The organism is Arthrobacter sp. CP30 (assembly GCF_053470025.1).
Map to the genome: position 1 here is coordinate 56,602 of NZ_JBQEMM010000003.1, position 113,606 is coordinate 170,207.

The window sequence follows — 113,606 nt, forward strand, 5'->3', positions numbered from 1 at the left end:
TCGCCGTCTCCGAGATGGACAACAACGTGTACCTGCTCACCTCCCGGTCCTCGGGCGCGCAGGTCCTGATCGACGCGGCGGACGACGCGCCGGCGATCCTCGCCCTGCTGGCGGATGCACAGGAGGACACGGATGCCGAGGCCCGCGTGGCCCTCATCATCACCACCCACGCGCACTGGGACCACGTCCGGGCGCTGGCCGAGGTGAAGGAGGCCACCCACGCCAGGACGGCGGCGGGCGCGGAGGACGTCGCGGACATCGCCGTCCCCACCGACGTCGCCCTGCAGCACCACGACGTCGGGTCCTTCGAGGGCTTCGAGCTGGAGGCCATCCACCTGCGCGGGCACACACCGGGGTCCGTCGCCCTGCTGTACCGCGACCCGCACGGTCCCGCCCACCTGTTCACGGGCGACTCGCTGTTCCCGGGAGGCGTGGGCAACACCCAGGGCGATCCCGCCCGCTTCGCGTCCCTGATCGAGGACGTCGGGACACGGATCTTCGACTACCTGCCCGACGACACCCTCGTCCACCCCGGCCACGGCGCGGGCACCACGCTCGGGGCGGAGCGCGGCTCGCTCACGGAGTGGAAGCAGCGCGGCTGGTAACCGGCGGGGACCCCCGAGGGACCGCGCCGTTCCGGCCGGCGGAGGGCCGGGAGTCCGGTGAGCCCACCGACCCCCGGCGTGAGTGGCCACCGGTAGGCTGGACCCACCATGAGGATCCACGAGCACCTGTCCCGGCACGACGACGGCCGCCTCACCGCTGATGCGGTCTACGAGGCCTTCACGGGGTGGGCGGTCGAGCGGGGACTGACGCTCTATCCGGCACAGGACGAGGCGGCCATGGAGCTCGTCTCGGGGAGCAACGTCATCCTCGCCACGCCCACCGGATCCGGGAAGTCCCTCGTCGCCGTCGCCGCGCACCTGAAGTCCTTCGCAGAGGGGCGCACGAGCTACTACACCGCGCCCATCAAGGCGCTCGTGTCCGAGAAGTTCTTCGCGCTCTGCGAGATCTTCGGTCCTGAGAACGTCGGCATGATCACGGGCGACTCCGGGGTCAACCAGGACGCACCGATCATCTGCTGCACGGCCGAGATCCTCGCGAACCTCGCGCTGCGGGAAGGCGCGCTGGCCGACGTCGACACCGTGGTCATGGACGAATTCCACTTCTACTCCGACCCGCAGCGCGGCTGGGCCTGGCAGGTCCCCCTCCTCGAGCTCCCCCAGGCGCAGTTCCTCCTGATGTCGGCGACCCTCGGCGACGTCAGCAGGTTCGAGAAGGACCTCACCGATCTGACGGGTCGCCCCACCGCGACGGTGACCTCCGTCGAACGGCCCATCCCGCTGCACTTCTACTACGTCGAGACGCCGGTGCAGGAATCGCTCGAGGAACTGCTCACCACGCGGCAGGCCCCCGTGTACGTGGTGCACTTCAGCCAGGCGGAAGCCATCGAGCGAGCCCAGAACCTGATGAGCATCAACATCTGCTCGCGCGAGGAGAAGGACCGGATCGCCGAACTGATCGCCACGTTCCGTTTCTCGGCGGGCTTCGGCAAGACGCTGAACCGCCTGGTCCGGCACGGCATCGGCGTGCACCACGCCGGCATGCTGCCGAAGTACCGCCGCCTCGTCGAGCAGCTCGCCCAGGCCGGCCTGCTCAAGGTGATCTGCGGGACGGACACGCTCGGCGTCGGGATCAACGTGCCCATCCGCACTGTCCTGCTGACCGCGCTCAGCAAGTACGACGGCGTCCGGACGCGCCTGCTGAACTCCCGGGAGTTCCACCAGATCTCGGGCCGCGCGGGCCGCGCGGGCTACGACACGGCAGGCACCGTCGTCGTCCAGGCCCCCGAGCACGTCGTCGAGAACGTGAAGGCCATGGCGAAGGCCGTGGGCAAATTCGGCGACGATCAGAAGAAGCTGCGCCAGGTGGTCCGGAAGAAGCCGCCGCAGGGCTTTGTGTCTTGGGGCAGACCGACCTACGAGCGGCTCGTCGAGAGCGTGCCGGATCCGCTGACGTCGTCGTTCTCCGTCAGCCACTCCATGCTGCTGAATTTGCTCGAGCGCCCCGGCGACCCGTTCGCCGCGGCGAAGCGGCTCCTCACCGAGAACCACGAGACGCGGGCGTCCCAGCTGCGGCTCATGCGCCGGGCCATCGGCATCTACCGCGAACTCGTGACCGCCGGCATCGTGGAGAGGCTCACCGAACCGGAGCCCGACGGCCGGATGATCCGCCTCAAGGTGCACCTGCAGGCGAACTTCGCCCTCAACCAGCCCCTCTCGCCCTTCGCCCTTGCAAGCCTGGAGCTCCTCGACCCCGACGCGCCGGGGTACGCGCTCGATGTCGTCTCGGTCATCGAGGCCACGCTCGAGAAGCCGCGCCAGGTGCTGAACGCGCAGGAGAAGAAGGCACGCGGCGAGGCCGTCGCGGCCATGAAGGCCGAGGGTATCGACTACGACGCACGGATGGCGCGCCTCGAGGAGGTGACCTACCCGAAGCCGCTGGAGGAACTGCTGCAGCAGGCGTTCGACGTCTACCGCTCATCGGCGCCCTGGCTGGGCGACTTCGAGCTCGCTCCGAAGTCCGTGGTCCGCGACATGTACGAGCGGGCCATGAGCTTCGGGGAGTACGTCGCCTTCTACTCCCTCACGCGCTCCGAGGGGATCCTGCTGCGCTACCTCGCCGACTGCTACAAGGCCCTGCGGCACACCGTTCCGGTCGAGGCGCTGAGGGAGGACCTCAGCGACACCATGGAGTGGCTCGGCGAGCTCGTCCGCCAGGTGGACAGCAGCCTGCTCGACGAGTGGACCCAGCTCTCCGCCGGTATCGACGCGGGTGCGGCCGCGGCTGCCGCCGTCGACCTGCCGGAGGAACCGCCGTCGGTCACGTCGAACGAGCGCGCGTTCCGGGTGATGGTGCGCAACGAGATGTTCCAGCGGGTCAAGCTGTTCGCGGACGAGCAGGACGAGGCGCTCGGTGCCCTCGACGCGGAGTCCGGCTGGACCGCGGATCGGTGGGCCGAGGCGCTCGACGGGTATTTCGGCGACTACGAGGACATCGACGACGGGCCGGCGGCCCGCGGTCCGGCCCTCCTGCTCATCACGAAGGCGCCCGGCACGTGGCGTGTCCGGCAGATCCTCAAGGACCCCGAGGGCAATGGGGACTGGGGCATCAACGCCGAGGTGGACCTTGCGGCGTCCGACGATGCGGGGAGCCCGGTCGTGCGGATCGTCGGTGTGGGCGCACCCGCAGCCTGAACCGCTCCTGCCGTCCGGGTGCCGGACGGGTGCCCCGGCGTCGTTAAACTTGCCTCATGACGATCCGCGAAGCACGCCCGGCCGATGTCCCGGTGATCCTGCAGCTCATCCACGATCTCGCCCTGTACGAGAAGGAGCCCGACGCCGTGAGGAACACGGCGGAGGGGTTGGAGGCTGCTCTGTTCGGTGACCGCCCCACCATCTACGCACACGTGGCGGAGGCGCAGGGCGAGGTGCAGGGTTTCGCCCTGTGGTTCCTCAATTACTCGACGTGGGAGGGCGTCAACGGCATCTACCTCGAGGACCTGTACGTGCGTCCCGACGCACGCGGCGCCGGGTACGGTAAGGCGCTGCTGTCGAATCTCGCCCGCATCGCCGCCGACCGTGGGTACGCCCGTGTCGAGTGGTCGGTCCTCGACTGGAACGAACCGTCCATCCGCTTCTACGAGAGCCTCGGAGCCCGACCGCAGTCGGGCTGGAGCACGTTCCGCCTCACGGGCGACGCCCTGGCCGAGGTCGCCGCACTGTGACACCGATCGCCGGGTCCGGCGTCCCAAACGCCCCGATGGACGCAGCGGACCACACCACCGGACCGACGCTGGTGATGAGGGGCCTCCGCGCAACCGGTCACGTCTTCACCGTGCCGCTGGACCACGCAGACCCGGCCTCCCCGACCATCGAGGTCTTCGCCCGGGAATACACGTCGCTGGACCACGACGACCCGGACGCCGCCCGGCTCCCCTGGCTGCTCTTCCTGCAGGGTGGACCGGGCGGACGCGGTGTGCGGACCACGCAGCTCTCGGGCTGGATGAAGGCCGCGGCGAAGGACTTCCGCATCCTCATGCTCGACCAGCGGGGCACCGGCCTGTCGACCCCCGCCGACGCCGCGACGCTCGGCGGCTTCCGGACTCCGGCGGAGCAGGCAGACTACCTCACCCATTTCCGGGCGGATTCGATCGTGGCGGACGCGGAACTGATCCGCCGCGCGCTCGGCAGCGGCCCGTGGACGGTCTTCGGCCAGAGCTACGGGGGCTTCTGCACCCTCACCTATCTCTCCCTCGCGCCCGAGGGGATGGAGCGGGCGATCATCACGGGCGGCCTCGCTCCCCTGTCCGGGCCCGCCGACGACGTCTACCGCGCCACGTTCGCGCGGGTGGAGGAGCGCAACCGCGAGTACTTCGCCTGGTATCCCGAGGACCGGGACCTGGTGACGCGCATCGCCCGCCACCTGGACGGCGTCGAGGAGGTCCTCCCCAGCGGGGAACGCCTCACCGTGCGGCGCTTCCAGATGATCGGGGCCTTCCTCGGCGGCAACACCCGGGTGCACGCACTGCACTACCTGCTCGAGGACGCGTTCGTCGAGATCGACGGACGGCCCCGGCTCTCCGCCGTGTTCCTCGAGCAGGTCCACGCCGTGGTGAGCCGGGCATCGCAGCCGCTCTACGCCGTGCTGCACGAGTCCATCTACTGCCAGGGCGCCTCGTCCGCCTGGGCCGCCGAGCGGGTCCTCGGAGCACATCCGCAGTTCCTCCCCGACGCCGCGGAGGTCCTCCTCACCGGCGAGATGGTCTACCCCTGGTACTTCGAGGAGGACCCTGCCCTCCGCGCTCTCCGCCCCGTCGCGGAACTCCTCGCCGTCAAGGAGGACTGGGGGCGACTGTACGACGCCGACGTCCTCGCCACGAACACCGTGCCTGCCGCTGCCGCCGTGTACCGGCACGACATCTACGTGGACCGGGACCTGTCCCTGCGGACCGCTGCGGCCGTCCGCAGCCTCGAGGTCTGGGAGACGGACGAGTTCCACCACGACGGCATCGCCGACGACGGCGAGGCGATCTTCACCCGCCTGCTGGGCATGACCCGGAGGTAGCCCCCGCCCGTGCCCGTGTCCCGGGGCGTCGATGCCGTCCGGCGTCGCGTGGCGCCTCCGGTGGCGGTCCGGGTCCTGCCTGTGCCGCGCAGCGGGACGCAGAAGGACCCCCGTGCGTGGCGGCACGGGGGTCCTTCGTCAGGTCGGGTGTGGAGTGGCCGGCACGTCCGGGCCGCCGCACGAGGACAGGACGCGGACAGGACCGGAACGATTCCGCCTGCTAGCGGCGGGTGTCCTTCGCTCCGGCGTCGCCCGCCGCATGGTCCAGATCCTCGTCGACGACGGGGGCCTCGGCGACCTCACCCTTCTCATCTGCGCGCCGCCGAATTCTCCGTCACACGGGAGCGGATGAGACTGGCGACGACGGCGATGACGATGGTCGCGATGATGACGGCCAGCGACACGAAGGTGGGGATCTCGGGCGCCCACTCGATGTGCTCGCCGCCGTTGATGAAAGGCAGCTCGTTCACGTGCATCGCGTGCAGGACGAGCTTCACACCGATGAACGCGAGGATCACGGACAGCGCGTGCTTGAGGTAGATGAGACGTGTCATCAGGCCGCCCAGCAGGAAGTAGAGCTGACGGAGCCCCATCAGGGCGAAGATGTTGGCCGTGAACACGATGAACGCGCTCTGCGTGAGACCGAAGATGGCGGGGATGGAATCGACCGCGAAGAGGAGGTCCGTGAGGCCGATCGTGACGAACACGATCAGCATCGGCGTGAAGACCTTCTTGCCGTCGACGACGGTGCGGATCTTGTTACCGTCGTAGGACTCGGACATCGGCAGGACCGACTTCAGCTTGGAGATGAGCTTGTTGTCCCCTGCGTGCTCCTCGTCCTCGCCCGAGTCGGTCGCCTGCTTGTAGGCGGTGTAGAGGAGGAAGGCGCCGAAGATGTAGAAGATCCAGCTGAAGTTCTCGATCACGGCCGCACCCAGAGCGATGAAGATGCCGCGCAGGATCAGCGCGATGATGATGCCCACCATCAGCACTTCCTGCTGGTACTTCCTGGGGACCGAGAACCTGGCCATGATGATGATGAACACGAACAGGTTGTCGATGCTGAGGCTGTACTCCGTGACCCAGCCGGCGACGAACTGCCCCCCGTACTCCGGACCTGTGAAGACGAACATCAGTGCCGCGAACACGAGCGCGAGGCCCACGTAGAAGGCGACCCACAGGCCGGCTTCCTTCATCGAGGGCTCGTGCGGGCGCTTGACGACGAGCAGCAGGTCGAACAGCAGGATGATGCCGAGGACGACGAACGTGCCGACCTCGAACGCGAGGGGCAATGTGGGCATGGAGTACCTTCCGGGGGTGCAGTGACGTGCCGTAAGTCTCTCCGCCGCGGCATGCTGCCGACCGACCGCTACGCCCGGCGGAGCAACGATGCTCAGCGTGTTGACGTCCGTAGCGCGTGGGATACTCCCTTACGTCAGGCCAATCCTACCCGCGGCGCAGGGATACCGGGGCATGGGCACCTCGAGCCTTGACATCGACTCGGCGGGGGCACCTCATGGGCCACCGCGGACGATGCACGTCGGCGACCGGCTCGCCGACCGGTATCGGGACAGGACGGGACCCGGACCGCGCGACGACGTCCGCGATGCCGCCGGTCAGGCGTGACCGGCCGACTGCATCTGTCGCAGCTCCTTCTTGAGGTCGCCGATCTCGTCCCTCAGGCGACCGGCGAGCTCGAACTGCAACTCACCGGCAGCCGCATGCATCTGGTCGGTCAGCTGCTGGATGAGATCGGTCAGGTCCTCCGCCGGCACCGAGGCGAGCCCGTCGTGCCGCCCTGCGCCCTTCTTCGGCTTCCGGCTCTTCCCGGCCTCCTCGAGCAGCGCGCGCGTATCGGCGTCCTCCCGGTTGATGGTGTCGGTGATGTCGGCGATCCGCTTCCGGAGAGGCGTCGGGTCGATACCGTGCTCGAGGTTGTGCGCCACCTGGATGGCCCGGCGCCGATTGGTCTCGTCGATCGCCCGGTCCATCGAGTCCGTGATGCGGTCGGCGTACATGTGGACCTCGCCGGACACGTTGCGGGCTGCACGCCCGATGGTCTGGATGAGCGACGTGGTGCTCCTGAGGAAGCCCTCCTTGTCCGCATCCAGGATGCTGACCAGGGAGACCTCCGGCAGGTCGAGGCCCTCCCGGAGGAGGTTGATGCCGACGAGGACATCGAAGGTCCCCATGCGGAGTTCACGCAGGAGCTCGACGCGCCGCAGGGTGTCGACGTCCGAGTGCAGGTACTCCACCTTCACGCCGTGTTCCAGCAGGTAGCCCGTGAGGTCCTCCGCCATGCGCTTCGTGAGCGTGGTGACGAGGACGCGCTCGTTGATCTCCGTGCGCTTGCGGATCTCCCCGAGCAGGTCGTCGATCTGGCCCTTTGTCGGCTTGACGACCACCTCTGGATCGATCAGGCCGGTGGGCCGGATGATCTGCTGGACGAAACCGTCCGCCTTGCCGAGCTCGTACTTGCCCGGGGTCGCCGACAGGTAGACGGTCTGTCCGATCCGGTCGAGGAACTCGTCCCACTTGAGCGGCCGGTTGTCCATCGCCGAGGGGAGCCGGAACCCGTGGTCCACGAGGGTCCGCTTGCGGGAGGAGTCGCCCTCGTACATGGCGCCGATCTGCGGGATGGTGACGTGCGACTCGTCGACGACGAGCAGGAAGTCGTCGGGGAAGTAGTCGAGGAGGCAGTGCGGCGCGGAAGCCGGATCGCGCCCGTCGATGTGGCGCGAGTAGTTCTCGATGCCGTTGCAGAACCCCATCTGCTGCATCATCTCGAGGTCGTAGGTCACGCGCATGCGGAGCCGCTGGGCCTCGACGAGCTTGTTCTGCGACTCGAACTCGGCCAGCCGCACCTGCAGCTCGTCCTCGATGTCCTTGATGGCGCGCGTCATGCGGTCCTGGCCCGCGACGTAGTGCGAGGCGGGGAAGACGTACATCTCCTCCTCCTCACGGATCACGTTGCCCGTGAGGGGATCGAGCGTGTAGATGTTCTCCACCTCGTCGCCGAAGAACTCGATCCGCAGGGCGTGCTCCTCGTACATGGGGATGATCTCGACGGTGTCCCCGCGCACCCGGAAGGTCCCCCGGTGGAAGTCCATGTCGTTGCGGGTGTACTGCATGCCTACGAACTGACGCAGCAGCTCGTCACGGTTCATCTGGTCGCCACGACGGAGCGTGACCATCTTGTTGATGTACTCCTCGGGGGTACCGAGGCCGTAGATGCAGGACACGGTGGCGACGACGATCACGTCGCGCCTCGTGAGCAGGGCGTTGGTGGCCGAGTGCCGGAGGCGTTCCACCTCCTCGTTGATGGAGGAGTCCTTCTCGATGAACGTGTCCGTCTGCGGGACGTAGGCCTCGGGCTGGTAGTAGTCGTAGTACGAGACGAAGTACTCCACCGCATTGTTGGGCAGCAGCTCCCGGAACTCGTTGGCCAGCTGCGCGGCGAGGGTCTTGTTCTGCACCATGACCAGGGTGGGGCGCTGGACCTGCTCGATCAACCACGCCGTCGTGGCACTCTTGCCGGTTCCGGTGGCTCCGAGCAGCACCACGTCCTTCTCGCCGGCGTTGATGCGTTCCGCCAGTTCCTTGATCGCCGTGGGCTGGTCACCCGCCGGCTGGTACTCGCTGATGACCTCGAAGGGCGCGACCACACGCTTGATATCCTGCGCAAGACTCATGCGTCAACGGTATCGCCTGACGGTGACACTTCTCCCCCGTTTTCCTGCGGGCTGAACGCGGCTCGGCAGCCATCTGCGGCCTTCCCGTCCGAAGCCCGCCCGCGCGGTGCCGAACGCGACCGAAAGAGGGCCTCACGACTCCTCGGGGAGCAGTCCAGCGTCCACGGGCAGCACGGTCACGGTGACGTCGAGCGCCGGATCCGCCGACCGGTGGACGACCGTGTCCGTACCTGACCGGTGGACCCCTGCGTCGGAGCCCCAGGGCACCTCCGTCCGCGGGAAGCCCGCCGCCGCCAGGGCAGCGGACACGGCAGGCAGGTCCTCCCCGGATCCCGGCCGTACGAGCACCTCCGCGACGACGACGTCGGACCCGGGGCCGGGCTCGACGGCGACGCCGGCAGGGAGGGCGGCGGTGAGTTTCGCCGCCACCCGCCGGGCGAGGCCGTGCGTCCCCGCGAGGCCCGCGGGGTCGTCGGCACCGTGGGGCTCCGGCGCGGCGGGAGGGCGGGTGCCGGCCGGTCGGCCGTGCAGGACGTTCGCCGCGAACGGGACGATCCTGACGTCCCAGAGGGCCCGAGTGGCGGTGAGGATTTCCGCCAGCGAGCCGTCATTGACGAGGACGGCGTCCGCGGCGGCTCGTCGCTCGGCGCGTGGAGCCTGAGCCGCGATCCGCTGCTCGGCGTCCTCGCGGTCCATCCCACGCCGCTCGATCATCCGGGTGATCCGCACCTCGTCCGGGGCGTCGACGACCAGGACGAGGTGGAAGCGCGCGGCCTGGTGCGTCTCGACGAGGAGCGGGATGTCCTCCACGACCACCGCGTCGGCCGGCGAATCGTCGATCAGCCGGGCGGCCTCCGCGCGGACCCGGGGATGGATGATCCGGTTCAGCGTCTCGCGCGCGGCGCTGTCGCCGAAGACGAGCCGTCCCAGTGCCGGCCGGTCCAGGGCGCCGTCCGGCCCGAGCACGTCCGTGCCGAACGTCCGGACGACCTCGTCGAAGCCTGGCATGCCCGGCTCCACGACGGCCCGTGCCAGCAGGTCGGCATCGATCACCACCGCTCCCAGGCGTCCGAGTTCCGTGGCCACCGCGGACTTCCCCGCGGCGATGCCTCCTGTCAGACCGATGCGCAGCATGAGCACACCCTAGCCCGTCGCACGCCCCCTCCGTCGTCCGGTCGAGACCCTCTGTCAAGGGTCTCCTCGCAACTCACCCGACCCGGGGAAATGTCGTTACCCGTGAATACGCTCAGTGGACTTACTTTCTCGAGGAGGACCGTGTCGATCACGCTGCAGGACCTTCAGCACACCGCTGCTTCCACCTTCGACTGGGACGATCTGCGGTCCGGCCAGGAGCATGCCATGGAGGCGGTCCTCGAGGACCACAGCATCCTCTGCGTCATGCCGACGGGCTCCGGCAAATCCGCCATCTACCAGGTTCCGGCCATGGCGCTGCCGGGCGTCGCCGTCGTCATCTCACCCCTCATCGCGCTGCAGCACGACCAGGCCGAGGCCATCAACGCCCATGCAGGCTCGCCGCGGGCCCGTGTCATCAACTCCGCCCTGCGGAAGCGCGAGCTCGAGGCCGCGTGGGAGGCAGCGGCCGACGACGACGAGCAGACGCGCGCCAAATTCCTCTTCCTCGCACCCGAGCAGGTCGCGCGGGACGAGGTCGCGGCGCGGCTGCGGTCACTCGACGTCTCCCTCGTGGTCGTGGACGAGGCGCACTGCGTGTCCTCGTGGGGCCATGACTTCCGCCCCGACTACCTGCAGCTCGGCCATTTGGTGCGGGACCTCGGAGCGCCCGTGGTCGCGCTGACCGCGACCGCGTCGCGCCCCGTGCAGAAGGAGATCGTCGAACGTCTGCATCTGAAGGACCCGACGATCCTCGTCGAGGGCTTCGACCGTCCGAACCTGCATCTCGAGGTGGTGCACCACGTCGAGGACGCGGAGAAGCACGACGCCGTCCGCGGCGAGGTGCTCGGGCTCGCCGGACCCGGCCTCGTCTATGTCGCCACCAAGAAGGCGGCGGACCGGCTGGTCGCCGAACTCCAGGAGCGGGGCACCAACGCCGACGCGTACCATGCAGGGCGGAGCAAGAAGGACCGTGCCTCGGTGCACGAAGGGTTCCTTGACGGTCGCGTCGACGTCGTCGTCGCCACGACCGCCTTCGGCATGGGCATCGACAAGCCCGACGTCCGCTTCGTGGTGCACGCAGACATCTCGGACTCCCTGGACAGCTACTACCAGGAGATCGGTCGCGGCGGCCGCGACGGGCTCGATGCCCGGGCCATCCTCCACTACCGGCCCGAGGACCTCTCGCTCCGTCGGTTCTTCGCCGCGAAGACCGCGCATCGCACCCAGCTCGGGGACCTGTTCCGGCTCATCTCGGCGCAGGGGAAGCCCGTGAAGATGAAGAAGCTCAAGGACCTCACAGGTCTCTCCTCCCGCAAGCTCACGGGCCTGCTCAACCTCCTGACCGCTTCGGGGTGCGTGACCGACGGAGTGAAGGGGTACCGGGCCCGGACGATGAGCGCCGGGGAGGCCGTCGACCGCGCGGTGGAGCAGGCAGCGAACCGGGAGCGGATCGACCGGTCGCGGATCGACATGGCCCGCCGCTACGCCGAGACGAAGGGGTGCCGCCGACAGTTCCTCCTGTCCTATTTCGGCGAGGAATTCCCGAAGACCTGCGGTGCGTGTGACAACTGCGAGCGGAGAGCCGGATCGGGCACGCCGGCCGGGACGCAGGAAGCATCCCCGAACGGCACTCCGGCGGGCAGTGCCGACGGCAGCGCAGAGGAGACGCCGGACCACCATGACATGCCTTTCGCGGTCGACACGGCGGTGGAACACCCCGAGTGGGGGCGGGGCTCCGTGATGGGATACGAGGACGGGATCGTCACGGTCCTGTTCGAGACGGTCGGCTACAAGACACTCTCCCTCGCGCTCATCGAGGAGAAGGACCTGCTGACAGGCGTGGCGACCGCCGACTAGGCCAGATGGAGCGTCGGAGGACCCGAACGCGGGAGAGACCGAGAACGGAACGGCCCGCCCCGGCGACGGCAGGCTCGAGGGGACGGCCGGCTCGGGGGGACGGCCGGCTCGGGGGGACGGCCCTTCGATGGGACGTGCCCGTGTCACCTCGGCTGCGCCGGGTTGGTCGGATCCCCCTGCGACGGCGGGTTGGTGGGCGGACCGGATGTCGCAGGGCTGACCGGCGACCCGCCGGCCGTGCTCTCCATTTCCGGCATCGACGTGGCGGCCCCTTCCGAGAGTTCGGCACCGCTCAACACGGCGTCGAGCCTGTGCTGCAGCACCACCTTCACCGGAAGCCGGTCCCCGTGAGCCTCCTCGTAGTCGATCAGCGCCTGCAGGCCACCCGCGTCGAGGCCCGTGATGCGGGTGGGAAGGGTAGCGATCGGGATGTGGTCGTAGTCGGTCAGGGGCAGTGCATGGTGGTCTGCTGATCCGCTCACGTCGACTCCTCGGGGTATCGGTAAGCATGCTGGGTCATTCCACCCTAGGGACGGCCGATCGAGGGGTGCAAGCACCCTGCCGCCTGCCCGCCACTGGACCGGGAGCAATCCTCCGGTGTACGCGGGCGGCTGTCTGCCCCGGATCCGGGACACGATCGACCATGGCCAAGGGGCGGCGCTGTGTATCCTGATACTTTGTATCCGATCAGAACCACTCTGTTGCCGAGGCTGGAATTTTGACGTCACCGATGGAAGAACTGACCGTGGTCTTCGCCCGGCTCAAGAGTCTCCTCCTGACCGAGCTGAAGGCCGGACAGGCGGTCGAGGACCTCGCCGAGGCCGTGAAGAAATCGGTCCCCGGATCACTCGGCGCCGGAGTCTCACTCATCGACGATCAGGGCCGCAGACGCAGTACGGGGTACACCGACGACGTCGTGGCCGCCGCCGACGCCCTGCAGTACGAGCTGGGACAGGGTCCCTGCCTCACCGCCTGGGCGGCGGAGTCGACGGTGCAGATCGATGACGTGCAGCAGGACGACCGCTGGCCGCTCTGGAGCGAAGCGGTCGCCGGCCTCCCCCTCCGCTCCACCCTCAGCACCGCACTCATTCACGACGGGAAGAGCATCGGCGCGTTGAAGGTGTATTCGCCCCTGCCGTCGGCCTTCTCGACCCAGCACCGCAAGTAGCTCATGCTGCTCGCCTCCCCCGCGGCAACGCTCCTCGGCAGCGCCCAGCCGGACACCGCGGCCGGCACGGTGAGCAGCGCCCTCCGTGAGGCCCTGAACACCAGGGACGTCATCCTCACGGCACGGGGCATCCTTATGGAGCGGTACGGACTGAACCCCGAAGCATCGATGAGGCGCATGCTGGACGAGGCGTCCGCCGCGAAGACCGATGTGAGGACCGTCACCCTCACCGTGATCGACGGCACTGCCGGTAGCTCGCACTAAGGCGAAGCCCGTGGAGAACCATCCAGATCACGAATATCAGCGGATCCACCTCCTCAGGGCCATCCGGCATGCCCAGATCGACGCCAGTGAACTGTGGCTGCACTACTTCGGGCTCGGCGGGGATGCCGGCGAGTACGAGGTGGAGGCCTACCTGCACGGTTCCTTCACGCTTCCTCCGCTGCAGCGGGACCTGCTCGCCCACGCCGCCAACGAACTGATCGATCGGCTCCCACCACCTCCGCGCGCACCATACAGCACCGACCCCGCGGGGAAGGACCAGGACCTGCCGGACCAGGGACCGTCCGGCCCGGACAGGGCTTCCCCTGACGGCACGTCGCTCGACTGGCTCTTCGACGACCGGCGTGGGGACAACGAACCGGACGGCGGAGCCGGTCGCAGTCCCGGCACGCCCTGATGGGAGGGTCGGGCGTCCGAAGGCGGGCTCTACGATGGACCGGGTGAACCTCTTCGATCCCGACCTGCTGCGACGACGCCCCGATCTCGAAGCCCCGGAGCTGGTCGCCGTCGACGCGGCGGACCGCCTGCTGCTCGACGTCGCAGCGGACGCCCTGCGACGCACCGACGGCGGGATCGCGACGATCGGGGATTCCTACGGAGCGGTGACCCTGGGAGCCGCGGACCTCACGGGACGGAGTGACCTGCGGTCCTTCCAGGACGGCATCGTCCATGAGCGGGCCCTCGCCTGCAATGCGGCGGAGCAGGGGCTGCACAGCGCCTACCGCTCCTATCCCCTCTCCCCCGAACTCCTCGACGGCGTCTCGACGGTACTGCTTCGGTTGCCCCGTGCACTCGACGAACTGGACGAACTGGCGTGGACCATCGCAGTCCACGCCCGACCGGACGTCCAGGTGTTCGCCGCCGGCCGCCTCAAGCACATGTCCCTCTCGATGAACGCCGTCCTGGCTCGCTACTTCGGATCCGTCACCGCGAGCCTGGCGCGGCAGAAGTCGAGGGTCCTGGTCGCCCGGGAGCCGCTGACCGTCCCCCCCGCCGCCTTCCCCCGACGCTCCGGGCACGACGTCGGCCTCGACCGACCGCTCGAACTCCGCGCCTTCGGCGCCACCTTCGGCGGCGCCGCGCTCGATCCCGGTACGCGACTGCTCCTCCCTCACCTGCAGGGCATCTCCGTCGGCAGGCCCGTGGCCGACGGCATCGGCGGGCCGGTGGAGGAAGAGGTGATCGACCTCGGCTGCGGCAATGGTGCGGTCTCCGCCTATCTTGCGCTCAGCCGGCCCGACCTCCGCCTGCACGCCAGCGACCAGTCGGCGTCGGCGGTCGGCTCCACGCGCGCGACCGCTGCGGCCAACGGGGTCGCGGACCGCGTGGCGGTCAGCAGGGATGATGCCCTCTCGGCCCTACCGGATGCCTCCGCGCGCGTGATCGTCCTCAACCCGCCGTTCCACAGCGGGAGCACGGTCCATGAGGGCATTGCACACCGCCTCTTCGACGCGTGCGCGAGGGTACTGACGGAGGGCGGCGAGCTCTGGACGGTGTGGAACAGTCATCTCCGGTACCGGCCGGTCCTCGAACGCACCATCGGCCCCACGCGGCAGCTCGACCGGACCAACCGCTTCACCGTGACCGTCTCGACCAGGAGGGAGCGGCCCCACGAGTGATCGAGGTGCCGGCCTGTAAGGACGGAAGACCTCCCCTACGGCCCCCGACATGCACGAAGGCCCCCATCCGATGGATGGGGGCCTTTGTGTCAGCCGTGAACCGGTGGCTTACGCTCCGGTCAACTTCTCGCGGAGTGCCGCGAGTGCCTCGTCGGACGCGAGCGTCCCCGAACCGGAGTCGGTGACGACGGGCTCGGACGAGTAGCTGGTCGAGTTGGACTCGACCGGCTCGTTCGCCGCGGCGGCGTCGTCGGACGCGTGCTGGACGACCTGCTTCTTGTGGGCTTCCCAGCGGGACTGCGCCTCGGCGTACTGGGCTTCCCAGGCCGCGCGCTGCGTCTCGTAGCCCTCGAGCCATTCGTTCGACTCGGGGTCGAAGCCCTCGGGGTACTTGTAGTTGCCCTCGTCGTCGTACTCGGCGGCCATGCCGTAGAGCGCGGGATCGAACTCGGTGCTGTCGGCGTCGACGCCCTCGTTCGCCTGCTTGAGGCTGAGCGAGATGCGGCGGCGCTCCAGGTCGATGTCGATGACCTTGACGAAGAGCTCGTCGCCGACGGAGACGACCTGCTCGGCGAGTTCCACGTGGCGGACGGCGAGCTCCGAGATGTGCACGAGGCCTTCGATGCCGTCCTCGACGCGGACGAACGCGCCGAAGGGAACGAGCTTCGTGACCTTGCCCGGGACGACCTGGCCCAGGGCGTGCGTGCGGGCGAAGGTCTGCCAGGGATCTTCCTGCGTGGCCTTCAGCGACAGGGAGACGCGCTCGCGATCGAGATCGACCTCGAGCACCTCGACCGTGACCTCCTGGCCGACCTCGACGACCTCGGACGGGTGGTCGATGTGCTTCCAGGACAGCTCCGAGACGTGGACGAGGCCGTCGACGCCACCGAGGTCCACGAAGGCACCGAAGTTGACGATCGAGGAGACGACGCCCGGACGGACCTGGCCCTTCTCGAGCTTGTTGAGGAACGTGGAGCGGACCTCGGACTGCGTCTGCTCGAGCCACGCACGACGCGACAGCACGACGTTGTTGCGGTTCTTGTCGAGCTCGATGATCTTCGCTTCGATCTGCTGGCCGATGTACGGAGCCAGATCGCGGACGCGACGCATCTCGACGAGCGACGCGGGCAGGAAGCCGCGCAGGCCGATGTCCAGGATGAGGCCTCCCTTGACCACCTCGATGACGGTACCGGTGACGACACCGTCCTCTTCCTTGACCTTCTCGATGTCGCCCCAGGCGCGCTCGTACTGAGCCCGCTTCTTGGAGAGGATCAGTCGGCCTTCTTTGTCTTCCTTGGTGAGCACCAGGGCTTCGACCTGATCGCCAACGGAGACGACGTCCCCGGGGTCGACGTCGTGCTTGATGGACAGCTCGCGGGAAGGAATGACACCCTCGGTCTTATAACCGATGTCGAGCAGGACCTCGTCGCGATCGACCTTGACGACCGTACCCTCGACGAGATCTCCGTCGTTGAAGTACTTGATGGTCGCGTCGATAGCTGCGAGGAAGTCCTCAGCGGTGCCGATGTCGTTGATAGCGACCTGCGGGGCACCTTGCTTCTCGGTGGTGGTGATGGTCATGTAGTTGGGACTCCGTTGTGGATGATGACGTGCTCCGGTCATGGTGAACACCGCGGTTCCAGCCATGCCGGAAGCGGGTTCCCCTGTCCGGATGTGGACGAAAGGGAAAGAACCTCGAGAGGTTCGACAGTGGTAGTGCCCTGCGGAGGACATCGGTCTGCACCGGGACCCGCCAGAGCGCACTACGCGCCTGTCCAGTCTAGCCTCGGCCCCCAACACCGTCAAAGCAGCCGGGTCGCGGCGAGCCGCCCGGACGGGGCCCTGCCAAACCCGGTCCGGCGCTCACCTTCGAAGCTAGAAGTGCGTGATGCAGTAGGGCTCCTGCGCCAGCCCGAACAGGACATCCAGCCGCTCGACCTCGGCCGCGCCGGCAGTGAGGCCACCGGCCGCCGCGAGGGTCGAGGCCTGGACTCCACCGAGGTAGAGCGATCCGAGGGCGTTGACCGTGAGCGTGACGTCGGCGGCGGTACCGTCGTCGACGGTGTGCACCTGCGCGACGCCGTCCGTCACCGCCAGCGCGAAGGTGCCATGTGCGAGGCCGAGATCGTCCTGCACCTCGAGGACGATGCTCCCGCTGCCGCGGTAGGACCGCGCTCCGAGCGCCGCGGGGACGTCGAGCATGCGGACCCAGAGGACGTCGTCCGTGCCCTTGACGGCGTAGCAGCGGCGGTCGCGCAGCGCCCACGGGAGGGGGTCGTCGCGCCGGGCCTCGTCCCAGGTGACCACCTGGATGAGGTCGAGCGATCCCAGGTAGCGCCACAGTTCCAGATAGGCCGACGGGGTGCCGGCGACGAGGTCCAGGACCTTCAGGGTGCGCGGCGACGTCTCCCAGCCCGCGAAGCGGTAGGTCACATAGCCCGCGGGCGTTCCCTCGGCGTCGTAGTGGACCGCCATCCGGACGGCTCGGTCCTCGACGGGCCGCTCGCGTCCCCAGTCGCCGGAGGCCCGCCGCGCATAGGCGTACTGTCGGCCCACGGATCCGAAGGTCGACGCCTGGAAGCCGGCGAACACCTCCCCGGCAAGGCGCACCGCGTGCTCGCGGGCCACGAGGGTCGTGGTGCCGGTGGCCGGAGCGGTCACCTCGAAGCGCTCCCGCACGTCCACCTCGATGCTCTGCGTGAACGTCGCTGCCCCGAACCCGAAGCGGCCGTAGATGGTCGCCTCCGACGCGGTGAGGATCGCAAGGGGAAGGCCACGGTCCTTCGCCTCACGCAGGTCGCGCGTCATCATGGACCGCAGGATGCCCCGGCGGCGGTGGCTCGCCCGGACGGTCACCGCAGTGATCTGGTGGACCTCGATCTGGGCCGAGCCGACGTTCAGGGGGTGGACCATGGTGCCATAGGTGCCCACCGGATGGTCGGCCCCGAGCGCTTCGGCCGGCTGGGCGTCGTCGTGGACACCCCACAGCACGCGACCGTCGGCCTGGTACGCCTCGAGGAAGCGCGGGATGTCCTCAGGATCGAAGGTGCCGTCGTGGAAACCGATGCCTTCGGCGTTCAGCCAGGTCGCGAAACGTCCCGTCGCCGAGGTGTCCTCGTCGGGATCGGGCGTGAAGATGCGGGTCTGGAGGGCAGGTGTCGTGTCGTGGCTCACGAGGACCACCCTAGCCCGGCGACCGCGTGCCGGTCCCTCGTCGTCACCCTGAGCGCAACTAGTGTGCGGCGTCGTGCCAGCTGGCGCCCGTGCCCACCGAGACGTCGAGCGGGACGGAGAGATCGGCCGCCGACCCCATCTGCTCGCGCACGAGTGCCTCGACCTCCGCGGCCTCGCCCGCCGCGATCTCGAGGACGAGTTCGTCGTGCACCTGCAGCAGCATCCTCGACGCGAGTCCGCGCCGGGTGAGGGCCTCGTCCACCCCGAGCATCGCCTTCTTGATGATGTCCGCGGCGGAGCCCTGGATGGGCGCGTTGAGGGCCGCGCGCTCGGCCATCTCCCGCAGCTGGCGGTTGTCGCTGGAGAGATCCGGGAGATACCGGCGGCGTCCCTCGATCGTGGAGGTGAAGCCGTCCTTGCGTGCCTGCTCCACGATGCCGCGCAGGTAGTCGCGGACGGCACCGAAGCGCTCGAAGTAGTCGCGCATCAGGGTGCGCGCCTCGTCGACGGAGATGTTCAGCTGCTTCGACAGGCCGAAGGAACTGAGGCCGTACACCAGGCCGTAGGACATCGCCTTGACCTTCGACCGCATCGCGTTGGTCACCTCCTCGGGGGCCACGCCGAAGATGTGCGAACCGACGAAGCGGTGGAGGTCCTCGCCCTCCTGGAAGGCGGCGATCAGCCCCTCGTCGCCGGAGAGGTGCGCCATGATCCGCATCTCGATCTGCGAGTAGTCCGCAGTCATCAGGCTCTCGAACTTCTCGCCGTTCCGTCCCTGCCCGACGACGAACACCTCGCGGATCCGCCGCCCCTCGTCCGAGCGCACCGGGATGTTCTGTAGGTTCGGGTTCGTCGAGGACAGCCGGCCCGTCGCCGCGATCGTCTGGAGGTAGGTGGTGTGGATGCGGCCGTCGTCGTCCACGGCTTTCCGCAGGCCCTCGACCGTCTGGCGCAGCTTCATCGCGTCGCGGTAGGCGAGCAGCTGCGTGAGGAACGGGTGCCCGGTCTTGACGATCAGATCGGTCAGTGCATCCGCGTCCGTGGAGTACCCGGTCTTGATCTTCTTGGTCTTCGGGAGCTCGAGCTCCTCGAACAGGACCGCCTGGAGCTGCTTCGGGGAACCGAGGTTGATCTCCTTGCCGATGATCCGGTAGGCCTCGGCCCCGGCCGCGCTGATGGTGGTGGAGAAGTCGTCGTAGAGCCGGTCCAGGCCCTCGACCGAGACGGCCACGCCGGTGAGCTCCATCCGGGCGAGGACCTCCGCGAGCGGGAGCTCGAGTCCGCCGAGCAGCTGGTTGGCCCCGCGCTCCACGAGCTGGCCGGCGAAGTGCTCGCTCAGCTGGAGTGCCGCGTAGGCCGCGACGACGGCGGGCGAGGCGACGTCGTTGCCGCCGAGGTCCAGTGCCTGCTGGCCCGAGGAATCGCTCGCGGCCGCCGTGATCGAGAGCCGGAGGTGGTACTGGGCCAGATCGGCCAGCTCGTAGCTGCGGCGGTCCGGCTGGATCAGGTACCCGGAGATCGCCGTGTCGTCGACCTCGCCGGCCAGCGCGAACCCGCGCGCGTGCAGCAGCTTCGCGACCGTCTTGTAGTCGTGCACGATCTTCGGTGCGTCCGTGGCGGCCAACCAGGCACCGAGGACCTGCTCCGCCTCGGCGTCGAGCTGCTCGAGCGGGATGAACGCGGCCTGCAGGGAGGTCACGACCGCGATCCCCACGACGTCCGTGGCGCCGGCCGTCGTCTCGGTGGCCAGGGAGAGGGAGGCCTGCGCCTGGTTGGTCGACGCGAACCAGTGCGTCAGCGCTGCAGCGTCCTCGAGCATCACGTGGGCCGGGGCGCTCTGCTCCTCCCCCTCCTCCTCGGACTCCTCCTCGCCGAAGAGATCGAAGAGGCGCTTGCGCAGGGTGTTGAACTGGAGCGAGTCGAAGAGATCCTCGACGGCGGAGCGGTCGGGGTGCTGGGACACCATCGCGTCGAGGTCCACCGGCAGCTCGAGGTCGGTGAGCAGGCGGTTCAGGCGGCGGTTGCGCTTCACGTCCTCGATGTTGGCGCGCAGCGAGTCGCCGACCTTGCCGCCGATCTTGTCCAGGTTCTCCAGGATGCCCTCGAGGCCGCCGTAGAGCTTGATCCACTTGGCGGCCGTCTTCGGACCGACCCCCGGTACGCCCGGCAGATTGTCGGCGCTCTCTCCGACCAGCGCCGCGAGGTCCGAGTACTGGTGGGGCGGAACGAAGTACTTCTCCTCGATGGCCTGTGCGTCCATCTGCGGGATGTTCGTGACGCCCTGCTTCGGGTAGAGCACGGTCACGCGGTCGTTGACGAGCTGGAAGGCGTCCCGGTCGCCGCTGACCACCTGCACGTCCCAGTCCGCCGCGGCCGCCTGGTAGGCCAGCGTCGCCAGGATGTCGTCGGCCTCGTAGCCGTCGAGCGAGATGGTGGGGATCCGCATGGCCTCCATGACCTTGATGATGAGATCCACCTGCCCGTGGAATTCCTCGGGCGTCTTGGATCGGCCGCCCTTGTACTCCGTGTACTCCTCCGAGCGGAAGGTCGGGGTGTCGAGGTCGAAGGCCACGCAGACGTGGCTCGGCTTCTGGTCCTTGATGAGGTTGATGAGCATCGCGGTGAAGCCGTAGACCGCGTTGGTGTGCTGCCCGGTGTCGGTGGAGAAGTTCTCCGGCGGCAGTGCGTAGAAGGCGCGGAAGGCCATCGAGTGACCGTCGATCACCAGCAGCCTGTTGCGCGAGCCGTCGCTCCGCCGAGCCGACGCCTGCCCGCCGGCCGGTGCCACGGCGCCGTCCGGAGTGCCCTCGGCGGGCGGCGTCATGGTCAGGGTGGCAGCAGGTTTGGTCGTTTCACTCACAGGTGCCAGCCTAGTTGCCATGACAGACAACCGCACCCGACCCGACGCCGTCCAGCAGCCCACGGAGGAGCGCCTGGCCGAGCTCACCGCCGCAGGGATCCCGCCCGAGATGCACGGCTGGCTCGGCCGGTACGGAGTGGGCGCACTGACCGTGAAGATGGGCATCGTCTTCCAGGAGATGAGCGCCGAGCGGATGGTCGCCACCATGCCCGTCGAGGGGAACCAGCAGGTCGCCGGCATCCTCCACGGCGGGGCGCACGTGGTGCTGGCCGAGACGCTGGGGTCCTTCGCCGCCGCCCTGCACGCGGGCCCAGGTCGGCAGGCGGTCGGGATCGAGGTCGGGGCCACGCATCACCGCAGCATCGATTCCGGCACGGTGACCGGCACGGCGACGGCGATCCATCTCGGGCGGACGCTCACCACCCACGAGGTCGTCATGACCGACGAGCAGGGCAGGCGTCTGTCCACGGCCCGCATCACCAACATGATCAGGGACGCGCGCGGTTGAGCCCCACCGCATCCCGGCCCGCCCCTCCTTCTGTCCAGCGGACGGACACCGTCCGCCCAGAGAACAGTCAGCCGATGCTCGGATACTGACTGCGGCCGGCCGGGGTGGGACGCCCCGGGGCGTCCGCCCCGGGGACACGTCGCCGGCGGGACGAGGGATGATGGCGGACACACAGCAGGGGCTGCGACCAGAGCCGGGATCGGTTCCGTGGCAGATCACGGCGACGCTCCGGTCCGCGTGGCACAGCTCGGTACGGACGGCCCGCAGGGCACCCCTCGCGCTGTCGGCCCTCGCCGCCGTCTGGCTCCTCGCCCTCGGCACGGGTGCACTGCCCGCCGGACCGCCCGCCGGGCTCGCGCCGTCCGTCCTCTTCTCCCCCCGCACCTCGGAGCAGCACCCCCTCTCCCTGCTGCTGTCCCTGGTCTGGGCGCCGGATCTTCCCGCCTACCTCGGAGCGACGGCGGCGACTGCCGCCCTCGGCATCCTCGCCGAGACCCGGCTCGGGACGCGGCGCTTCGCCCTCGCCGTCGTCGTCACCCACCTCGCGGCGCTGATCGGCGCCCTGGTGCTCGGTACCGCCGTCGCACCCCTCTTCCCCCGCTGGTCGGCAGCGTTCGGCACTGCATCGCTCGGCGGTCCGACGCTCGGGATGCTCGGTGCCATGCTGGCCGCCACCGCGGGGATGGGGCCCCTCTGGCGGCGGCGGCTGAGGATCATGGGCGTCCTCCTGCCGTTGACGCTCGTCCTCTACAACGGCGCGCTGATGTCCGTCGCGCTCCTGCTCGCAGCCCTCGCGGGCCTGGCTGCCGGGCCGCTCCTCCTGGGGCGCCACGCGCACCGACCGGCTGCGCCGTCCATCCGTGAGTCGCGTGTCCTGGTTGCGCTCGTCTGCGCCGCCGCCGCCGTCGGGCCCGCGCTCGCCGCCCTCTCGCCGCATGCGACCGGGCCGTTCGCGGTCCTCGGGATCCTCTTCACCTCTGTGGAGGGCGCCACGCCCGACGCCGTCCGAGCGGCCTGCGAGCCCGGCGGCGTGGTGCGGCGCTGCGCCGAGGCGCAACTGCAGGCACGGGCCGGTGCAGGGGGCCTCGTGATGTCCTGCCTCCCGACGGTCCTCCTGCTCGTCCTCGCCGACGGCCTGAGACGCGGCCGGCGCTTCGCGTGGGCCGGGACGATCGTGGTGCAGCTGGCCCTGGCGCTGCTGTCGGTCCACACCTTCCTCACCTTCCTGCGGCACCGCGCGGACAGTTAGCTCGCGACGCTCCTGGCGGGCGCACGCCCGGAACGGATCATCGCCGACCTCGTGGTGCCGGCGCTGCAGCCCGTGGTGATCGTCGTGCTCCTGGTCCTCGTCCGGCGCCTCTTCGTGCTTCGCGCGGCTCCCGGCACCTACCGCACCATCGGGCTTCACACGGCCGGCGCCCTCGTCGGTTCCGGCACCCTCTACGTGGGGCTCGGACTGGTGGTCGCGCGCCAGTTCAGCCCGGGGGCCACGCTGCCCACGCTCCTCGCCGACTTCCCGCAGCGGCTGCTGCCGATCGCCGCGACGCTGCACGTCTACCCCGGGTTCCTGCCCTCGGACAGCGCGGCGATCATCCTCTACGAGTGGATCGGGATCGCCTTCTGGGCTGTGGTCGCCGGACTCCTGCTCCGCTCCTTCCGGTCGGTCCGGCGCACCGGGGACGACGCCGACCGCGATCGCGCACGGAGCATCGCCTCGGTGGAGGGCCGCGGCTCCATGACCTGGATGGGCCTCTGGCCGGGCAACTCCTACTGGTTCGACGGGTCCTCCTACGTGCCCTACCGGGTGATCTCCGGCGTCGTACTGACCCTCGCGGGTCCGGTGGGACCGGCCGCCGACACCGGACGAGCACTGCGCGGGTTCTCGGAGTACTGCCACACGCAGGGCTGGATCCCCTGCTTGTACTCGGTCACCGGCAAGGTGGCGGACCTGCTGCCGCGTGGGTACCGGCGCCTGCAGGTCGCGGAGGAGACGGTCCTGGACCTCGACGGGCTCGCCTTCACCGGCAAGCGGTTCCAGGACGTCCGCACCGCCCTGAACCAGGCCAGGAAGAACGGCGTGCACAACGAGTGGGTCGATCCCGTGCAGACCCCGGCGGCGATCCTCGACCAGGTGCGCAGCATCTCCGAGGAATGGGTGGCGGACAAGTCGTTGCCGGAGATGGGCTTCACCCTTGGCGGGATCGACGAGCTCCGCGACCCCGCCGTGCGCTGTTCCGTCATCATCGACGACGGACGGACGGTCCACGCCGTGGCGTCCTGGCTGCCCATCCACGACGGCGGACGGGTGACCGGGTGGACGCTCGACTTCATGCGCCGGCGCGGCTCCGGCTTCAAGCACAGCATCGAGGTGCTGATCGCGCAGGCCGCGCTGGACCTGCAGGCGGAGGGCTGTACCGAGCTCAGCCTCTCCGGTGCTCCCCTCGCCCGGTCGGGGTCGGAGGACGCCGACGGCGACCCGGGCGACGCCCTCGACCGGATGCTCGGCGTCGTCAGCCGCACCCTCGAGCCGGTCTACGGCTTCCGTTCCCTCTTCGCCTTCAAGGCCAAGTTCGGCCCGCGCTACGTCCCGCTGTACCTGTGCTTCGAGGACCCGGCCACGCTGCCGGCGATCGGGCAGGCCATCACGCGTGCCTATGCGCCCGACGTCGGCGCGGCGGACGTGTGGCGGCTCCTCGTCACAGGGCCGCGACGCAGGGGCCGGACCGCACCCGGGCCGGCGCCGGCCTCCCTGCCCGTCCGCGCATCCGGTCCCGCACCCGCACCCGCACCGCCCCTCCGCGAGCGCGACCCGTCCCCCACCCGCTCCGGCGGACCGAAGGAGTAGCCATGGACCCGCTCGAGTGGGACCTCATCGACGGGCCCGCGCCCGCCGTCCTCGCCGCCCTGGGCGGACTGGCCCTCCTGTGGCTCGTGGCGGGCCGCCGGCGGCACCTGGTTCGCGCCGTCGTCCCGGCCGCACTGATCGGCGCGGTGGGGGGTGTCGCGGTCTGGTTCGTGACCGAGGAAGTCCTCAACATCTGGGGGGCGCCACAGCCCCCCTGGTTCTACCTGCTGGGCGGCACGGCGATCGCGGCGGTCCTGCTCGGCGCGACGGGGCTCCGCACCCGCCGGCGGTGGTGGCAGCGCGTGCTGACCGTCGTCGCTCCCGTCCTGGTCCTCGTGGCGGTCGCCGTGAGCATCAACGCCTACTACGGTTCCTTTCCCACCCTGCAGGCGGTAACCGGCGGTGCGGACGTTCCCCGCCTGGAGGCCGTCCGCACTCCCGAGGGCTCCGGTCCGTTGACCACCATCGACGACTGGGAGCCACCGGCCGACATGCCCTCCACGGGGACCATCTCGGTGACGACGATCCCCGGGACGGTCTCGGGAGTGGAGGCCGGTGACGCCTACGTCTACCTGCCGCCGGCGTATCTTGCGTCCACCCCGGCCCACCTGCCGGTCCTCGTCCTCATCCATGGCGACCCCGGCGGGCCCGAGGACTGGATCACGGGCGGTCGGCTTCCCGCGGTGATGGACGCGTACGCCGCGGCGCACAAGGGCCTGGCCCCGATCGTGATCCTCCCTGATGGCTCTGCCAGCACCGGTCCCACGCCGTCACTGTGCCTGGACAGCAACTACGGCAAGGCCGGGACCTATCTGTCCACGGACGTCCCCGCATGGGTGAAGTCCACGCTGAAGGCGGGCACCCATGCAGCTACGGACTGGGCGATCGGGGGATTCTCCTACGGCGGGACCTGCTCGCTGACCCTGGCGGCAGGACACCCGTCCGTGTACCCGACCTTCCTCGACATCTCCGGCGAGGACGAGCCCACCATCGAGGCGGGCCGCGACGCGCTGATCGCGAACTACTTCTCCGGTGACGCGGCGGCCTTCGAGGCCCAGGATGCCCTGGACGTCGTCACGACGACTCCCCTGCCCGGCACCGCGGGGATCATCACGGTCGGTGCCGATGACAGCTTCTACAGGCCGCAGGGCGAGAAGGTCGCGGCGGCCCTGACGTCCGCGGGCGTCGACGTCCAGCTGCAGACCGTACCCGGCGGTCACACGTGGGAGGCCTGGAATGCCGGCCTGCAGAACAACCTCAACTGGCTCATGCAGCGGGCCGGCGTCCTGGCCGGGTAGGAACCACGGTGCCGGAAAGCAAGTCCGCCCTGTGACCCCCGGGATGATTGCCCGGGCTCCCCGGCTCTTCCTACCGTGGAGGGAGGGCCGGTCCCCGATGACCGTCCTGCCAGAGCACAGAACAGCACCCGGACGGAGCCTCCCATGGCAGACAAGCATCACAGGACCATCGCCGCCCTCCTCGCCGCGAGCACGCTCTTCCTGGGCGGCTGCGACCTCGGCACCAAGGACAGCGACAACTCCGGGACGGACACCGGAAACTACGACGACAACAACGGCATCGACACCGACCTCGGCGACGATGCCCGCGGGAACGACAACTAGTGGCGGAGCGCGCGGCGGCCCTCGGCCGGGCGGCTCTCCGCGGTGCCGCGGCAGGCCTGCTGGGGACCGCGGCCATGACCGCCGGAGAACTCCTGGAGCAGCGCGTCACCGGCCGGCCGGACTCCCACGTCCCCGCGCGTACGCTGCGTCTGCTGTTGCGCCGGCCCACCGGCCAGGCGGCGCAGTACCCGGGGTGGAACCACGCGATGCACTGGCTCACCGGTGCCGCGCTCGGCGCGGTGCGTGGCATCTGGTCCGTCACGGGGATCCGTGGTCCGTCAGCGACAGCCGCCCACACCGTGCTGCGCCTCGCCTTCGACCAGACACTCGAGAACGCGACCGGGGCGGGCGCCGCTCCGTCGCTCTGGCCCTCCGGCGAGAAGACCGTCGACTACCTCCACAAGAGCGTGTACTCGGTGGTCACGGGTGCGGCGTCCGACGCGCTGAACCCGCCCGCACTCGTGAGCCGAGCCGGCGTGCGCTCGCACTGACGCAGGACCCACCCATCGGCACCTGCCGACATGGGTCAGGCGTCGGCGGCGGCTGTCCCCTCCTGGATGTGCCGTCGCAGCTCGGCGGGCCGGAAGGGCTTGCGGAGGTAGCGGTCCGCCCCGGACTCGAATCCCCGCTTCTCGTCCGAGGGATCCGCGCGCGCCGTCAGCATGACGATGAAGGTTCCCGAGAACCGACGGATGCGCTGCGCGACCTCGAAGCCGTCGATGTCGGGCAGGCCGACGTCGAGCGTCACGACGTCCGGCATCAGGCGCCGCACCATCTCGACCCCGGCGAGTCCCGCCGGCGCGGTGTGCACGCGGAAACCGGATCCGGTCAGCACGGTGTGCAGGAGATCCCGGACGTCGTCATCGTCCTCGATGACGACGGCAGTGCGGGCGCGGTCGGTACTCGGCATGCCGCAAGTTTACTCCGGGGCGTTTCCGCCGTGGCACGCAGCCCGACGGGATGCTGCAGCCGCGGGGAGGGTCAGGACTCGGGCCTGACCGTTACCTCGACCGCCTCGACGCCGCCGGACGGCTGGACCATCACGGTCCGGAGGGTGCCCGGCAGTTCGGGGAACAACCCGATCATGAGGAGTTCGCTCGTTTCTCCCGGCAGCGCTCCCCCGCTGTACTCCTCCACGAGTCCCACGACGTCCGGATCGGCCTCGCCGCCGTTCGCCGCCGCGCCCCACTCCTCGATCACCGCCGCTGCGGGTCGGAGTTCCAGCTCCTGCCCCTCGGGCGTGGAGACGGTCACGGTGTCCAGGTCGAGGGTCAGGCCACCCTCGGGATTCTGTACCGTGACCAGCGCGTAGGTCGCGGCGTCCCCGCCCAGCTCCGCGCGCAGGGCCTCCACGTCCGCCGGCTCCTCGGCGGGCAGGACGACATCCCCCTTCGCCTGGTCGACGAGGAAGGCGAAGCTGCCGCTGTTCGCATCCGCGAGCCCCTCCACGGAGGGCGCGTCGGACGGGGCCGCGGCCTGCTCCGATGCCGTCTCCGCCGGATTCGGCGTGGGCCCGGCAGGTTCGGGGCCGGTGGCCGGGTTGCCGCCGCACCCGGAGAGCGCGAGCAGCAGCAGGAGGGTCGATGGCAGGACGTTCTTCTTCATGGTTCTCCCAGCGGCCGGACATGGACCGGCACGGTGTCGGGCCCGGTTCCACCGGGACGCAGCAGCGTTCCTTCCTGTTCTACCAGCGGGCCATCGGCGTCGGGCAGGGAGCTCTGAGGACTACGGACCGTTGACAGGCCGCGTCAGTCCCGGCTACGTGCCCGGCTGGGCTGCACCCGCATCGGTTCCCCGGGCATCTTGGGGAAGTCCGGTGGGAAGGGCAGCTCCCCGAGTCCCTGCTCGGCATCGCGTTCCCACCACGACTGCAGCACGTCGATGCTCCCTGGTGCGTCATGCATGTGCTCCCACGGATCGCCGACCGTGCTCAGGCGTTGCGGGACAGTGGCGACCGTGAACGACGCCGGGTCGACGTCGGAGAGCTCCTCCCACGTCACGGGGCACGAGACAGGGGCATGTGGCAGCGCCCTCGGGCTGTAGGCGCCCGCCATGGTGCGGTCCCGGTTCGCCTGGTTGTAGTCGACGAAGATCCGCTCGCCGCGTTCCTCCTTCCACCATGCCGTAGTCACACGGTCCGGCATCCGGCGTTCCAGCTCACGCGCGGCGGCGATCACGGCGCGGCGGACGTCGAGGAACTCGTGGGCGGGCTCGATCGGCGCGAACACGTGCAGCCCCCTGTTGCCCGACGTCTTGACGAAGCACGTGAGCCCGGCTCCGGCGAGGACGGCGCGCAACTCGTGGGCGGCGGCCACGACGTCGGCGAACGTGGTGCCGGGTTGGGGGTCGAGGTCGATCCGCAGTTCATCGGGGAGATCCGGCGCGGCGGCTCGGGACGCCCACGGGTGGAAGACGACGGTGTTCATCTGTGCGGCCCACACGACGGACGCCGGTTCGTCGAGGACCAGCTGGGGGTGGGATCGTCCGCTGGGATATGTCACGGTCACGCTCCGCACGTAGTCAGGAGCACCCTTGGGCGGGTTCTTGCTGAAGAAGAAATCACCGTCCACGTCCGCGCCGAAACGCTGCAGGGAGACGGGGCGGCTGCCGTTCGCGCGGAGGAAGGCGGGAGCGACCTCCACGAGATACCGGGCGAGGTCCAGCTTGGTGAGGCCCACGTCGGGCCAGAGCACCCTCGAGGGGCTGGACACCCGGACCGGCCGTACGCCCTCCGGTCCGTCGACGTCGAGGATCATCGCTTCGCTGGCCATGCGCCCACAGTACCCGCGGGTCCTTCCGGGCGGCAGGCCCGGCGGGGGCCGTTTGCGGCGACATTTTCATGAGCGGGTCATTCGTCCTATCGACGGGCCTCCCCGGCATGTGAACACGGCGGGCGATGTCGGCTGCGCGTATAGAGTGCAAGCATGAAGAAGCTGGACACCATATCGCCGTACTCGGACGAGTTGGGGAACGAGATAGTCTACGAGGGAAGCCTCACGACGGGCGTGAGTGTGCAGTTCACCGGCAGCAACAATCGTCTCGTCATCGCCCCTGGGGTCAGGATCAAGAGATTGGCGGCACTGTTCGACTGCAACAATGCCTTGATTCAGATCGGCACGCACACCACCCGATTGGCTCCCCTGCAATTGTTCCTGCGCGTCGGAGAGGATTCGAAGATCATCCTCGGGGATGACCTCTCGACGACGAATCTCTGTGTCATCTCGGCCGTCGAGGGAACGACAGTGGACATCGGCGATGACGCGATGATCGCCACCGATACGGAGATTCGCTCCGACGACAGCCATCCGATCTTCGACATCAGGACGGGAGCGCGCATCAATCCTTCGAGATCAATCACCATCGGGAAGCATGTGTGGATCGCCCGTCGAGCAGTGATCATGGGTGGATCGATCATCGGCGACGGCGCCGTGATCGGTCACGGAGCGTTCGTCAAAGGGAAAATTCCCAACAATTGCGTAGCCGTGGGATCGCCCGCTCGCGTCGTCCGCAGGGATATCGCCTGGGAGCGCCCGCACCTGTCCATCAACGCACCCTTCTACAAGCCCGATGCGGACAGCATCACGAGGTCCGACTTCTGGCATCCCACGGACGAACAGATCGACGGCGTTCCGGCACCCGTCGTCCTCAGCTTCCACGTCGACGGGGTCGACTACGGCGTCGACTTTGCCGATGCTCAGACCGCACGGGACTGGTGGGATCCATCGGACCCGTCCCGGGCGACAATACTGACGAAAACGTCGACGAAGAACGCCGAGCGCCTCCTCGGTAGGGATCCCGGCACGGTCGCCTAGTCGAAGGACCTGATATCAGCGCTACGCGATACGCACAGGTGGATCTGCGGCAACGCGTGCATGCTTGCCGATCCGCTCATCGCCCAGGACCGTCTTCCAGTCATCGATGAGCCTCTGCTCGGAGAACCGACGCGCTATGGTCCTGGCCGTGTCGGACATCTGCTCACGCTGTTCGTCGTTCAGCAGCAGGAAGATGATGGAGTCCGCCAGATCCTTGATGTTGCCCTGCTGGACCAGCAATCCGTCGACGCCGTGGCGGACGAGGTCACGGGGACCGTACTTAAATTCGTAGCACACGGGTACGCAGCCGGCCGCCATACTCTCTGCCATCGAGAGGCAGAATCCCTCGTACTCGGAGGCCACGATCGAGACTGCGGCGCCGGAGAACACCTGCGACGCGTCGTCGCTGAATCCTCGCAGCGCAACAGATTCCCCCAGACCGAGCTCCGATATCGCTTCTCTGATCCTCTTCTCGTCGCTGCCACGCCCGTACAGGTCGAGGTGCGCATCCGGGACGGCGTCGAGGACCTGCTTGAAGGCCGAGAGCGCAGGTACCTGTCCCTTGACCGGTTCAAAGCGACCGAGCATCACGACCTTCCGCGGATCCCTCTGGCCACCACCGTCCGAAGGGACCATGTGATGAGGTATCACGTGAATGGACGGGAGGTAGCCCAGTTGCTTCCAGAGGTCCTGGCGCTGCTCCTCAGTGAGCACGATCACGTCATCGACGGTCGGTATGTGCTCGATGAAGTCCCGCATGTCGTCGCGAGTACCGCTCCCATACTGTCCTGGAACAGCCAGATGGTTGTTGTGCACGGTGTAGATGACACGGGCGCTGTTCTCGCGCTGCAGCTTCTCGAGGGCCAGGCGGCGCACGCCGTACTCCGAGATAATGGTCGGCGCAGTCTGTGCATCCCGGAGGACATACTCCTGCATCCAGTACGCGAAAAGCTCCACCGTGTCCTGGAAGAAGTAGCTGACACCGCTGGTACCGGTCACCACGATGCCGCGGACCCGTCCGGAGGGCGCATCCATGATGTCCTCCATGTAGCACGTGCCGTCACGTCGGAGGTACCTGACGAGTTCGGCCCTGTTGTCCGCATTCATGATCTCGACCTTGCAGACAGCACCGCCGTCGTCGTGCCACTCACGGCGCACGCGCTTCCCGTGCTGCAGATGATCAATGAAATGCACCCGCTCCCCACGGAACCATACGAAGTGCTGGTAAACCTTCTGTGCTGTGTAGCCGCGCCTGACCCGCGGCTCCTTCGGATCGACGACATAGTCCAGGGAAGCATCGAGCGGAGCCCGGTAGACGGCCTCAGCGGGATAGACATCCTCTCCGGCGAGATCGTGGTGCAGACTCCTCAGCCGGATGGCATCGCCGAGCCGGCCGCTCTGGCGCAGACCGTTGGTGTTGGAGTCGTAGTCCGGATAGAACGTGTCGATGAGGATGTCGGTCGAGATCGAAGCCTTCGCCAACGCCTGGGCACGCCGCAGCACGGACATCGCAAGACCTGTAGGGTGCGCCGGCATCGGTCCGAACATCGCGACGAAGACGTGCTGGTCCATAGTTCTGCTTTCTGGTGGCAATCCGCGAGCGGGTGGCTGGTCGAACACTCAATGTCGAGCGTACCGTCATCCGATCGGTCGTCCGCCTCCCAGCGGCCGATGGGTGATTGCCGCGACTGAGGGCAGTTCTTCGCGCCGCCTGCAGGCGGCCGCCTCTGGTGCCCGAAGTGGGACTCGAACCCACACACCTCTCGATACTGCATTTTGAGTGCAGCGCGTCTGCCAATTCCGCCATTCGGGCCGTGCCCGCCACGGCTGTGAGGAAGAAGGCCGACTTCCGTCCTCCGCCGGTGCGCGAAACCACTCTACATGCCGATAGGCTGGATGCCGGATCGGGAGCATGCCGTCCGCGGTCCGCCGGAACGCCGTCATCATCAAGGAGCAACAGTGTCTGAATCCACCGAAACCACGCCCGCCGGACCCGCTCGCCGGGTCATCGTGGCCGAGGACGAGACGCTCATCCGGCTCGACATCATCGAGATCCTCCGCGGCGAGGGCTACGAGGTCGTGGCGGAGGCCGACAACGGCGAGAAGGCGGTCGCCCTGGCTCAGGAGCACAGGCCCGACCTCGTCCTCATGGACGTCAAGATGCCCGTCATGGACGGCATCACCGCGGCGGAGCAGATCGTCAAGGCGCGCATCGCCCCCGTGGTCCTCCTCACGGCCTTCAGCCAGAAGGAACTCATCGAGCGCGCCCGCGATGCCGGTGCCATGGCCTACGTCGTCAAGCCGTTCACTCCCGCGGACCTGATCCCCGCCATCGAGATCGCGATGTCACGCCACGAGGAGATCAAGGCCCTCGAGGCCGAGGTGTCCGACCTCCAGGAGCAGTTCGCCACCCGCAAGCTCGTGGAGCGCGCCAAGAGCCTGCTCACCACCAAGATGGGCCTCACCGAGCCAGAGGCCTTCCGCTGGATCCAGAAGACCTCCATGGACCGCCGCCTCAGCATGCGCGAGGTCGCGGAGACGATCATCAACCAGGTCAACTGACCCCGCGGGGACTTCTCGCAGTCCCACCCCCCGGTCGTAGCGACTACAAGAAGACCCCCACCCGATCGGGTGGGGGTCTTCGTGGTCAGCGCGTGATCGCTACTTCTTCCTGACGGGCCAGGGGCCGACGTCCTCCTTGATGAAGGAGGTGTGGTCGTCGGGGAGCTGGCCGGCGTCCGTGATGTCGCCGACGCGGTGCACCTTGATCGAGTTGGTCGATCCTGCCTGCCCGGGAGGGGAACCGGCGGCGATGACCACGAGGTCGTCGACCTCGACGAGGCCCTGCTCGAACAGGACGCGGTCCACCTGCGACGTCATCTGGTCCGTGTGCTCGACGAACTCGACGAGCTTGGGCTGGATGCCCCAGATGAGCGACATGGTGTTCAGCGTGGACTGCACCGGCGTGAAGGCGAAGACCGGCTTCTTCGGGCGCAGGCGCGACAGGCGGCGCGCCGAGTCGCCGGACTGCGTGAAGGTGCAGATGTACTTCGCGTCGAGCTGGTCGGAGATCTCGACGGCCGCGCGCGTAATGGCGCCACCGCGGGTCTTCGGCTTGCTGCCCAGCGGCGGGACGCGCTCGAGCCCGTGGCGCTCGGTGGACTCGATGATGTCGTTCATGATCTTCACCGTCTCCATCGGGTACTTGCCGACGCTCGTCTCACCGGAGAGCATGACGGCGTCCGCACCGTCGAGGACGGCATTGGCGCAGTCCGAGGCCTCGGCGCGCGTGGGCCGCGGGTTTTCGATCATCGACTCGAGGACCTGGGTCGCGACGATGACCGGCTTGGCCCAGCGGCGGGCGAGCTCGATCGCCCGCTTCTGCACGATCGGCACGTCCTGCAGCGGGAGCTCGACGCCGAGGTCCCCACGAGCAACCATGATGGCGTCGAAGGCGTCGATGATCTCCTCGAGGGCGTCGACGGCCTGGGGCTTCTCGATCTTCGCGATGACGGGGACCCGGCGTCCCTCCTCGTCCATGATCTCGTGCACGCGCCGGACGTCACCGGCATCACGGACGAAGGACAGCGCGACCATGTCGACGCCGATCTGGATGGCCCAGCGGAGGTCCTCCTCGTCCTTGTCGCTCAGTGCGGGGACGTTGACGGCGACACCGGGCAGGTTGATGCCCTTGTTGTTGGACACCATCCCGCCGACGACGACCTCGGTGGTGACCTTCACGTTGTCGACGGCGGTCGCGCGGAGCGATACCTTGCCGTCGTCGATGAGGAGCATGTCACCGACGTTGACGTCGTGGGGCAGTCCCTTGAAGGTGGTGGAGCAGATCTCCTGCGTCCCCTCGATGTCCTCGGTGGTGATCGTGAAGACGTCCCCCGGGGCGAGGGCGTGGGGTCCGTCGACGAACCGGCCGAGGCGGATCTTCGGGCCCTGCAGGTCGGCGAAGATGCCGACGGGCTTGCCCAGCTCCGCCGAGGCGCGCCGCACATTCTCGTAAGTGCTGCTGTGCACGGTGTAGTCACCGTGGCTCATGTTCATACGGGCGACGTCCACGCCCGCCTCGAGCACGGCGAGCGTGTTCTCATAGCTGGCGATTGCGGGCCCGAATGTTGCAACGATTTTTGCGCGTCTCATAAACCTAGCCTAGTCGTGTTGGGGTCGTGGGGATGGTGTGGGGGCCGGTCAGAGAACGGCGATGGAGCGATCTGACGGTGCTACGGGCGCGGGCAGCTTCGTGGATCCCATGAGGTACTTGTCCACGGCGGCAGCGCACGCGCGGCCCTCCGCGATCGCCCAGACGATCAGCGACTGGCCTCGGCCGGCGTCGCCGACCGAGAAGACACCCGCGGTGTTCGTCATGTAGTAGCCATCCCTCGCGAGGTTGCCGTGGTCGTCGAAGGCGGCCTCGACCTGCTCGGTGATGCCGGCGGGCTCGGCGCCCGTGAAACCGAGCGAGAGCAGCACGAGGTCCGCCGGGATCTCCCGTTCGGAGCCGGCCTTCGGGACACGCCGCCCGTCCACGAACTCGGTCTCCGCGACCTTGATGCCGCGCAGCACGCCGTTGTCGCCGACGAACTCGACGGTGGACGCGAGGTAGCGCCGCTCGCCGCCCTCCTCGTGCGCACTGGCGATGTCGAAGAGCGTCGGGAACGTGGGCCAGGGCTGGTCCGGCCGTCGCTCCGCGGGCGGCTGCTGGCCGATGGCGAGCGTGGTCACGGACGCGGCCTTCTGGCGGTGAGCGGTACCGAGGCAGTCCGCCCCCGTATCGCCGCCGCCGAGGATGACGACGTGCTTTCCCTCGGCGTGGATCTGGTCCTCGACGGCGTCGCCGGCCACGACGCGGTTCGCCGGGACCAGGTAGTCCATGGCGAAGTGCACGCCCTCGAGCTCACGGCCCGGGATCGGCAGGTCGCGCGGGACCGTGGCTCCGGTGGCGACCACGACGGCGTCGTAGCGGCGCTTCAGCTGTCCCCAGCTGATGTCCTTGCCGACGTCGACACCGGTCCGGAAGCGCGTCCCCTCGGCCTTCATCTGGTCGACCCGTCGCTCCACATGGATCTTCTCCATCTTGAAGTCGGGGATCCCGTAGCGGAGGAGCCCGCCGATGCGGTCGTCCCGCTCGTAGACGGCGACCGTGTGCCCGGTGCGCGTGAGCTGCTGGGCCACGGCGAGGCCCGCCGGTCCGGATCCGACGACGGCGACCGTCCGGCCCGTCAGGCGCTCCGGCGGGTGCGGCTCCACCCAGCCCTCACCGAAGGCCTGGTCCGCGATGGACACCTCGACCTGCTTGATGGTCACGGGAGGCTGGTTGATGCCGAGCACGCACGAGGATTCGCACGGCGCAGGGCAGAGCCGGCCCGTGAACTCCGGGAAGTTGTTCGTCGCGTGCAGCCGGTCGATCGCCTCCCGGCCCTTCTCCCGGAACGTGAGGTCGTTCCACTCCGGGATGAGGTTGCCCAGCGGGCACCCCTGGTGACAGAACGGGATGCCGCAGTCCATGCAGCGGCCGGCCTGCGCCTTCAGGACGCCCTTCTCCTGGGCCTCGTACACTTCCTTCCAGTCCATGATGCGCACGGGGACCGGGCGTCGGGGCTGGGTCTGGCGCTCGCGCACCTTCATGAATCCGCGTGGGTCAGCCACCGGTTACCTCCAGGATCTTGGTCCACGCCTCTTCGCCGTCGGGGTCGAGCCCTTGGTCGACGGCGGTGGCACGGGCGTCCAGCACCGCGGCGTAGTCGCGCGGCAGGACCTTGGTGAGACGGGCGATGGTGTCCTCGAAGGACCCGAGCAGGCTTTCCGCGAGGGTGGACTCGGTCTCCTCGACGTGCTGGATCAGCAGCCGCCGGACGATCTCGATGTCCTCGGCGTCGAGGTCGACGAGCAGGAGCTCCCCGTTCTCGAGGCTCTGCTTGTTGACGCGCGCACGGTCCAGGTCCAGGACGAACGCCGTCCCCCCGGACATGCCCGCGCCGAAGTTGCGGCCCGTGCGTCCGAGGATGAGGGCCTGCCCTCCCGTCATGTACTCGCAGCCGTGGTCGCCGATCCCCTCGGCCACCGCCGTCGCGCCGGAGTTGCGGACGAGGAACCGCTCCCCCACCTGCCCGCGCAGGAACATCTCGCCGCTCGTCGCGCCGTAGCCGATGACGTTGCCGGCGATCACGTTGTGGTCGGCCCGGAACACGTTGGCACGGTCCGGACGCACGATGATCCGGCCGCCGGAGAGCCCTTTGCCCACGTAGTCGTTCGAGTCGCCGAGCAGGCGCAGGGTGATACCGGCCGGCAGGAAGGCCCCGAGGGACTGTCCGGCCTGCCCGGTCAGGGTGACGTCGATGGTGTCCGGCGCCAGGACGTCGAGGCCGAAGGTGCGGGTGACCTGGTGACCGAGCATCGTCCCGACGGAGCGGTCGGTGTTGACGACATCCAGTGAGATGCGGACCGGCGAACGGTGCTGCAGCGCGTCGGAGCTCATCTCGATGAGCTTGTTGTCGAAGTGCTGGTCCAGGTCGTGGTTCTGCTTCAGCATGTTGCGCATCGGCTCGCCGGAGTCGAACTCGTTTCCGCGCAGGATCGGGTCCAGGTCCAGCCCGTCGGCCTTCCAGTGCTCGATCGCCTTGCGGGCGTCGAGCAGCTCGCTGTGGCCGATGGCCTCCTCGAGCGTCCGGAAGCCGAGCTCCGCCAGGATCTCTCGGACCTCCTCGGCGATGAACTCGAAGAAGTTGACCACGAACTCCGGCTTGCCGGTGAAGCGGCTGCGGAGCTCGGGGTTCTGCGTCGCCACCCCCACGGGGCAGGTGTCGAGATGGCAGACGCGCATCATGATGCAGCCCGAGACCACGAGGGGGGCGGTCGCGAAACCGAACTCCTCGCCGCCCAGCAGGGCGGCGATGACGACGTCGCGCCCGGTCTTGAGCTGTCCGTCGACCTGGACCACCACGCGGTCGCGCAGGCCGTTGAGCATGAGGGTCTGCTGCGTCTCGGCGAGGCCGAGTTCCCACGGGATGCCCGCGTGCTTCAGGGAGTTGAGCGGGCTCGCGCCCGTCCCGCCGTCGTGCCCCGACACCAGGACGACGTCGGCCTTGGCCTTCGTGACGCCCGCGGCCACCGTGCCGATGCCCACCTCGGACACCAGCTTGACGTGGACCCGCGCGCTCGGGTTGGAGCGCTTGAGGTCGTAGATGAGCTGTGCGAGGTCCTCGATCGAGTAGATGTCGTGGTGCGGCGGCGGCGAGATCAGCGCGACACCGGGCGTGGAGTGCCGCGTGCGGGCGATCCACGGGTAGACCTTCTGGCTCATGAGCTGGCCGCCCTCACCGGGCTTGGCTCCCTGCGCCATCTTGATCTGGATGTCGTCGGCGTTGGTCAGGTACAGGCTCGTGACGCCGAACCGGCCCGAGGCCACCTGCTTGATGGCGGACCGCCGCTCGGGGTCGAGCAGGCGCTCGACGTCCTCGCCGCCCTCACCCGTGTTCGACTTCCCGCCCAGGCGGTTCATCGCGATGGCGAGGGTCTCGTGCGCCTCCTGCGAGATGGAGCCGTAGCTCATCGCCCCTGTGGAGAAGCGCTTCACGATCTCCGAGACCGGCTCCACCTCGTCGAGCGGGAGGGGCGGCCGGGCGTCGTCGCGCAGCCTCAGCAGGCCGCGGAGCGTCATGAGCTCGCGCGACTGGTCGTCGACGCCCTGCGTGTAGGCCTTGAAGATGTCGTAGCGGCGCTCACGCGTCGCGTGCTGCAGCCGGAAGACCGTCTCCGGGTTGAACAGGTGCGGCGGGCCCTCGCGGCGCCACTGGTATTCGCCGCCGTTGTCGAGGCCGCGGTGCGGGTCCTCGATGCCGTCCTGCGGGTATGCCGTGTCATGCCGGGCAGCGGTCTCCGCGGCGATGACGTCGAGGCCCACGCCACCGAGCTGCGTCTGGGTGCCGTGGAAGTACTCGTCCACGAGCTCCTGCGAGAGTCCGAGCGCCTCGAAGGTCTGCGCGCCGCAGTAGGAGCTGACCGTGGAGATGCCCATCTTGGACATGATCTTCAGGACGCCCTTGCCGAGGCCCTTGATGAGGTGCGCGACGGCGGCCTCGGCGCTCACGCCCGTGATGTCGCCGTTGCGGACCAGCTCCTCGCAGCTCTCCATCGCGAGGTAGGGATTCACGGCGGACGCCCCGTACCCGATCAGCACCGCGACGTGGTGGACCTCGCGGACATCGCCCGCCTCGACCACGAGGGACGTCTTGGTGCGGTTGGCGCTCTTGAGGAGGTGGTGGTGCACGGCGCTCGTCAGGAGCAGCGACGGGATGGGCGCCCACTGACCGTTCGAATCGCGGTCGGAGAGCACCACGTACTCGACGCCGCGGTTCAGGGCGCTGGAGACCTGCTCGCAGATCTCGGCGAGGCGCGCCCGGAGGGCCGCCTCCCCGCCGTCGTGCCGGTACAGGCCGCGCACGCGCACGGTCAGCCGGTCGCCGTCGTCGGTCTCGAGGTTGGCGATCTTCGCCAGCTCGTCGTTGGTGATGACCGGGAACTTCAGGGCGATCTGCTTGGACCGGACCTGGCCGGTGGAGAGCAGGTTGCCGTCGGGTCCGATCGTGACACCCATGGAGGTCACGAGTTCCTCGCGGATGGAGTCCAGCGGCGGGTTGGTCACCTGCGCGAAGGACTGTACGAAGTAGTCGAACAGCAGGCGCGGACGCTTGGACAGGACGGCGATCGGCGTGTCCGAGCCCATGGCGCCGAGCGGTTCCGCACCGTTCTTCGCCATCGGGCCGAGGAGGATGCGCAGCTCCTCCTGCGTGTAGCCGAAGGTCCGCTGGCGGCGGTTGATGGAGGCCTTGGTGTGCACCACATGCTCGCGCTCGGGCAGGTCCTCGAGCTGGATCAGGTTCTCCCGGACCCACTCCCCCCACGGGTTCGCCGCGGCGACCTCGGCCTTGATCTCCTGGTCCTCGATCAGCCGGCCCGCCTCGGTGTCGACGAGGAACATCTTGCCGGGTGAGACACGGCCCTTGCGGACCACGCGGGACGGCTCGACGTCGAGCACGCCCACCTCGGAGGCGAGGATGACGAGGCCGTCCTCGGTGACCCAGTACCGGGCGGGGCGGAGGCCGTTGCGGTCCAGCACGGCGCCGACGAGCCGACCGTCCGTGAAGGACACGGCGGCTGGTCCGTCCCACGGCTCCATGAGCATGGAGTGGTACTGGTAGAACGCGCGGCGGGCGGGATCCATGGTGGCGTGGTTCTCCCACGCCTCCGGGATCATCATCATGATCGAGTGCGTGATGGGCCGGCCGGAGAGCGTGAGGAGCTCGGCCACCTCGTCGAAGGACGCCGAGTCCGACGCGCCGGGCGTGCAGATGGGGTACAACTCCTCGGGCGAGGCCCCGAGCAGCGGGTTGGACAGCTGCGACTGGCGGGCCCGCATCCAGTTCCGGTTGCCCTTGACGGTGTTGATCTCGCCGTTGTGGGCGATGGTCCGGAAGGGCTGCGCGAGCGGCCAGGACGGGAAGGTGTTGGTGGAGAAGCGCGAGTGGACGATCCCGAGGCGCGTCTTGAACCGCTCGTCCGACAGGTCCGGGTAGAACGGTTCCAGCTGGGCCGTGGTCAGCATGCCCTTGTAGACGATGGTCTTCGACGACAGCGACGGGAAGTACACGCCGTACTTGTTCTGCGCCCTCTTCCGCAGGCGGAACGCGCGTCCGTCGAGGTCCGAGGCGTCACCGTCGGCGGGAGCCAGGAACAGCTGGACGAAGTGCGGCATGCAGGCGCGCGCCATGGCTCCGACCAGCTCGGCGACGACGGGCACCACGCGCCAGCCGAGGACCTCCAGGCCTTCGGACTCGGCGATGGACTCCAGTCCCGCGCGGGCGGTCTCCTCCTCCTTCGCCTCGGCGGGCAGGAACGAGGTCCCGACCACGTAGCCGCCGGCAGGGGGCAGGTCGAAGCCCGCGACGGCGCGGAAGAACTCGTCGGGGATCTGGGTGAGGAGGCCCGCACCGTCTCCGGTGCCCTCGTCCGCCCCGACCGCGCCGCGGTGCTCGAGGTTGCGGAGCGCCGTCAGGGCGGCATCGACGATGTCGTGGCCGGGTTCACCGCGCAGGGTGGCGATGACGGCGAGACCGCATGCATCCTTCTCGTTCTGCGGGTCGTACAGGCCCGTGGCCTCGGGCAGCGAGGCGAACCGCGTGAAAGGGGACTCGGCGGCGTCCGTCGAGGACGTGTCCGTGCCCGGGTCCGCCTGCAGAGGGTGTGGCGTCAAAGCAGTCATAGAAAGGATCCTTCCCCCATGATGGAGCGTCGGGAGGGGACAGCCTTGGCCCCGCGGGCACCGATCCGAGGGGAACGGGCACCGTCTGTCGATCTCGCGTGCACCGCCCGGCCCTGCGCCGCCCGGCGCTGTTGGCGGGCGATCACTGTGGTCATCCTGCGCTGGTCAGGGCGGTACCGGTGCAGGCTCGGAAGGTGATCCGGCCGTCGCACCTGTGGTCCACAACTGTGTGGTGTTGCGTCCTTGAGGGGCGGTGGCCCGGGGACTGCTGTCGGGGACCCAGTCCCGCGGCTCCGCTCTCGCGGGGTCCTCGGAGCGTGGATCGATCCTCAGGAGCCGTTTGTTTCGGACAGATTACCACGCTCGTTCCGCGCGTCCGCCGCTCCATCCGAGGCGTGGCCACCTGTGGCTGAAGCGTTACTCACGGATCGTCCGGCGTCGTCACGATCGGTGGGAGGCTCGGCACCTGCGGCATCCGCGGCAGCGGTGCCGTCGGTGACCGTGGTGTCCTTGGCGCCCGTATCCGTGGCACCCGTGGAGTCGACGTCCGCCCCGACGGCAGCCTTCGGTTCCCGGCCCGGCACATACACCGACGGCGCCTCGGCCGGCCGGCGCTTCACGGCGAGATACACGAGGACGGCCAGCGCGACGACGAACACGGCGATACTCGTCCAGACGTTCAGGCGCTGCGTGACGCCGAAGAGCGTCACCATCTCGGCGTCGTCGATGCGCAGGGCCTCGATCCAGACGCGCCCGAGCGTGTAGTAGGCGGCGTAGAGCCAGAACATGCGTCCGCCACGGAGGTTCAGCTTCCGCGCGAGCAGCAGGAGGATGGCGACTCCGGCGAGGTTCCACAGGAGTTCGTAGAGGAAGGTCGGGTGGAACAGCGTCCCGGGTTCCTGGTCGAGCGGGAAGTTGGCGTTGTCGGCATCGATCTCCAAACCCCAGGGCAGCGTGGTGGGCGCGCCGAAGAGCTCCTGGTTGAACCAGTTGCCGAGACGCCCCACGGCTTGCGCGAGGAGCACGCCCGGCGCCGCTGCATCGGCGAAGGCGGAGAGCCTGACCCCGGCCCGCCGCGCCCCGATCCAGGCCCCGACGGCACCGAGGGCGATGGCCCCCCAGATCCCGAGGCCGCCCAGCCAGATCTGCGGGATCCGGGCGAGATCCCCTTCGGGTCCGAAGTACGCGTCCGGCGACGACACCACGTGGTAGAGCCGTCCGCCGATGATGCCGAAGGGGATGGCCCAGATGGCGATGTCCCACACGGCGTCGGCGTGCCCGCCGAAGGCGACGAAGCGCTTCTGCGTGAGGATGAGCGCGAGGATGATGCCCGCGAGGATGCAGAGCGCGTAGGCGTGGATGGTGACCGGCCCGAGGGCGAAGCTCGCCCATTCGGACGGCGGGCTCGGGATGGACGCCGCGACGGCGATCCCGGTCATGCCGACCCTCCGGCGGACACCTTGGCGGCACCCGTGCTGAGCTCGCGCGTGAGGTCCGCGACCGCCTGCACGCCACCGTCCCTGAGGGCCGCCACGAGGGCCGTCCCGACGATCACGCCGTCCGCGTAGGCGCCGATCTCGCGCACCTGGGCGGAGGAGGAGACGCCGAGTCCCACGCAGACGCGCTCGGCGCCGGCGTCGTGCGCGGCGTCGACGACGGCCTGGGCCGCCGCACCGACGGAGGCCCTGGCACCCGTCACACCCATGACGGAGACCGCGTACACGAAGCCGCGGCTGGCGTCGACGGTGTTCTGCATGCGCTGCGGGGAGGTGGAGGGCGCGACGAGGAACACTCGGTCGAGGCCGAGCTCCTCGGAGACCTGCAGCCATTCCGCCGCTTCGTCGGGGATGAGGTCGGGGGTGATGAGCCCGGCTCCGCCGGCGGCGGCGAGGCGCTCCGCGAAGTCGCGGACACCCATCCGCATCACGGGGTTCCAGTACGTCATCACGAGCACCGCGGCATCCGTCTTCCGGGTGATGCCTTCCACGACGTCGAAGATCTGCGGCACGGTGAAGCCGTTCGCGAGGGCCTCGACCGTCGCCTCCTGGATCACCACCCCGTCCATGACGGGGTCGGAGTACGGGATGCCGATCTCGATGAGGTCCACGCCGTTCTCCGCCATGGCGATCCCGGCCTCGATGGTGGTCCTGACATCGGGGAACCCCGCGGGCAGGTAGCCAATGAGGGCTGCGCGACCCTCGCTGCGGGCCTTCTCGATGGCGGCAGCCGCCTTAGAGGCGGGTGCGCCGGCTGCGCCGGGCTCAGGTTGCTGCTGGTCAGGGACGTGTGTCGTCACAGCTGCTCACCCTCCTCTGCGATCTCCTGCTCCACGCTGTCGTCCGGCAGCAGGTCAAAGTAGCCCGCGGCGGTCGCCACGTCCTTGTCCCCGCGGCCCGAGAGGTTCACGACGATGATCCTGTCCGAGGGATGCTCCCCCGGGGCGAGGTCGGCGGCGAGGCGCCGGCCTAGCTTCATGGTCCCGGCAAGTGCGTGTGCGGTCTCGATGGCGGGGATGATGCCCTCGGTCTGGCTGAGGAGCTTGAAGGCCTCCATTGCCTCGGCGTCGGTAATGGGCTCGTAGTGCGCGCGCCCGATGTCCGCGAGGTAGGCGTGCTCGGGACCGACCCCGGGGTAGTCGAGGCCCGCCGAGATGGAGTGCGACTCCATGGTCTGGCCATCCTCGTCCTGCATCAGGTAGGACCGGGCGCCGTGCAGCACACCCGGTCGGCCGAGCGTGATCGTCGCGGCGTGGCGGCCGGTCTCCACGCCGTCGCCCCCGGCCTCGAAGCCGTACAGCGCGACCTCGCGGTCGTCGAGGAAGCCGTGGAACATGCCGATCGCGTTGGACCCGCCGCCCACGCAGGCCGTCACGGCGTCGGGCAGGCGTCCGGTCTGCTCGAGGATCTGCTCGCGCGCCTCGTCGCCGATGACCTCGTGGAAGTAGCGGACCATCGACGGAAAGGGGTGCGCTCCCGCGGCGGTGCCGAGGAGGTAGTGCGTGGTCTCGACGTTGGCGACCCAGTCACGCAGGGCGTCGTTGATGGCGTCCTTGAGGGTCTGCGACCCGTTGGTCACGGGGACCACCGTCGCGCCGAGCAGCTGCATGCGGGCGACGTTCAGCGCCTGCCGACGCGTGTCCTCCGCGCCCATGTACACGACGCACTCGAGACCGAGGAGGGCTGCCGCCGTCGCGCTGGCGACGCCGTGCTGGCCGGCGCCGGTCTCGGCGATGACACGGGTCTTGCCCATGCGCTTGGCGATCAGCGCCTGGCCGAGCACGTTGTTGATCTTATGGGACCCGGTGTGGTTGAGGTCCTCCCGCTTGAGGAAGACCCGGACGCCCCCGCAGTGCTCGGCGAAGCGCGCGGCCTCGGTGAGCAGCGAGGGGCGGCCGGCGTAGTTCCTGTTGAGCTCCGCGACCTGGGCCGTGAACTCGGGATCCGCCTTCGCCTTATCGAAGGTGTCCTGCAGCTCGTCGAGCGCCGCGATGAGCGATTCGGGCATCCAGCGGCCGCCGTAGGCGCCGAAGTACGGACCGGGGGCGTGGCGGAGGCTCTGGTCGTGGCTGAGGAAGGCCTCGGCCGTCCCGGCGTCGATGGCGTCCGCTGCTCCGGCGTCCGTGCCGGTCAGGCCCGTGTCCTGATGCATATCAGTCATGACTTCAGCAATCCTGTCCTGTTGGTCCTCGCCCGGACGGGGATGCGTCGCGGGCGCCGGCGGGTCCGGTGATCCGTCCCGTGTGCTGCTCGGTGGTGCTGGTGCCGACCGGTGGCCGGTGCTTGGCGGGCGCGTGCCCGGTATGGATGGTCCGGCTGGACCGCTCCCCGGTGGGAGCTGCCGGCGCCGGCCCGTCGACGCGTTCAGGCGCGCGCGGCCATACCCGACTCCCGCCAGGCGGTACGGCCCGTCCGGCGGAAATCCGCGATCGTCGCGGCCGGATCGTCGTGCCGGACGAGTGCCTCGCCGACGAGGACCGCGTGCGCGCCGCGGCCCGCGTACTCCTCGACGTCGGCGGCATCACGGACGCCCGACTCGGCGATGACGACGGTCCCCGCCGGGACGAGGTGGGCCAATCCGGCGAAGACGCCGCGGTCGATCTCGAGTGTCTTCAGGTTGCGGACGTTGACACCGATGATCGGTGCCCCCGCCGCGACGGCGCGCCGTACCTCGTCCTCGGTGTGGGTCTCGACGATCGCGCTCATGCCGAGTTCGTGGGTGAGGGCGAGGAAGCCGGCGAGTTCGGCGTCGGTGAGTGCCGCGACGATCAGGAGCACGACGTCGGCGCCGTGGGCCCGCGCCTCCCAGATCTGGTAGGCGTCCACCGTGAAGTCCTTGCGGAGCACAGGCACCTGGACTGCTGCTCGGACGGCGTCGAGATCGGCCAGCGAACCCCCGAACCGCCGCTCCTCGGTGAGCACGGAGATGACGGCGGCCCCGCCACGCTCGTAGGACGCGGCAAGGGACGCCGGATCGGCGATGTCCGCCAGGGCGCCCTTGGAGGGGCTGCTGCGCTTCACCTCGGCGATGACCGCGAGGTCTCCTCCCGCACCCGAGCCGAGCGCCGCGAAGGCGTCGATCGGCGCGGGAGCGGACGTCGCCGCCCTCCGGACGTCCTCGAGGGGAACGGCACGCCGACGCTCCGCGAGGTCCTCGCGGACGCCCCCGATGATGTCGTCGAGGACCGTCATCTAGTGGCCGTTGTTCTTGAGCTTGGAGCCGCCGACGCCGTAGCCGATCTTCCGGAGGACGAATCCGACGAGGAGGCCGACGAACATCACCGCGATCCCGATCCAGAAGAGGAGGGTGCCGAAGTCGTGGTTGCCCTCCGTGCTCGCCAGGATGTAGGCGAAGGAGGCCACAGCGGCACCGGCCAGCATGATGAGCACGCAGGTCCATGCCGCGGGGCTGTTGCCGTGACCAATCGTCTCGTCACCCATCCGGGCGTGGTTCGCGGGGGTGTTGCGGGTCGCGGAGGCGCGGGTCTCGGATGCCATGGTGAATCTCCTTCGAACGGGTCAGGTTCCATTCTGCCATTGATGGGGCGGTCGGGAGGAACCGGTGGGGACGTACGCGCCCGGCCGTCAGCCGGTCGGGTCGTTGCCCCGCGAGAGCTGGTCCCAGCTGTCGATCTCGTCCGCATGGGCGCTGGACCGGTCGCGGGAAGGGCGCGCCGTGGGCGAGGATGCCCCGCCGGTCTCGTCCCCGGCGGGGAGCAGTGGGTCGGAGGGTGCATCGGGCGCGGCCGCGGACCGTGCCGTCGCGGAGGATGACGCGCCTCCCGGGACCGGACGTCCGTCGACGGGACCTTCACTGCGTCCGTCGTCGTCATCGGCGACCGGGACCACCCCGGGGGCTACGTCTCCTGTGGAAGGCGCGGGCGCTCCGGGCTGCAGGTCACCGGCAGCAGGCGTGACCGCCCGCGAGGCCCCGGCGTCGTACCGTCGGTTCACTCCCCAGGTGCGGCCCGCCAGGACCACCCAGGCGGCCGCGAGCACCAGGAGGACGCCGGCCGCGACGGCGAGCCACGGGAAGATACCGGCCGTCGCCTCGGCACCGGCCAGGCCGCTCACGCCGATGGCCTCGCCGACGGCGGGTTCTGCAGCCGCCGCGGGATCGAGCGCGACACCCGCGCTGGACAGGGCGATACCGACGCCCGAGAGCACGAGGATCACGGCGATGACCCACCGCGCGAGGCGACCGGCGATCGACACGGCGAGGGCAGCCGCCAGTGCCACGAGGGCGAAGGCCGTCACGGGGGTCGACGCGTCACTCCCGGCGATCATCAGGTCCGGCGTCTGCACGGCCTCCTGCGGCAGGCGGACGGTGAGCCAGGTCTGGGTCGTGGAACCGAAGGCCAGGAGCGCGAGGACCACGATCCCCATGACGACGATGCCGCGCCGCGCGAACCTGCCCGGCTCGGTGCGCTCGGTGCGTCCGGCACTCATGGTGCCTCCACCGCCGCGGGCCGGAGCCCGGCCGCGGTGAGGGCTGCCCGCAGGGGTGCCGCAGCCTTGTTCACGGTCTCGAGGGCCTCGGCCTCCAGCACCGAATCGGCGACGATCCCGCCGCCGGCCTGGACGTATGCCGTGCCCTCGCGCAGGAGCGCGGAGCGGATGGCGATGGCCATGTCCATGTCGCCCGCGAAGTCGAGGTAGCCGACCACTCCTCCGTAGATGCCTCGGCGATGCGGTTCCACCTCGTCGATGAGGCGCAGTGCACGCGGCTTCGGGGCGCCGGAGAGTGTCCCGGCCGGGAAAGTCGCCGCGAGGACGTCGTAGGCCGTCTTCGCCGGCGAGAGCCGACCGACGACCGTGGAGACGAGGTGCATGATGTGGCTGAACTTCTCCACCTCCATGAACTGGGTGACGTCGACGCTGCCCGGCGTGCACACCTTGGAGAGGTCGTTCCGCGCGAGATCCACGAGCATGAGGTGCTCGGCCTTCTCCTTGGTGTCCGCCCGGAGTTCGACGGCGAGGTCGCGGTCCTCCTCCGTGGTCCTGCCGCGGGGGCGCGAGCCCGCGATGGGGTGGGTGATGACCTCGTCGCCCGTGACGGTGACGAGTGCCTCCGGCGAGCTGCCGACGATCGAGTAGCCGCGTCCGTCGGAATCCTCGAGGCTGAACAGGTACATGTAGGGGCTCGGGTTGGTGGTCCGCAGGATGCGGTAGACGTCCAGCGGAGAAGCGTCGCACTCGATCTCGAAGCGGCGACTGATGACGACCTGGAAGACCTCGCCGTCGACGATGGCCCGCTTGCCGCGCTCGATCGCGCGCAGGTACTCCGGCTCGAACCAGGACTCCCGGACGCGCTCCATCGACTCCTCCGCCGTCGGCGTGCCCTCGGCCATGACGGACACGGCGAGCTCGGCCGGGGCGACGAGCGTGGCGAGCATGGCGCGCACCCGCGCCACGGCGTCGTGCCAGGCCTCGTCGACCCGCTCGTCGGTGCCGTCGAAGTTGACGGCGTTGGCGACGAGGGTGAGCGAGCCCTCGGAGTTGTCATGGATGGCGAGGTCGGAGACCAGGCACATCGCCAGTTCGGGCAGCAGGAGATCGTCCTCGGGCGGACTCGTCAGCCGCTCCCAGTGGCGCACGGCCTCCCAGCCCACGAAGCCGACCATGCCGGAGGTGAAGGGAGGCAGTTCCTCGAAGCGCTCCGTGCGCAGGGCCTCGACGGTGAGGCGGAGCGCCTCGACGGGATCGCCTGCGACCGGCACGCCGGCCGGCGGCTCGCCCAGCCAGTGCGCTTCGCCGTCGCGCGTGGTCAGGGTCGCCCGGGAGTGCGCCCCGATGAACGAGTAGCGCGACCAGACGCCGCCGACGGCCGCGGATTCCATGAGGAAGGTGCCCGGGCGGCCGTCCGCGAGCTTGCGGTAGATCCCGATGGGCGTGTGCGCATCCGCCAGGACCTTCAGGTGCACGGGAACCACGCGCCGCGCCTTCGCCAGGTCGCGGAACTCCTCGAGGGTGGGGCTGATGGTGCCGAGCTGCTGCATGCGGGTCAGGATCCTTCCGCGTCGGGACGGCTGGAGATGACGGAGGGCAGGTCGCGGCCGTCGAAGCACGTGCGGCTGCCGGTGTGGCAGGCGGCGCCTTCCTGGTCGACGGTGACGAGCAGGGCGTCTCCGTCGCAGTCCAGGGCCACGCCCTTGACCCACTGACGGTGTCCGGAGGTGTCGCCCTTCCGCCAGTATTCGTCGCGTGACCGGGAGAAGAAGGTGACCCGACCCGTGGTCAGGGTCCGGCGGAGGGCCTCCTCGTCCATCCAGCCGAGCATGAGCACCTCGAGCGTGTCGTACTGCTGGACGACGGCGGCGACCAGGCCGGCGTCGTCCTTCTTGAGGGCCCCGGCGATCGCGGGATCGAGCAGGGGCGCGTCGCGCGCCGCCTGGCGTTCGGAGACCGGAGGAGCGCCTGTTCCGGCAGCGGACGGGGAGGACGTGGTGGGAGGCATCACCCCTGATTCTAGTGCGGCCCCGACGACGGCGCGGCGCGCCTGCCACCGCCCTCGCGCGGCGTGCTAGTTTCAGCAGTGATGCACTACGTAACCCCGTCCCGCGAGGTCCTGGCCGAGACGCTCCTGGCAGCCGGTCCCGATGCCCCCACGCTCTGTGAGGGGTGGCACACGCGCGATCTGGCGGCGCATCTGTACCTGCGCGAGCACAAGCCTGCCCTGGGCCTCGGCATGGTCGTGAAGAGGTTCGCCCCGATCACCGAGCGCGCCACGCGGGAGACGGCCGAACGTGCCGGATCCCCGGCGGGCTACGAGGCGCTCGTTCGGCGTTTCCTCGCCGGTCCACCCGCGCTCTCGCCGATGCGCCTCAATGCCGTCGACAAGAGCGCCAACCTGATCGAGTACTTCGTCCACACCGAGGACGTCCGGCGGGCCGGCTCGCGCTGGGCACCGAGGGCGCTCGACGAGGACTACGCGAACGCCCTGTGGGAGGAACTCGTGAAGCGCGCCGCCATCCTCTACCGCGGCGTGGATCTCGGGATCGTGCTGGTGCGGACGGACGGTCCCCGCCACGTCGCGAAGCGCGCACCCGTATCGGTGGCCATCGTGGGCGAGCCGGGCGAACTGCTCATGCACGCCCACGGTCGCCGTGCCCAGGCACTCGTCACGTTCGAGGGCCGGCCCGATGCCGTCGCCCTGCTCGAGAGTGCCGACGTCGGTCTCTGAATCCTCCCGCTGCAGGCAGGACCCGGCGCCTAGCGGACGGGGTACCCTGCCGCGCGGATCGCGGCCTTGACGTCCGCGATCGCGGACACCGGACCGAAGTGGAAGACGGAGGCCGCCAGCACGGCGTCCGCGCCGGCCTCGACGGCGGGCGGGAAGTGTGCGGGCTCGCCCGCACCGCCCGAGGCGATGAGCGGCACGCCGACGGCCGCCCGTACGGCGCGGATGAGTTCGAGGTCGAACCCCTCCTTGGTGCCGTCGGCGTCGATCGAGTTCAGCAGGATCTCCCCCACCCCGCGGTCGGCGGCCTCCTTCGCCCAGGCGACGGCGTCGATCCCGGTACCCTTGCGGCCGCCGTAGGTCGTCACCTCGAAGCCCGACGGCGTCGCGGCGTCCCGGGTCCGGCGCGCGTCGAGCGACAGGACGAGGACCTGGGCACCGAAGTGCTTCGTGATCTCGTCGATCACGGCCGGCCGCGCGACGGCGGCGGTGTTGATCGAGGCCTTGTCCGCGCCGTACCGCAGGAGGCGGTCGACGTCGGAGATCTCGCGGACTCCCCCGCCCACCGTCAGCGGGATGAAGACCTCCTCGGCGGTCCGCGAGACGACGTCGAACGTGGTCTCGCGGTTACCGGAGGAGGCGGTCACGTCGAGGAACGTGAGCTCGTCGGCACCGGCCCGGTCGTAGCGGTGCGCGAGCTCCACCGGATCCCCGGCGTCACGCAGGTCCTCGAAGTTGACCCCTTTGACCACGCGTCCGGCGTCGACGTCGAGGCAGGGGATCACGCGGATGGCGACACTCATGCTCGCCTCCCTAGATCCTGCAGGCGTGGATGGTGCTGACGAGGATGGCGCGCGCACCGAGCTCGTACAGCTCGTCCATGATGCGGTTGGTCTGGTTCCGCCGGACCATGGAGCGCACCGCGACCCACTCGGAGTCGCGCAGGGGCGAGACGGTCGGGGACTCGAGGCCGGGGGTCAGGGCCGCCGCCGCGTCGACGAGGTCCTTCCGGACGTCGTAGTCCATCATCACGTACTGCCGGGCCACGAGGACGCCCTGCAGGCGGCGCAGGAGCACGTCGAGGCCCACGGGGGCGTCCCCCGCGCGGCCGATGAGCACGGCCTCGCTCTGCAGGATCGGATCACCGAAGATCTCCATCCCCGCGGCGCGCAGCGTGTTGCCGGTCTCGACGACGTCGGCGATGGCATCGGCGACGCCGAGGCGCACGGAGGACTCCACGGCGCCGTCGAGCCGGACCACCGACGCCGTGATGCCGCGCTCGGCGAGGTAGTCCTTCAGCAAGCCCTCGTAGCTCGTGGCGAGCCGCTTGCCCTCGAGCTGCTCGAGGGCGTCGAAGTCGCCGACCGGACCGGCGAAGCGGAAGGTGGACGCGCCGAAGCCGAGCTGCATGAGCTCCTCCGCCTTCACCTGCGCGTCGAGGAACAGGTCACGGCCGGTGATCCCGACGTCGAGCGTCCCGGAACCGACGTACACCGCGATGTCGCGGGGCCGCAGGAAGAAGAACTCGATCTCGTTCTCGGGGTCCACGAGGACGAGCTCGCGGGAGTCGCGGCGCTGGCGGTAGCCGGCCTCGGCGAGCATGGACGAGGCGGCCTCGGAGAGGGCGCCCTTGTTGGGGACTGCTACACGGAGCATGGGGTACTTTCGCGTCAGGAGGGTGGGACAGGCGATCGTGGGCCGCGGGCGGGTGGGCCGGCGCGGCTAGAGATGCTTGTAGACGTCCTGGAGCGTGAGTCCCTTCGCGATCATGAGGACCTGCAGGTGGTAGAGCAGCTGCGAGATCTCCTCGGCGGCGTCCTCCGTCGACTCGTACTCCGCGGCCATCCAGACCTCGGCGGCCTCCTCGACGACCTTCTTGCCGATGCCGTGCACGCCCGAGTCGAGTTCCGCGACGGTGCGCGACCCCGCAGGGCGCTCGCCGGCCTTGGCGCTGAGCTCCTCGAACAGGGAATCAAAGGTTTTCACATCCCCTAGGCTATCGGCTCGCCGCACCGGCTCGGCACGCCCGGCCCGCCCTGTGACGGATGCCTCGGCCGTCACCGCCCGAACGCCCGGAGGACGGAGGCCGTGGCCAGCGCGGCGGAGACCGCCTCGTGGCCCTTGTCCTCGGAGGAGCCGGGCAGGCCGGCGCGGTCGAGGCCCTGCTGCTCGGTGTCGCAGGTCAGGACCCCGAAGCCGACCGGTACGCCGGTCCGGACGCTGACGTCGGTCAGGCCGGAGGTCGCGGCCTGGCACACGTACTCGAAGTGGGGCGTCCCGCCGCGGATGACGACGCCGAGGGCAGCGACCGCGTCGACGTGCGGGGCGATGCGCGCGGCGGCGACGGGCAGCTCGAAGCTACCCGGCACGCGGATCTCGGTGACGTCCGCCCCCGCTTCCGCGGCGGCACGCCGGGCGCCGTCGAGCAGACCGTCCATGATCTGCGTGTGCCAGCTCGCCGCGATGATCGCGAGCCGCAGTGGCGCGCCGTCCTGCGTGGTGAGTGCGCTGATGTCGATGCTGGGTGCTCCGTGGCCGCTCATGCTGTTCCTTCCGGGGTGGTGTCGCTGGGGATGTCGAGGGGGTGTTCAGGGGTGTCCGGACGACGGACTGCACCGCCGGCGCCGGTGCTGCCGTCGGGCCCGGACGCTGCACGTGCCCCGAGGAAGACGACGAGATCCTCGATGGAGACGAGGGGGATGCCGTGCTCGTCGGCGAACCGGCGCAGGGCCGGCAGCCGCATCATGTCGCCGTCGTCGTGTACGAGTTCCGCGATCACCGCGGCCGGGCGCTTGCCCGCGAGGACACTGAGCTCCACCCCGGCCTCGGTGTGGCCGGCCCGCTCGCGCACGCCGCCCGGTGCAGCGCGGAGGGGGAAGACGTGGCCCGGCCGGGTGAGATCCGTGGGCTCGCTGGCGCCGTCCGCCAGGACACGCGCGGTCCGGGCCCGGTCCGCGGCGCTGATGCCCGTGCTGACGCCCGTCGCGGCGTCGCAGGACACGGTGTAGGCCGTGCCCTTCGAATCCTCGTTCACGGCGGTCATCGGCGGCAGGAGGAGGCGGTCCGCATCCTCCGCGCGGAGCGGGACGCACAGCACACCGGAGGTCCACCGCACGGTCCAGCCGACGAGCTGCAGGGTCGCGTCCTCGGCGGCGAAGACGATGTCGCCCTCGTTCTCGCGGTCCTCGTCGTCGACCACGACGACTGCACCGCCGGCCGCGATGGCGGCGATCGCGTCCTCGACGGGATCGAGGCGGAGGAGTGTCGTGTCGCGGGCCGGCTCGCGGATCACTGCGCGTCCCCGGACGTGTCCTGCCGCCGGGCGTCGACCGCCGCGAAACCGAGCAGGCGCTCGGCGTACTTGGCAAGCACGTCCATCTCGAGGTTCACGGGATCGCCGATGGCCTTGGCGCCGAGACCGGTCTCCCTGAGGGTCGTCGGGATGAGACCGACCTCGAACCACTGGTCGCTCTCGTCCGGCGCGCTCACCGCGGTCACGGTCAGGGACACGCCGTCGATCGCGACGGACCCCTTCTCGGCGGCGTACCGGCCGAGCGTCGCGGGCAGGCCGAAGCGGAGCCGGTGCCAGGCGCCGAGGTCCTCGCGCTCGAGGAGCACCCCGATGCCGTCGACATGGCCCTGGACGACATGACCGTCGAGGCGTCCGCCGGCCGGCACGCAGCGCTCGAGGTTGACGGGCGTCCCGGGCTGCAGCCAGCCCGTGGTGGTGCGGCGGAGGGTCTCGCCCATGACGTCGACGCCCACGCGCCCGCCGTCGAGCGTCACCGCGGTGAGGCAGACGCCGTTGACGGCGATCGACGCCCCTGGGCTGAGGTCCCTCCCGGTCTCGGGCGCCTCGAAGACGAGCAGCGCGCTCTCGCCGTCGGGCGTGACGTCGAGTGAGACGACGCTGCCCTGCTCGGACACGATTCCTGTGAACACGGGTACTTCCTTCGGGTGGGTCGGGAGGGGATGGAGCTACGGGTGGGTCTACCTGGATCGAGCGGGGGTCAAGTCGTCCGGCGTCGGACGCCGGACGGGCTGCTCACCCGGGCGGCGGCCGGAGGTGCAGCCGGACATCCGCCCCGAGTCGGTGGACGGCCGGTCCGCCCGCCTCGTCCAGGCCCCAACGCGGGGCAGCGGCGAGGGAGTCGATCCCCAGGTCGGGGAAGGCGGGAGCGCCGTCACCGAGGACCACGGGCGCCACGTAGCTGACCAGTTCGTCGACCACACCGGCACGGAGGAAGGCGGCGGCGATCCGCGGTCCCCCCTCGACAAGGAGGTGCCGCACCCCCCGGGCGAAGAGTTCATCGAGGGCGGCGCGGACGTCCCGGGTGGTCAGGTGGACGAAGCCCGGACCCCGGATGGCGGCCTCGCAGGGCACCGGGGTCAGCCCCATCACGACGCGCAGGGTCGCCCTGGCTCCCGCGGACGTCCCGTCCACCGCGGGCCCGCCGCGCGCGGTGAGGCGCGGATCGTCGTCGCGCACCGTCCCGCTGCCCACGAGGACCGCGTCGGCGAGGGCCCGGAGGCGGTGGCCGTCGGCGCGCGCCTCCGGTCCGGTGATCCACTGGCTGGTGCCGTCGACCGCCGCCACCCGCCCGTCGAGCGACTGGGCCGATTTCACTGTCACGAAGGGGCGACCCGCTGCGACGGACGCCGTCCAGCGCTCGTTGAGGTGCTGCGACGCTTCCGCTTCCACCCCGCCGACGCACCCGACGCCCGCTGCGCGGAGCCGGCCCGCGCCGCCCGCCGCTGGTCCGTTGACGTCAGCCGCGGCGAAGACCACGCGGGCCACACCGACGCTGATGAGCGCCTCGCTGCACGGGCCGGTGCGTCCCGTGTGGTTGCACGGTTCGAGCGTGACCACCATCGTGCCGCCGCGGGGGTCGTGCCCGCGGTCCCCGGCATCCGCGAGGGCCGCGGGTTCCGCGTGGGGGGTGCCGGCGCCTCGGTGGTGCCCCTCCCCGAGGACCATACCGTCGGGAGCCAGGAGGACGGCGCCGACGAGGGGGTTCGCGCCACGCACGCCGAGACCGGCGAGCTCCAGCGCGCGCAGCATCGCCCTCGCCTCGGCCTCCGCCACCCGCGTCGTCGTGCTCATCGGAGGCTGGGGTCGGGCAGGAGGGCCTCGACACGGGGTTGCGCCGTGCGCTGGGCTCTGGCCCACACGAAGAAGCCCACCAGGGTGAAGACCCCGTAGAAGGCGTACATGACGGCGCTCGCGTAGTAGCCGGCACTGAACAGCAGGGGAACACCCACGAGGTCCACGGCCACCCAGACCAGCCAGAACTCGACCCAGCCCCTGGCCATGCCGTAGGTGGCGAGGAGGGACCCGACGAAGGTCCAGGCATCGGCCCACACGGGCTCGTAGGAACCGAGCACGCGGAAGAGGGGGGTGAGGGCGACGGTCCCCAGGACCATGAAGGCGACCATGCCGATCCTGGCCCTAGTCCCGGCCCACCGGGGCGTCACGGCCTGCCCGCCCCCGTGTCGGCTCGCCTGCCACTGGCGCCACCCGTATACGGAGACGGCGATGAACATGACCTGGCGGCCGGCCTGGCCGAGGAGGTTGGCGGCACTCGCGGCGCCGAAGACGGAACCGAGGAAGACGGTGAGGAGGAGGACGTTGCCGACGATACCGACCGGCCAGGCCCAGACCCGGCGCCGCATGCCGCCGAGGGCGCTGAGCAGCCCGAAGACGTTGCCCACCACCTCACGGAGCAGCAGGGAGCCGTTGCCTACGGGGATGCGGGCTTCGAAGAGCCACTGCAGAAAATCCATGCCGATCCTTCGCCGCTACGACGGCTCCGGGTGATAGCAGCAGTGCACCCCGTGCCGCGGCGGACCACGGCATAGCCACGGCCCATCGATCGGGCAGCGGACAGTGCACTGCTGTGCGTGCTTCTCCCATCCAGACTTTGACTGTCGGTCCCGGAATTCCACCGGCTCAACCGCCCTCGTTCCGCGGGTGCGGAACGACGGAGCGGGTCGCGGACTATCACCGCCGGTTCGGACTTACACCGACCCCGGAGCACGTACTGCGCCGATTATTTCACAGTGCCCGCGGACCCACCGCCGGATCGTCACAATTCGTCCCACAGCGATCACCGCGGGCGTGGCGCATGAGGCCCCGGACGCCGGAGGGACGGGACACCCCTGCCGGGTGTCCCGTCCCTCAGGGCGCGGAGGCACCTGACCGGCCTACTGGTCGGCCGTGGTCTCCGACCTGGGCTTCGCGTCGACGCCCGCCTCCTTGCGCTGCTGCGCCGTGATGGGCGCGGGGGCGGCGGTGAGCGGGTCGTAGCCGCCGCCGGACTTCGGGAACGCGATGACGTCGCGAATGGAGTCCGTGCCGGCCAGCAGCGACACCACGCGGTCCCAGCCGAGCGCGATCCCGCCGTGGGGAGGCGCTCCGTACTTGAAGCCCTCGAGCAGGAACCCGAACTTCGCCTGAGCCTCCTCGGCGCTCAGTCCCATGACCGCGAACACGCGCTCCTGGACGTCACGCTGGTGGATACGGATGGATCCGCCACCGAGCTCGTTCCCGTTGCACACGATGTCGTACGCGTAGGCGAGGGCGTTCTCCGGGTCCGAGTCGAACGTGTCCACGAACTCGGGTTTCGGCGACGTGAAGGCGTGGTGCACGGCCGTCCACGCGCCGCCACCCACGGCGACGTCGCCCGCAGCCACCGCGGCCGACGCGGGCTCGAACATCGGAGCGTCGACGACCCACACGAACGCCCAGTCACCCTCCTTGACGAGTCCCGTGCGTCGGCCGATCTCGACCCGTGCGGCGCCGAGGATGGCGCGCGAGGACGCAGCGTCCCCGGCGGCGAAGAAGATGCAGTCGCCGGGGCTCGCGCCGGTCGCCGCAGCGAGGCCCTCGCGCTCCGCGTCGGTCAGGTTCTTCGCGACCGGTCCGCGCAGGCTCCCGTCGTCGTCGATGAGGACGTACGCGAGGCCCTTGGCGCCGCGCTGCTTGGCCCACTCCTGCCAGGCATCGAGCTGGCGGCGGGGCTGCGACGCGCCACCGGGCATGACGACGGCGCCGACGTAGGGGGCCTTGAACACACCGAAGCCGGTGTCCTTGAAGAAGCCGGTCAGCTCGCTGAGCTCCAGACCGAAGCGCAGGTCGGGCTTGTCGGAGCCGTACTTCGCCATGGCGTCCGCGTAGGTCATGCGGCGGATGGGCAGCGGCACGTCGACGTCGATGAGCTTCCACAGGCGGGAGACGAGCTGCTCGCCGAGCGCGATGATGTCGTCCTCCTCGACGAAGCTCGCCTCGATGTCGAGCTGCGTGAACTCCGGCTGGCGGTCCGCGCGGAAGTCCTCGTCGCGGTAGCAGCGGGCCAGCTGGTAGTACTTCTCGAAGCCGCCCACCTGGAGGAGCTGCTTGAACAGCTGCGGGGACTGCGGCAGGGCGTACCAGGAGCCGGGCGCGAGCCGCGCGGGAACGAGGAAGTCGCGCGCGCCCTCGGGTGTCGAGCGTGTCAGGGTGGGGGTCTCGATCTCCACGAACCCGTCCTGGTGCAGCAGCTCGCGCGCCACGCGGCTCGCCTCGGAACGCAGGCGCAGGTTGGCCTGGGGGCCCGGACGGCGGAGGTCGAGGTAGCGGTGGCGGAGGCGTGCCTCCTCGCCGACCTCGACGTGCTCGTCGATCTGGAACGGCAGGGGGTCCGAGGTGTTGAGGATGGTCACGGAGTCCGCGATCACCTCGACGGCGCCCGTGGGGAGGGCGGGGTTCTCGTTGCCCTCGGGGCGCTGCTGCACGGTGCCGACGATCTGCAGGACGTACTCGTTGCGGAGGCTCGAGAAGACGTCCTCCTCGCGGACCACGACCTGCGCGAAACCGGAGGCGTCACGGAGGTCGAGGAAGGCCACGCCGCCGTGGTCGCGGCGTCGAGCGACCCAGCCCGCCAGGGTGACCGATTGTCCTACGTGCTCGGGCCGAAGGGAGCCGAGTTCATGCGTGCGGAGCACAGCATTCCTTCCCACAGGGGTGTCAGATGAATCGCAGGTGCCGATGCGCCTGCCTACAGTTGGTGCGAACCGAGTCAACTTTACCGGTCCGCCCCCGGGCGCCCGGACACTGCCCGGCCGGAGGAGGAGGACGGCGCCCGGCCGTCCTGCCCGACCGGCGCGATCAGCCGCCCGGCGGCCACCCCGTCCGAGGAGGACCATGTCCCAGCAACCAGCCCTGCGCCGCGTGATGGGCGCCTTCGACGCGACCACCGTGGGCGTGGGCGCGATGATCGGTGCCGGCGCCTTCGTGGTCTTCGCGCCTGCGGCAGCCGCCGCGGGGCGGTTCCTGCCCCTGGCGATCCTCATCGCCGGCCTCGTCGCCTACTGCAACGCCTCCGCCACGGCCTCCCTGGCCGTCCGCTACCCGTCCAGCGGCGGCGCGTACGTCTACGGCCGCGAACAGCTCGGTCACTGGACCGGCTTCCTCGCGGGCTGGAGCTTCGTGACGGGAAAGCTGGCCTCCTGCGCGGCGATGGCCCTGACGTTCGGCCTCTACGCCGCCCCGGGCTTCGAGAAGGCAGCGGCCGTCGCCGCCGTCGCCGCACTCACGGCCGTCAATCTCCTCGGCGTGACGCGCACGGCCCTCGCGACCCGCGTGATCGTCTCGCTCGTGGTCCCGGTGATCGCCTTCGTGATTGTGGTCGCCCTCAGCACGCCCCCGGCGGAGGGCGCCTCCGACACCGTGCCCGTGGGGGCCGGCGGGGTCCTGCAGGCGGCGGCCCTGCTGTTCTTCGCCTTCGCCGGGTACGCCCGCATCGCGACGATGGGCGAGGAGGTCCGAAACCCACGCAGGACCATCCCGCTGGCCGTCCTCGGCGCCCTCGGTTTCACGCTGGTCCTCTACCTCGTGCTGGGGGTGTCCCTGCTCAGGGTGCTCGGCCCGGCCGCCCTGGCGGAAGCCTCCGCACCCCTGCGCGACGTGTTCGACGCCGCGGTGCCCGGCGAAGGCTCGATGGGCCGGGGCGGCGCCGTCGTGACCCTCGCCGCGGCCCTCGCGAGCCTGGGCGCGCTGCTCGCGCTCATCGCCGGCGTCGGGCGGACGAGCCTCGCCATGGCCCGCGGAGGCGACCTGCCACAGCTGCTGGGGCGCGTCTCGCGGCGCTTCGGCGTCCCCTGGGTCGCCGACATCGCCACGGCCGTGGTGGTCGCGGTGCTCCTGCTGGCCACGGACGTGCTGACGGTGGTGGGCTTCTCGAGCTTCGGCGTCCTGCTGTACTACGCGATCGCGAACATCGCGGCCTTCACCCTGACGGACCGGCAGTGGTACGCGCCGCGCTGGCTGAACGTGGCCGGCGCGCTCGCCTGCCTCGTCCTCGCCTTCACGCTCCCGGCGACGTCGGTGGTCACCATGCTGGTGGTGCTCGCCGTCGGACTCGTCGGCCGGGCGATCGTGCTCGCCCGGCGGGCGCGCGACGGCGTGAGCGGGGTCAGGCGCGGGTGATCACCGGGCGCAGGTCAGCCGACGGGGGCATCCACGTGGCGGGATCGGCCACCACCTGATCGCCGGACCGGATGTCCTTCACCTCGTGCGTGCCGTTCGCAGCCGTGAACCAGACGAACGGGATACCCCGTCGATCGGCGAACCTGATCTGCTTGCCGAACTTCTCGGCACCCGCAGCGACCTCCGCGGAGATCCCGCGCAGGCGCAGGGCCGCGGCGACGTCCTGCGCCTGCGACCACGCGTCATCGTCGGCGAGTGCCACGAGGACGGCCGTGGGCACGGCGCGGGAGGCGGTCGCGAAGCCCTGGCTGAGCATCCGCGAGACGATGCGCGTCACCCCGATCGACAGGCCGACACCGGGGAAGGTGCGGTTGCCCTTCCGGGCGAGGGAGTCGTAGCGGCCGCCCGAGCAGATGGAGCCGAGGCCCTCGTGCCCGTCGAGGACCGTCTCGTAGACGGTCCCCGTGTAGTAGTCGAGACCGCGGGCGATACTGAGGTCCGCGACGACCCGGCCCGGGGCGCGACGTGCCGCCTCGCCGACCACCTGGCGGAGCTCGTCGAGGCCCTCCTCCAGCAGGTCGTTCGTCACCCCGAGGGCACGCACCTGGTCCACGAAGGACGTGTCCGGCGTGCGGATGCCCGCCAGCTCGAGGGCGAGCTCCACCTGCCTGTCGTCGGCACCTGTCTCGTCCCGCAGCAGGGCGCCGACCTTCTCCGGGCCGATCTTCTCCAGCTTGTCGATGCTGCGCAGCACCGCGGCCGTGTCCTCGAGACCGATCCCCCGGTAGAACCCCTCCGCCAGCTTGCGGTTGTTGACGCGGAGCGTGACGTCGGGGATCGGGAGGGCCCCCAAGGCCTCGACGACGGCGAGGGCGAGCTCGACGTCGTACCGGAACGGCAGGACGCCGTCACCCACCACGTCGATGTCCGCCTGCGTGAACTCGCGGGCCCTGCCCTCCTGCGGGCGCTCACCCCGCCAGCACTTCTGGATCTGGAACCGGCGGAACGGGAAGGCGAGGTGCCCCGCGTTCTCGACGACGTAGCGGGCGAACGGGACCGTGAGGTCGTAGTGCAGCGCCAGTCCGCTCTCCGACGCCGAGGCCTCCTCGGCCTGAAGCCGCGAGACGGCGTAGACCTCCTTGTCGATCTCGCCCTTGCGCAGGAGGTGCTCCACGGTCTCGACGGCGCGCGTCTCGATGCTCGAGAACCCGTGCAGCTCGAACGTGCGCTGCAGGACCTCGAGGACGTGCAGCTCGATCAGGCGCTCTTCCGGGAGCCACTCGGGAAAGCCGGACAGTGATGCCTTGCGGGCCATGGTGTTGATCTCCTCCTGCACGGGGTCCGGTCACCGCGGCCGTGCTGCCGGCGGTCCGGTTCTGCGGCCTCAATCCTAGGCGTCAGGCAGGGCAGCCGGAAAAGGGACGGCAGGCGGTGACAGGGGCCGGGCGCCGCTCGGGTGGACGCACCGGCGTGATCCGCGCCGGGACGCGGAACGGAGGGCAGTGGGTAAAGTAGCCTCAGGGGCAGGAATCGCGGTACTGCCGGTGTCGAGCAGGGGTGTCCGGTGGACGCCTCCCTCGCCGGCCGGGACCGGACCGATAGACTCCTGAACCCTGCATGGTGTGATCCTGCATGACATGGCTCCGGCGTTGATCAGGGCCATCCGACGAGCGAAAGACTTCTAGCGGTGACAGAGAGTCAGCAATCCGACGAAACGACCATCGGCCTCGGGACGCAGCAGGACGCTGCGGAGGCCGACGGTGCCATGGGCGACCGCCCCTCGACCTCCGGCACGGAGGACGCCCCGGCGGCTCAGGCCGACGAGGCAGCGGCTCCCGCGGAGGACGCCCCGGCTCAGGCCGACGAGGCAGCGGCTCCTGTGAAGGACGCCCCCGCTCAGGCCGACGAGGCAGCGGCTCCCGAGGAGGACGCCCCGGCGACTCCGGCCGACGAAGCCCCGGCGGCTCCTGCGGACGCCCCCGCTGCTCCCGCGGACGAGGTGGTCGAGGACGGATCCGCCGCGGATCATGACGCGACGGCGGATGAGGCGTCCGCCGGCACGGCGGACCCGGTGGCCACCGAGGCCACCGAGGCCGACACGGCTGCCACCACGGTCGACGAGGTCGCGGCTCCGGCCGACGCCGCAGCAGCGGACGACGCCGGGACCTCGGAAGCCGAGGCGACAGCGGACGACGTCGCGACGACGACCGAAGCGACCGGGACGACCGAGCCCGCTCCGCCCCTCGCCGCAGAACCCGCTCCCCTCAGCACCCCCTCCCCCCGCCTCGCGGCTCCCAAGCCGCCGCTGCCCACCGCCATGACGCCGCGGCCGCTGAAGAAGACCGCCCAGCCCGTCGTCGCTCCACCCGCGCACAGCACCTCCCTCGAGGAGGCCGCGAAGTTCGCACGTGTCGAGGAGGACGGCCATGTCTTCCTCCTCGTCGACGGCGAAGAGCACGCGGTGGGCCAGTACCCCGATGCGACGCGTGACGAGGCGCTCGGCTACTTCGTCCGGAAGTACGACGACGTCGTCAGCCAGGTCGCCCTGCTCGAGCAGCGTGTCCAGGCCAAGGCGCCGTCGTCGGACATGACCAAGACCGCCAAACATCTGCGCGCGCAGGTCGGGGAACGCAAGATGGTCGGCGACGTGCTCGCCCTGGAGGCGCGGATCGACGCACTCCTCGCGGAGATCGGCGGTCTCGAGAAGGCCGAACGCGCCGTGCAGGACGAGCTCAAGGCGAAGGAACTCGCTGCCCGCGAAGCCATCGTCGCGGAGGCCGAGGAGCTCTCGGGGCGCGATCCTTCCACCGTGCAGTGGAAGGCCAGCAGCACGCGCATGAACGAGCTGTTCGAGCTGTGGAAGGCTGCCCAGAAGAACGGTCCGCGCCTGGGCCGCGGTACGGAGGACGCCCTGTGGAAGCGGTTCCGCTCGGCCCGCACCGTGTTCGACCGCCACCGCCGCGCATACTTCTCCCAGCTGGACAACGACAACGCCGAGGCCAAGCAGGCCAAGGAAGCGCTCATCAAGCGCGCGGAGCAGCTGTCCACCTCCACCGACTGGGGCCAGACCGCCGCCGAGTACCGGCGCCTGATGGACGAGTGGAAGGCGTCGAAGCGCGCAAGCCGCAAGGACGACGACGCCCTGTGGGCCCGCTTCCGGGCAGCGCAGGACCGCTTCTTCGAGGCCCGCAAGGCCGTCAACGAGGCAGTCGACGAGGAGTACGCAGGGAACCTCGTGGCGAAGGAGGCCCTGCTGAAGGAAGCCCAGCAGATCCTGCCGATCCGCGACCTCGCCGCCGCCAAGAAGGCACTGCAGTCCATCCGTGACCGCTGGGACGAGGCCGGCAAGGTGCCCCGCGCGGACATGGGCCGGATCGATGCCGGTCTCCGCCAGGTCGAGGACGCCGTGAAGTCTGCGGATGACGAGCACTGGACGAAGACGAATCCCGAGACGAAGGCGCGCACCAACAGTGCGCTCAGCCAGCTCGAGGGGACGATCGCGCAGCTCCGCGAGGACCTCGCCTCGGCCGAGCGTGCGGGCAACGCGAAGAAGATCGCCGGCGCGCGCGAAGCCCTCGCCGCTCGCGAACAGTGGCTGGAGATGCTGCAGAAGTCCGCCCAGGACTTCTCCTAGCCGGGGGCCGGTCCGCCGGCCGCCGAGCCACCAGCCCTCCGGCACCGTTGTCCACATCGGCGCCGGAGGGCTTTTGCGTCGAGGCCGTCCTCGCGATGCTGGACCAATGCCTCCCCTCGACAGTGCCGACGTCGCAGCACCCCCGGAACGCCATCTGGGGGCAGGCGCCGTCCCGGTGACGTCGACCGGCGGCGCCCTGTTCCACGCAGGCGAGATCTTCACCTCGGCCGAGCTGCAGGCCATGCGGCTCGACGGCCTCGTCCGCCTCGTGATCGGGGACTCCTACCTCCGCAGCGACTTCCGGGAGGATCCTGCCACCAGGTCCCGGGCGGCGGCACACAGCGTCCCGCACTCTGTGCGCCCCCGTGTGGCGCTCGGTCGATCCTGCGCGGCGTGGATCTACGGCTGCGCGGCTCCTCCGAGCGTGATCAGCCTCGTGACGGACCATCGGCGCCGCACGACCGCCCTCCCGCCCTTCTCGCCCGCCGTCATGCACCAGGTGGCGCTCGGGCCGTTCGACGTCAACCTCGTGGGTGGCGTATCCGTGACAACACCGCTCAGGACGGCGCTGGACATCGCCGTGCACGGAGAGGAGCGGGATGCGGTGGAGATCCTGCGCGCCATCGGATCCTCGGCCACCCTGGACTGCCCGCTCCGGCTGGTGGAGGTGGCCCTGGCCAGGACCGCACGCGTGCCGGGGAAGACCCGGGCACTGGAGCGGCTGCGTCAGGCCCGGGGTCCACATCGTGACTGAGCGCGGGACATGCGACGGCGCCGGGCAGCCCGCCCACGTCGTCCCGCCGGACACCTGCAGTTTCAGGACCGGACGAATCCGGGTACCGGTGCTGCGGCCGGCAGTGCTTCGATCAGCGGCGCTGCGACCCCGTCGTCCGGTACACGTCGAAGACGCCGTCGATGCGGCGCACGGCACTCAGGATGTGGTTCAGGTACTTGGGATCACCCATCTCGAAGGCGAACCGCGACATGGCGACCCGGTCCGAGGACGTGTTCACGTTCGCCGCCAGGATGTTCACGTGGTTCTCGGCGAGCACGCTCGTGACGTCCGAGAGCAGGCTCTTGCGGTCCAGCGCCTCGACCTGGATCTCCACGAGGAACACGCTGGACTGCGTGGGCGCCCAGTCGACCGGCACGATCCGGTCCGGCTGGTCCCTCAGCTCCGCCACGTTCCGGCAGTCGTTCCGGTGCACCGAGACGCCGGAGCCGCGCGTGACGAACCCGATGATGGGGTCCGGCGGGACGGGCGTGCAGCACCGGGCCAGCTTGACCCAGACATCACCGACACCGCGGACCGTCACACCGGAGTCGGAGAACTTCGGCCTCCGGGGCTGCGTGGCAACCGCGGTCTCCGCGATCTTCTCCTCCGCGCTCTCATGACCGCCCATCAGCGCGACGAGGTGCTCGATCACGTTCTGCGCGGACGTGTGGCCATCGCCCACCGCCGCATACAGCGCGGCGATGTCCTGGTGTTTCAGCTCCTCCGCGACCGACATGAGGGCGCTGTGCGTCATCATGCGCTGCAGCGGCAGGTTCTGCTTGCGCATGGCGCGCGTCAGCAGCTCCTTACCCTTGTCGATCGCCTCCTCGCGGCGTTCCTTGGTGAACCACTGGCGGATCTTGTTCCGGGCGCGGGGACTCTTGACGAAGCCCTGCCAGTCCTGGCTGGGGCCGGCCCCCTCGGCCTTCGAGGTGAAGATCTCCACCCAGTCGCCGTGGTTCAGCTCGCTGTTGAGCGGCACCAGCTTCCCGTTGACCCGGGCGCCGATGGTCCGGTGTCCCACCTCGGTATGGACCGCGTACGCGTAGTCCACGGGCGTGGACCCGGCCGGCAGCGCCATGACCTCACCCTTCGGGGTGAACACGAACACCTCGCGCGCATTGATCTCGAAGCGCAGCGAATCGAGGAACTCGTTCGGGTCGGACGTCTCCTGCTGCCAGTCGACGAGGCTGCGGAGCCACCCCATGTCGCCGTTCTCCGGGGTCTCGAGCTGCCGCCCGCCGCTCTTGTACTTCCAGTGCGCCGCGACGCCGTACTCGGCGCGGCGGTGCATGTCGTGCGTCCGGATCTGGATCTCCACCGGCTTCCCGCCGGGGCCGATCACCGTGGTGTGCAGCGACTGGTACATGTTGAACTTCGGCATCGCGATGTAGTCCTTGAACCGCCCGGGCAGGGGGTTCCAGCGGGAATGCAGCGAGCCGAGGGTCGCGTAGCAGTCGCGCACGCTGTCCACCAGCACGCGCACGCCCATCAGGTCATGGATGTCGTCGAAGTCCTTGCCGCGCACGATCATCTTCTGGTAGATCGAGTAGTAGTGCTTGGGCCGCCCGGTGATGGTGGCCTTGATCTTCACCGCGCGGAGATCCTCCTCGACCTGGTTCCGCACGAGGCTCAAGTGCTTCTCCCGCTCGGGGGTCCTGTCCCCCACCATCCGGACGATCTCCTCGTACACCTTCGGATGCAGCGCGGCGAAGGAGAGATCCTCCAGCTCCCACTTGATGGTGTTCATGCCGAGGCGGTGGGCGAGGGGGGCGAAGATCTCCAGGGTCTCCCGCGCCTTCTTCGCCGAGGATGCCGGGGAGACGAAGCGCCAGGTCCGGGCGTTGTGCAGCCGGTCGGCGAGCTTGATGACCAGCACCCGGATGTCCTTGGCCATGGCGACGACCATCTTGCGGACCGTCTCGGCCTGGGCGGCATCCCCGAAGGAGACCTTGTCCAGCTTCGTCACGCCGTCGACCAGCATGGCGACCTCCGCGCCGAAATCACGCTTCAGCTCGTCAAGAGTGTAGGAGGTGTCCTCGACGGTGTCGTGCAGCAGCGCTGCCGCCAGCGTGGTGCCGGTCATGCCGAGCTCCGCGAGGATGGTCGCGACGGCCACAGGGTGCGTGATGTAGGGGTCGCCGCTCTTCCGCGTCTGGCCCTCGTGGCTGCGCTCGGCAACCAGGTAGGCGCGCTGGATGAGGTCCAGGTCCTCCTTGGGGTTGTTGGCGCGTACCGTGCGCAGGAGCGGCTCGAGGACGGGCGAGTACCCGGAGGAACCCCTCCCGGTGAGTCGCGCGATCCTGGCACGGGTGCGGCCGCGGCGGCCGGGGGCGACTTCGCCGGCGCTGCTCGCGGAAGGCGCGGACGACGGCGACGCGGGCTGCACGAGCCCCCGGCCTGCAGGCTGCGGGACCTCGGTGGTGACAGGCCCGGTACCCTCGGCCGCGACGACGTCCTGGGCGTCACCGGCCCGCACTGCGGGATTCACCGCTTCAGCCATGCACAGCCCCTCCATCTCGGTATCGGACCCTGGAAGGACTCAAGATGCCACAGGTCGGGTCGCACATCCAAGTCTAGCCGGGCTTTTCACCGCACCGGCCGCAGCATCCCCGGAAGGATGCTGCGGCCGGAGCAGCGCGTCGGAGTCGTCGCCGGGGTCGTCGATGCGCTCGGCGGATCAGCGTTGCGGCGCTGCGGTCAGGCGGCAGCGGCCTCCATGGAGCGGCGGTTCAGGACCTTCTTCTCCTGCTTCCTCAGTTCGGGCTCGTTGAGCCGCAGCGCCGCGTACAGGGGGGCTGCGATGAAGATGGTACCGAGCGTGCCGAGGATGATGCCGATGAACAGTGCCAGGGAGAGGTCCTGGAGGGTGCCCGCCCCCAGGACGAACGCACCGATGAACAGGATCGAGGCGACAGGGAGGATGGCCACGACCGACGTGTTGATGGAGCGCACCAGGGTCTGGTTGACGGCGAGGTTGACCTGCTCGGCGAAGGTCCGTTTCGTGGAGATGGTCACGTCCGCGGTGTTCTCCCGGATCTTGTCGAACACCACCACCGTGTCGTAGAGGGCGTAGCTCAGGATGGTCAGGAAGCCGATGATCGCCGAGGGTGTGACCTCGAAGTCACTGAGCGAGTACAGGCCGGCCGTGACGACCATGACGACCACGAGGGCCGCCATGGCGGCGAGGGACATCTTCCACGTGCGGAAGTAGATGCCCATCAGGATCGCGGCCAGGACCACGAACACCCCGAACCCGATCAGCGCCTGGCGGCTGACGTCCTCACCCCAGGTCGGGCCGACGAAGCTCGACGTGACCTGGTCCTCCCCGACACCGTAGCCGGCGACCAGGTTGTCGCGGACGCTGAGGGTCTCGTCGTCGGAGAGCCGCTCGGTCTGGATGCGCATGGTGTCCGCGGCGATGTTCGTCACGCGAGGCACGGCGTCGGGAACGACATCGGTCACGGCCTGCTCACCGACGGCCACCTCCGTGTTCTCCGTCGCCGACACGGTGAACTCCGAACCGCCGCGGAAGTCGATACCGAGGTTGAAGCCACCCTTGACCACGGGGATGACGATCGAGACGAGGAGGGCGATCCCCGCGATCAGGAACCAGAGGTTCCGCTTGGCGACGAAAGGATATGAGCGCTTGCCCGAGTAGAGCTCGTTGCCGAAGGTGGCGAAGCTGGTGCGGCTCATTCGTGGGTCTCTTTCTGGGAAGAACCGGTGCGGTCGACGACGGTGGACCCCGTACGTCCGGCGAGTGCCTCCTGCTGCTCCGCGCGGCGGCGCTCGGCGATGGTCAGGCGGCGTTCCGCCTCACCGGAGGCGCCCTTGTTCCTGGCGCGGGTCGTGGCGGCCGGCGCGGGAACGGTGGCGCCGGGCTCGCGGAGCCTGCCTGCTCCCCGGTAGAGGGGAATGCCCCCGAGGCGGCGGGGATCGAGGCCGGACCACGGGTGGCCCTCACCGAAGAACTTCGTCCTCGCGAGGAGCCGCAGCACGGGGTGCGTGAACAGGAAGACGACGATCAGGTCGGCGATGGCGGTCAGACCGAGGGTGAAGGCGAAGCCACGGACGTTGCCCACGGCGACGAAGTAGAGCACCAGCGCGGCGAGGAGGTTGACGGCCTTCGAGGCGAGGACGGTGCGCTTGGCCCGGCGCCACCCGTTCTCGACGGCGGAGACGAGCCCGCGCCCGTCACGCAGCTCGTCGCGGATGCGTTCGAAGTACACGATGAACGAGTCCGCGGTCTGACCGATGGCCACGATCAGGCCTGCGACACCGGCGAGTGAGAGACGGTAGTTCTCCGTCCAGCCGAGGATGCAGATGGCCAGGTAGGTCAGGACGCCAGCGACGACGAGCGACGCGATGGTGACCAGCCCGAGGAGGCGGTACTGGAACATCGAGTACACGGCGACGAGCAGCAGGCCGATCAGCCCGGCGATCAGGCCCAGGCGCAACTGGTCCGCACCGAGGGTCGCGGAGATCTGCTGCTCGCTCTGGATCTCGAAGCTGATCGGCAGCGCACCGTACTTGAGCTGCTCGGCCAGCGCCGCGGCGGACTCCTCGGTGAAGTTGCCGCTGATCTGGGGATTGCCGTCGGGGATCACGGCGTTGGTGGTGGGCGCGGAGACGATCCGGCCGTCGAGCACGATGGCGAACTGGTTCCGTGGGTCCCCGTCGCCCAGGGCGAAGAGGCGCTCGGTGACCTCGCGGAAGATCTGCGTGCCCTCGTCGTTGAAGTCGATGTTGACAGCCCAGGTGTTGAGCGCCTGGCCCTGGGCACCCCGCTGCAGCCCGTAACTCGCGGTCGAGATGTCCGTGCCCGGTACCTCGACCGGGCCGAGGATGTACTTGCCCTGGGTGTCGGGCTCGCAGGCGACCATGGGCTCGTCGGCGGGCGCCGGTTCCTCCGCGGGCTCGAGAGCGGCCGGATCGAGGCAGTCGAGCGCCTCGAACTCCTTGTACAGCTCCGGGGTGATCCAGTTCGGATCGCTGGCGTCCTGCGGCTCGGCCGCGGGCTGGGGCAGCTGGTCGTCGGGCGTCGGCGTCTCGGCGGCGGGCGCCTGACCGGGGCCGCCGGCGAGGACCGGCCGGAACTCCATCTGTGCGGATGCCTGGATCAGGTCCCGCGTCTCCGGGTCAGGGGTGCCCGGGAGGGACACGATCACATTCTGGCCGGACTGGGTGTTGATCTCGGCTTCGGCGACGCCCGAGCCGTCGACACGCTGCCGGATGATCTCGACGGCCTGGTCGAGCTGCTCGGGCGTGATCTCGCTGCCGCCCTGGACCCGGGGGGCGAGAATCATCTGGGTACCGCCCTCGAGGTCGAGGGCCAGGCGCGGGCTCCAGCTGGCCGTGCTCCAGATGGAGCCCGAGCCGAGGAGGATCGCGAGCAGTGCGGTCAGTACGCCCAGCCAGACAAGTGTCCGCTTGGCTGCCGTCCCGGGACCGGTACGAGGCATGGTGAGGTGTCCTTATGCTGTGGCGCCACGCGTGGCGCCGGTGTCACGACAGGCACGGCTGAGTACCGGCCCCTGAGGAATGCTAGTGGTCGGGGTTCGCTTTGGGGTCGCGGGCGTCGCGCGCGTCGCGGTTGTCCCGCAGCGACTGATCCCTCTCGGGCAGCTCGCCGCCCTGCTCGCGAAGGGGGTCCGGGGTCTCGGCACCCGACACCGTGGAGGGCGAGGTGGCGGTCGCCCCGCCGGTGGCGGGCCGGTCGACACCGTCGAGCGAGGAGGCATCGTCCGGGACGACCGCGCCGTCGTAGGCGTCGAGATCACGCCGTGCGGCGTCATCGTCCGTACCGGGCGTGTCCTCCGCCGCGACGGACTCCTGCTGCACGACCTTCGAGAGGGCCTGCGTATGGACGGTCGCGAAGGTGCCGGGCGACAGTTCAAGGACGGCCTTGTTGTTCTCCTGGTCGATGGAGACGATGGTGCCGAAGAGACCGAACTGCGTCATGACCTCGGTGCCCGGCTCCATCTGCGTCCGCATCTCCTTGACCTGCTGCTGCGACTTACGCTGCCGCCGGAACATGGTGAAGATCAGGAACGCCAGCGCCAGGGGCAGCAGCAGCGAGAAGATGTCGAAGGGAGGAGCATCTTCGGATGCGGTCTGGGCAACTACGTGTGCAAGCACTGGGCGAATCCGTTCGTGGGTCTGGGTGTGTGCGGCAGGGATGTGCCCCGGCACACAGACGAAGACACCAGTGTAAAGGGGAATCCTGACCGCTTCCGCGTCACGGGTCCGGTCGGGCCCAGCTGTCGATCGCGGATTCGCTGCCCATCAGGTCCTCCGGCGCGACGGAGAAGAGGTCCTCGGGCATGGCTGCGGCCACGGTGGCGGGCATCACGAGGCCGAGGTGCTTCCAGGCCTCGGCGGTCGCGATCCGCCCCCGCGGGGTGCGTCCCAGCATGCCCTCACGCACCAGGTAGGGCTCGGCCACGGTCTCCACGGTCTCCGGTTCCTCACCGACGGCGATGGCCAGGGTGGACAGTCCCACCGGCCCTCCGTTGAACTTGGTGATGAGGGCCGTGAGCACAGAGCGGTCGAGCCGGTCGAGCCCGCGCGCATCCACCTCGTACATGTCCAGCGCCGCACTGGCGGACCGTGCGTCGATCAGGTCGACGCCGTGGACGAGCGCCCAGTCCCGGACACGCCGTAGCAGGCGGTTGGCGATGCGCGGGGTCCCCCGGGAGCGGCCGGCGATCTCCGCGAAGGACGCCGAACTGACCTTCATGTCCATCAGCATCGCGGAGCGGCGGAGCACGAGCTCGAGTTCCTCGGTGGAGTAGAACTCGAGGTGCCCCGTGAAGCCGAACCGGTCCCGGAGCGGGCCGGGAAGGAGGCCGGCTCGCGTCGTGGCTCCGACGAGCGTGAACGGCGGCAGCTCCAAAGGGATGGCGGTGGCGCCGGGTCCCTTGCCGACGATGATGTCGACCCGGAAGTCCTCCATGGCCATGTACAGCATCTCCTCGGCGGGCCGGGACATGCGGTGGATCTCGTCGAGGAAGAGCACCTCCCCCTCCGTCAACGACGAGAGGATCGCCGCGAGGTCGCCGGCGTGCTGGATGGCGGGCCCGGACGTGATGCGCAGCGGCGCGTTCATCTCCGCGGCGATGATCATGGCGAGGGTCGTCTTCCCGAGCCCGGGAGGGCCGGACAGCAGGACGTGGTCGGCGCTGCGCCCCCTCAGCCGGGAGGCTTCGAGCACCAGCGAGAGCTGCCGCCTGACGCGCTTCTGCCCGACGAAGTCGTCGAGGTTCTTCGGCCGGAGCGCTGCCTCGACGGCGCGGTCCTCCGGGTCGGCCGAGGGCGCGACCAGCGGCACGTCCTCGGGGTGGTGATCGGTCATGCGCCCACCCCGGCATCGGCCTGGGCCCGGCCGGCAGCGCCCGCAGGAGTGCGCGGACCCCGGGTGGTCGACCGGGCGGAGCTGCGCGCGCCGTCCTGGCCGAGCCTGCGGAGGGTGAGCTTGAGGATCTGCCCCACGTCGCCGGACGCGGCGACCTCGGGCGCCTCGGCGACGGCGGCGTCGATCGCCGCTCCGGCGTCCTTCTCGGACCAGCCGAGGCCCATCATGGCCGTGAGCACCTGGCCCTGCCAGGACTGCGGTGACACGCCGGGCTTCGCCTCCAGCGGCACGAGCTTGCCCGCGAGTTCCAGCACGATGCGCCGCGCGCCCTTGGGACCGATCCCGGGTACCTTGCTGAAGGCCTTGTCGTCGCCCGACGACGCCGCGATGCGCACGGCGTCCGGGGTGTGGACGGCGAGCACGGCCAGGGCCAGACGCGGACCGACGCCGCTGACGGCGAGGAGCGTCTCGAAGACCTCGCGCTGGTCGGCGTCCTCGAACCCGAAGAGCGTCATCGAGTCCTCGCGCACGATCATCGCGGTCGCGACGCTGGCCTCCTCGCCCGTCCGCAATCCCGAGAGGGTCTGCGGGGTGGCCTGGACCTGCATGCCGAAGCCGTTGACGTCGATGACGGCGGAGTGCAGGCCCACGTGGGTCACTGTCCCGCGGAGGGAACTGATCATGAGGAGCTCCAGAGGCACGTGCGGATGGATGGACCGGGCGCGCCCGGTGTCGAACATACGTTCTAATGCACTACGGTACCGGCGTCACGCCGTGCGATCGAGCCGCCACACCGCGGAGCGGGCCTACCGGCGTCGGGCCCTGGCTTCCGCTTCGGCCCACAGGCGCTGCGCCGGAGTGAGCGAGCCGCCGGACACCGCGGCGCCCTGCTGCCCCACTCCCCTGCGCCACGCGTGGGTGATGGCGAGGGCCAGCGCGTCGGCGGCATCCGCCGGCCGCGGAGGGGTGTCGAGGCGGAGGATCTTCGTGACCATCTTGGTGACGGCCACCTTGTCCGCCTGCCCGTTCCCCGTGACGGCGGCCTTGACCTCGGTGGGCGTGTGCAGGGCGACGGGGATCCCGCGGCGTGCGGCCGCGACGATGACCACGCCCGACGCCTGGGCCGTCCCCATGACGGTGCTCACGTTCAACTGGCTGAACACGCGCTCGACGGCGAGGACCTCCGGCTTGTGCAGGTCCAGCCAGGTGTCGACCGCCTCGGAGATGACGAGCAGCCGTTCGTCCAGGCTGCGGCCCGCCTCCGTCCCGACGACGCCGACGGCCACGAGCGTCGAGCGCCGGTTCGGTTCGATGTCGACGACGGCCAGGCCGCACCTCGTCAGGCCGGGGTCCACGCCCATGACACGGTAGGTCACCGGGCGGATCCGGTCAGCAGGACGACGCCGACAAGCAGGACGATGTCAGTCGTCCTCGAGCTCGGCCAGGACCTCGTCGGAGAGGTTGGCGTTCGAATACACGTTCTGGACGTCGTCGAGCTCCTCGAGGGCGTCCACGAGCTTCAGGAACTTGCGCGCACCGTCGGAGTCCAGGTCCACCTGCATGGACGGGACGAACTCGACCTCGTCGGTCTCGTACTCGATGCTGCTCGCGTCGAGGGCCTCGACGACCGCACGGAGATCCTGCGGCTCCGACACGATCTCGAAGGTGTCGGCCGATTCCTTGACCTCGTCGGCGCCGGCGTCGAGCACGGACATGAGGAGCTCGTCCTCGGTGAGTCCGTTCTTCGGCAGCGTGACGACGCCCTTCCGGGCGAAGAGGTAGGCCACGGATCCGGGGTCGGCGATCGTCCCGCCGTTGCGGGAGATACCGAGCCGCACTTCCGAGGCAGCACGGTTCTTGTTGTCCGTGAGGCACTCGATGAGGAGCGCCGAGCCCTGGGGCCCACGGGCCTCGTACATGATGGTCTGGTAGTCGACGGCCTCGCCGAGCAGGCCCGCGCCGCGCTTCACCGCGCGGTTGATGTTGTCGATGGGCACGGAGGTCTTCTTGGCCTTCGAGACGGCGAGTTCGAGGCCGGGGTTACCGGCGACGTCGGCACCGCCCGCGCGCGCTGCGACCTCGATGTTCTTGATCAGCTTCGCGAAGGACTTCGCGCGCTTGGCGTCGATCGCCGCCTTCTTGTGCTTGGTGGTTGCCCACTTGGAGTGCCCCGACATGCTTACGCTTCTCCTCTGATCATCCGGATAAAGAGTTCGTGGACCCGCCGCTCACCCGTCACTTCCGGGTGGAAACTCGTGGCCAGCAGGTTGCCCGAACGCACTGCGACAATTCTAGCGACCGGCTCCAAGTCCGCTCCTGCGCCGTCCGTCGCACCGCCGAAGCCGTCGCTTGAGCCGTCGCTCGAGCCGTCGCTCGAGCCATCGCTCGAGCCACCGCCGTCAGCACTGTCACCGACGTCGTCCCGGGGTGCCGCCCGGGGTGTCCCGGCGGCGGGCACCTGCGCCAGCACCTCGACGCCGTCGCCCACCTTCTCGACCCAGGGCGCCCTGATGAAGACCGCGCGCACGGGGTCCCCGGCCGCGGCGGAGCCCGTGGCCGCCAGCTCCGCGAAGTCGAGGTCGGTCTCGAAGGACTCGCGCTGGCGTCCGAAGGCGTTGCGCCGCACCACCATGTCGAGCCCGCCGAACGTCTGCTGCGGATTGCCCGAGCGGTCGGTGGCGGGATCGGCGATGACATCCGAGAGCATGATCATGCCCGCGCAGGATCCGTACACGGGCAGGCCGCCGACGATCAGCTCGCGCAGCGGAGCGGCCAGCCCGAAGGTGCGCGTCAGCTTGTCGATGGTGGTCGACTCGCCGCCGGGGATGATGAGGCCGTCCACAGCGGCGAGTTCCGCCGGACGCCGCACCGTGACGGCGCGCCCGCCGAGCGACTCGATCGTCGCGACGTGCTCCCGTACGTCGCCCTGCACCGCGAGGACCCCGACGACGACGTCGCGCCGTCCGGCCGCGGTCCTCCCCTCCGTGGTCGCGCAATCCCCGGAAACCGGGCGCCCGCCGGCCGGAGGCACGCCGACCGGACGCACGCCGGATCGACGGGTGTCGGCCGGCGCATCGATCGGAGCGTCGAACGGCGCGTCGAACGAGGCGTCGAACGGAGCGTCGATCGGCTCATCGGATACGGGGACCGACGTCGGCAGGGGCGCCGAGGAGGACGGGGAGGTCATCCCTCGATTCTAGGTCGTCGGCCGGGCGTAGCCGCCCCGGCCGGGAGCGCCTCGTCCCCCGCCTCGCGGGAAGAACGCCGGCCCGGCGATATCGTGGAGGCATGTATCCCCTTCCAGTCCTCGTGGGCAAGGCCGTGCGCATCGCATCCCGCCTGCGCGGCGGCGGCTCCGCCCTTCCCGGCCTCGTGGTCGAGCGCCTCGACCCCGGGTTCATGGCCCGCGCGCTGTCCACCCTCCCCCGCGGCGTCGTCGTCGTCAGCGGGACGAACGGCAAGACGACCACCACCAAGATGGTGGTGGAGCTCCTCGAGGGCCAGGGCCTGAAAGTCTTCACCAACCGCACCGGCAGCAACTTCACGCGCGGCGTGGCCGCCGCACTGCTCGGCGAGGTGGACTGGCACGGCCGCCTGACCGCGGACGTCGCCGTGCTCGAGCTCGACGAGGCGCACGCGGTGCACTTCGTCAAGCTCGTCCCCCCACGCTTCTCCCTGCTCCTCAACGTGCTCCGCGACCAGCTGGACCGCTTCGGCGAGATCGACGCCACCACGCGGCTGCTCGAGCGCATCGCCCTGGCCACGACGGGCACCGTCGTGCTCAACCGCGAGGACCCGCGCGTCGCCGGTATCGCCTCATCGGTCACGACCGCCGACGTCGTCTATTTCGGCCTCGACGCATCACTGCGGAGCACGTTCCCGAACGACGACGAACTCCGCGGCGCGGCCGGCACCGCTCCCGCCTCCGCCCTGCCCGCTGACGTGGTCCTCCGCTCGGTCGACGGTAACTCCGCCGAGTTCGAGGCGGACGGCACGGTGACCCGCACGGATCTCCGCCTCCGGGGCGTCTACAACATCTTCAACGCGGCCGCCGCGCTCGCTGCGGCGCGGACCGTCATGGCCGGAACCGCCGACGACGACCGGTTGTACGCGTCCCTGGCCGCCGTCGAGCCCGCGTTCGGACGGGGCGAGAGCCTCGTCGTCGACGGCCTTCCCCTGGAACTGGTCCTGGTGAAGAACCCGAGTGGCTTCCGGCTCGGGCTGAAGTCGTTCGATCCTGCCGGCTGCGCGACGATGATCGCGATCAACGACAACTACGCCGACGGGCGCGACATGTCCTGGCTCTGGGACGTCGACTTCGACTCGCTCGGACTCGGCGGCGTGGAGATGGTCAGCGGCGTCCGCGCCTACGACATGGCGCTCCGGTTGAAGTACGACGACGTCCGCGTGGGCGCCGTCGAGACCGACATCCCGGACGGGCTCAAGCAGTTCATCGGCGGCTCGGCGGGCCACCCCAAGCGCATCTTCTGCACCTACACGGCGATGCTCGCCGTGCGCCGCGAACTCTCCAAGATCACGAAGGTCGAGGTGGTCTCCTGATGACCGATGCACCGTCCGCCAGCCACCTCAGCGAGGCTCCTGCCGATCCGGCGAAGGGGACGCTGCGCATCCTGCAGCTGTACCCACGGGAGATGAACATCTACGGCGACTACGGCAACGTCCTGGTCCTCAAGCAGCGGCTCGCCTGGCGCGGTTACGGCGCCGAGATCCTCGAACACAACGCCGGCGACGCCTTCCCCGCGGACATCGACGTCATCATCGGTGGCGGCGGACAGGACAGCGGACAGGTGGTCATCCAGGACGACCTCCAGTCGATCGCTCCGCGTCTCCGCGAGCTCGCGGAAGACGGTACGCCGATGCTGCTCATCTGCGGTCTGTACCAGCTCTTCGGGAGGGAGTTCCGGACACACGACGGCACCGTGATCCCCGGGATCGGCGTGCTGGACCTCGAAACCCGGGGTGGCACGGAGCGATTGATCGGCAACGTCGTCGCCACCAGCGAGGAATTCGGCGACATCCACGGCTACGAGAACCACAGCGGACAGACCTTCCTCGGCGAAGGCGTCAGGCCGCTCGCGACCGTCGTCAAGGGCGCGGGCAACAATGCTGAGGACGAGCATGAGGGGGCGCGCTACCGGAACATCGTGGCGAGCTATCTGCACGGCTCGCTCCTGCCCAAGAACCCGGCCATCGCCGACTTCCTCCTGCGCACCGCCGCCGAGCGCAGGTTCGGTTCCTTCGACGCCGACGGCCTGGACGATTCCCTGGCCGATCTCGCGCGCCGCCACGCCGCCGAGCGCCCCCGGTAGGACAGCACGGGCGAGCCGCCGTCAAGGGTCCTCTCCTCCGGAGCGTCGGCTCCGACCGGCCGGTAGCGTGCCGAGGGACGGGCCCGGCCGGGTCCGTGAACCCTCTGGATCCCCTCCGGATCCGCGGAAGGAGCATCATGGCCAAGGGAGTAGCAACCGTCTGGGTCCCCGTCGAGGACATGGACCGCGCCCTGGCCTTCTACCGGTACACCCTGGGACTGGACGTCAGCATGCAGGAGGACGAGTGGGCCGAGATCGACGCCGGCGGGCTCACCATCGGCCTCAACGCACGGGAGGCCACCCATGGCGGAGCAGGCGGCGGAGCCGTCATCAGCCTCGAGCCGGAAGGCTCCATCGAGGACGAGCTCGAGCGAATCGCCGGCCGGGGTGGGGCATCCGTGGAGGGCGACATCAGCGAGTACCCGTGGGGTCGCATCCTCCCGTTCAAGGACAGCGAGGGCAACGACCTCCAGCTCTACACGCCCCCGAACGGCTGACCTGCGGACGACGTGGACCCGACGCCGTGCCCGCCCGACTCCGGGGCGGGCACGGCCGGTGTCCGGGCGGACCTCGCTCCGGCCTCCAGCGCCTTCTGCTCCGGGGTCCAGCGGACTTCGCCCTGGCGTTTAGCGCCTTCTGCTCCGCCGGCTGGGCGCGTTCTCCTCCGCCGGACGGGCGGCCATCCTCCGCGCGGAGGACACCGGGATCAGCACGAGGGCGGATGCGCCCACGCCGGGCGGGTCAGTAGCGTGGATCCCATGTCGCCGAAGACCACACCTCCCCTCCCGCTCTTGGCCGATCTCCTGTCCGGGCTGGGCATCATCCTCTGGTACGCCCTGCCCGACTACACCACGAGCAGGCCGGTGCGCGTCGTCGCCAAGACGATGATCCTCACCGCCAGTGCGGCCTACGGGATCGCGGCGATGAGACGCGGCAGGCTTTCACCCGGCGAGGACACTGCACCGGAGCCGGAGCCGGAGCCGGAGCCCGGCGACCCGGGTGTCGCCGCCGATCCTCCATCACCCCGGTCGACCACCGATGGACGCTCGGGCACCCACCGGGGCCCGCGCTTCCGGTCGTCGATGCGCCACCCCGTACGTCACCCGGTGGTGCTCACGGGAGCAGCGGTGGCCTTCCTCGGCGGAAGCATCGCGCTGACGGTCGGCATGGAACGGCTCGTCTTCGGTGTCGGGGAGCGCCTTGCGAACAGAGGCACGCGGCTTCCGCACACCCGCGTCGGCCTGGTCCTTGGCGTGGGCAGCACGGCTGCGACCCTCGGCGCGGAGGCGTTCAGGACGCGCAACCGCCCAGGCACGGACAGCCAGGACCCCGCTCGCCACGGGAAGGACAGCCTGGACCGCGCTCGCCGCCACGTGGGGTGAAGGCCGGCCGTGACCGTGCCGCGGCGGACGGACGTCGCGTCACGCAGGGCGATCCATGACAGGCTGCGGGGACGAGCCGCGGTCCGACGTCGTGCTCGGCAGCTCGTCGGCGTAGGCACCGAGCGCTCTCCGGTAGCCGTCGAGCGTCGGAATCAGGGCCGCGAGTGCGGTGCGCAGGGCATCGCCATAGCGTCCCTCGTCGTACAGGGCGAGGGCCAGGAAGGCCTGACGCGCCGCCTCGTCGGCCTCCATCACCGGCATCGACTCGAGCATTCGCACCGCCTCGGCCGACGCGCCGACGTTGCGCAGGGTGCTAGCCAGCTGGATGACCACGCGGGTGGCGCGCTCGCCCTCGAGCCCCGCATGGATCGCCGCACGATAGAGGGGGATCGCCTCGTGTTCGAGACCGAGGGCGTCGTGCACGCCGGCGTACTCAAGAGGGCTGCCGCATCGCCGTCGGGCCGCACGGCGGCCAGGTCCCGCATCCGGGCGAGGGATTCCTCGGGACGCGTGTCGTCGAACTCCTGCTCCCAGTAGGTCCCGATCTACTGTTCCCAGGTCTGCTCGTCCATCCGGCAACCCTGCCACAGCCGATGTCCCCTTGCAGGCCGTCCACGCAGAGAGGCCCCCGCCGGAACGGGGGCCTCTCTGCGTTCATCCCACCATCAGGGGATCCTGCTCTGCGCGGCGTCCCTCTGCAGCTCGCGTGCGTCGTAGGCGGTCAGGAAGCCTTCACGTTCGAGGCTGCGTGCGCTGTCCTTGACCGCCTTCACGTAGGCTCCGTGGTTCCGGTAGAGGCTGTCGATCACCGTCCGGGACAGCGGGCGCTCGTATCCTGCGATGAAGCAGAAGGACGCGCCCGTCGCCGTGCCGTACCAGGTGCTGGTGGGCGCGTCGAGGAACGGCGAGCGGAGGCCGCCCTGCACGTTGCCGAACCGGTCGAGGACCGGCGCGCCGTTGCGCACCAGGATGGGCTCCGCGTGGGGAGGCGCGACGCCGTCGCGCACCCAGGCGTCGAGGTTCCGCAGCGCTGCGTTGAAGAAGATCGAACTCGGGAACCGGCTGCGTGGCCCCTCGTTGCAGGATGCCGGCGGGACGACGCGGTCCGCGGCGAGAATGTCTGCGGAGGACGCCGAGAACGTGAGCTCGTCGGGGGTCGCGTGGCCGGCGCCTGCCATCTCGTAGTGGCGGTACTGGTCGCCCGGCGCATCGCTGTCCTCCCGGCGGGAGCCGATGCCGAGGAGATAGTCGGACTGCGACATCATGCGCATGATGGGCACGCCGACGTCCCTGAACTGGCGGCGGACGTCGGTGGCCGGTGGCGCGGGCTCGCACTGGTTCATGGGGTACGCGCCGGCGAAGGCGCCACCGGCGACGGCGACGAGATAGGCGTCGTAGATCGGCGCTCCGTCCGACTCGACGACGAGCGGGTGCACGCCGTTGATGTAGTTCACGAGGAAGCCACCGGTCTGGGAGTAGCCGAAGCCGTAGGCGTGCTCCACGCGGGTTGTCCGCGCGCCGTAGCGCAGCGGGTTCGTGGCGTCGTCGCTCCTCAGCCAGGCACCCACCTGCGAGTAGATGTCCCAGATCAGGCCGTTCTCCGTCGTCCTGGAGGAGTCGGCGGCGACCGTGGCGCAGTTCGCCGGATCGGTCAGGGGCAGCGGATTGGCGAAGGACAGCGAGGCGTACCGCTCCGCGTCGAAGTTCTTCAGCGCCTCGATGGCGATCGGCTTGGCGGTGATGCCCACCCAGGCGTCACCGTTGGCGACGATCTGCTCCTGGGCCACGGCCCAGCCGATGTTGAGGTCGAAGAGGTTGCTCGGATTGAGCATCTCGACGACCACGTTGCCGCTGAACGCCTGGCCCCTGGCCGGCTTACGGACCAGTACGCGGGTGCTGTACGGGGCGTCGGGGGTCCGGATCTCGGCGGGCCCTGCCGCAGGCCATGTGTAGACGTTGGAGGTACCGCTCACGAGGTACTCCTCCTCCACGTACCCGAGGCGGGCGAGGTCCTGCGGGACCTCCTGGTGGTCCGCCGCCCCGAAGGGGTAGGACTCCGCCGTGGAGGCGAGGGGGCCCTCGACGGCCGGGATCGGCGTCGTCCCGTCGGCGGCGAGGGGGGCGACGACGCGGGCGGGAGCCGGCGGTGGTGCCGCTACTGCCGGGACGGCCGCGACGGTAACGCCGCCGAGGGCCAGCGACAGTGTCAGCAGGACGGATGTTCGGGAACGGGTTCTCATGGGTGCTCCTTCTCGGGACCGGGCTGCGCTGCCCGGCGTGCTCCGCGGCAACCGGCTCCTGTGCCGGCCGCCCCTGTCCTGGTGGCGCCCCCGGAAGGACGCCGATCATCAGGCAGCGAAGCATTCCCGACCCTAGGGAGCGTGATCCGGACGGGTCAAGGGTGGTGCGCATACGTGCAACAACGTGCAAAAGTTAGTTCTCATGAGCAACCCTTTCCTCGAGCCGAGCACCCTCGACTACCAGCTGCCACCCTTCGCCTCCCTGCGGGAGGAGCACTACCTGCCCGCCTTCGACGCCGGCTTCGCCGAGCACCTCGCGGAGATCGACGCCGTCACCGGTTCGGCCGAGGCCCCGACCTTCGAGAACACGGTCGTGGCACTCGAGCGTGCCGGGCGTACGCTGCACCGGGTCGCGAGCGTGTTCTTCAGCAACTCGGTCAGCCACGCGACGCCGTTCATCCAGGATCTCGAACAGCAGGTGGCGCCGCGGCTCGCCGAGCACGAGGACAACATCAAGCTGAACCGGCCACTGTTCGAGCGTCTCCGCCGGGTGCCGCTCGACGGGCTCGACGACGAATCCGTGCGCCTGGTGGAGGAGTACCTGCGCAGCTTCGTCCGGGCAGGTGCGGAACTGGACGACGACGCCCAGGTGACCCTGCGCCGACTGAACTCCGAACTCTCGGCCCTCAGCACGGAGTTCTCCCAGAAACTCCTCAAGGACACCAACGATTCGGCGCTGCTCCTCGATCGCGCGGAGGAACTCGACGGCCTCTCCTCCGACGCCGTCTCCGCCGCCGCCGGAGCTGCCGCGGAGGCGGGCCACGGGGGCAAGTACCTGCTGACCCTGATCCTGCCGACCGCGCAGCCCGCACTGGAGCTGCTGACGGACCGGGACGTCCGCCGGAGGCTCCACGAGGCGTCCGTCAACCGTGGAGCGCGCGGCAACGAGGCGGACACCCTCGCGATCGCGACCCGCATGGCGACCCTCCGCGCCGAACGCGCAGCCCTGCTCGGATTCGACACGCACGCAGCGGCGGCGACCGACAACCAGACGGCGCCGTCGCTCGCCGCGATCATGGACCGGATGCGGGAGCTGGCCGCTCCGGCCGTCCGTAACGCCAGGACCGAAGCCGCGGAACTCGAGGCCGAGGCCGGGCACCCGATCGAGCCGTGGGACTGGGCGTTCTACGCGTCGCGGGTGCGGAAGGCGAAGTTCGACGTGGACCTCGATGCACTGCGCCCGTACTTCGAACTGGAGAGCGTCATCAACGACGGCGTCTTCCACGCCGCGAACCGGCTGTACGGACTCAGCTTCGCGGAGCGCCCCGACCTCGTCGGCTACCACCCGGACGTCCGCGTCTGGGAGGTCTTCGATGCGGACGGGTCAGGGCTGGGCCTGTTCCTCGGCGACTACTACACGCGCGATACCAAGAGCGGGGGTGCCTGGATGAATTCGTTCGTGGACCAGTCCGCGCTCGAGGGCACGCGTGCCGTCGTCGTCAATAACCTGAACCTGTCGAAGCCGGGCACGGGCGAACCGACGCTGCTGTCCTACGACCAGGTGGTCACGACGTTCCACGAGTTCGGCCACGCCCTGCACGGCCTGTTCTCGGACGTCACCTACCCGCTGTTCGCCGGGACCGCCGTCCCGCGCGACTTCGTCGAATACCCTTCACAGGTCAACGAGATGTGGATCCTGTGGCCCGAGATCGTCGCGAACTACGCGCGCCACCACGAGACCGGGGAGGCGCTCCCCCAGGACGTCATCGACCGCATCCACGCGGCGGGCGCCTGGGGCGAGGGCTTCGAGACCACGGCCTACCTCGGCGCCGCCCTCCTGGACCTCGCCTGGCACTCCATCCCCTCCGGCACGGTGGTCGAGGACCCGCTCGCCTTCGAGGCCGCCGCCCTCGCGGACGCGGGGGTGGATTTCGCGCCGGTCCCGCCGCGCTACCGTACGTCCTACTTCAAGCACATCTTCGCCGGCGGGTACGCGGCGTCCTACTACGCCTACATCTGGAGCGAGATGCTCGACGCCGACACGGTCGAGTGGTTCAGGACCTCCGGCGGCCTGACGCGCGGGAACGGCGACCACTTCCGGCGCGAGCTGCTGTCACGGGGCAACAGCATCGAGCCGCTGGAGGCCTTCCGCCGGTTCCGCGGACGCGACGCGGACCTGCAGCCCCTGCTCGTGCGTCGCGGTCTCGCGTGAGACGCGTCCGCGCGGGCGCACCCGCATGGTGACCATCGCGCAGTGCCAGCGGCTGGAGACGGCATGGTCGGCGGCGCTGGCGACGGCGACGGGTGGGAAGACGTTCTCGACGCACGGGAACACCTGGGTCTGGCTGCCGGCGCGGCGTGAGCTCGGGCTGATGTTCCCCTCCGCGGTCAGTGCCACCGCCGTGCGGCCCGCGCTGGCCGAAGGAGTGCGGCTCGGCGCCGCCTCGGTCCGCGTGTGGCTCAACGGGGCCGTGGACGCCGTCGAGCTCCGGGGCCTGCGCTTCGAGCCGAGCTGGCAGCCGTGGTGGATGGCCGCACCGGCGTTAGCCGTCACCGGTGGCGCGGGCGTGGCGCAGGAGGGCGACGACGGCGGGGACGCGGGCGCCGCCAGGCTGACGGACGAGGTGCCCGACTACACCGGACCCCTGGCGCAGGAACTGCGCGTGGTCCGGTCGCAGCCCCGCCAGGCGTGGCATGCGGTGTCGCGGTCCGCCGGTACCGGCAACATCACCGGAGCGGCCTACTCGTTCTACCCGTCCGGCGTCGCCGGACTGCGCGGCCTCGGCGGCATCCATCACCTCGAGGTGCTGCCGGATCACCAGCGGCAGGGACTGGCGACCTCCCTGGTGGCGGCGACGGCACGGCGGGCCGCGGCGGCCGGCGCCCGCGACCTCGCGGTCAACGCCACTCCCCAGGGCTATGCGTTCTTCTCCCGACGCGGCTTCACGCTGCTGGGCCGCGGGAAGACGTTCTCGCTGCAGCTCGACGGGTCCGCCGGTCGGTAGGCCGGTTCCGGCCGGGAACGGCAGGAGGACCGCAGCCCGTGCGGGCTGCGGTCCTCCTGAGGTCCTCGCGTCCCTGATCGGGGACGGGCAGTACTACCAGCCGCGCTCTGCGAGGCGGTGCGGCTGCGGGATCTCGTCCACGTTGATACCGACCATGGCTTCGCCGAGCCCGCGCGAGACCTTGGCGATCATGTCGGGGTCGTCGTGGAAGGTGGTCGCCTGGACGATGGCATTGGCGCGCTCGGCCGGGTTGCCGGACTTAAAGATGCCGGAACCGACGAACACGCCGTCCGCGCCGAGCTGCATCATCATCGCGGCGTCCGACGGCGTCGCGATCCCGCCGGCGGTGAAGAGCACCACGGGGAGGCGGCCGGCCGAGGCTACCTCCCTGACGAGCTCGTAGGGCGCCTGGAGTTCCTTGGCGGCGACGTAGAGCTCGTCCTCGGCCATGGAGGACAACCGGTTGAGCTCCGCACGGATGGTGCGCATGTGCATCGTGGCGTTCGAGACGTCACCGGTGCCGGCCTCGCCCTTCGAGCGGATCATCGCAGCGCCCTCGTTGATGCGACGCAGCGCCTCACCGAGATTGGTGGCACCGCAGACGAAGGGGATCTGGAACTTCCACTTGTCGATGTGGTTCGTGTAGTCGGCCGGCGTGAGGACCTCCGACTCGTCGATGTAGTCGACGCCGAGCGACTGCAGGACCTGCGCCTCGACGAAGTGACCGATGCGTGCCTTGGCCATCACCGGGATGGAGACGGCCTCGATGATGCTGTCGATCATGTCGGGATCGCTCATCCGGGACACGCCGCCCTGGGCGCGGATGTCCGCGGGAACTCGCTCGAGCGCCATGACGGCCACTGCGCCGGCGTCCTCGGCGATGCGGGCCTGATCGGCTGTGACGACATCCATGATGACGCCGCCCTTGAGCATTTCAGCCATACCCCTCTTGACCCGGCTTCCGCCGGTCTGTGCTGTGGTTGCCGAATTGTCTTCAACGGTGGACACAACTTGCCCCTCAAGGTAGAAAAAAGCTGACCCTTCATGATACGACGCCCGGGGCACTGTTCCGGCCGCCGTGGCGGCCCCTGGGAGAGCTGCCGGCCCGCCCGTTTCCAGGGGGGCGGTGGGTGCTGACAGGCCGTGGCACTCGGCCGGGGGCGGTCCTATCACGGGGCTTGCACCTGGAGTTCAGCGGACCGGGCGGATACGCCCGGATGCCCCGATCAGGTCCAGTAGAGGAGGCGCGCCGCCGGGACGCGCCGCTCGAGCTCGTCGACGAACCAGGTCCGCATCTCGCTCATGGTCTGCTTCGGGTACACGTACTTGATCCCACCGAACTTCGAGCGCTTCCGACTCCGCAGGTCCTCGTCCATCTCGAGCTTCGTCCGCGGGTACCAGCCGAGCAGCACCTCCTTGCTGGCGGGCGTGAACCGGTGCGTGATGATCTCGGCCGTGAGGTCGACGTCCTCGATGCCGTCGAGGGCAGCGGCGACGTCGTTGAGCAACGCGCCGTACTGCTCACGCCAGCCGGGGACGGGCATGATGGGGGCGATGGTCAGGCCCACACGGTAGCCTGCCGCCGCGACCGCGCGGAGCGCCGTGAGCCGTGCGGGCATCCTGGCCGTCCCGCCCTCGAAGCGGTTGGCCACCTCGGCGGCGTTGACCGAGAAGCGCACCCGTGTCCGGCCGCCGTGATCCAGCGTCACCAGCTCGCCGACGTCGTCGAACTTCGTGGTGAACCTCAGCTGGACGTCCTCGCCGAATTCGCCCGAGCCCACGCGGGAGATCGCCGCCGCGAGCGAGCCCGTCACCCTCTCGATGCCGAGCGGATCGGTGTAGCAGGACATCTCGAAGGTGGTGCCCTCGCCACCTCGCTCGATGGTCCCGCTGGTCACGGAGCCCCGGCCGGCGTGCGTGCGCACCCCGTCGAGGACGTCGTCGAGGTTCGCGTAGACGCGGGTCACCGGCGGACCCTGGAGCGAGCCGGCCAGATAGCAGTACTGGCAGTGGGCGGGACAACCCTTCGCGAGGTCGATCCGCCAGTCGGCACTCGGGGGGATCGGCTGGGGCTTCAGCGCACTGGGCGGTGCGACGACGACGGCCAGCGTGTACTTCGCCGACGCATAGGTCTCCCGTTCCGTGGCGCCGCGGAGCCCCGTCAGGGCATTACCGGGGAGGACGCGGATGTCCTCCACTCCGGCTGCCTCGCAGCGGCGGACGATCTCCGCGGTGTGCGGTAGGTCGGAGGCTGCACGCGTGATCAGCACATGGCGCGGGACCCACAGGCGCGTGGGGGTGATCGTGGTCAGATCCTGTTCCTGGGGCATCATCATCACCTTCTACAACACTGCGAAGGGTGCTTATGTTCCGCGGGCGACGGGTGTCGGGCACCGGTCTCCGGGGCGAGGCGGACCGAGCATCCCGGTCTGCCACGTGAGGCTGCGGGGCGTCATCGGAGGTCATCGGGGGTCACGCTCCGACGCATTCCGGCACACCGGCGGTGGGACGGCCTAGCCTCGGAGGACAGATCAAGAGTTCCGACGCGAAGCCCTGGCTCGTCGGACGGCAACCCCCTCCGTGGCGGGGTGCCCCAGGTGAGGATCAGGCCCCGCGCAGCCCGCGTCGGGGCAAGCACGGCGCGCACCCCTGGTCCGCGTCCTGACGACGGGACACCCATGTCGTACATCTGCCTCCTGCTCTCCGGGGCCGCCCTGCTGATCAACGGCGTCTCCCTGCTCGGCCGCGTGACCCCGCGCGACGCCGGTTTCTTCAACATCGCGATCGGCCTGCTGCAACTGGTCGTGGCGCTGCTCGTCGCCTCGTCCGATCCCGGCGCCGCCGGATCGGCGGCCGGGATCGTCCTGTTCGGCCTGACCTACCTGTACGTGGGGCTGGGCTCGGTCGCAGGCCTCGGATCGGCCGGCGTCGGCTGGTTCTGCGGCTTCGTCGCCGTGCTCGCCCTCGTCCTCGCCGGCACGGCAGCCCGCGAGGACCCCGTGAGCTCGGTGCTCTGGATCAGCTGGGCCGCGCTCTGGACCCTGTTCTTCCTGCTCCTCGCCCGCGGCGCGGAGCGCCTCACGCGGGTCACGGGCTGGAGCGCGATCCTCGTGGGCACAATCAGCACCGTGGTCCCCGCGCTGCTCGGCCTCAACGGCGCCTGGCCGGGCAGGACGACGGCCGTCATCGCGACGGCCGTGGTCCTCGGTACCCTCTTCGCGGTCGCCGTCACCCTCGGCGGCCGGCCCGTACCGGTCATCGCCGCGCAGCCGGTCGCCGTCGACGCCTGACAACCGCTCTGCACCCCTCCCGCGCCCTGTCCGCCCTGCATCCCTTCATCGAAAGGTCCGTCATGACCACCATCACGAACATCACCCGCACTGCCGATGCCGACTACGAGCTCCTCGCCGCCCGCTTCCGCCCGCTCTTCGCCAGGATCGCCGACGGAGCCTCGCGGCGGGACCGTGAGCACGAACTCCCCCGCGCCGAGATCCGTGCCCTGATCGACGCGGGCTTCGGCGCCCTCCGGGTCCCCGTGGCCGTCGGCGGTTTCGGCGCCTCCCTACCCCAGCTGTTCCGGCTGCTCACCGAGCTCGCCGCGGCCGACCCGAACATCCCGCAGGCCCTGCGTGGTCACTTCGCCTTCGTGGAGGACCGGCTGGTCTCCTCGGGCCCGCACCGCGAGACGTGGCTCAGGCGGTTCGTCGACGGCGAGACGGTCGGGAACTCCTGGACCGAGGTGGGCGGCGTCACGATCGGCGACGTGATCACCAAGGTCAGTCCCGATCCGGACTCCGGGGGGTTCCTCGTCAGCGGCACCAAGTACTACTCCACAGGCAGCATCTTCGCCGACTGGATCGACACCTTCGCCCAGCGCACCGACAACGGCGTCAAGGTGATCGCCGTCGTCAGTGCCCACCAGCCGGGGGTCACGCACGCCGACGACTGGGACGGCTTCGGCCAGCAGACCACCGGCTCCGGGACGTCGACGTTCGACGCAGCACGCGTCGACGCCGAGAACGTCATCGACTTCGATACCCGGTTCGCCTACCAGACCGCGTTCTACCAGGCGGTGCTGCTTGCGGTCCTTGCCGGGACCATCAAGGGCGCGGAGCACGACGTCGCCCGCGAGGTCCGGACCAGGACGCGGATCTTCAGCCACGGAAATGCTCCATCCTTCGCGGCCGATCCCCAGATCCTGCAGGTCGTCGGGGAGGTGTCCGCGGCCGCGTATGCGGCGGAGGCGACGGTCGAGCGTGCCGCGCGGGCGCTGCAGCACGCCTACGAGGGCGCGTTCCTCGATGACGAGGCCGAGGACGAGCGGCGCAACGACGTTGCCGAGCTAGAGACCGCGAAGGCCCAGGTGATCCTGTCCGCCCTCGCCACGCGGGCTACGTCCGACGTCTTCGGCGCCCTCGCGGCCTCGGGCGTGAGCACGGCGAAGAACCTCGACCGCCACTGGCGCAATGCGCGCACCGCCGCCAACCACAACCCCTGGGTCTTCAAGGCCAGGATCGTCGGTGACCATTCGGTCAACGGCGCCGTACCACCGCGGATCTGGTCCATCGGGTCCGCGCCGGCGCCGGGCGCCTGATGCCGAGGGACTGCGGCGCGTCCGTCGCGTCCGTCGCGTCCGTCGCGTCCGTCGCGTCCGTCGCGTCCGTCGCGTCCGTCACCGTCACGCGGCAACGCAGGGAGTGACTCACGGCGGGGTCACTGCAGCACGGCGGCGTCCCTGCGCTCGAGCTCGTCCAGGACGCGGTCGACCGCCTCGTCGGGCCAGGGCGGGCACCGGCGGCTCCCGGCGCCGGGCCCGGTGCGGTGGTCACGGGCAGTGCCGCCGGCCTGCAGGAGGAGGAGATCGCCCTGCGAGACGATGTGCAGGTCCGCGGGCAGGAATCCGAGGGGTGGCATGACGCCGTCCTTCCGTCGTGGAGCATCGGTGCCCCTTAGACGGTCCGGGCGCACGGTACTCATCGGTGCCGGACGGACGGGACGCATCGGTGCCGGGCGCACGGGACGACGGTGGCACCAGGACCCGGCGGCTGGACCACCCGTGCGCACAACCGTGCACGGGTGCGGGGACGCTCAGCTGCTCACCGGCTCGGCCACGCGCTGCGTGGGCCCGTCGGCGTGGGGTCAGGAGGGCGACGCCGCCTCGAGCGACTGCCTCCGCACGGCGCGGACACGCTGGTACACCGTGACGAGGCTCGCCAGCGCCAGGATCACGAGGACGGTGAACAGGACGACCTCCGGCAACCCGAGGCCCGTCAGCCCGGTGACCACGAGGACCGACACGAGCCGCTCGGCCCGCTCCGCCACCCCGACGTTGGCCGTGAAGCCCAGGGACTCCGCCTTGGCCCGCGCGTAGGACACGAGCATGCCGAGCACGAGGCAGGCGAGGGCGGCGACGGCGATGGCGGGATTCTGTCCGCCGGTGAAGAACCAGATGGCGACCGCCGTGAACAGCGCGCCGTCGGCGATGCGGTCGAGCGTCGAGTCGAGGAAGCTGCCCCAGGAGCCGCCGTGCCCCTTCAGGCGTGCCATGATCCCGTCGATGACATCGGAGAAGACGAAGAGCGTGATGACCACGGTCCCCCAGAACAGCTGTCCGAGAGGGTAGAACACCAGCGCACCGCCTGCCACCCCGATGGTGCCGGCGATGGTGACGGCGTCAGGCGTCACACCCCAGCGCAGCAGCAGCCGCGCCAGCGGGGTGAACAGCCGGGTGAAGAAGCCCCGGGCGTACCTGTTGAGCATCAGGAGCCCGGTTCCGGCGGGGCGGCGTCGTCCCCACGCGAGGGCCATGCCTCGGCGACCTGCGCCCGGACCTCGCCGAGGGTCTGGGTGATGGCCTTGGTCTGCGCGATGATCGGCAGGAAGTTGCCGTCCCCACCCCATCGCGGCACCACGTGCTGGTGGAGGTGGGCGGCGATCCCGGCCCCGCCCGTCGCCCCCTGGTTCATCCCGAGATTGAAGCCCGTCGGGTGGGAGACGCGGCGCAGCACGCGCATGGCGGTCTGGGTCAGGGCCGCCACCTCGGCCGTCTCCGCCTCGTCGATGTCCGTGTAGTCAGGCACATGCCGGTACGGGACCACGAGCAGGTGACCGGCGTTGTAGGGGAACAGGTTGAGCAGGACGAACGCGTGGGTCCCGCGGTGCACGATCAGCGACTCCTCGTCGCTGAGCCGGGGGGCACGGCAGAAGGGACACGTCTCCTCGGAGCCGACCTGGTCCTGGCCGCCCTTCACGTACGCGAGGCGGTGCGGGGTCCACAGGCGCTGGAAGGCGTCAGGCACACCCGCCAGCTCGAAGCCGTCAATCACCGCGGCATCACCCGGGTACCCCTGTGCGGCGTCCTCCACGGGCCTGTCCACTCCGTCCGCACCCGCCATCAGACGGTCGCCTCCCGGCTGCGGACCGCCTCCACGATCCGCCGAACGGCCTCCTCCACGGGCACCTGGTTGTCCTGGCTGCCGTCCCGGAACCGGAAGGACACGGCGTTCGCCTCCTGGTCCTCGCCGCCCGCGATGAGCACGAAGGGCACCTTCTCCTTGCTCGCCGTCCGGATCTTCTTCGGAAAGCGGTCCGAGCCGGCGTCCACCTGGGCGCGGATCCCCTGGGCCTTGAGCTTGTCGACGACGTCGTACAGGTACTCGTTGAACGCCTCGGCCACGGGGACGGCCAGCACCTGCACCGGCGCGAGCCAGGCCGGGAAGGCGCCCGCGTAGTGCTCGGTGAGGACTCCCATGAAGCGTTCGATCGAGCCGAAAAGAGCCCGGTGGATCATCACGGGCCGCTGGCGCGAACCGTCTGCCGCCTGGTACTCGAGCTCGAACCGGTCGGGCAGGTTGAAGTCCAGCTGGATCGTGGACATCTGCCACGTCCGTCCGATCGCGTCCCGGGCCTGCACGGAGATCTTCGGCCCGTAGAACGCCGCTCCCCCGGGATCGGGCACGAGCTTGAGGCCCGATGCCTCGGCGACCTCGGCGAGGGTCCGCGTGGCTTCGTCCCAGATCTCGTCCGATCCGACGGACTTCTCCGGGTTGCGGGTGGAGAGTTCGAGGTAGAAGTCCTCGAGGCCGTAGTCCTTGAGCAGGCCGAGCACGAAGGTGAGCGTCCCGGTGAGCTCGTCCTTCATCTGCTCGCGCGTGCAGTAGATGTGCGCGTCGTCCTGGGTCATGCCGCGCACGCGCGTCAGGCCGTGCACGACGCCCGACTTCTCGTACCGGTACACGGAACCGAATTCGAACAGGCGCAGCGGCAGTTCGCGGTAGGAGCGTCCACGGGACCGGAAGATCAGGTTGTGCATGGGGCAGTTCATCGGCTTGAGGTAGTAGTCCTGCCCGGGCTTGCGCACCGTGCCGTCCTCGTTGCGCTCCTCGTCGACGTGCATCGCGGGGAACATGCCGTCGCGGTACCAGTCGAGGTGGCCCGAGACCTCGTAGAGGTGGCCCTTGGTGATGTGCGGTGTGTAGACGAACTCGTACCCGGCGTCGGTGTGGCGCCGGCGGGAGTAGTCCTCCATCTCCTTGCGGATGATGCCGCCCTTGGGATGGAACACCGGGAGCCCGGAACCCAGCTCGTCCGGGAAGGAGAAGAGATCGAGTTCCGTGCCGAGGCGCCGGTGGTCGCGGCGCTCCGCCTCGGCCAGGCGTTCCTGGTACGCCTTGAGGGCGTCCTTGGTGGGCCAGGCCGTGCCGTAGATGCGCTGCAGCTGCTTGTTCTTCTCGCTCCCGCGCCAGTAGGCGGCGGCCGAGCGGGTCAGCGCATAGGCGTTGGAGATGAGCTTGGTGTTGGGCAGGTGCGGCCCGCGGCAGAGGTCCTGCCAGACCACTTCCCCGGACTTGCGGTCCACGTTGTCGTAGATGGTCAGTTCGCCGGCGCCCACCTCCACGGAGGCGCCGTCCTCCTCGGTGGCACCGCCCTTGAGGCCGATGAGCTCGAGCTTGTACGGCTCGTCCTTCATGGCCTCACGGGCCTCGTCCTCGGACACCACGCGGCGGACGAAGCGCTGGTTGGCGTTGACGATCTTGAGCATCATCTTCTCGAGCTGCTTCAGCTCGTCCGGCGTGAAGGGCTCCTCGACGTCGAAATCGAAGTAGAAACCGTCCGTGATGTAGGGGCCGATCCCCAGCTTCGCGCCCGGGCGCAGCTGCTGCACGGCCTGGGCCATGACATGCGCGGCGGAGTGGCGGAGCACCTCGAGCCCGGCCGGGTCCTCGAGCGTGACACCGTCGACGGTCGAACCGTCCGGCAGGACCTGGTCGAGGTCGCGCAGCTCCCCGTCGATGCGCATGACGACGACGTCGCGCCGCTCGGAGAACAGCTCGGTGCCGGTGGTACCCGTGGTCGCCTGCTTCTCTTCGCCGTCGACGATGAGTTTCAGGGGCTGCGGCGCTGACACGGGAGGTCTCCTCGGTGCTGGGTGGAAAATGGTCGCCCGAACGGGCACGGCGGCACCCGGTAGGGCACGGGACCGCCGTCCTGATCGTATCGGCTGAGCGGACGGCCGACCAACACGCTCATTGCAGGGAGCCGGCGGGAGCCGCAGGAAACCGGCGGAGGTCCGACGGGGAGTCAGCCCTCGCGCCGCACCTTCAGCTCCAGGTCGATGAACGCCGAGATCATGGCGCGGTACGTGTGCTCGACGACCGTGGGGTCCACCCCGAGCCTGGCCGCGTAGCCCCGGACGTTCGTGATCACCTGCTCCACCCGCGCCGGCGCGCGCACGGAGGCGTCGTCCTGCTTCAGGGCACCTGCACGCCGCACCAGGCGCTCGCGCCGTGAGATGAGGGAGACGAGCTGCTCGTCCACCTCGTTGATGGCCACGCGGACCGCCGCCAGCTGCATCGCGTTCTGCTCTTCGTTCGCTCCGGGCATGCCGTGAGCCTACCGTCGTCCCGGTCGGCGCGCGCCAGGGGCGGCGGGTCGCGTGGAATGCCCGCCCCACCGCGCGCGTTGAGGAGGGTGCGGGCGGGAATGCCGACCGCTGACCGATCAGAGCACGTGCAGGAGAACCGCACGCAGATTCGAGGAGCACCGTGGACTACACGCCCGACGCCGGAACCATCACCATGTTCTCCACCTCGTGGTGCGGGTACTGCCGACGCCTGAAGTCGCAGCTGGACGCCCAGGGCATCGGCTACACAGAGGTCAACATCGAGGAGGTCGAGGGCACCGCCGAGCTCGTGGCGTCCCTCAACGGCGGCAACCAGACCGTCCCCACCGTGATCTTCCCGGACGGCAGCACGGCCACCAACCCGTCCGTCGCCGATGTGAGGACGCGCCTCTCCGTCTAGCCCGGACCCGGCGCGGTCCCCGTCCGCCGTCCCCCCTATGCTGGGGAACGGCGGACCGGCAGGACGCGGTCCGACCGCCAGCAGGTACCCAGCGGAAGGACAGCGAGACCATGGTGCACAGAGTTCAGGGAGTCGTGGTGCGGGCGAAGGACGCCCCCGCCACCATCGAGACCATCCTGGTGCCGGACCCGGGTCCCGGCGAGGCCCTCGTCGACATCCTCACGTGCGGCGTCTGCCACACCGACCTGCACTACAAGCAGGGCGGCATCAACGACGACTTCCCCTTCCTGCTGGGACACGAGGCCACCGGCGTCGTGAGTGCCGTGGGTGACGACGTCACGCAGGTGGCGCCCGGTGATCGCGTGATCCTGAACTGGCGCGCCGTCTGCGGCGAGTGCCGGGCGTGCCGCCGCGGCGAGCCGCAATACTGCTTCGACACGCATAACGCCACCCAGAAGATGACCCTCGAGGACGGCACCGAGCTCACGGCCGCCCTGGGCATCGGTGCATTCGCCGAGAAGACGCTGGTCGCAGCCGGGCAGTGCACCAAGGTGGACCCGGCGGCCGACGCCGCCGCCGTCGGCCTCCTGGGCTGCGGCATCATGGCGGGCATCGGTGCGGCCATCAACACGGGCAATGTGACCCTCGGCGATTCCGTCGCCGTGATCGGCTGCGGCGGGGTGGGCATCGCCGCCGTCGCCGGTTCGAAGCTCGCCGGCGCCACCACGATCATCGCCGTCGACATCGACGACCGGAAGCTGGAGCTCGCCAAGGGCCTCGGTGCCACCCACACGGTCAATTCGAAGGACGAGGACCCCGTGGAGGCCGTCCGCGCCCTCACCGGGGGCAACGGTGCCGACGTCGTGATCGATGCCGTCGGGCGCCCCGAGACGTACAAGCAGGCGTTCTACGCCCGCGACCTCGCCGGTACCGTGGTGCTCGTCGGCGTGCCGACGCCCGAGATGACCCTCGAACTCCCGCTGCTGGACGTCTTCGGCCGCGGCGGGTCGCTGAAGTCCTCCTGGTACGGGGACTGCCTGCCCAGCCGCGACTTCCCGATGCTCGTGAATCACTACCTGCAGGGCACCCTCGACCTCGAGGCCTTCGTCACCGAGCGCATCTCCCTCGACCAGGTCGAGGAGGCCTTCGAGAAGATGCACGACGGTGCGGTGCTGCGCTCGGTGGTGGAACTCTGATGGTCGCGCGGATCGAGCACCTCGTCACCTCGGGCACGTTCTCGCTCGACGGCGGCACGTGGGACGTCGACAACAACGTCTGGATCGTCGGTGACGACGACGAGTGCGTCATCATCGACGCGCCGCACGACGCCGCGGCGATCGTCGAGCAGGTGAACGGTCGCACCGTGCGGGCCATCCTCCTGACCCACGCGCATGACGACCACATCCGCGCCGTCGGGGACCTCTTCGACGCCGTCCGTGCACCCATCCACCTGCACGAGGCCGACCGCGAACTGTGGGACATGGTGTTCCCGGAGCTGAGCCCGGACCAGTGGATCGGCGACGGCGACAGGATCGAGGTCGCCGGCGTCGTCCTCACCGCGCTGCACACGCCCGGCCACTCCCCCGGCTCCACCTGCTTCTACGTCGAGGAGGCCGGCACGGTCTTCACCGGCGACACGCTCTTCCAGGGCGGACCCGGCGCCACCGGACGGTCCTTCAGCGACTTCCCGACGATCATCGAGTCGATCCGGACGCGCCTGCTGACGCTGCCCGCGGACACGATCGCCCGCACGGGTCACGGCGACAGCACGACGATCGGCGACGAGGCCCCGCACCTCGAGGAATGGATCGCGCGCGGGCACTGACCCCGGAGCTGCAGCATCACGGTCCGCCGGCGTCCCGTCCCTCCTCCCGGAGGGGCGGGACGCCCTGTTTCCGGACGAGCTGCCGGTCAGGCGTGGTCCAGGCGGACGACGGCGGCATAGGCCGTGAGCAGCGCCTGCTCGACGTCGTCGACGGCGAGTCCCGGAGCCAGGTCCTCGGCCCCGCCCGCCGTCGAGGGCAGCCAGTCCAGGCCCAGTGCCGCGTACACGTCCGAGAGGACCGCACGCAGCGGCGTGGCGTCCTCCACCACCACGACGGACGAGAACAGCCAGGCACCGGAGATCACACGCTGGGCCGTGCCCACGAGTTTGACCGCGGGGACGCCGTCTCGGCGGCCGTGCACACTGAACTCCCCCGGGCAGTACTCGCCCGGGACCTCCCCCACGTGCGCGTCGACGCCGACGCGGGCGAGCACCGCCGCGAAGAATGCGCCGAAGGCTGCGAAGCGCGCCCGCGTACCGGCGACGCCGTCGGCCGCCGGCTCGAGGTGGTCCACCACCAGGCATCCGCCATGGTAGGCCGCGGCCCGGCCCCCCGCCCGCCGGACGAGGGGCGTGAATCCGCGGTCCTCGGCGGCACGGCCCGCGGCGGCGAACCCGGGGAGGCGGGCGTCCCGCTGGCCGAAGGCGACGGTAGGGCTGGGCCGGTAGAGGCGCAGCGTCGGCGGGCGGGTCCCCGAGGCGACCTCGCGCAGCAGGGCGATGCCCCGATCGAGGTCGGCAGCGGCGCGCGGCCCGCCCCCCACGGCCGCGTCGTCCACCGGGGAGTGGCCTGCATCGGCGGGACCTCCCTCGACGACGACGGCGAGCGCGTCGGCGCCGTTCCACAAAGTGCTCATCCCTTCATCGTAGGCATCGGTGGCCGGTGCGGGGTCCGCGACCGGCCACCGCGGGCGACGTCGTGCCTGCTGCACCGAGCGTTGATCGCCGGCCGGGAGCCCCGTCCCGCCGACCGGTCGCGCAGGGATCAGCTCCTTCCGTCCTGCCACGCCCGGAGCAGGTCGCGTGCGGTCGCCGACGGATCCGCGGCCGTGCACAGGGCGGAGACGACGGCGATCCCCGCGGCCCCGGCACGGCGCAGCGGAGCCGCGTCGTCCGCCGTGATGCCGCCAATCGCGACGCAGGGCAGTGGAGCAGCCGCCACCAGGCCCGCGAACCCGTCGACACCGAGGGGCGCCGGGTGATCGGGCTTGGTGCTGGTGGCATGCACCGCGCCCACACCCAGGTAGTCGACCGTGCCCGCCGGGAGCTCCGACACCGCCTCGAACTGCCCGGGCGTCGCCGCGCTCAGTCCGACGACGGCGTCCGGTCCGACCATGGCCCGCACCACGCCGGCAGGAAGATCCGACTGCCCCACGTGGACACCGTGCACCCGGGCACCCCCGGCGAGGGCAGCGAGGTAGACGTCCACCCGGTCGTCGACCAGCACGGGCACCCGGCCGTCCACCGCGGCGGCCACGGCCACCAGCAGGTCCAGGAGATCGCGGACGCCCGCTCGCTTGTCCCGGACCTGCACGCAGGTCACCCCGCCCCCGACGGCGAGGGCGACGACGTCGGGCACCGACCGTGGCGAGCAGAGCACGGTGTCCGTGACGAGGTAGAGGGGCAGGTACGACGCCGGCGACGGCCGGGCGCTCCCGTCCTGGACGGGCATCAGGAGCCTGCCCGCAGGGTCAGCCTGCGCCGGACGTCGTCCGGGGTGATGGCCGAGAGCGCGTCGAGGAACTGTGCCCCGAAGGTGCCCGGCCCCGACGCGACGGCTGCGGCGTGTTCTGCGGCGATCGTGTACGCGCCGGTCGCGGCGACCGCCGCGAGGAGCGGATCCTCGGTGAGGGCGGCGAAGGCGGCCATGACGGCCCCCAGCGCGCACCCGCCCCCGGTGACCTGCGTGAGGAGGGGCGTGCCGTTGGCCACGCCGACGACGGCACCCGACGGCGCGACGATCATGTCCACGGCGCCCGACACGGCGACGACCGACCCGTGGCGGGAGGCCAGGAGCCGCGCGGCGTCGAGCGCGGCGGCGGGCTCGTCGAGGGAGTCGACGCCGCGGCCGCCAGCGCCAGCACCTGCGAGCGCGATGATCTCCGAGGCGTTGCCCCGGATGATCCCGGGGCGGAGGGCGACGAGCTCCGCGGCGGTCTGCGTGCGGACGGTGAGGAAGCCGACCGCGACGGGGTCGAGGACCCAGGGCGTCCCTGCCCCGTTCGCCGCGTCCGCCGCCTCCAGCATGGCCTCGCGCTGGGAACCGGTGGGGGTGCCGAGGTTGACGAGCACAGCCGAGGCGACGGGGGCGAACTGCCGGGCCTCGCCCGGGATGTCCACCATGGCGGGAGCCGCTCCGAGGGCGAGGAGCACGTTGGCGGTGACGTTCGTAACGACGGCGTTGGTGATGCACTGCACGAGCGGCACGGCGTCGCGGAGGGCCGCGAGCAGCAGCGCACAGTCCTCGGCGGTGACGGGGCCGACGGCCTGGGTGGGGTTCTCCTGGACCTGGTGCACGGTGGCGACCTCTCGCGATGGGGCGGCAGGACGCACGGGGCCGAGGGCCCGGCAGGACATCCCTTCGCCAGTATGAGCTGGATCAGGTTCGACGGGTCTCTTCTCAGCCCCTCCCTTGGAGGGACACCCCGTGTCACTGCTCGAAACGATAGCCCGTCAGGCGGACGGAGCCAACCGGGTCAGCGGCCCCCGCCGATCACGCGGCTGCGCTGCTCGATGCCCGGGCCGCCATAGGGGTAGTCGCTGAAGGTCGGGGCGCTGACGTCGTCGAGCCGGGAGAGTTCCGCCGCGGTGAGCTCGAGGTCGGCGGAGGCGAGGTTGTCGGCCAGTTGCTCCCGGGTGCGCGCGCCGAGGATCACGGAGGTGACGCCGGCCTGCGCGGCCACCCAAGCGAGGGCGACGTGGGAGGCGTTCACGCCACGCTCGCCGGCGATGCCCGTCACGGTGTCGATGATGCGCCACGTGCGGTCCTGCGCGTTGCGCTTCTCCCAGGCCTCCATCCCGCGCTGCGGGTTCTCGCCGAGCCGGGTCTCCCCGGTGGGCTCCGTGTCCCGGCTGTACTTGCCGGTGAGCCAGCCGCCGCCCAGCGGGGACCAGGGCAGCATGCCCATGCCGGCGTCGAGCACCGCGGGGACGATCTCCGCCTCGATCTCGCGGACCAGCAGCGAGTACTGCGGCTGCAGGGTGACCGGCAGGCAGTACCCGCGCTGCCGTGCGATCATCACGGCCTTGGTGAGCTGCCAGCCGGTGTAGTTGGAGAACCCGTAGTAGCTGATCTTGCCCTGCGCCACGGCGTGGTCGAGGAAGCCGAGGGTCTCCTCGAGCGGGGTCAGCGGATCCCACGAGTGCACCTGGTAGAGGTCGATGTGCTCCACGCCCAGGCGCGCGAGGGAGGCATCGAGCGCATGGCGGAGGTGACGCCGGGACAGTCCCAGGTCGTTGGCGTCATCGCCCATGGGGAAGCGGCCCTTCGACGCGAGGACCATGCGTCCGCTCTCGGCCGGGTTCTTCGCGATCCAGCGGCCGATGATCTCCTCGGAGGCCCCGGCGGTGTAGACGTCGGCGGTGTCGATCAGGTTGCCGCCCGCCGCCGCGTAGTCCGAGAGGACGGCGTGCGACGTCGCCTCGTCCGATTCCGCGCCGAAGGTCATCGTTCCGAGGGCCAGGTGCGAGACCGAGGTGCCGCTGTTGCCGAGTGTCCGGTTCTCCATGGTGCTCCTTCATCCTGCGCCGTGCGGCGCCGTCGTCCGTTCGGGTGGTGCCGTGCCGGCCGCCTTCGGCCCGCACGCGCGAAGGGCGCCGTCGAACGACGGCGCCCTTCGCTCACGTGGTCACGCGCTGACCGTGACGCCCTTCCAGAAAGCGTAGTAACCGCGGATGTTCTCCGCCGCTTCTTTCGGCTCCGGGTAGCTCCAGGCGGCATCCTTGTTCTGCTCGCCGTCGACCTCCAGGCTGAAGTAGCTCGCGGTCCCCTTCCACGGGCACACCGTCTGTGTCCGTGTCGGGACGAAGAACTGCTCCGCGATGGAGTTCGGCGGGAAGTAGTGGTTCCCCTCGACCATCACGGTGTCCGCGGACTCGGCGATGACCTGATCGTTCCACAGTGCTTTCGGCATGGTTCCTCTTCCTCGACGTCCCACGGGCGCGTGGGCGCGGTGACCGCCCGGGCGTGGAGCACGCCGCAGGCTTCCGTGCCTCGTGCAACCATGGCCGGCGCCCCGTCATTCCGGCAGGTGCCCCTCAGAGCTTCCGCACGGTGAGGATCTGCTCGAGCCGCCCGAACGGTCCGTCGAGGTCGTGCACCACGCTCGAGGTCAGTCCGACGCCGTCCTGCCCGAACGTCACCCGCGTGTCCAGGCCGAGCCACTCCCCCGCGGGCTCCCGGTACAGATGGACCTGCAGGTCCACGTTGGGGAACATCCAGCTGTCCCCGCCGGGCGCCACCCGCGAGGCGATGCCGTTGGCTGCGTCCATCATCCCGACCAGGCGGACCACATCGGGCGCTGCTGCGCCCTCCACCATGGCGTAGGGGTTCCGGAGCCACACCTGCCCGCGCCCCGGCCGATGGCCGGGCACCACGCGTACGTCGAGCGACCGGATGAACCCGCCCGGCCACGCGGTCATGCCCTCATGGGGACCAGCGGCGTCGGGGCCGGGGATGCGCGGGTCCTCCACCGCGGCGACGGCTCCGGTGTCCTGTGCGCTCAGGCGCCAGGCCCGGGCGACGATCGCGGTCCTGCCTGCGGCCTCCATCCTGGCCTCGAGCAGCTCGATCGTCCGCCCGGGACGCACGACGGCGGTGGTGATCTCGAACTCGCCCGCCGGGATCATCCCGAGGATGTCGAAGCCGATCCGGCTCAGCTGCATGCCCTCCCGCGGCGCGCACTCGAGCAGGCACTGCGTCATCAGCCCGGAGATCGGAGCCATGTGCTGTTCCTCCGGGTTCCACGCCCCCTGCGCGTTGAGCGTGGAGACGAACCGTCCGCCACCGAGTCCGCGGTAGAAAGAATCGGCCACAGGGAGTTCTCCTTCGTCGTCGGCACGGGATCGTGCGGGCCGGGACCGGCGATCCCCGACTCTGGCCCGGCGCGCCGCACCAGCCCTATGCTAGTGGAGCAGCGGACCGCCCGGGCCTGACGCGGACGACGGCCGGAGCCACCGTCCCGGGCAGGCGGACCGCGGGCGGAATAGACTCCCGGACCCAGGGGTTCAGGTAGTTGACCGGATCAACCATTCACCTGGACGGTCCCCTGTACACGCGCATACCGGCCCCGGATGGATCGTCCCGGCCGGGCGGCACCAGATCGAACCGAGCGGATCACGATGACCCAGAGCCCATCCTCCAGCGTCTCCGACGCACTACCCAGTCCCGAGGTGCCCGGCGTCGGGGCCGCGGCCGCGACGGCCCGTGCCGCGACACCACCCCGTCCCGACACCCGCGCCGGTGCCCCGTCCGATGCGCCGTCCGATGCGCCGTCCGATGCGCGCCGGATCGCCGGTCCCGTCGGCGCTGCACTCCCGCCCCGCGACAAGCTCGTCATCACACTCCTGCTCATCTCCGCCTTCGTCGTGATCCTCAACGAGACGATCATGGGCGTGGCGATCCCCCGGCTCGTCGAGGACCTCGGAATCACGGTCGGTGCCGGGCAGTGGCTCAGCACCGCGTTCATGCTCACCATGGCCGTGGTCATCCCCATCACCGGCTACCTGCTGCAGCGCTTCGACACCCGCCCGGTCTTCATGGCCGCCATGGGCCTGTTCAGCCTCGGCACCCTCATCGCCGCGATGGCGCCCGGCTTCGGTGTCCTGGTGATCGGCCGTGTGGTCCAGGCGAGCGGCACCGCGATCATGATGCCCCTGCTCATGACCACCGTCATGACGCTGGTCCCGCCCGCCTCCCGCGGCAAGATCATGGGCAACATCTCGATCGTCATCTCGGTGGCTCCTGCCCTCGGTCCCACGATCTCCGGAGCGATCCTGAGCGTGCTCGACTGGCGCTGGATGTTCTGGCTCGTCCTCCCGATCTCCCTCGCCGCGCTCGCCATCGGCGCGACCAAGATGCAGAACGTCACGGAGCCCCGCCGGTCGGCCATCGACGTGCCCTCCGTCATCCTGTCGGCCGTCGCCTTCGGCGGCATCATCTACGGGTTGAGCCAGCTGGGCGAGGCATCGACCGGCAGCGCCGTCCCCGCGTGGATCCCGCTCGTCGCCGGCATCGCCGGTCTCGCCCTCTTCATCACGCGTCAGCTCGTCCTGCAGCGCAGGGACGCGGCCCTGCTGGACCTCCGGGTGTTCACCTCCGGCAACTTCACCATCTCGATCGTCGCGATCGCCGTCAGTATGATGGCCCTGTTCGGCACGATCATCCTCATCCCCATCTACGTGCAGACCGTACTGGGCATGGACCCCCTGGTGTCCGGACTCCTCCTGCTCCCGGGCGGGCTGGCCATGGGCCTGCTCGGCCCCGTGGTCGGTCGGATCTACGACCGCCGCGGACCCCGCTTACTCCTGGTGCCGGGAGCCCTGCTCGTCAGCGTGGTGTTCTGGGCCATGACACGGCTCACCGAGTCCACACCCGTGCAGCTGGTGCTCGTGGCGCACGTGTTCCTCAGCATCGGCCTCGCCCTGATGTTCACGCCGCTGCTGACCTCGGCCCTCGGGTCCGTCAAGCCGCACCTGTACTCGCACGGCAGCGCCGTGTTCGGCACGGCCCAGCAGCTGGCCGGTGCCGCCGGGACCGCGCTGTTCATCTCCGTGATGACCCTGCAGACCACTGCCCTGGTCTCGGAGGGCATCGGGGAACTCCCCGCGATGGCCGGCGGGATCAGGGCCGCGTTCATGTACGGCGCGATCATCTTCCTCCTCGCCGTCGTCGCATCCTTCTTCGTCCGCGCGCCGCAGCAGGACGGCGTCGCACCGACGCCCGCGCACTGACACCCGCGCGCCGACACCGGCGCGCCGGGCGCATCAGGACGAGCCCCGCCGGACTCCGGCGGGGCTCGTCCTGCCTGTGGCACAGTGGAGGTTCCGCCACGCCTGCATCGATGGCCGACGCCGGCCGCATCCGGAAGGACCCCGTGCCCGCCGTCCCCCTGCACCTGACCGGGTACCCGGAGGTCCCCCTGACCGCCGACTGCTCCGGCTGCTTCGCGTTGTGCTGCTCGGCGCTCGGTTTCGAGCGCTCCAGCGACTTCGCGCACGACAAGCCGATCGGCCGCGCCTGCCACAACCTCGCCGACGACTTCTCCTGCACCATCCACCGGAAGCTGCGCGATGCGGGCTACAAGGGCTGCACCGTCTTCGACTGCTTCGGGGCCGGCCAGCAGGTTGCCCAGCTGACCTTCGGCGGACGCAGCTGGACCGACCACCCGGAGGTGCGCGCACCGATGTTCGCTGCTTTCCCCGTGGTCCGCGACCTGCACGAGATCCTCTGGTACCTCGATGAGGCGCTGGCCCTGGCCGCCGGCGCACCGGAGGTCCCGTCGGATGTGAGAACCACGATCGCCGCGCTCACCGAGGAGACCACCGCCCTCGCGCGCCTGGACGCGGTCCGCCTCCCGGGCCTCGACCTCGACGCCCTCCGTCGGCGGGTCGGCGACACGCTGACGGCCGTCAGCGTGTCCGTACGGCGCAGCGCTGCCGGCTCGCGCCACCCCCGGAGTCTCGGCCCCGGTGCCGATCTGCTCGGCGCGGACCTCACCGGCCGCACGCTCCGCGGAGCCGATCTCCGCGGCGCGTACCTCATCGCCGCGGACCTCTCGGGCGTGGATCTCGACCGGGTGGACCTCCTCGGCGCGGACCTGCGCGACACGCGCCTGCACGGTGCGGATCTCTCCGGCGCCCTGTTCCTCACGCCGATGCAGGTCGCGGCGGCGCTGGGTGACCGGGACACCCGACTGCCTCGACGGCTGTCGGCGCCGCAGCACTGGCTCGCCTGAGCGGTCCTGCGGAGCGCGAGCGCACGCTCCGGAGTGTCCTGGCCGGGCGGCCGCGGACCGTCGTACCACCCCGATAGGCTGGTCCCCGGGATGCCGGGTGGAGGCACCCAGGGGGAGAGCGGATCACGATGACCAGTACCACGGAGAGCGAGGCCGTACCCGTGGCCTGGGGCGCCGACAGGAACCGCCTCCGGATCGGGTCGGTCGCCCTGATCGCTTCGCTGACACTCGTTCCCGGGGTGGCGCCGGCCTCGGCAGCGCCCGCCGACGCGCAGGAGTCCAGCCGCACCACGACGAAGTCCATCGTCCTGCCCCATTGGGACATCCCTCGACCACGATCGGAAGACGTCCTGCACACGCCGGCCATGACCGGTCCGACGACGGTGCTGCCGGCCACCGTGGTGTCGGTCCCCGGCCTGCAGGTCGGGAGTACCGCGACCAACCCGACGACCGGCAGGCGAGAGGTCGTGGTGCCGACGGTGCGCCGGACGGCCGTGCTCATCGGTGACTCGCAGGCGGCCGGCAAGGATTCCTGGCCCCAGCTCGCCCTGCGCGCCCTCGGCTACGACGTCCGCTTCTTCGGCGCGGGAGGTACCGGATTCGTCGTCGCCAATCCGAGCATCGACGCGCCGAACTACTACGACTCCCTGACCAGCAACACCTGGGTCCTGCCGCACGGCGACCCCGCGCTCGTCGTCGTCCAGGGAGGCGGGAACGATGCCGGGCGGCGTGCATCGGACGGGGACATCCTCGGCAGCGCCAACGCCCTGCTCCTCGGACTCGAAGAGACCTACCCCCGCTCACGCATCATCATGATCGGCACGCTGAGCCGCAGTCCCACGGACGGCGGTGGTCGCCGCGCGGAGGTCGACGCAGTCCTCGGGGGTCTCGCCGACGCGCGGCGCATCACCTTCGTCTCCGCGGGCGACTGGCTCACGGCGCACCACCTCGAGGACGACCTGGCCGACGCGGTCCACCTCACCCCCGGCGGCAGCCGGAAGGCCGCGGTGATCCTCGAACGCGAACTCACCCTGCTGAAGCTCGGCGTGTCCGAGGTCCTGGTGGATCCCGGGACCTGGCCGCGTGCCGGCCGGCCGCTCGCCTAGTAGCGCAGCGCGTCGTGCTCCGTGAACCGCCGGACGCTAAGTCGGCTTATGGTTGATCCATGAGTTTCAATGACAGGACCCGCCTGGACCCCTCGCGTGTCAGTGACCGGCGAGGCCGGGGCCGCGGCGTCGCCGTCGGCGGCGGCGTGGGAGGAGGGCTCCTCCTGATCCTCTCCCTCATCTTCGGCCCGGGTGTCGTGGACCAGCTCGGGCTGCAGGACGGCACCAGCACGGCCGGGCAGGACGAGGACGGTGGCGGCGCCATCAGCGAGTGCGTCTCGGGGATCGAGGCGAACGAGCGGCTGGACTGCCGCATCCTCGCGACGGCGGAGAGCCTCGACAGCTTCTGGCTCCCCTACCTGGACCAGTACGGGGTCGCCTACACCCAGCCCGGCGTGGCCCTGTTCACCGACCGCACGGACACCGGCTGCGGCACGGCGACCAGCGCCGTCGGACCCTTCTACTGCCCCGTCGACGAGCAGACCTACTACGACACCGCGTTCTTCGACGAACTGGTTACGCAGTTCGGCGCATCGAGCGGCCCGCTGGCGCAGGAATACGTCGTCGCCCACGAGTTCGGCCACCACGTCCAGAACCTCATCGGCACGCTCGGCGCCGCCGGGCAGGACCCGCAGGGCGAGGAATCCGGTGGCGTCCGGGTCGAGCTGCAGGCCGACTGCCTGGCCGGGATGTGGGCTGCGCACGCCACGACGGTGGAGGACCCGGAGTCCGGCCAGCCGTTCCTGCTCCCGTTCTCCACGACCGATCTCCAGGACGCACTGTCCGCTGCCGCGTCCGTCGGCGATGATCGCATCCAGGAGGCCGCGACGGGCCGGGTCGATCCCGAGGGGTGGACCCACGGTTCCAGCGCCCAGCGCCAGGCCTGGTTCGCGCAGGGGTACAGGACCGGAGACCTCCGGTCCTGCGACACCTTCGCCGCCGCCGACCTCGACACCCCCTGAGCCCTCCCTTCCCCGTATCCGCCCCCATCCCCCTGCACACCCCGAAGGACCACTCGTGACCGACCGGCTCGCCGTCGTCGTACCCGTCTTCAACGAACCCGGCATCACGCACACGCTCGAGGCGCTGCTCGGGCAGCGCGATACCGACGGCCTGCACGTCTACGTCGTGGACAACAACTCCACCGATGACACCGCACAGCGCGTCCGGCAGTTCGCCGCCGCACACCCGTCCGCCGGACTCACGCTGCTCACCGAACGGCAGAAGGGCACGGGAGCAGCCTGCGACACCGGTTTCCGGACCGCGATCGCCGACGGCTACACCGTGATCGCCCGCACCGACGGCGACAGCGAACCGGCCGAGGACTGGTCGGCGCGTATCCGCCGCACGTTCGCGGAGCACCCGGAGGTCCAGCTGCTCGGCGGGACGAGCGTGCCACTGCGGGATCACCACTACCGCTGGGGCGACGACATCCTCATGGCCGGTGCGCTGAGGCTCCTGCGCGTCATGATGGCCGCCGTCCATCTCGACCTCGCCTTCCTGCGCTTCGTGGCCGGGCACAACATGGCCGTGCGGTCCTCCGCCTATCTGGCCACGGGCGGGTTCGGGCGGACCGCGATCGACACCCGCGACGAGGACATCGACTTCTCCGCCCGGGTGGCGCGCCGCCTCGGCTACAGGGCGGTCCGCATCGACCCCCGTCTGCGGGTCGCCACGTCCATGCGGCGGGTCCGCCGGTACGGCGTGGGCCTGATGGGGGTCCATCACCTCATGCCGGCACTGCGTGGACGACTGATCCGCACCATCGACATCCGCTAGGGCGCGCCACTGGATCGCACCAGGGCGATCGCCTCCTCGATCTCCGGGACCCGGCTCCGCTGGACGCCCGAGATGGAGCGGACCGTCCGCCGGAAGGCGTCGTCGTCGCCGTTCCCCGACCGGTAGGCGGGCAGGTGGGCGAGGACGGCCGCGCGCCGCAGTAAGGGCTCGTCGGCGCCGGCCCACCGGGCCACCACGGCGCTCGCGCGCGCCGCATCCTGCCCCGCCAGTCGCTGCAGGAGGCTTCCGACGACGTCGACGGCGAGCGCATCCACGAGGTCGCGCAGGGCGGCGGACCGGATGAAGCCCTCGATCCGGGTGAGGTCGGAGTGGCGGAGCAGTCCGGACGCGGACTGCAGGAGGACGACGGCGGCGAGCCGCCGCTCGTACACGGGCGTGGACCACAGCGCGCTCGCGAGGGCGGTGACGTCGTCGTGGTCCAGGCCGGGATAGCGCCGACCGGCATTCCGGACACTGCCCCGGACGGCGCCGACCGAGGCCCCGTAGTACTCGAGGTCGGTGCCGAAGCGCCGCTCGTGGTCCTCCGCCCGCTCCCACGTGCTCTCGTACTGCAGGGACTCGTCGATGAAGTCCAGGGCCTCTGCCACCCGCTCGGCGCTCACCAGACGAAGATGTCGATCCAGGCCCGGTTGTGGGCGTGGATCAGGACGAGGAACAGGACGAAGTCGAAGAGCAGGTGCACGCAGATGATGTAGGAGAGCGAGCGGGTACGCGTGAAGATGAAGGTCTGCAGCAGGGCGAACGGGAAGATGAAGAACGGTGCCCACGCGTGGAAGCCGAGCTCCCAGAGGAAGGACGTGAACAGGACGGCCTGCAGGATGTTGGCCTGGGCCATCGGGAGGTGCCGCCGCAGGAGGGCGAACACCGTGCAGATGAAGAACAGTTCGTCCCAGATCCCGAGTCCGTTGGTGCCGACGAACAGGCGGGCCACCTCGCCCGGCTCGTCCGCGGCCGGCCAGTTCGCGTAGACGCCGGTACCCAGCATGTACACGGGGAGCAGCGCGTAGCCGATCACGAGGACCGCGGGCAGATACCACTTCTCCGCGCGCGTCCAGGGCTGGCCCGTGCGGACGGGGAAGGTGATGGCATGGTCCCGGTAGATGAAGCGGGACACGGCGTACGGCACCCCGACGGCAAGGATCATCGCCGCTCCCATGAGGGTCATGTGGTTCACGCTGATGTCCGTGGTGATCGGGACCAGGCTCATGACCGTCAGGCTGAAGGCGACGAGCAGGAGGTCGCGGAAGAGCGCCCGGTCGACGACGGCGGACACCGCGAGAGCGAGCACGAGGAGTCCGTAGCCGATCGCCGGCTGATGCAGCACCAGGAGGGTGAAACCCGCCAGGGATACGAGGCCTGCAGGGAGCAGCGCCCACGACGGCGTCCGCCAGGAGCCCGCCGCCCACGATCGGGCGGCCCTCGCCGTCGGCCGCTCGCCGCGGAGTCCCACGGCCGCCACTCCGGGCTGCTGCTCCACCACGCCACGCTCCTTCAACGGTTCCGATCCCTCCCCCGGCGGTGTGCCGCCCGGGCTTCGTCTCCGCCATTGTCTCCCCACCGAGGGAGGCCACACCACCGAGGCGCCACGGCCCCTGCGTTCCTCCTCGGTGCAAGACTGGGACCATGCGCGAGCTCGTCATCCTCGGGACGGCGTCCCAGGTGCCCACCAGGACCCGCAACCACAACGGGTACTTCCTGCGGTGGGAGCGCGAGGGCATCCTCTTCGACCCCGGCGAGGGCACGCAACGGCAGATGCTCCACGCAGGGGTCTCCGCCTCGAAGATCACGAGGATCTGCCTGACCCACGTCCACGGTGACCACTGCTTCGGGCTGCCCGGAGTCCTCTCCCGGATGGTGCTCGACGGTGTCCCGCACCCCGTGCACCTGCACTACCCGGCGTCGGGCGGCGAAACGGTCCGCGCGCTCGTCTCCCTCGCGACGCCGGGCCTCGATCTGCACCTGCATCCGCACGGGGCCGCCGGACCTGTTGCGGACGGTGTCGACGTCGAGCCGCTCCGCCACCGCATCGAGGCCTACGGCTACCGGGTGACCGAGCCGGACGGACGGACCTTCCTCCCGGCGCGCCTCGAGGCAGCGGCAGTCAGCGGTCCCGACGTCGGACGCCTGGCCCGCGATGGCCGCTTCGGGGACGTGCGACTCGAGGACGTCAGCGTGCACCGTCCCGGGCGGCGGTTCGCCTTCGTCATGGACACGGCGGTCTGCGAGGGCGCGTTCGCGCTGGCGGAGGGCACCGATCTCCTCGTCTCGGAGAGCACCTTCAGCGACGCCGACGCACGGCTCGCCGAGGAGTACCTCCACCTGACGGCGGGGCAGGCCGGCTCCATCGCTGCGTCCGGCGCGGCGACGTCACTGGTCCTGACACATTTCTCGTCCCGCTACGACGACGTCGGACTGCTCGCCGCCGACGCCCGGCGGACGGCCGGGACCGCGACCACTGTGGTCGCGGCGTCGGACCTGGACCACATCGCCTTGCCCGTCCATCGATCGACCGATCCGCTCGCCAGGAGGGCGAGATGAGCGATCAGCGCGCAGGCATTCCGTGGGATGGCGGGCGGTCGGCCGACCTGAGCAAGGTGGAGGACCGCGTCCCGCTCCAGCGACCTACGCGGGCGGCGGCGTCGTCGACCATCCGCGCGCCCTCGCGTGGGCGCACTGAATCCCGGAGATCGTCAACGCGCTCATCGGCGCTGGGCTCACGATCCTCCACCTGGACGAAGGCACCACCCTCCCGGGGCGGTTCTCCCCCGCGTGGTGGAGATCGACGACGACTTCGCGTGGCCGGAGCCCGAGCGCACACTGATTCCCTGCACCTCCACGATCATCGCGCGGAAACCGGCGGCCTGGCTCAGTCGCCCGTGGCCTGTCACCGGACCGTGCCGCCGTCCCTCAGGCGCCGGAGATCGTCGAGTTCGGCGCGACGCCACCAGAGGGTTGGCCGTTCTAGTCGCACCGGCGGCAGCCGGCAGCACCGACAGGGCTCGGCAGGGCACCGGCAGGGCCGGCAGAAGTGAAGACGATGTGTCCATGCAGCGACAGAAGGCCTTCTCTCGGGGGATTCCCGCACCCACGTCAGCCATGGTGGCGTCCGGCCTCCTCCTGCTGGTGGGGTCGTTCCAGGCAGGGCTCGCAGCAGGCGCGCCCTGGGGCGCCGCCGCCTATGGCGGCGCGGCGGTCGGTCGCCTGCCGTCAAGGCTGCGTGCGTCCAGCGCAGTGACCAGCGATGCTAAGGCGACACCCGGACGCTCACCGGTGTGACGATGGGCAAGGGGCTTCACCACTGACCCTGCCGGTCGCTCTCCGACGCCACGAGCGTCGCTGAAGCAGCCTGGAAACGGGCCCGGGCCCGCTCTTCCGGTGCGGTAGCGTGGTGATGATCCCGCTGGACTGGCGGGACACCACCAGGCTTCGACGGGTGCGGTGGCTGACCGTCCGGTGGGACGGCCGGCGGCTGCCGGTCAGCCGCGCAGGAGGACGACATGGCCGCTGGCCGCAATCCACTCGATGACCTCCGCGAGACGTTGAGCCACCTCACGGATCAGCTCAAGTCCTCGGGGTCGGAGCGCGTCGAGGATCGACGCGGGGAGTACTTCGCAGCGCGCCCCGGTCCGGCCCGCCCGTTGGCCGAAGTGCAGGCCGAACTCGACGCCCTCGTGGGACTGGACACGGTCAAGGAGCAGGTGCGCGCTCTTGTCGCCCTGCTCCAGGTGCAAGCACGCCGGAAGGCGCACGGACTGCCCGAGGTGGCGACGTCACAGCATCTCGTCTTCCTCGGCAACCCGGGGACCGGGAAGACCACCGTCGCGCGGCTTCTCGCCGAGATGTACCGCGCTGTCGGACTGCTGCAGAAGGGGCACCTCGTGGAGGTGGACCGGTCCGGCCTCGTGGGGCAGTATGTGGGGGCGACCGCCATCAAGACGGACCGGGTGATCCGGCGGGCACTCGACGGCGTGCTCTTCATCGACGAGGCGTACGCACTGACGCCCGACGACGGCCGGATGGACTTCGGTCCGGAGGCCATCGAGGTCCTGCTCAAGCGCATGGAGGACCATCGGCATCGACTGGTGGTCATCGTGGCCGGCTATCCGCAGCTGATGGAGGCGTTCCTCCTTTCGAACCCCGGGCTACGCTCCCGTTTCGCCCGGGAGATCACCTTCCCCGACTACTCAGTGGACGCGCTCCAGACGATCTTCCATCAGATGCTGGGCCAGCACGAGTACGTCCTTGCCGACGGCGCGGACGAGATGCTCCGCCGCATCTTCCTGGGCCTGCACGTCGGAGAGGATTCGGGCAACGCACGCTTCGCCCGCACGCTGTTCGAGCAGGCACTGAACAGGCAGGCGCTCAGGCTCTCGCTCGACGAGGGCCGGGACTTCGACGCCCTCGACCGCGACGCCGTCATGACCCTCACCGCCGAGGATCTCGTCGAGGCCGCTCAGGCGCTGGGTGGCGAACCGCAGCCGGAACCAGTCCCCCGCCCCGAGCCGGAACCGTCGCGCTGGTGGAGTTGGCTGACCTAGTCGTCAGAGCGTCCGACGGCGGATATACAGACGGGCCCGGACGGAGGATCTCCGGCCGGGCCCGCTCACGAAGTACTAGGACCTAGAAGTCCCAGTCCTCGTCCTCGGTGTTCACGGCCTTGCCGATGACGTACGAGGAACCCGAGCCGGAGAAGAAGTCGTGGTTCTCGTCCGCATTCGGTGACAGCGCCGAGAGGATCGCCGGGTTCACGTCGGTGACGGACGACGGGAACATCGCCTCGTAGCCGAGGTTCATCAAGGCCTTGTTGGCGTTGTAGTGCAGGAACTTCTTGACGTCCTCGGCCAGGCCCACGCCGTCGTACAGGTCGTGGGTGTACTGGACCTCGTTCTCGTACAGCTCGAAGAGCAGCTCGAACGCGTAGTCCTTGATCTCCTGGCGGCGCTCCGGCGTAGCACTCTCGAGCCCGCGCTGGAACTTGTAGCCGATGTAGTAGCCGTGCACGGCCTCGTCACGGATGATCAGGCGCACCAGGTCGGCCGTGTTCGTGAGCTTGGCGCGGGAGGACCAGTACATGGGCAGGTAGAAGCCGGAGTAGAACAGGAAGCTCTCGAGCAGCGTGGAGGCGACCTTGCGCTTCAGGGGATCGTCACCGCGGTAGTACTCCGTGACGATGCTGGCCTTCTTCTGCAGGTTCACGTTCTCCGTGGACCAGCGGAACGCCTCGTCGATCTCCTTGGTGGAGGCCAGGGTGGAGAAGATCGAGGAGTAGCTCTTGGCGTGCACCGACTCCATGAACGCGATGTTCGTGAGGACGGCCTCCTCGTGCGGCGTGATCGCGTCGGGGATGAGGCTCACGGCGCCGACCGTCGCCTGGACGGTGTCGAGCAGCGTCAGACCGGCGAACACGCGCATGGTGAGCTGCTGCTCATCGGGCGTCAGCGTGGCCCACGACTGCACGTCGTTGGACAGCGGCACCTTCTCGGGCAGCCAGAAGTTGTTCACCAGGCGGTTCCAGACCTCGACGTCCTTGTCATCCTGGATGCGGTTCCAGTTGATGGCCTGGACCTGGTCGACGAGCTTCAGCTTCTCGCTCATGGTGTGTTCCTTGTCTGGGGGTGTGGGTGGTACCTGGTGGAACGGGGATGCCGGACCGGGCGTGATGCCCGGTCCGGCGGGAACTGCTAGAGCATGCAGGAGACGCAGCCCTCTACCTCGGTCCCTTCCAGCGCGAGCTGGCGAAGACGGATGTAGTACACGGTCTTGATGCCCTTGCGCCAGGCGTAGATCTGCGACTTGTTGATCTCACGCGTGGTCGCGGTGTCCTTGAAGAACAGCGTCAGGGACAGGCCCTGGTCCACGTGCTGCGTGGCAGCGGCGTAGGTGTCGATGATCTTCTCGTAGCCGATCTCGTACGCGTCCTGGTAGTACTCCAGGTTGTCGTTGGTGAGGTACGGCGCCGGGTAGTACACGCGGCCCAGCTTGCCCTCCTTGCGGATCTCGATCTTCGACGCCACCGGGTGGATGGAGGAGGTCGAATTGTTGATGTACGAGATGGAGCCGGTCGGCGGGACGGCCTGCAGGTTCTGGTTGTAGATGCCGTGCTCCATGACCGACGCCTTCAGTGCGCGCCAGTCCTCCTGCGTGGGGATGTGAACGTCGGCGAACAGCTCACGGACGCGCGGCGTCGCCGGCTCCCACACCTGATCGGTGTACTTGTCGAAGAACTCTCCGCTGGCGTACGTGGAGCGCTCGAAGCCAGCGAACTGGCGGCCGGTCTCGATGGACATCAGGTTCGACGCACGGATGCAGTGGTACACCACGGAGTAGAAGTAGATGTTGGTGAAGTCCAAACCCTCCTCGGAGCCGTAGTGGACCCGCTCCCGGGCGAGGTAGCCGTGCAGGTTCATCTGGCCGAGGCCGATGGCGTGCGAGGCGTCGTTGCCCTTGGCGATCGAGGGCACCGAGCTGATGTGGCTCATGTCCGAGACGGCCGAGAGGGTGCGGATGGCGGTCTCGATGGTCCGGCCGAAGTCGGGCGAGTCCATGGTCTTCGCGATGTTCAGCGAGCCGAGGTTGCAGGAGATGTCCTTGCCCACCTGGTCGTAGGACAGGTCCTCGTTGTACGTGGTGGGCTCGGAGACCTGGAGGATCTCGGAGCACAGGTTGGACATGATGATCTTGCCCTCGATCGGGTTGGCCCGGTTCACGGTGTCCTCGAACATGATGTACGGGTAGCCGGACTCGAACTGGATCTCCGCGAGGGTCTGGAAGAACTCGCGGGCCTTGATCTTGGTCTTCTTGATGCGGGCGTCGTCCACCATCTCGTAGTACTTCTCGGTGACCGAGATGTCGGAGAACGGCATGCCGTAGACGCGCTCGACGTCGTACGGGGAGAACAGGTACATGTCCTCGTCGCGCTTGGCGAGCTCGAACGTGATGTCGGGGACCACGACGCCGAGGGACAGCGTCTTGATGCGGATCTTCTCGTCCGCGTTCTCGCGCTTGGTGTCGAGGAAGCGGTTGATGTCCGGGTGGTGGGCGTGCAGGTACACGGCTCCGGCACCCTGGCGGGCGCCGAGCTGGTTGGCGTAGGAGAAGCTGTCCTCGAGGAGCTTCATCACGGGGATGACGCCGGAGGACTGGTTCTCGATCTGCTTGATCGGCGCGCCGACCTCGCGGATGTTCGTCAGGGCGAAGGCGACGCCGCCACCGCGCTTGGAGAGCTGCAGGGCCGAGTTGATGGAACGGCCGATCGACTCCATGTTGTCCTCGATACGGAGGAGGAAGCAGGAGACGAGCTCGCCGCGCTGGCGCTTGCCGGCGTTGAGGAAGGTGGGAGTGGCGGGCTGGAAGCGGCCGTCGATGATCTCGTCGACCATCTGCAGGGCGAGCTGCTCGTTGCCGCGGGCCAGGTGGAGGGCGACCATGCAGACGCGGTCCTCGTAGCGCTCGAGGTAACGCTTGCCGTCGAACGTCTTCAGCGTGTACGAGGTGTAGTACTTGAAGGCACCGAGGAAGGTCTCGAAGCGGAACTTCTTGGCGTAGGCGCGCTTGAAGAGATCGCGGATGAAGTTCATCGTGTACTGGTGGAGCGTCTCGCGCTCGTAGTACTCGTTCTTCACGAGGTAGTCGAGCTTCTCCTCGAGGTCGTGGAAGAACACGGTGTTGTTGTTCACGTGCTGCAGGAAGTACTGGTGCGCGGCCTCGCGGTCGGCGTCGAACTGGATCTCCCCGCTCGGTCCGTACAGGTTGAGCATGGCGTTGAGCTCGTGGTAGCCCATGTCCTTGAAGCGCTCTACTGCGGCTGCGGGTGCGCCCGTCTCCGTCTCTGCAACACTCATGTCCAAAACTCTTCCAATCCTGTGGTTACGCGGGTGACGTCCTCGGACGTTCCCATGACTTCAAATCTGTAGAGGACCGGCACGTTGCACTTGGCGGCGACAATGTCGGCGGCAAGGCAGTAGGTCTCACCGAAATTGGTGTTACCGGCCCCGATGACCCCGCGGAGGAGGCTGCGGTTCTGCTCGTTGTTCAGGAACTTCACGACCTGGCGGGGCACAGCGCCCTTGCCGGTGATCCCGCCGTAGGTCGGAAGGACCAGGACGTACGGCCTGGTCGCCTGCAGGGTCGGCTCCCTGGTGAGCACCGGCATGCGTGCGGCCCTGACCCCCAGCTTCTCCACGAAGCGGTGGGTGTTGTCGGAGACCGACGAGAAGTAGATCAGTGCGGCATCGGTGACCGTCCCCTCTGCCGCGCCGGCTGCTGCCGGATCGGCGGCGGTGGAACGATCATCCACGGTGAGGATGCTCATCGCCCGATGCCCGGCCTGCCGATCCCCGAGGGGATCGCTCAGGCCACCGAACTGACGGCCGAGTCGGCGATCGCGCTGATCTTGTCGGGGCGGAACCCGGACCAGTGGTCGTTGTCCGTGATGACCACGGGAGCCTGCATGTAGCCCATGGAGCGCACGCGCTCGAGGGCCGCGGGGTCCTCCGAGATGTCGACGCTCTGGTAGGCGATGCCCTTCTTGTCCAGAGCGCGGTACGTGGCGTTGCACTGTACGCAAGCCGGCTTCGTGTAAACCGTGACCGTCATGTCCTAGTCCCCTTTTCGTCTACTGCTGTGGTGCTGTGTCATGGGTGGAGCGCGGCCCCGGACAGGGGAAGAAATCCGGGGATTTCCGCGCTTCCGGGCCCATGCCCGTCCAGCGGTTGTTTCTGTAGTTCGATACTACATCTAGTGCGCACCGCTCGGGTGGACCCCTAGATGATGTATTACAAGTATGTCATTACCGGTCCGAGTAGTCCACACGATGTCCACAGATCGAGGCTGTCGGAAAGCCCGGAAACGAGCGATTCCGGCACCCTGGCAGGGCCTCGGTCCACACGCTGTGGAGGAGTTCCACACAGGCAGAAAAAACCCCGTGTCGTCATTCCGCGGCGTGTCGCGGACGTCCTGCCGAACCCGGCGGCGGCCGGCCTCGACCTGCAGACGACGACGGCCGCCACCGCTTCCGGGGAGAAGCGGTACCGGCCGTGGGCCCGCCGTGAGGGCGGCCGGGGCAGACCTACCGGAGCGGGCGCTCCGCGAGGATCTGGTCCACGCCCATGCGGCCGTCCCGGAACGTCATGGACGCGCCGACCATGTAGAGACGCCAGACCCGGGCGACCTCCTCGCCCATCATCGCGACGGCGCGGTCCCAGTTGGCCTCGAAGCGGTCCTCCCAGGCATCGATGGTCCGCACGTAGTGTTCGCGGAGCGCCTGCACTCCGCGGATCTCGAAGCCGGCGCCCTCGATCAGGTTGATGGTGTCCCCCACGGGCCGCATGTGCATGTCCGGGGCGATGAAGGACTCGATGAAGGGCCCTCCACCCGGGTGCTTGCCGTGCCGCGACATCTGCTGGATGAGGACCTTCCCGCCGGGGGCGACGTTCCGGAACAGGGTGGACGTATAGGTCCCGTAGTTCTCCTCGCCCACGTGCTCCCCCATCTCGAGGGAGGCGACGGCGTCGTAGGGTCCGTCACGCACGTCGCGGTAGTCCTGGAGCCGGATCTCGACGCGGTCGCCGAGCCCCCGCTCCGCGATGCGCTGGTCGATGAACGCCTTCTGCTCCTTCGAGATGGTGACGCCGGTGACCCTGGCGCCGAAGTGCTCGGCGGCGTACAGGCTCAGGGACCCCCAGCCGCACCCGACGTCGAGGAACCGCAGCCCCGGCTTCCGGTCGAGGCCCACCTTGCGGCAGACGAGGTCCAGCTTGTCGCGCTGGGCGTCCTCGAGGGAGT

At 69.8% G+C, this 113,606-nt stretch carries 102 protein-coding genes, 1 tRNA gene and 3 riboswitches (2 of these 106 only partly in view); of the genes, 39 read left to right on the plus strand and 64 right to left on the minus strand.

The window, feature by feature from the left end:
• The 4 genes from ACTIMO_RS05530 to ACTIMO_RS05545 form a co-directional block, all read left to right on the plus strand.
• Positions 1 to 605, plus strand: the 3' portion of a protein-coding gene (locus tag ACTIMO_RS05530; protein WP_055771648.1) for an MBL fold metallo-hydrolase. It extends 34 nt beyond the left edge of the window; the window shows 605 of its 639 coding nt (coding positions 35–639); the start codon falls outside the window, past its left edge; the stop codon is at positions 603 to 605.
• Positions 606 to 713: 108 nt separating this feature from the next.
• Entirely contained in the window at positions 714 to 3,257 is a 2,544-nt protein-coding gene (locus ACTIMO_RS05535) for a DEAD/DEAH box helicase (protein ID WP_448181737.1), read from the plus strand.
• Positions 3,258 to 3,313: 56 nt separating this feature from the next.
• Positions 3,314 to 3,787: a GNAT family N-acetyltransferase gene (locus tag ACTIMO_RS05540; protein WP_055771654.1), complete on the plus strand. Its 474-nt coding sequence runs from the start codon at positions 3,314 to 3,316 to the stop codon at positions 3,785 to 3,787.
• Positions 3,788 to 3,822: 35 nt separating this feature from the next.
• Positions 3,823 to 5,127: an alpha/beta fold hydrolase gene (locus ACTIMO_RS05545; RefSeq protein WP_448181738.1), complete on the plus strand. Its 1,305-nt coding sequence runs from the start codon at positions 3,823 to 3,825 to the stop codon at positions 5,125 to 5,127.
• 308 nt (positions 5,128 to 5,435) lie between these two features.
• On the opposite strand, the gene ACTIMO_RS05550 is transcribed toward ACTIMO_RS05545, so the two are convergent.
• The 3 genes from ACTIMO_RS05550 to coaE form a co-directional block, all read right to left on the minus strand.
• A complete protein-coding gene (locus ACTIMO_RS05550) occupies positions 5,436 to 6,428 on the minus strand; it encodes a TerC family protein (protein WP_448181739.1) in 993 nt (330 codons plus the stop codon).
• Positions 6,429 to 6,743: 315 nt separating this feature from the next.
• Positions 6,744 to 8,819 carry an excinuclease ABC subunit UvrB gene (uvrB, locus tag ACTIMO_RS05555; RefSeq protein WP_422391806.1) on the minus strand — a complete coding sequence of 692 codons (2,076 nt, stop codon included), beginning with the start codon at positions 8,817 to 8,819 and terminating at the stop codon, positions 6,744 to 6,746.
• Positions 8,820 to 8,951: 132 nt separating this feature from the next.
• A complete protein-coding gene (coaE, locus tag ACTIMO_RS05560) occupies positions 8,952 to 9,953 on the minus strand; it encodes a dephospho-CoA kinase (RefSeq protein WP_448181740.1) in 1,002 nt (333 codons plus the stop codon).
• 141 nt (positions 9,954 to 10,094) lie between these two features.
• On the opposite strand from coaE, the gene ACTIMO_RS05565 reads away from it, so the two are divergent.
• Positions 10,095 to 11,810 (plus strand): RecQ family ATP-dependent DNA helicase, encoded by a 1,716-nt coding sequence (locus tag ACTIMO_RS05565; protein WP_448181741.1) that lies wholly within the window; start codon positions 10,095 to 10,097, stop codon positions 11,808 to 11,810.
• Positions 11,811 to 11,953: 143 nt separating this feature from the next.
• Here ACTIMO_RS05565 and ACTIMO_RS05570 read toward each other — a convergent pair whose 3' ends face one another.
• Positions 11,954 to 12,292, minus strand: a complete 339-nt coding sequence (locus ACTIMO_RS05570) for a hypothetical protein (protein ID WP_055771672.1) — start codon at positions 12,290 to 12,292, stop codon at positions 11,954 to 11,956.
• Between the two features lie 248 nt (positions 12,293 to 12,540).
• Here ACTIMO_RS05570 and ACTIMO_RS05575 point away from each other — a divergent pair, with 248 nt between their 5' ends.
• From ACTIMO_RS05575 to ACTIMO_RS05590, 4 genes are read left to right on the plus strand one after another with little or no spacing between them, the layout of a single operon-like run.
• A complete protein-coding gene (locus ACTIMO_RS05575; RefSeq protein WP_448181742.1) occupies positions 12,541 to 12,978 on the plus strand; it encodes a GAF domain-containing protein in 438 nt (145 codons plus the stop codon).
• A 3-nt stretch (positions 12,979 to 12,981) separates the two neighbouring features.
• Entirely contained in the window at positions 12,982 to 13,242 is a 261-nt protein-coding gene (locus ACTIMO_RS05580; protein WP_055771678.1) for an ANTAR domain-containing protein, read from the plus strand.
• Positions 13,243 to 13,252: 10 nt separating this feature from the next.
• On the plus strand, positions 13,253 to 13,657 hold the full coding sequence (locus ACTIMO_RS05585; RefSeq protein WP_321166898.1) for a hypothetical protein: 405 nt from the start codon (positions 13,253 to 13,255) through the stop codon (positions 13,655 to 13,657).
• A 34-nt stretch (positions 13,658 to 13,691) separates the two neighbouring features.
• A complete protein-coding gene (locus tag ACTIMO_RS05590; protein ID WP_448181743.1) occupies positions 13,692 to 14,879 on the plus strand; it encodes a class I SAM-dependent methyltransferase in 1,188 nt (395 codons plus the stop codon).
• A 108-nt stretch (positions 14,880 to 14,987) separates the two neighbouring features.
• On the opposite strand, the gene rpsA is transcribed toward ACTIMO_RS05590, so the two are convergent.
• From rpsA to polA, 3 genes are all read right to left on the minus strand, one after another.
• Positions 14,988 to 16,460, minus strand: coding sequence for a 30S ribosomal protein S1 (gene rpsA, locus ACTIMO_RS05595; protein WP_055771683.1), 1,473 nt, complete (start codon positions 16,458 to 16,460; stop codon positions 14,988 to 14,990).
• Positions 16,461 to 16,754: 294 nt separating this feature from the next.
• Entirely contained in the window at positions 16,755 to 18,053 is a 1,299-nt protein-coding gene (locus ACTIMO_RS05600) for a GNAT family N-acetyltransferase (protein WP_448181744.1), read from the minus strand.
• A gap of 58 nt (positions 18,054 to 18,111) precedes the next feature.
• On the minus strand, positions 18,112 to 20,760 hold the full coding sequence (polA, locus tag ACTIMO_RS05605; protein WP_055772303.1) for a DNA polymerase I: 2,649 nt from the start codon (positions 20,758 to 20,760) through the stop codon (positions 18,112 to 18,114).
• Positions 20,761 to 20,932: 172 nt separating this feature from the next.
• Here polA and ACTIMO_RS05610 point away from each other — a divergent pair, with 172 nt between their 5' ends.
• From ACTIMO_RS05610 to ACTIMO_RS05635, 6 genes are all read left to right on the plus strand, one after another.
• Positions 20,933 to 21,421 (plus strand): hotdog fold thioesterase, encoded by a 489-nt coding sequence (locus tag ACTIMO_RS05610; RefSeq protein WP_082471536.1) that lies wholly within the window; start codon positions 20,933 to 20,935, stop codon positions 21,419 to 21,421.
• 157 nt (positions 21,422 to 21,578) lie between these two features.
• On the plus strand, positions 21,579 to 22,670 hold the full coding sequence (locus ACTIMO_RS05615) for a hypothetical protein (protein WP_448181745.1): 1,092 nt from the start codon (positions 21,579 to 21,581) through the stop codon (positions 22,668 to 22,670).
• Positions 22,671 to 22,724: 54 nt separating this feature from the next.
• The gene (locus ACTIMO_RS05620; RefSeq protein ID WP_448181746.1) at positions 22,725 to 24,266 is read left to right on the plus strand and encodes a bifunctional lysylphosphatidylglycerol flippase/synthetase MprF; all 1,542 of its coding nucleotides are present in this window, start codon (positions 22,725 to 22,727) and stop codon (positions 24,264 to 24,266) included.
• A 2-nt stretch (positions 24,267 to 24,268) separates the two neighbouring features.
• Positions 24,269 to 25,564: an alpha/beta hydrolase-fold protein gene (locus ACTIMO_RS05625; protein ID WP_448181747.1), complete on the plus strand. Its 1,296-nt coding sequence runs from the start codon at positions 24,269 to 24,271 to the stop codon at positions 25,562 to 25,564.
• Positions 25,565 to 25,708: 144 nt separating this feature from the next.
• On the plus strand, positions 25,709 to 25,888 hold the full coding sequence (locus ACTIMO_RS05630) for a hypothetical protein (protein WP_055771699.1): 180 nt from the start codon (positions 25,709 to 25,711) through the stop codon (positions 25,886 to 25,888).
• Positions 25,888 to 26,379, plus strand: coding sequence for a hypothetical protein (locus ACTIMO_RS05635; protein WP_448181748.1), 492 nt, complete (start codon positions 25,888 to 25,890; stop codon positions 26,377 to 26,379). The genes ACTIMO_RS05630 and ACTIMO_RS05635 overlap by 1 nt, the downstream gene beginning before the upstream one ends.
• A 35-nt stretch (positions 26,380 to 26,414) precedes the next feature.
• Here ACTIMO_RS05635 and ACTIMO_RS05640 read toward each other — a convergent pair whose 3' ends face one another.
• The 3 genes from ACTIMO_RS05640 to ligD form a co-directional block, all read right to left on the minus strand.
• Complete coding sequence (locus ACTIMO_RS05640; RefSeq protein ID WP_448181749.1) at positions 26,415 to 26,798, minus strand: response regulator transcription factor; 384 nt, start codon at positions 26,796 to 26,798, stop codon at positions 26,415 to 26,417.
• 71 nt (positions 26,799 to 26,869) lie between these two features.
• Positions 26,870 to 27,493: a hypothetical protein gene (locus tag ACTIMO_RS05645; RefSeq protein ID WP_448181750.1), complete on the minus strand. Its 624-nt coding sequence runs from the start codon at positions 27,491 to 27,493 to the stop codon at positions 26,870 to 26,872.
• A gap of 143 nt (positions 27,494 to 27,636) precedes the next feature.
• The gene (gene ligD, locus ACTIMO_RS05650) at positions 27,637 to 28,659 is read right to left on the minus strand and encodes a non-homologous end-joining DNA ligase (RefSeq protein WP_448181751.1); all 1,023 of its coding nucleotides are present in this window, start codon (positions 28,657 to 28,659) and stop codon (positions 27,637 to 27,639) included.
• 153 nt (positions 28,660 to 28,812) lie between these two features.
• Between ligD and ACTIMO_RS05655 the strand changes: the two genes are divergently transcribed.
• Positions 28,813 to 29,700: an acyltransferase gene (locus ACTIMO_RS05655; RefSeq protein WP_448181752.1), complete on the plus strand. Its 888-nt coding sequence runs from the start codon at positions 28,813 to 28,815 to the stop codon at positions 29,698 to 29,700.
• Between the two features lie 21 nt (positions 29,701 to 29,721).
• Here ACTIMO_RS05655 and ACTIMO_RS05660 read toward each other — a convergent pair whose 3' ends face one another.
• Both ACTIMO_RS05660 and ACTIMO_RS05665 read right to left on the minus strand, forming a co-directional pair.
• Positions 29,722 to 31,272: a glycosyltransferase gene (locus ACTIMO_RS05660; RefSeq protein WP_448181753.1), complete on the minus strand. Its 1,551-nt coding sequence runs from the start codon at positions 31,270 to 31,272 to the stop codon at positions 29,722 to 29,724.
• Between the two features lie 156 nt (positions 31,273 to 31,428).
• Positions 31,429 to 31,513, minus strand: a tRNA-Leu gene (locus ACTIMO_RS05665).
• Between the two features lie 146 nt (positions 31,514 to 31,659).
• On the opposite strand from ACTIMO_RS05665, the gene ACTIMO_RS05670 reads away from it, so the two are divergent.
• Positions 31,660 to 32,262: an ANTAR domain-containing response regulator gene (locus ACTIMO_RS05670; RefSeq protein ID WP_055771718.1), complete on the plus strand. Its 603-nt coding sequence runs from the start codon at positions 31,660 to 31,662 to the stop codon at positions 32,260 to 32,262.
• Between the two features lie 99 nt (positions 32,263 to 32,361).
• On the opposite strand, the gene pyk is transcribed toward ACTIMO_RS05670, so the two are convergent.
• The 11 genes from pyk to hisI form a co-directional block, all read right to left on the minus strand.
• Positions 32,362 to 33,852: a pyruvate kinase gene (pyk, locus tag ACTIMO_RS05675; RefSeq protein ID WP_448181754.1), complete on the minus strand. Its 1,491-nt coding sequence runs from the start codon at positions 33,850 to 33,852 to the stop codon at positions 32,362 to 32,364.
• 48 nt (positions 33,853 to 33,900) lie between these two features.
• Complete coding sequence (locus tag ACTIMO_RS05680; RefSeq protein WP_055771726.1) at positions 33,901 to 35,358, minus strand: glutamate synthase subunit beta; 1,458 nt, start codon at positions 35,356 to 35,358, stop codon at positions 33,901 to 33,903.
• Positions 35,351 to 39,970, minus strand: a complete 4,620-nt coding sequence (gene gltB / locus ACTIMO_RS05685) for a glutamate synthase large subunit (protein WP_448181755.1) — start codon at positions 39,968 to 39,970, stop codon at positions 35,351 to 35,353. Before gltB ends, ACTIMO_RS05680 begins: the two co-directional genes overlap by 8 nt.
• A gap of 329 nt (positions 39,971 to 40,299) precedes the next feature.
• On the minus strand, positions 40,300 to 41,409 hold the full coding sequence (gene lgt / locus ACTIMO_RS05690; RefSeq protein WP_448181756.1) for a prolipoprotein diacylglyceryl transferase: 1,110 nt from the start codon (positions 41,407 to 41,409) through the stop codon (positions 40,300 to 40,302).
• Entirely contained in the window at positions 41,406 to 42,266 is an 861-nt protein-coding gene (gene trpA / locus ACTIMO_RS05695) for a tryptophan synthase subunit alpha (protein WP_448181757.1), read from the minus strand. The genes lgt and trpA overlap by 4 nt, the downstream gene beginning before the upstream one ends.
• Positions 42,263 to 43,618: a tryptophan synthase subunit beta gene (gene trpB, locus ACTIMO_RS05700; protein ID WP_448181907.1), complete on the minus strand. Its 1,356-nt coding sequence runs from the start codon at positions 43,616 to 43,618 to the stop codon at positions 42,263 to 42,265. Before trpB ends, trpA begins: the two co-directional genes overlap by 4 nt.
• Positions 43,619 to 43,830: 212 nt before the next feature.
• Positions 43,831 to 44,658 carry an indole-3-glycerol phosphate synthase TrpC gene (trpC, locus tag ACTIMO_RS05705; protein WP_448181758.1) on the minus strand — a complete coding sequence of 276 codons (828 nt, stop codon included), beginning with the start codon at positions 44,656 to 44,658 and terminating at the stop codon, positions 43,831 to 43,833.
• A complete protein-coding gene (locus ACTIMO_RS05710; protein ID WP_082471566.1) occupies positions 44,659 to 44,907 on the minus strand; it encodes an HGxxPAAW family protein in 249 nt (82 codons plus the stop codon).
• Positions 44,908 to 45,051: 144 nt separating this feature from the next.
• Complete coding sequence (locus ACTIMO_RS05715) at positions 45,052 to 45,915, minus strand: Trp biosynthesis-associated membrane protein (RefSeq protein ID WP_448181759.1); 864 nt, start codon at positions 45,913 to 45,915, stop codon at positions 45,052 to 45,054.
• Complete coding sequence (locus ACTIMO_RS05720; RefSeq protein WP_448181760.1) at positions 45,912 to 47,465, minus strand: anthranilate synthase component I; 1,554 nt, start codon at positions 47,463 to 47,465, stop codon at positions 45,912 to 45,914. The genes ACTIMO_RS05715 and ACTIMO_RS05720 overlap by 4 nt, the downstream gene beginning before the upstream one ends.
• 5 nt (positions 47,466 to 47,470) lie before the next feature.
• Positions 47,471 to 47,923 (minus strand): phosphoribosyl-AMP cyclohydrolase, encoded by a 453-nt coding sequence (hisI, locus tag ACTIMO_RS05725; protein ID WP_448181761.1) that lies wholly within the window; start codon positions 47,921 to 47,923, stop codon positions 47,471 to 47,473.
• A gap of 81 nt (positions 47,924 to 48,004) precedes the next feature.
• Between hisI and ACTIMO_RS05730 the strand changes: the two genes are divergently transcribed.
• Positions 48,005 to 48,649 (plus strand): TIGR03085 family metal-binding protein, encoded by a 645-nt coding sequence (locus tag ACTIMO_RS05730; protein ID WP_422391786.1) that lies wholly within the window; start codon positions 48,005 to 48,007, stop codon positions 48,647 to 48,649.
• A 29-nt stretch (positions 48,650 to 48,678) separates the two neighbouring features.
• On the opposite strand, the gene hisF is transcribed toward ACTIMO_RS05730, so the two are convergent.
• The 9 genes from hisF to aspS all read right to left on the minus strand — a co-directional run bounded on the left by hisF (position 48,679) and on the right by aspS (position 56,629).
• Entirely contained in the window at positions 48,679 to 49,449 is a 771-nt protein-coding gene (gene hisF, locus ACTIMO_RS05735; protein WP_055771761.1) for an imidazole glycerol phosphate synthase subunit HisF, read from the minus strand.
• Positions 49,450 to 49,459: 10 nt separating this feature from the next.
• Positions 49,460 to 50,302: an ATP phosphoribosyltransferase gene (gene hisG / locus ACTIMO_RS05740; RefSeq protein WP_448181762.1), complete on the minus strand. Its 843-nt coding sequence runs from the start codon at positions 50,300 to 50,302 to the stop codon at positions 49,460 to 49,462.
• Positions 50,303 to 50,368: 66 nt separating this feature from the next.
• Positions 50,369 to 50,632, minus strand: a complete 264-nt coding sequence (locus tag ACTIMO_RS05745; protein ID WP_448181763.1) for a phosphoribosyl-ATP diphosphatase — start codon at positions 50,630 to 50,632, stop codon at positions 50,369 to 50,371.
• Positions 50,633 to 50,703: 71 nt separating this feature from the next.
• Positions 50,704 to 51,189 carry a 6,7-dimethyl-8-ribityllumazine synthase gene (ribH, locus tag ACTIMO_RS05750; protein WP_422391785.1) on the minus strand — a complete coding sequence of 162 codons (486 nt, stop codon included), beginning with the start codon at positions 51,187 to 51,189 and terminating at the stop codon, positions 50,704 to 50,706.
• On the minus strand, positions 51,186 to 51,938 hold the full coding sequence (gene ribB / locus ACTIMO_RS05755) for a 3,4-dihydroxy-2-butanone-4-phosphate synthase (RefSeq protein ID WP_448181764.1): 753 nt from the start codon (positions 51,936 to 51,938) through the stop codon (positions 51,186 to 51,188). Before ribB ends, ribH begins: the two co-directional genes overlap by 4 nt.
• The gene (locus tag ACTIMO_RS05760; RefSeq protein WP_448181765.1) at positions 51,935 to 52,588 is read right to left on the minus strand and encodes a riboflavin synthase; all 654 of its coding nucleotides are present in this window, start codon (positions 52,586 to 52,588) and stop codon (positions 51,935 to 51,937) included. Before ACTIMO_RS05760 ends, ribB begins: the two co-directional genes overlap by 4 nt.
• A 103-nt stretch (positions 52,589 to 52,691) precedes the next feature.
• On the minus strand, positions 52,692 to 53,750 hold the full coding sequence (gene ribD / locus ACTIMO_RS05765; RefSeq protein ID WP_448181766.1) for a bifunctional diaminohydroxyphosphoribosylaminopyrimidine deaminase/5-amino-6-(5-phosphoribosylamino)uracil reductase RibD: 1,059 nt from the start codon (positions 53,748 to 53,750) through the stop codon (positions 52,692 to 52,694).
• A complete protein-coding gene (gene pnuC, locus ACTIMO_RS05770) occupies positions 53,747 to 54,430 on the minus strand; it encodes a nicotinamide riboside transporter PnuC (protein ID WP_055771779.1) in 684 nt (227 codons plus the stop codon). Before pnuC ends, ribD begins: the two co-directional genes overlap by 4 nt.
• 114 nt (positions 54,431 to 54,544) lie before the next feature.
• Positions 54,545 to 54,687, minus strand: a riboswitch (FMN riboswitch).
• A 163-nt stretch (positions 54,688 to 54,850) separates the two neighbouring features.
• Complete coding sequence (gene aspS, locus ACTIMO_RS05775) at positions 54,851 to 56,629, minus strand: aspartate--tRNA ligase (protein ID WP_422391781.1); 1,779 nt, start codon at positions 56,627 to 56,629, stop codon at positions 54,851 to 54,853.
• Positions 56,630 to 56,828: 199 nt separating this feature from the next.
• Between aspS and ACTIMO_RS05780 the strand changes: the two genes are divergently transcribed.
• Positions 56,829 to 58,112 carry an APC family permease gene (locus ACTIMO_RS05780; RefSeq protein WP_422391780.1) on the plus strand — a complete coding sequence of 428 codons (1,284 nt, stop codon included), beginning with the start codon at positions 56,829 to 56,831 and terminating at the stop codon, positions 58,110 to 58,112.
• Here the strand turns inward: ACTIMO_RS05780 and hisS are convergent.
• Entirely contained in the window at positions 58,099 to 59,427 is a 1,329-nt protein-coding gene (gene hisS / locus ACTIMO_RS05785) for a histidine--tRNA ligase (RefSeq protein WP_422391779.1), read from the minus strand. The genes ACTIMO_RS05780 and hisS overlap by 14 nt on opposite strands.
• Before the next feature lie 372 nt (positions 59,428 to 59,799).
• On the opposite strand from hisS, the gene ACTIMO_RS05790 reads away from it, so the two are divergent.
• Positions 59,800 to 61,746 (plus strand): DUF349 domain-containing protein, encoded by a 1,947-nt coding sequence (locus ACTIMO_RS05790; RefSeq protein WP_448181767.1) that lies wholly within the window; start codon positions 59,800 to 59,802, stop codon positions 61,744 to 61,746.
• Positions 61,747 to 61,852: 106 nt separating this feature from the next.
• Complete coding sequence (locus ACTIMO_RS05795; protein ID WP_055771785.1) at positions 61,853 to 62,500, plus strand: hypothetical protein; 648 nt, start codon at positions 61,853 to 61,855, stop codon at positions 62,498 to 62,500.
• A gap of 112 nt (positions 62,501 to 62,612) precedes the next feature.
• Here ACTIMO_RS05795 and ACTIMO_RS05800 read toward each other — a convergent pair whose 3' ends face one another.
• From ACTIMO_RS05800 to pdxT, 9 genes are all read right to left on the minus strand, one after another.
• Positions 62,613 to 65,024: a RelA/SpoT family protein gene (locus ACTIMO_RS05800; RefSeq protein ID WP_422391776.1), complete on the minus strand. Its 2,412-nt coding sequence runs from the start codon at positions 65,022 to 65,024 to the stop codon at positions 62,613 to 62,615.
• A 197-nt stretch (positions 65,025 to 65,221) separates the two neighbouring features.
• On the minus strand, positions 65,222 to 66,220 hold the full coding sequence (gene secF / locus ACTIMO_RS05805; RefSeq protein WP_055771789.1) for a protein translocase subunit SecF: 999 nt from the start codon (positions 66,218 to 66,220) through the stop codon (positions 65,222 to 65,224).
• A complete protein-coding gene (gene secD, locus ACTIMO_RS05810) occupies positions 66,217 to 67,986 on the minus strand; it encodes a protein translocase subunit SecD (RefSeq protein ID WP_055771791.1) in 1,770 nt (589 codons plus the stop codon). Before secD ends, secF begins: the two co-directional genes overlap by 4 nt.
• Before the next feature lie 82 nt (positions 67,987 to 68,068).
• Positions 68,069 to 68,662 (minus strand): preprotein translocase subunit YajC, encoded by a 594-nt coding sequence (gene yajC / locus ACTIMO_RS05815; protein WP_422391775.1) that lies wholly within the window; start codon positions 68,660 to 68,662, stop codon positions 68,069 to 68,071.
• Positions 68,663 to 68,762: 100 nt separating this feature from the next.
• A complete protein-coding gene (gene ruvB, locus ACTIMO_RS05820) occupies positions 68,763 to 69,878 on the minus strand; it encodes a Holliday junction branch migration DNA helicase RuvB (protein ID WP_422391774.1) in 1,116 nt (371 codons plus the stop codon).
• Complete coding sequence (gene ruvA / locus ACTIMO_RS05825; protein WP_422391773.1) at positions 69,875 to 70,561, minus strand: Holliday junction branch migration protein RuvA; 687 nt, start codon at positions 70,559 to 70,561, stop codon at positions 69,875 to 69,877. The genes ruvB and ruvA overlap by 4 nt, the downstream gene beginning before the upstream one ends.
• Before the next feature lie 123 nt (positions 70,562 to 70,684).
• Positions 70,685 to 71,254 carry a crossover junction endodeoxyribonuclease RuvC gene (ruvC, locus tag ACTIMO_RS05830; protein WP_422391772.1) on the minus strand — a complete coding sequence of 190 codons (570 nt, stop codon included), beginning with the start codon at positions 71,252 to 71,254 and terminating at the stop codon, positions 70,685 to 70,687.
• A 45-nt stretch (positions 71,255 to 71,299) separates the two neighbouring features.
• A complete protein-coding gene (locus ACTIMO_RS05835) occupies positions 71,300 to 72,055 on the minus strand; it encodes a YebC/PmpR family DNA-binding transcriptional regulator (protein ID WP_152814686.1) in 756 nt (251 codons plus the stop codon).
• A 2-nt stretch (positions 72,056 to 72,057) separates the two neighbouring features.
• A complete protein-coding gene (gene pdxT, locus ACTIMO_RS05840) occupies positions 72,058 to 72,909 on the minus strand; it encodes a pyridoxal 5'-phosphate synthase glutaminase subunit PdxT (RefSeq protein WP_448181908.1) in 852 nt (283 codons plus the stop codon).
• Between the two features lie 257 nt (positions 72,910 to 73,166).
• Between pdxT and ACTIMO_RS05845 the strand changes: the two genes are divergently transcribed.
• The 4 genes from ACTIMO_RS05845 (at position 73,167) to ACTIMO_RS05860 (ending at position 76,590) form a co-directional block, all read left to right on the plus strand.
• Positions 73,167 to 74,438: a MurT ligase domain-containing protein gene (locus ACTIMO_RS05845; RefSeq protein WP_448181768.1), complete on the plus strand. Its 1,272-nt coding sequence runs from the start codon at positions 73,167 to 73,169 to the stop codon at positions 74,436 to 74,438.
• Positions 74,438 to 75,208 (plus strand): type 1 glutamine amidotransferase, encoded by a 771-nt coding sequence (locus tag ACTIMO_RS05850; protein WP_055771810.1) that lies wholly within the window; start codon positions 74,438 to 74,440, stop codon positions 75,206 to 75,208. Before ACTIMO_RS05845 ends, ACTIMO_RS05850 begins: the two co-directional genes overlap by 1 nt.
• A gap of 137 nt (positions 75,209 to 75,345) precedes the next feature.
• Positions 75,346 to 75,705 carry a VOC family protein gene (locus ACTIMO_RS05855; protein WP_448181769.1) on the plus strand — a complete coding sequence of 120 codons (360 nt, stop codon included), beginning with the start codon at positions 75,346 to 75,348 and terminating at the stop codon, positions 75,703 to 75,705.
• 261 nt (positions 75,706 to 75,966) lie between these two features.
• A complete protein-coding gene (locus ACTIMO_RS05860) occupies positions 75,967 to 76,590 on the plus strand; it encodes a hypothetical protein (RefSeq protein ID WP_448181770.1) in 624 nt (207 codons plus the stop codon).
• A 39-nt stretch (positions 76,591 to 76,629) separates the two neighbouring features.
• Here ACTIMO_RS05860 and ACTIMO_RS05865 read toward each other — a convergent pair whose 3' ends face one another.
• The gene (locus ACTIMO_RS05865; protein ID WP_448181771.1) at positions 76,630 to 77,013 is read right to left on the minus strand and encodes a tetratricopeptide repeat protein; all 384 of its coding nucleotides are present in this window, start codon (positions 77,011 to 77,013) and stop codon (positions 76,630 to 76,632) included.
• Positions 77,014 to 77,255: 242 nt separating this feature from the next.
• Positions 77,256 to 78,830: an alpha/beta hydrolase domain-containing protein gene (locus ACTIMO_RS05870; protein ID WP_448181772.1), complete on the minus strand. Its 1,575-nt coding sequence runs from the start codon at positions 78,828 to 78,830 to the stop codon at positions 77,256 to 77,258.
• A 202-nt stretch (positions 78,831 to 79,032) separates the two neighbouring features.
• On the opposite strand from ACTIMO_RS05870, the gene ACTIMO_RS05875 reads away from it, so the two are divergent.
• Positions 79,033 to 81,042 carry a M3 family metallopeptidase gene (locus ACTIMO_RS05875; RefSeq protein ID WP_448181773.1) on the plus strand — a complete coding sequence of 670 codons (2,010 nt, stop codon included), beginning with the start codon at positions 79,033 to 79,035 and terminating at the stop codon, positions 81,040 to 81,042.
• A gap of 25 nt (positions 81,043 to 81,067) precedes the next feature.
• Complete coding sequence (locus ACTIMO_RS05880) at positions 81,068 to 81,835, plus strand: GNAT family N-acetyltransferase (protein ID WP_448181774.1); 768 nt, start codon at positions 81,068 to 81,070, stop codon at positions 81,833 to 81,835.
• Positions 81,836 to 81,928: 93 nt separating this feature from the next.
• On the opposite strand, the gene pdxS is transcribed toward ACTIMO_RS05880, so the two are convergent.
• Together pdxS and ACTIMO_RS05890 are read right to left on the minus strand one after the other, a co-directional pair.
• Positions 81,929 to 82,843 carry a pyridoxal 5'-phosphate synthase lyase subunit PdxS gene (gene pdxS, locus ACTIMO_RS05885; protein ID WP_055771833.1) on the minus strand — a complete coding sequence of 305 codons (915 nt, stop codon included), beginning with the start codon at positions 82,841 to 82,843 and terminating at the stop codon, positions 81,929 to 81,931.
• A gap of 218 nt (positions 82,844 to 83,061) precedes the next feature.
• Entirely contained in the window at positions 83,062 to 84,165 is a 1,104-nt protein-coding gene (locus tag ACTIMO_RS05890; RefSeq protein WP_448181775.1) for a spore photoproduct lyase family protein, read from the minus strand.
• A 199-nt stretch (positions 84,166 to 84,364) separates the two neighbouring features.
• Positions 84,365 to 84,478: riboswitch (SAM riboswitch) on the plus strand.
• A gap of 35 nt (positions 84,479 to 84,513) precedes the next feature.
• Between ACTIMO_RS05890 and ACTIMO_RS05895 the strand changes: the two genes are divergently transcribed.
• Entirely contained in the window at positions 84,514 to 85,125 is a 612-nt protein-coding gene (locus tag ACTIMO_RS05895) for an AmiS/UreI family transporter (RefSeq protein ID WP_448181776.1), read from the plus strand.
• 62 nt (positions 85,126 to 85,187) lie between these two features.
• Entirely contained in the window at positions 85,188 to 86,429 is a 1,242-nt protein-coding gene (locus ACTIMO_RS05900) for an acyl-CoA dehydrogenase family protein (RefSeq protein ID WP_448181777.1), read from the plus strand.
• A gap of 119 nt (positions 86,430 to 86,548) precedes the next feature.
• On the opposite strand, the gene ACTIMO_RS05905 is transcribed toward ACTIMO_RS05900, so the two are convergent.
• From ACTIMO_RS05905 to ACTIMO_RS05925, 5 genes are all read right to left on the minus strand, one after another.
• Positions 86,549 to 86,749, minus strand: coding sequence for a hypothetical protein (locus tag ACTIMO_RS05905; protein ID WP_422391768.1), 201 nt, complete (start codon positions 86,747 to 86,749; stop codon positions 86,549 to 86,551).
• A gap of 225 nt (positions 86,750 to 86,974) precedes the next feature.
• Positions 86,975 to 87,595 carry a phosphatidylinositol phosphate synthase gene (gene pgsA / locus ACTIMO_RS05910; RefSeq protein WP_055772325.1) on the minus strand — a complete coding sequence of 207 codons (621 nt, stop codon included), beginning with the start codon at positions 87,593 to 87,595 and terminating at the stop codon, positions 86,975 to 86,977.
• A complete protein-coding gene (locus ACTIMO_RS05915) occupies positions 87,595 to 88,230 on the minus strand; it encodes an HIT family protein (RefSeq protein ID WP_448181778.1) in 636 nt (211 codons plus the stop codon). The genes pgsA and ACTIMO_RS05915 overlap by 1 nt, the downstream gene beginning before the upstream one ends.
• On the minus strand, positions 88,230 to 90,242 hold the full coding sequence (thrS, locus tag ACTIMO_RS05920) for a threonine--tRNA ligase (protein WP_448181779.1): 2,013 nt from the start codon (positions 90,240 to 90,242) through the stop codon (positions 88,230 to 88,232). Before thrS ends, ACTIMO_RS05915 begins: the two co-directional genes overlap by 1 nt.
• A 173-nt stretch (positions 90,243 to 90,415) precedes the next feature.
• Positions 90,416 to 90,718: a chorismate mutase gene (locus ACTIMO_RS05925; protein WP_448181780.1), complete on the minus strand. Its 303-nt coding sequence runs from the start codon at positions 90,716 to 90,718 to the stop codon at positions 90,416 to 90,418.
• 161 nt (positions 90,719 to 90,879) lie between these two features.
• On the opposite strand from ACTIMO_RS05925, the gene ACTIMO_RS05930 reads away from it, so the two are divergent.
• The 3 genes from ACTIMO_RS05930 (at position 90,880) to ACTIMO_RS05940 (ending at position 92,962) form a co-directional block, all read left to right on the plus strand.
• Positions 90,880 to 91,137, plus strand: coding sequence for a mycoredoxin (locus ACTIMO_RS05930; protein WP_055771854.1), 258 nt, complete (start codon positions 90,880 to 90,882; stop codon positions 91,135 to 91,137).
• A gap of 110 nt (positions 91,138 to 91,247) precedes the next feature.
• Positions 91,248 to 92,333, plus strand: a complete 1,086-nt coding sequence (locus tag ACTIMO_RS05935) for an S-(hydroxymethyl)mycothiol dehydrogenase (RefSeq protein WP_448181781.1) — start codon at positions 91,248 to 91,250, stop codon at positions 92,331 to 92,333.
• Positions 92,333 to 92,962 carry an MBL fold metallo-hydrolase gene (locus ACTIMO_RS05940; RefSeq protein ID WP_448181782.1) on the plus strand — a complete coding sequence of 210 codons (630 nt, stop codon included), beginning with the start codon at positions 92,333 to 92,335 and terminating at the stop codon, positions 92,960 to 92,962. Before ACTIMO_RS05935 ends, ACTIMO_RS05940 begins: the two co-directional genes overlap by 1 nt.
• Positions 92,963 to 93,048: 86 nt before the next feature.
• Here ACTIMO_RS05940 and ACTIMO_RS05945 read toward each other — a convergent pair whose 3' ends face one another.
• The 6 genes from ACTIMO_RS05945 to ACTIMO_RS05970 form a co-directional block, all read right to left on the minus strand.
• On the minus strand, positions 93,049 to 93,819 hold the full coding sequence (locus ACTIMO_RS05945) for a lipoate--protein ligase family protein (protein WP_448181783.1): 771 nt from the start codon (positions 93,817 to 93,819) through the stop codon (positions 93,049 to 93,051).
• 128 nt (positions 93,820 to 93,947) lie between these two features.
• Positions 93,948 to 94,634, minus strand: coding sequence for a thiamine phosphate synthase (gene thiE / locus ACTIMO_RS05950; protein ID WP_448181784.1), 687 nt, complete (start codon positions 94,632 to 94,634; stop codon positions 93,948 to 93,950).
• Positions 94,634 to 95,479, minus strand: a complete 846-nt coding sequence (thiM, locus tag ACTIMO_RS05955; RefSeq protein WP_448181785.1) for a hydroxyethylthiazole kinase — start codon at positions 95,477 to 95,479, stop codon at positions 94,634 to 94,636. The genes thiE and thiM overlap by 1 nt, the downstream gene beginning before the upstream one ends.
• Positions 95,480 to 95,521: 42 nt before the next feature.
• Positions 95,522 to 95,620, minus strand: a riboswitch (TPP riboswitch).
• Positions 95,621 to 95,658: 38 nt separating this feature from the next.
• On the minus strand, positions 95,659 to 96,690 hold the full coding sequence (locus ACTIMO_RS05960) for an aldo/keto reductase (RefSeq protein WP_448181786.1): 1,032 nt from the start codon (positions 96,688 to 96,690) through the stop codon (positions 95,659 to 95,661).
• A 120-nt stretch (positions 96,691 to 96,810) separates the two neighbouring features.
• Positions 96,811 to 97,095: a DUF427 domain-containing protein gene (locus tag ACTIMO_RS05965; protein WP_055771870.1), complete on the minus strand. Its 285-nt coding sequence runs from the start codon at positions 97,093 to 97,095 to the stop codon at positions 96,811 to 96,813.
• A gap of 124 nt (positions 97,096 to 97,219) precedes the next feature.
• Positions 97,220 to 97,996: a thioesterase family protein gene (locus ACTIMO_RS05970; RefSeq protein ID WP_055771873.1), complete on the minus strand. Its 777-nt coding sequence runs from the start codon at positions 97,994 to 97,996 to the stop codon at positions 97,220 to 97,222.
• A gap of 306 nt (positions 97,997 to 98,302) precedes the next feature.
• Here ACTIMO_RS05970 and ACTIMO_RS05975 point away from each other — a divergent pair, with 306 nt between their 5' ends.
• The 5 genes from ACTIMO_RS05975 to ACTIMO_RS05995 all read left to right on the plus strand — a co-directional run bounded on the left by ACTIMO_RS05975 (position 98,303) and on the right by ACTIMO_RS05995 (position 103,802).
• Positions 98,303 to 99,913: an MDR family MFS transporter gene (locus ACTIMO_RS05975; RefSeq protein WP_448181787.1), complete on the plus strand. Its 1,611-nt coding sequence runs from the start codon at positions 98,303 to 98,305 to the stop codon at positions 99,911 to 99,913.
• 110 nt (positions 99,914 to 100,023) lie between these two features.
• A complete protein-coding gene (locus tag ACTIMO_RS05980; RefSeq protein WP_448181788.1) occupies positions 100,024 to 100,917 on the plus strand; it encodes a pentapeptide repeat-containing protein in 894 nt (297 codons plus the stop codon).
• Positions 100,918 to 101,045: 128 nt separating this feature from the next.
• Positions 101,046 to 102,023: an SGNH/GDSL hydrolase family protein gene (locus tag ACTIMO_RS05985; RefSeq protein WP_448181789.1), complete on the plus strand. Its 978-nt coding sequence runs from the start codon at positions 101,046 to 101,048 to the stop codon at positions 102,021 to 102,023.
• Positions 102,024 to 102,082: 59 nt separating this feature from the next.
• Entirely contained in the window at positions 102,083 to 102,985 is a 903-nt protein-coding gene (gene ypfJ, locus ACTIMO_RS05990) for a KPN_02809 family neutral zinc metallopeptidase (protein WP_448181790.1), read from the plus strand.
• A gap of 55 nt (positions 102,986 to 103,040) precedes the next feature.
• The gene (locus tag ACTIMO_RS05995) at positions 103,041 to 103,802 is read left to right on the plus strand and encodes a glycosyltransferase (RefSeq protein ID WP_448181791.1); all 762 of its coding nucleotides are present in this window, start codon (positions 103,041 to 103,043) and stop codon (positions 103,800 to 103,802) included.
• Here ACTIMO_RS05995 and ACTIMO_RS06000 read toward each other — a convergent pair.
• Complete coding sequence (locus tag ACTIMO_RS06000) at positions 103,799 to 104,425, minus strand: DNA alkylation repair protein (RefSeq protein WP_448181792.1); 627 nt, start codon at positions 104,423 to 104,425, stop codon at positions 103,799 to 103,801. The genes ACTIMO_RS05995 and ACTIMO_RS06000 overlap by 4 nt on opposite strands.
• Entirely contained in the window at positions 104,422 to 105,192 is a 771-nt protein-coding gene (locus tag ACTIMO_RS06005) for a CPBP family intramembrane glutamic endopeptidase (RefSeq protein WP_448181909.1), read from the minus strand. The genes ACTIMO_RS06000 and ACTIMO_RS06005 overlap by 4 nt, the downstream gene beginning before the upstream one ends.
• Positions 105,193 to 105,446: 254 nt before the next feature.
• Here ACTIMO_RS06005 and ACTIMO_RS06010 point away from each other — a divergent pair, with 254 nt between their 5' ends.
• Together ACTIMO_RS06010 and ACTIMO_RS06015 are read left to right on the plus strand one after the other, a co-directional pair.
• Positions 105,447 to 106,361, plus strand: a complete 915-nt coding sequence (locus ACTIMO_RS06010; RefSeq protein ID WP_448181793.1) for a ribonuclease Z — start codon at positions 105,447 to 105,449, stop codon at positions 106,359 to 106,361.
• Between the two features lie 959 nt (positions 106,362 to 107,320).
• Entirely contained in the window at positions 107,321 to 108,361 is a 1,041-nt protein-coding gene (locus tag ACTIMO_RS06015) for an AAA family ATPase (protein ID WP_448181794.1), read from the plus strand.
• 82 nt (positions 108,362 to 108,443) lie between these two features.
• Here the strand turns inward: ACTIMO_RS06015 and nrdF are convergent, their stop codons facing one another.
• The 5 genes from nrdF to ACTIMO_RS06040 all read right to left on the minus strand — a co-directional run.
• A complete protein-coding gene (nrdF, locus tag ACTIMO_RS06020) occupies positions 108,444 to 109,418 on the minus strand; it encodes a class 1b ribonucleoside-diphosphate reductase subunit beta (RefSeq protein ID WP_055771894.1) in 975 nt (324 codons plus the stop codon).
• Between the two features lie 86 nt (positions 109,419 to 109,504).
• The gene (gene nrdE / locus ACTIMO_RS06025; protein WP_055771897.1) at positions 109,505 to 111,664 is read right to left on the minus strand and encodes a class 1b ribonucleoside-diphosphate reductase subunit alpha; all 2,160 of its coding nucleotides are present in this window, start codon (positions 111,662 to 111,664) and stop codon (positions 109,505 to 109,507) included.
• Positions 111,661 to 112,134 carry a class Ib ribonucleoside-diphosphate reductase assembly flavoprotein NrdI gene (gene nrdI / locus ACTIMO_RS06030; protein WP_448181795.1) on the minus strand — a complete coding sequence of 158 codons (474 nt, stop codon included), beginning with the start codon at positions 112,132 to 112,134 and terminating at the stop codon, positions 111,661 to 111,663. The genes nrdE and nrdI overlap by 4 nt, the downstream gene beginning before the upstream one ends.
• A 38-nt stretch (positions 112,135 to 112,172) precedes the next feature.
• Entirely contained in the window at positions 112,173 to 112,418 is a 246-nt protein-coding gene (gene nrdH / locus ACTIMO_RS06035) for a glutaredoxin-like protein NrdH (protein WP_055771903.1), read from the minus strand.
• 472 nt (positions 112,419 to 112,890) lie between these two features.
• Positions 112,891 to 113,606, minus strand: the 3' portion of a protein-coding gene (locus tag ACTIMO_RS06040) for a class I SAM-dependent methyltransferase (RefSeq protein WP_448181910.1). It continues 547 nt past the right edge of the window; the window shows 716 of its 1,263 coding nt (coding positions 548–1,263); the start codon falls outside the window, past its right edge — the gene reads right to left on this strand; the stop codon is at positions 112,891 to 112,893.

What these genes read in the sequence shown, in the direction of transcription:
- coaE (WP_448181740.1), bottom strand. Translation starts at nt 9,953, where the DNA reads ATGCTGCGCATCGGTCTGACAGGAGGCATCGCCGCGGGGAAGTCCGCG.
- ACTIMO_RS05980 (WP_448181788.1), top strand. Translation starts at nt 100,024, where the DNA reads ATGGCCGACGCCGGCCGCATCCGGAAGGACCCCGTGCCCGCCGTCCCC.
- ACTIMO_RS05875 (WP_448181773.1), top strand. Translation starts at nt 79,033, where the DNA reads ATGAGCAACCCTTTCCTCGAGCCGAGCACCCTCGACTACCAGCTGCCA.
- ACTIMO_RS05975 (WP_448181787.1), top strand. Translation starts at nt 98,303, where the DNA reads ATGACCCAGAGCCCATCCTCCAGCGTCTCCGACGCACTACCCAGTCCC.
- ACTIMO_RS05945 (WP_448181783.1), bottom strand. Translation starts at nt 93,819, where the DNA reads ATGAGCACTTTGTGGAACGGCGCCGACGCGCTCGCCGTCGTCGTCGAG.
- rpsA (WP_055771683.1), bottom strand. Translation starts at nt 16,460, where the DNA reads ATGACCATCACCACCACCGAGAAGCAAGGTGCCCCGCAGGTCGCTATC.
- ACTIMO_RS05590 (WP_448181743.1), top strand. Translation starts at nt 13,692, where the DNA reads ATGGACCGGGTGAACCTCTTCGATCCCGACCTGCTGCGACGACGCCCC.
- ACTIMO_RS05540 (WP_055771654.1), top strand. Translation starts at nt 3,314, where the DNA reads ATGACGATCCGCGAAGCACGCCCGGCCGATGTCCCGGTGATCCTGCAG.
- pnuC (WP_055771779.1), bottom strand. Translation starts at nt 54,430, where the DNA reads ATGGATTTTCTGCAGTGGCTCTTCGAAGCCCGCATCCCCGTAGGCAAC.
- nrdH (WP_055771903.1), bottom strand. Translation starts at nt 112,418, where the DNA reads ATGACGGTCACGGTTTACACGAAGCCGGCTTGCGTACAGTGCAACGCC.
- ACTIMO_RS05960 (WP_448181786.1), bottom strand. Translation starts at nt 96,690, where the DNA reads ATGGAGAACCGGACACTCGGCAACAGCGGCACCTCGGTCTCGCACCTG.
- lgt (WP_448181756.1), bottom strand. Translation starts at nt 41,409, where the DNA reads ATGACCGGGATCGCCGTCGCGGCGTCCATCCCGAGCCCGCCGTCCGAA.
- ACTIMO_RS05575 (WP_448181742.1), top strand. Translation starts at nt 12,541, where the DNA reads ATGGAAGAACTGACCGTGGTCTTCGCCCGGCTCAAGAGTCTCCTCCTG.
- secF (WP_055771789.1), bottom strand. Translation starts at nt 66,220, where the DNA reads ATGAGCCGCACCAGCTTCGCCACCTTCGGCAACGAGCTCTACTCGGGC.
- ACTIMO_RS05935 (WP_448181781.1), top strand. Translation starts at nt 91,248, where the DNA reads ATGGTGCACAGAGTTCAGGGAGTCGTGGTGCGGGCGAAGGACGCCCCC.
- ACTIMO_RS05835 (WP_152814686.1), bottom strand. Translation starts at nt 72,055, where the DNA reads ATGTCGGGGCACTCCAAGTGGGCAACCACCAAGCACAAGAAGGCGGCG.
- ACTIMO_RS05855 (WP_448181769.1), top strand. Translation starts at nt 75,346, where the DNA reads ATGGCCAAGGGAGTAGCAACCGTCTGGGTCCCCGTCGAGGACATGGAC.
- pyk (WP_448181754.1), bottom strand. Translation starts at nt 33,852, where the DNA reads ATGAGACGCGCAAAAATCGTTGCAACATTCGGGCCCGCAATCGCCAGC.
- ACTIMO_RS06015 (WP_448181794.1), top strand. Translation starts at nt 107,321, where the DNA reads ATGGCCGCTGGCCGCAATCCACTCGATGACCTCCGCGAGACGTTGAGC.
- ACTIMO_RS05905 (WP_422391768.1), bottom strand. Translation starts at nt 86,749, where the DNA reads ATGCCACCCCTCGGATTCCTGCCCGCGGACCTGCACATCGTCTCGCAG.
- ACTIMO_RS06010 (WP_448181793.1), top strand. Translation starts at nt 105,447, where the DNA reads ATGCGCGAGCTCGTCATCCTCGGGACGGCGTCCCAGGTGCCCACCAGG.
- ACTIMO_RS05550 (WP_448181739.1), bottom strand. Translation starts at nt 6,428, where the DNA reads ATGCCCACATTGCCCCTCGCGTTCGAGGTCGGCACGTTCGTCGTCCTC.
- ruvA (WP_422391773.1), bottom strand. Translation starts at nt 70,561, where the DNA reads ATGATCAGTTCCCTCCGCGGGACAGTGACCCACGTGGGCCTGCACTCC.
- ACTIMO_RS05915 (WP_448181778.1), bottom strand. Translation starts at nt 88,230, where the DNA reads ATGGCGGGTGCGGACGGAGTGGACAGGCCCGTGGAGGACGCCGCACAG.
- pgsA (WP_055772325.1), bottom strand. Translation starts at nt 87,595, where the DNA reads ATGCTCAACAGGTACGCCCGGGGCTTCTTCACCCGGCTGTTCACCCCG.
- ACTIMO_RS05640 (WP_448181749.1), bottom strand. Translation starts at nt 26,798, where the DNA reads ATGCCGAGTACCGACCGCGCCCGCACTGCCGTCGTCATCGAGGACGAT.
- ACTIMO_RS05630 (WP_055771699.1), top strand. Translation starts at nt 25,709, where the DNA reads ATGGCAGACAAGCATCACAGGACCATCGCCGCCCTCCTCGCCGCGAGC.
- thiE (WP_448181784.1), bottom strand. Translation starts at nt 94,634, where the DNA reads ATGCCCGTCCAGGACGGGAGCGCCCGGCCGTCGCCGGCGTCGTACCTG.
- ACTIMO_RS05900 (WP_448181777.1), top strand. Translation starts at nt 85,188, where the DNA reads ATGACCACCATCACGAACATCACCCGCACTGCCGATGCCGACTACGAG.
- uvrB (WP_422391806.1), bottom strand. Translation starts at nt 8,819, where the DNA reads ATGAGTCTTGCGCAGGATATCAAGCGTGTGGTCGCGCCCTTCGAGGTC.
- ACTIMO_RS05940 (WP_448181782.1), top strand. Translation starts at nt 92,333, where the DNA reads ATGGTCGCGCGGATCGAGCACCTCGTCACCTCGGGCACGTTCTCGCTC.
- ACTIMO_RS05660 (WP_448181753.1), bottom strand. Translation starts at nt 31,272, where the DNA reads ATGGACCAGCACGTCTTCGTCGCGATGTTCGGACCGATGCCGGCGCAC.
- ACTIMO_RS05545 (WP_448181738.1), top strand. Translation starts at nt 3,823, where the DNA reads ATGGACGCAGCGGACCACACCACCGGACCGACGCTGGTGATGAGGGGC.
- ACTIMO_RS05860 (WP_448181770.1), top strand. Translation starts at nt 75,967, where the DNA reads ATGTCGCCGAAGACCACACCTCCCCTCCCGCTCTTGGCCGATCTCCTG.
- ACTIMO_RS05985 (WP_448181789.1), top strand. Translation starts at nt 101,046, where the DNA reads ATGACCAGTACCACGGAGAGCGAGGCCGTACCCGTGGCCTGGGGCGCC.
- ribD (WP_448181766.1), bottom strand. Translation starts at nt 53,750, where the DNA reads ATGAGCACGACGACGCGGGTGGCGGAGGCCGAGGCGAGGGCGATGCTG.
- ACTIMO_RS05610 (WP_082471536.1), top strand. Translation starts at nt 20,933, where the DNA reads ATGACAGACAACCGCACCCGACCCGACGCCGTCCAGCAGCCCACGGAG.
- nrdI (WP_448181795.1), bottom strand. Translation starts at nt 112,134, where the DNA reads ATGAGCATCCTCACCGTGGATGATCGTTCCACCGCCGCCGATCCGGCA.
- ACTIMO_RS05615 (WP_448181745.1), top strand. Translation starts at nt 21,579, where the DNA reads ATGATGGCGGACACACAGCAGGGGCTGCGACCAGAGCCGGGATCGGTT.
- ACTIMO_RS05845 (WP_448181768.1), top strand. Translation starts at nt 73,167, where the DNA reads ATGTATCCCCTTCCAGTCCTCGTGGGCAAGGCCGTGCGCATCGCATCC.
- ligD (WP_448181751.1), bottom strand. Translation starts at nt 28,659, where the DNA reads ATGGCCAGCGAAGCGATGATCCTCGACGTCGACGGACCGGAGGGCGTA.
- ACTIMO_RS05795 (WP_055771785.1), top strand. Translation starts at nt 61,853, where the DNA reads ATGCCTCCCCTCGACAGTGCCGACGTCGCAGCACCCCCGGAACGCCAT.
- ACTIMO_RS05720 (WP_448181760.1), bottom strand. Translation starts at nt 47,465, where the DNA reads ATGCAGCAGCTCGGCACCATCAGCCCCACCCTCGAGGAGTTCCGCGAC.
- nrdF (WP_055771894.1), bottom strand. Translation starts at nt 109,418, where the DNA reads ATGAGCGAGAAGCTGAAGCTCGTCGACCAGGTCCAGGCCATCAACTGG.
- gltB (WP_448181755.1), bottom strand. Translation starts at nt 39,970, where the DNA reads ATGACTGCTTTGACGCCACACCCTCTGCAGGCGGACCCGGGCACGGAC.
- ribH (WP_422391785.1), bottom strand. Translation starts at nt 51,189, where the DNA reads ATGAGCGGCCACGGAGCACCCAGCATCGACATCAGCGCACTCACCACG.
- ACTIMO_RS05535 (WP_448181737.1), top strand. Translation starts at nt 714, where the DNA reads ATGAGGATCCACGAGCACCTGTCCCGGCACGACGACGGCCGCCTCACC.
- ACTIMO_RS05710 (WP_082471566.1), bottom strand. Translation starts at nt 44,907, where the DNA reads ATGGGTGACGAGACGATTGGTCACGGCAACAGCCCCGCGGCATGGACC.
- ACTIMO_RS05715 (WP_448181759.1), bottom strand. Translation starts at nt 45,915, where the DNA reads ATGAGTGCCGGACGCACCGAGCGCACCGAGCCGGGCAGGTTCGCGCGG.
- ACTIMO_RS05645 (WP_448181750.1), bottom strand. Translation starts at nt 27,493, where the DNA reads ATGAAGAAGAACGTCCTGCCATCGACCCTCCTGCTGCTGCTCGCGCTC.
- trpC (WP_448181758.1), bottom strand. Translation starts at nt 44,658, where the DNA reads ATGACGGTCCTCGACGACATCATCGGGGGCGTCCGCGAGGACCTCGCG.
- ACTIMO_RS05850 (WP_055771810.1), top strand. Translation starts at nt 74,438, where the DNA reads ATGACCGATGCACCGTCCGCCAGCCACCTCAGCGAGGCTCCTGCCGAT.
- hisS (WP_422391779.1), bottom strand. Translation starts at nt 59,427, where the DNA reads ATGGCCCGCAAGGCATCACTGTCCGGCTTTCCCGAGTGGCTCCCGGAA.
- ACTIMO_RS05655 (WP_448181752.1), top strand. Translation starts at nt 28,813, where the DNA reads ATGAAGAAGCTGGACACCATATCGCCGTACTCGGACGAGTTGGGGAAC.
- ACTIMO_RS05965 (WP_055771870.1), bottom strand. Translation starts at nt 97,095, where the DNA reads ATGCCGAAAGCACTGTGGAACGATCAGGTCATCGCCGAGTCCGCGGAC.
- ACTIMO_RS05625 (WP_448181747.1), top strand. Translation starts at nt 24,269, where the DNA reads ATGGACCCGCTCGAGTGGGACCTCATCGACGGGCCCGCGCCCGCCGTC.
- nrdE (WP_055771897.1), bottom strand. Translation starts at nt 111,664, where the DNA reads ATGAGTGTTGCAGAGACGGAGACGGGCGCACCCGCAGCCGCAGTAGAG.
- ACTIMO_RS05580 (WP_055771678.1), top strand. Translation starts at nt 12,982, where the DNA reads ATGCTGCTCGCCTCCCCCGCGGCAACGCTCCTCGGCAGCGCCCAGCCG.
- ACTIMO_RS05895 (WP_448181776.1), top strand. Translation starts at nt 84,514, where the DNA reads ATGTCGTACATCTGCCTCCTGCTCTCCGGGGCCGCCCTGCTGATCAAC.
- ruvB (WP_422391774.1), bottom strand. Translation starts at nt 69,878, where the DNA reads ATGACCGATCACCACCCCGAGGACGTGCCGCTGGTCGCGCCCTCGGCC.
- ACTIMO_RS05730 (WP_422391786.1), top strand. Translation starts at nt 48,005, where the DNA reads ATGCACTACGTAACCCCGTCCCGCGAGGTCCTGGCCGAGACGCTCCTG.
- ACTIMO_RS05870 (WP_448181772.1), bottom strand. Translation starts at nt 78,830, where the DNA reads ATGAGAACCCGTTCCCGAACATCCGTCCTGCTGACACTGTCGCTGGCC.
- hisF (WP_055771761.1), bottom strand. Translation starts at nt 49,449, where the DNA reads ATGAGTGTCGCCATCCGCGTGATCCCCTGCCTCGACGTCGACGCCGGA.
- polA (WP_055772303.1), bottom strand. Translation starts at nt 20,760, where the DNA reads ATGGCCTTCCGCGCCTTCTACGCACTGCCGCCGGAGAACTTCTCCACC.
- ACTIMO_RS05780 (WP_422391780.1), top strand. Translation starts at nt 56,829, where the DNA reads ATGTCCCAGCAACCAGCCCTGCGCCGCGTGATGGGCGCCTTCGACGCG.
- ACTIMO_RS05800 (WP_422391776.1), bottom strand. Translation starts at nt 65,024, where the DNA reads ATGGCTGAAGCGGTGAATCCCGCAGTGCGGGCCGGTGACGCCCAGGAC.
- secD (WP_055771791.1), bottom strand. Translation starts at nt 67,986, where the DNA reads ATGCCTCGTACCGGTCCCGGGACGGCAGCCAAGCGGACACTTGTCTGG.
- hisI (WP_448181761.1), bottom strand. Translation starts at nt 47,923, where the DNA reads ATGCCTCCCACCACGTCCTCCCCGTCCGCTGCCGGAACAGGCGCTCCT.
- ACTIMO_RS05880 (WP_448181774.1), top strand. Translation starts at nt 81,068, where the DNA reads ATGGTGACCATCGCGCAGTGCCAGCGGCTGGAGACGGCATGGTCGGCG.
- trpB (WP_448181907.1), bottom strand. Translation starts at nt 43,618, where the DNA reads ATGCATCAGGACACGGGCCTGACCGGCACGGACGCCGGAGCAGCGGAC.
- ACTIMO_RS05925 (WP_448181780.1), bottom strand. Translation starts at nt 90,718, where the DNA reads ATGCCCGGAGCGAACGAAGAGCAGAACGCGATGCAGCTGGCGGCGGTC.
- ACTIMO_RS05890 (WP_448181775.1), bottom strand. Translation starts at nt 84,165, where the DNA reads ATGCCCCAGGAACAGGATCTGACCACGATCACCCCCACGCGCCTGTGG.
- ypfJ (WP_448181790.1), top strand. Translation starts at nt 102,083, where the DNA reads ATGAGTTTCAATGACAGGACCCGCCTGGACCCCTCGCGTGTCAGTGAC.
- hisG (WP_448181762.1), bottom strand. Translation starts at nt 50,302, where the DNA reads ATGCTCCGTGTAGCAGTCCCCAACAAGGGCGCCCTCTCCGAGGCCGCC.